The sequence below is a fragment of the Micromonospora sp. SD12 genome (assembly GCF_052068495.1).
Taxonomy (GTDB): domain Bacteria; phylum Actinomycetota; class Actinomycetes; order Mycobacteriales; family Micromonosporaceae; genus Micromonospora; species Micromonospora echinofusca.
The window spans coordinates 112,665-227,132 of the sequence record NZ_JBQHDF010000003.1 but is presented as its reverse complement, the minus strand read 5'-3'; the positions used below and the strand labels follow the sequence as shown (position 1 = coordinate 227,132).

The 114,468-nt window shown below is 74.3% G+C and carries 105 protein-coding genes, 1 tRNA gene and 3 pseudogenes (2 of these 109 running past the window's edge); 80 read left to right on the top strand and 29 right to left on the bottom strand.

Annotated elements, in window-relative coordinates; translation table 11 throughout:
* The 4 genes from ACTMS2_RS08005 to leuS all read left to right on the top strand — a co-directional run.
* Positions 1–148, top strand: partial view of a Na+/H+ antiporter subunit E gene (locus ACTMS2_RS08005; RefSeq protein WP_441174844.1) — the end only. Its footprint begins 260 nt before the window's first position; only the last 148 of its 408 coding nucleotides appear in the window; its start codon lies off the left edge, out of view; the stop codon is at positions 146–148.
* A gap of 4 nt (positions 149–152) precedes the next feature.
* Positions 153–410: a monovalent cation/H+ antiporter complex subunit F gene (locus tag ACTMS2_RS08000; RefSeq protein WP_441174843.1), complete on the top strand. Its 258-nt coding sequence runs from the start codon at positions 153–155 to the stop codon at positions 408–410.
* The gene (locus ACTMS2_RS07995) at positions 407–811 is read left to right on the top strand and encodes a cation:proton antiporter (protein ID WP_441175136.1); all 405 of its coding nucleotides are present in this window, start codon (positions 407–409) and stop codon (positions 809–811) included. The genes ACTMS2_RS08000 and ACTMS2_RS07995 overlap by 4 nt, the downstream gene beginning before the upstream one ends.
* Before the next feature lie 198 nt (positions 812–1,009).
* Complete coding sequence (leuS, locus tag ACTMS2_RS07990) at positions 1,010–3,850, top strand: leucine--tRNA ligase (protein ID WP_441174842.1); 2,841 nt, start codon at positions 1,010–1,012, stop codon at positions 3,848–3,850.
* Between the two features lie 99 nt (positions 3,851–3,949).
* Here leuS and ACTMS2_RS07985 read toward each other — a convergent pair whose 3' ends face one another.
* Both ACTMS2_RS07985 and ACTMS2_RS07980 read right to left on the bottom strand, forming a co-directional pair.
* The gene (locus ACTMS2_RS07985) at positions 3,950–4,804 is read right to left on the bottom strand and encodes a hypothetical protein (protein WP_441174841.1); all 855 of its coding nucleotides are present in this window, start codon (positions 4,802–4,804) and stop codon (positions 3,950–3,952) included.
* On the bottom strand, positions 4,801–5,715 hold the full coding sequence (locus tag ACTMS2_RS07980) for an ABC transporter ATP-binding protein (RefSeq protein WP_441174840.1): 915 nt from the start codon (positions 5,713–5,715) through the stop codon (positions 4,801–4,803). The genes ACTMS2_RS07985 and ACTMS2_RS07980 overlap by 4 nt, the downstream gene beginning before the upstream one ends.
* Positions 5,716–5,848: 133 nt before the next feature.
* Here ACTMS2_RS07980 and ACTMS2_RS07975 point away from each other — a divergent pair, with 133 nt between their 5' ends.
* Complete coding sequence (locus tag ACTMS2_RS07975; protein ID WP_441174839.1) at positions 5,849–7,072, top strand: sensor histidine kinase; 1,224 nt, start codon at positions 5,849–5,851, stop codon at positions 7,070–7,072.
* Entirely contained in the window at positions 7,069–7,725 is a 657-nt protein-coding gene (locus tag ACTMS2_RS07970; RefSeq protein WP_441174838.1) for a response regulator, read from the top strand. Before ACTMS2_RS07975 ends, ACTMS2_RS07970 begins: the two co-directional genes overlap by 4 nt.
* 73 nt (positions 7,726–7,798) lie before the next feature.
* Here the strand turns inward: ACTMS2_RS07970 and ACTMS2_RS07965 are convergent, their stop codons facing one another.
* Genes ACTMS2_RS07965 through ACTMS2_RS07950 form a run of 4 tightly spaced genes read right to left on the bottom strand, consistent with a single transcriptional unit; the run spans position 7,799 to position 11,289 of the window.
* Positions 7,799–8,641: an aminoglycoside phosphotransferase family protein gene (locus tag ACTMS2_RS07965; RefSeq protein ID WP_441174837.1), complete on the bottom strand. Its 843-nt coding sequence runs from the start codon at positions 8,639–8,641 to the stop codon at positions 7,799–7,801.
* Between the two features lie 8 nt (positions 8,642–8,649).
* Entirely contained in the window at positions 8,650–9,333 is a 684-nt protein-coding gene (locus ACTMS2_RS07960; RefSeq protein ID WP_441174836.1) for a TVP38/TMEM64 family protein, read from the bottom strand.
* Positions 9,330–10,052 carry a type 1 glutamine amidotransferase gene (locus ACTMS2_RS07955; RefSeq protein WP_441174835.1) on the bottom strand — a complete coding sequence of 241 codons (723 nt, stop codon included), beginning with the start codon at positions 10,050–10,052 and terminating at the stop codon, positions 9,330–9,332. The genes ACTMS2_RS07960 and ACTMS2_RS07955 overlap by 4 nt, the downstream gene beginning before the upstream one ends.
* The gene (locus ACTMS2_RS07950; protein WP_357976039.1) at positions 10,042–11,289 is read right to left on the bottom strand and encodes a Mur ligase family protein; all 1,248 of its coding nucleotides are present in this window, start codon (positions 11,287–11,289) and stop codon (positions 10,042–10,044) included. Before ACTMS2_RS07950 ends, ACTMS2_RS07955 begins: the two co-directional genes overlap by 11 nt.
* Positions 11,290–11,644: 355 nt before the next feature.
* On the opposite strand from ACTMS2_RS07950, the gene mraZ reads away from it, so the two are divergent.
* From mraZ to ACTMS2_RS07830, 24 genes and pseudogenes are all read left to right on the top strand, one after another.
* Positions 11,645–12,076: a division/cell wall cluster transcriptional repressor MraZ gene (mraZ, locus tag ACTMS2_RS07945; protein WP_088999233.1), complete on the top strand. Its 432-nt coding sequence runs from the start codon at positions 11,645–11,647 to the stop codon at positions 12,074–12,076.
* A gap of 205 nt (positions 12,077–12,281) precedes the next feature.
* Positions 12,282–13,395 (top strand): annotated as a pseudogene (gene rsmH, locus ACTMS2_RS07940) (16S rRNA (cytosine(1402)-N(4))-methyltransferase RsmH).
* Positions 13,385–13,990, top strand: a complete 606-nt coding sequence (locus ACTMS2_RS07935; RefSeq protein ID WP_441174834.1) for a septum formation initiator family protein — start codon at positions 13,385–13,387, stop codon at positions 13,988–13,990. Before rsmH ends, ACTMS2_RS07935 begins: the two are co-directional and overlap by 11 nt.
* 5 nt (positions 13,991–13,995) lie before the next feature.
* Entirely contained in the window at positions 13,996–16,206 is a 2,211-nt protein-coding gene (locus ACTMS2_RS07930) for a peptidoglycan D,D-transpeptidase FtsI family protein (RefSeq protein WP_441174833.1), read from the top strand.
* Between the two features lie 52 nt (positions 16,207–16,258).
* Positions 16,259–17,821 (top strand): UDP-N-acetylmuramoyl-L-alanyl-D-glutamate--2,6-diaminopimelate ligase, encoded by a 1,563-nt coding sequence (locus tag ACTMS2_RS07925; protein ID WP_441174832.1) that lies wholly within the window; start codon positions 16,259–16,261, stop codon positions 17,819–17,821.
* Positions 17,818–19,242 carry a UDP-N-acetylmuramoyl-tripeptide--D-alanyl-D-alanine ligase gene (locus ACTMS2_RS07920; RefSeq protein ID WP_441174831.1) on the top strand — a complete coding sequence of 475 codons (1,425 nt, stop codon included), beginning with the start codon at positions 17,818–17,820 and terminating at the stop codon, positions 19,240–19,242. Before ACTMS2_RS07925 ends, ACTMS2_RS07920 begins: the two co-directional genes overlap by 4 nt.
* Positions 19,239–20,366, top strand: coding sequence for a phospho-N-acetylmuramoyl-pentapeptide-transferase (gene mraY, locus ACTMS2_RS07915; RefSeq protein ID WP_088999238.1), 1,128 nt, complete (start codon positions 19,239–19,241; stop codon positions 20,364–20,366). Before ACTMS2_RS07920 ends, mraY begins: the two co-directional genes overlap by 4 nt.
* Positions 20,367–20,674: 308 nt before the next feature.
* A complete protein-coding gene (locus tag ACTMS2_RS07910) occupies positions 20,675–22,087 on the top strand; it encodes an FtsW/RodA/SpoVE family cell cycle protein (protein WP_089003331.1) in 1,413 nt (470 codons plus the stop codon).
* Positions 22,087–23,193 (top strand): undecaprenyldiphospho-muramoylpentapeptide beta-N-acetylglucosaminyltransferase, encoded by a 1,107-nt coding sequence (murG, locus tag ACTMS2_RS07905; protein WP_441174830.1) that lies wholly within the window; start codon positions 22,087–22,089, stop codon positions 23,191–23,193. Before ACTMS2_RS07910 ends, murG begins: the two co-directional genes overlap by 1 nt.
* Before the next feature lie 141 nt (positions 23,194–23,334).
* The gene (gene murC, locus ACTMS2_RS07900) at positions 23,335–24,870 is read left to right on the top strand and encodes a UDP-N-acetylmuramate--L-alanine ligase (protein WP_441174829.1); all 1,536 of its coding nucleotides are present in this window, start codon (positions 23,335–23,337) and stop codon (positions 24,868–24,870) included.
* Positions 24,867–25,682 carry a cell division protein FtsQ/DivIB gene (locus ACTMS2_RS07895; protein ID WP_441174828.1) on the top strand — a complete coding sequence of 272 codons (816 nt, stop codon included), beginning with the start codon at positions 24,867–24,869 and terminating at the stop codon, positions 25,680–25,682. Before murC ends, ACTMS2_RS07895 begins: the two co-directional genes overlap by 4 nt.
* A gap of 246 nt (positions 25,683–25,928) precedes the next feature.
* Positions 25,929–27,044, top strand: a complete 1,116-nt coding sequence (ftsZ, locus tag ACTMS2_RS07890; RefSeq protein ID WP_088999242.1) for a cell division protein FtsZ — start codon at positions 25,929–25,931, stop codon at positions 27,042–27,044.
* Positions 27,045–27,053: 9 nt separating this feature from the next.
* Positions 27,054–27,800 (top strand): YggS family pyridoxal phosphate-dependent enzyme, encoded by a 747-nt coding sequence (locus ACTMS2_RS07885; protein ID WP_441174827.1) that lies wholly within the window; start codon positions 27,054–27,056, stop codon positions 27,798–27,800.
* Positions 27,801–27,990: 190 nt separating this feature from the next.
* Complete coding sequence (locus ACTMS2_RS07880) at positions 27,991–28,686, top strand: cell division protein SepF (RefSeq protein WP_088999244.1); 696 nt, start codon at positions 27,991–27,993, stop codon at positions 28,684–28,686.
* 30 nt (positions 28,687–28,716) lie between these two features.
* Positions 28,717–29,022, top strand: a complete 306-nt coding sequence (locus ACTMS2_RS07875) for a YggT family protein (protein ID WP_088999245.1) — start codon at positions 28,717–28,719, stop codon at positions 29,020–29,022.
* 44 nt (positions 29,023–29,066) lie between these two features.
* Positions 29,067–29,876: a DivIVA domain-containing protein gene (locus ACTMS2_RS07870; protein WP_088999246.1), complete on the top strand. Its 810-nt coding sequence runs from the start codon at positions 29,067–29,069 to the stop codon at positions 29,874–29,876.
* A 73-nt stretch (positions 29,877–29,949) separates the two neighbouring features.
* The gene (locus ACTMS2_RS07865; protein ID WP_441174826.1) at positions 29,950–30,570 is read left to right on the top strand and encodes a hypothetical protein; all 621 of its coding nucleotides are present in this window, start codon (positions 29,950–29,952) and stop codon (positions 30,568–30,570) included.
* Between the two features lie 18 nt (positions 30,571–30,588).
* The gene (locus ACTMS2_RS07860) at positions 30,589–30,888 is read left to right on the top strand and encodes a DUF167 domain-containing protein (RefSeq protein WP_441174825.1); all 300 of its coding nucleotides are present in this window, start codon (positions 30,589–30,591) and stop codon (positions 30,886–30,888) included.
* A 22-nt stretch (positions 30,889–30,910) separates the two neighbouring features.
* Positions 30,911–32,410: a potassium/proton antiporter gene (locus tag ACTMS2_RS07855; RefSeq protein ID WP_441174824.1), complete on the top strand. Its 1,500-nt coding sequence runs from the start codon at positions 30,911–30,913 to the stop codon at positions 32,408–32,410.
* Between the two features lie 222 nt (positions 32,411–32,632).
* Positions 32,633–33,052, top strand: coding sequence for a TraR/DksA family transcriptional regulator (locus ACTMS2_RS07850; RefSeq protein ID WP_088999249.1), 420 nt, complete (start codon positions 32,633–32,635; stop codon positions 33,050–33,052).
* A gap of 66 nt (positions 33,053–33,118) precedes the next feature.
* Positions 33,119–33,754, top strand: a complete 636-nt coding sequence (gene lspA / locus ACTMS2_RS07845) for a signal peptidase II (protein ID WP_441174823.1) — start codon at positions 33,119–33,121, stop codon at positions 33,752–33,754.
* A complete protein-coding gene (locus ACTMS2_RS07840; protein WP_363903713.1) occupies positions 33,751–34,695 on the top strand; it encodes an RluA family pseudouridine synthase in 945 nt (314 codons plus the stop codon). Before lspA ends, ACTMS2_RS07840 begins: the two co-directional genes overlap by 4 nt.
* 248 nt (positions 34,696–34,943) lie before the next feature.
* On the top strand, positions 34,944–36,638 hold the full coding sequence (locus ACTMS2_RS07835) for an AAA family ATPase (RefSeq protein WP_441174822.1): 1,695 nt from the start codon (positions 34,944–34,946) through the stop codon (positions 36,636–36,638).
* Positions 36,639–36,694: 56 nt separating this feature from the next.
* Positions 36,695–37,618 (top strand): DUF2567 domain-containing protein, encoded by a 924-nt coding sequence (locus ACTMS2_RS07830; protein WP_441174821.1) that lies wholly within the window; start codon positions 36,695–36,697, stop codon positions 37,616–37,618.
* Here ACTMS2_RS07830 and ACTMS2_RS07825 read toward each other — a convergent pair.
* Positions 37,533–38,234 (bottom strand): LON peptidase substrate-binding domain-containing protein, encoded by a 702-nt coding sequence (locus tag ACTMS2_RS07825; protein WP_088999253.1) that lies wholly within the window; start codon positions 38,232–38,234, stop codon positions 37,533–37,535. The two genes, ACTMS2_RS07830 and ACTMS2_RS07825, sit on opposite strands and share 86 nt — an antisense overlap.
* 107 nt (positions 38,235–38,341) lie before the next feature.
* Between ACTMS2_RS07825 and hisD the strand changes: the two genes are divergently transcribed.
* The 12 genes from hisD to hisF all read left to right on the top strand — a co-directional run bounded on the left by hisD (position 38,342) and on the right by hisF (position 46,783).
* Positions 38,342–39,664 (top strand): histidinol dehydrogenase, encoded by a 1,323-nt coding sequence (hisD, locus tag ACTMS2_RS07820; RefSeq protein WP_441174820.1) that lies wholly within the window; start codon positions 38,342–38,344, stop codon positions 39,662–39,664.
* 55 nt (positions 39,665–39,719) lie between these two features.
* Positions 39,720–40,790: a histidinol-phosphate transaminase gene (locus ACTMS2_RS07815; RefSeq protein ID WP_441174819.1), complete on the top strand. Its 1,071-nt coding sequence runs from the start codon at positions 39,720–39,722 to the stop codon at positions 40,788–40,790.
* A 55-nt stretch (positions 40,791–40,845) separates the two neighbouring features.
* The gene (hisB, locus tag ACTMS2_RS07810; protein ID WP_441174818.1) at positions 40,846–41,457 is read left to right on the top strand and encodes an imidazoleglycerol-phosphate dehydratase HisB; all 612 of its coding nucleotides are present in this window, start codon (positions 40,846–40,848) and stop codon (positions 41,455–41,457) included.
* A 55-nt stretch (positions 41,458–41,512) separates the two neighbouring features.
* On the top strand, positions 41,513–41,686 hold the full coding sequence (locus ACTMS2_RS07805; protein WP_357721125.1) for a hypothetical protein: 174 nt from the start codon (positions 41,513–41,515) through the stop codon (positions 41,684–41,686).
* Positions 41,687–41,741: 55 nt separating this feature from the next.
* Positions 41,742–42,374, top strand: a complete 633-nt coding sequence (hisH, locus tag ACTMS2_RS07800; RefSeq protein ID WP_441174817.1) for an imidazole glycerol phosphate synthase subunit HisH — start codon at positions 41,742–41,744, stop codon at positions 42,372–42,374.
* A 99-nt stretch (positions 42,375–42,473) separates the two neighbouring features.
* Positions 42,474–42,797, top strand: a complete 324-nt coding sequence (locus ACTMS2_RS07795) for a hypothetical protein (RefSeq protein WP_101411841.1) — start codon at positions 42,474–42,476, stop codon at positions 42,795–42,797.
* A gap of 17 nt (positions 42,798–42,814) precedes the next feature.
* Entirely contained in the window at positions 42,815–43,540 is a 726-nt protein-coding gene (gene priA / locus ACTMS2_RS07790; protein ID WP_101411839.1) for a bifunctional 1-(5-phosphoribosyl)-5-((5-phosphoribosylamino)methylideneamino)imidazole-4-carboxamide isomerase/phosphoribosylanthranilate isomerase PriA, read from the top strand.
* Positions 43,537–43,926, top strand: coding sequence for a RidA family protein (locus ACTMS2_RS07785; protein ID WP_441174816.1), 390 nt, complete (start codon positions 43,537–43,539; stop codon positions 43,924–43,926). Before priA ends, ACTMS2_RS07785 begins: the two co-directional genes overlap by 4 nt.
* Before the next feature lie 122 nt (positions 43,927–44,048).
* Positions 44,049–44,492 (top strand): MarR family winged helix-turn-helix transcriptional regulator, encoded by a 444-nt coding sequence (locus ACTMS2_RS07780; RefSeq protein WP_334607418.1) that lies wholly within the window; start codon positions 44,049–44,051, stop codon positions 44,490–44,492.
* A 5-nt stretch (positions 44,493–44,497) separates the two neighbouring features.
* Positions 44,498–44,923, top strand: a complete 426-nt coding sequence (locus ACTMS2_RS07775; RefSeq protein ID WP_089003333.1) for an organic hydroperoxide resistance protein — start codon at positions 44,498–44,500, stop codon at positions 44,921–44,923.
* Entirely contained in the window at positions 44,920–45,921 is a 1,002-nt protein-coding gene (locus ACTMS2_RS07770; RefSeq protein WP_441174815.1) for an NADP-dependent oxidoreductase, read from the top strand. Before ACTMS2_RS07775 ends, ACTMS2_RS07770 begins: the two co-directional genes overlap by 4 nt.
* Positions 45,922–46,015: 94 nt before the next feature.
* On the top strand, positions 46,016–46,783 hold the full coding sequence (gene hisF / locus ACTMS2_RS07765) for an imidazole glycerol phosphate synthase subunit HisF (protein ID WP_101411832.1): 768 nt from the start codon (positions 46,016–46,018) through the stop codon (positions 46,781–46,783).
* A gap of 140 nt (positions 46,784–46,923) precedes the next feature.
* Here hisF and ACTMS2_RS07760 read toward each other — a convergent pair whose 3' ends face one another.
* On the bottom strand, positions 46,924–47,385 hold the full coding sequence (locus tag ACTMS2_RS07760; protein ID WP_441174814.1) for a hypothetical protein: 462 nt from the start codon (positions 47,383–47,385) through the stop codon (positions 46,924–46,926).
* 151 nt (positions 47,386–47,536) lie between these two features.
* Positions 47,537–48,196 carry a membrane protein YczE gene (gene yczE / locus ACTMS2_RS07755; protein ID WP_441174813.1) on the bottom strand — a complete coding sequence of 220 codons (660 nt, stop codon included), beginning with the start codon at positions 48,194–48,196 and terminating at the stop codon, positions 47,537–47,539.
* A 58-nt stretch (positions 48,197–48,254) separates the two neighbouring features.
* Here yczE and yczR point away from each other — a divergent pair, with 58 nt between their 5' ends.
* Entirely contained in the window at positions 48,255–49,712 is a 1,458-nt protein-coding gene (yczR, locus tag ACTMS2_RS07750; RefSeq protein WP_363622288.1) for a MocR-like transcription factor YczR, read from the top strand.
* A gap of 93 nt (positions 49,713–49,805) precedes the next feature.
* A complete protein-coding gene (locus ACTMS2_RS07745) occupies positions 49,806–51,110 on the top strand; it encodes a low temperature requirement protein A (RefSeq protein ID WP_441174812.1) in 1,305 nt (434 codons plus the stop codon).
* Positions 51,111–51,205: 95 nt separating this feature from the next.
* Here ACTMS2_RS07745 and ACTMS2_RS07740 read toward each other — a convergent pair whose 3' ends face one another.
* The 3 genes from ACTMS2_RS07740 to ACTMS2_RS07730 all read right to left on the bottom strand — a co-directional run bounded on the left by ACTMS2_RS07740 (position 51,206) and on the right by ACTMS2_RS07730 (position 54,879).
* Positions 51,206–53,032, bottom strand: a complete 1,827-nt coding sequence (locus ACTMS2_RS07740; RefSeq protein WP_441174811.1) for an AMP-dependent synthetase/ligase — start codon at positions 53,030–53,032, stop codon at positions 51,206–51,208.
* Between the two features lie 138 nt (positions 53,033–53,170).
* Positions 53,171–54,124, bottom strand: coding sequence for a terpene synthase family protein (locus ACTMS2_RS07735; protein ID WP_441174810.1), 954 nt, complete (start codon positions 54,122–54,124; stop codon positions 53,171–53,173).
* 125 nt (positions 54,125–54,249) lie between these two features.
* On the bottom strand, positions 54,250–54,879 hold the full coding sequence (locus ACTMS2_RS07730; RefSeq protein ID WP_441174809.1) for a TIGR03085 family metal-binding protein: 630 nt from the start codon (positions 54,877–54,879) through the stop codon (positions 54,250–54,252).
* Positions 54,880–55,026: 147 nt separating this feature from the next.
* Between ACTMS2_RS07730 and ACTMS2_RS07725 the strand changes: the two genes are divergently transcribed.
* Both ACTMS2_RS07725 and ACTMS2_RS07720 read left to right on the top strand, forming a co-directional pair.
* Complete coding sequence (locus tag ACTMS2_RS07725; RefSeq protein WP_441174808.1) at positions 55,027–56,907, top strand: ABC transporter ATP-binding protein; 1,881 nt, start codon at positions 55,027–55,029, stop codon at positions 56,905–56,907.
* A gap of 198 nt (positions 56,908–57,105) precedes the next feature.
* Positions 57,106–58,833 (top strand): ABC transporter ATP-binding protein, encoded by a 1,728-nt coding sequence (locus ACTMS2_RS07720; protein ID WP_441175135.1) that lies wholly within the window; start codon positions 57,106–57,108, stop codon positions 58,831–58,833.
* A 58-nt stretch (positions 58,834–58,891) separates the two neighbouring features.
* On the opposite strand, the gene rpsD is transcribed toward ACTMS2_RS07720, so the two are convergent.
* Positions 58,892–59,503 (bottom strand): 30S ribosomal protein S4, encoded by a 612-nt coding sequence (gene rpsD, locus ACTMS2_RS07715; RefSeq protein ID WP_441174807.1) that lies wholly within the window; start codon positions 59,501–59,503, stop codon positions 58,892–58,894.
* Positions 59,504–59,571: 68 nt separating this feature from the next.
* On the opposite strand from rpsD, the gene ACTMS2_RS07710 reads away from it, so the two are divergent.
* Entirely contained in the window at positions 59,572–60,324 is a 753-nt protein-coding gene (locus ACTMS2_RS07710; protein WP_441174806.1) for a DUF2470 domain-containing protein, read from the top strand.
* A gap of 26 nt (positions 60,325–60,350) precedes the next feature.
* Here the strand turns inward: ACTMS2_RS07710 and ACTMS2_RS07705 are convergent, their stop codons facing one another.
* From ACTMS2_RS07705 to ACTMS2_RS07695, 3 genes are all read right to left on the bottom strand, one after another.
* Positions 60,351–60,959, bottom strand: a complete 609-nt coding sequence (locus tag ACTMS2_RS07705) for a TetR/AcrR family transcriptional regulator (RefSeq protein WP_441174805.1) — start codon at positions 60,957–60,959, stop codon at positions 60,351–60,353.
* A gap of 96 nt (positions 60,960–61,055) precedes the next feature.
* Positions 61,056–61,793 (bottom strand): ABC transporter permease, encoded by a 738-nt coding sequence (locus ACTMS2_RS07700; RefSeq protein ID WP_436670853.1) that lies wholly within the window; start codon positions 61,791–61,793, stop codon positions 61,056–61,058.
* Positions 61,790–62,527 (bottom strand): ABC transporter ATP-binding protein, encoded by a 738-nt coding sequence (locus tag ACTMS2_RS07695; RefSeq protein WP_441174804.1) that lies wholly within the window; start codon positions 62,525–62,527, stop codon positions 61,790–61,792. The genes ACTMS2_RS07700 and ACTMS2_RS07695 overlap by 4 nt, the downstream gene beginning before the upstream one ends.
* Positions 62,528–62,635: 108 nt before the next feature.
* Here ACTMS2_RS07695 and ACTMS2_RS07690 point away from each other — a divergent pair, with 108 nt between their 5' ends.
* The 6 genes and pseudogenes from ACTMS2_RS07690 (at position 62,636) to ACTMS2_RS07665 (ending at position 67,607) form a co-directional block, all read left to right on the top strand.
* Positions 62,636–63,022 (top strand): MerR family transcriptional regulator, encoded by a 387-nt coding sequence (locus ACTMS2_RS07690; RefSeq protein ID WP_441174803.1) that lies wholly within the window; start codon positions 62,636–62,638, stop codon positions 63,020–63,022.
* Complete coding sequence (locus ACTMS2_RS07685) at positions 63,019–64,023, top strand: aldo/keto reductase (protein WP_441174802.1); 1,005 nt, start codon at positions 63,019–63,021, stop codon at positions 64,021–64,023. Before ACTMS2_RS07690 ends, ACTMS2_RS07685 begins: the two co-directional genes overlap by 4 nt.
* A 178-nt stretch (positions 64,024–64,201) precedes the next feature.
* Positions 64,202–64,798: pseudogene (locus tag ACTMS2_RS07680) on the top strand (phosphoribosyl-AMP cyclohydrolase); the annotation flags it as partial.
* 180 nt (positions 64,799–64,978) lie between these two features.
* On the top strand, positions 64,979–65,416 hold the full coding sequence (gene hisI / locus ACTMS2_RS07675; RefSeq protein ID WP_101415127.1) for a phosphoribosyl-AMP cyclohydrolase: 438 nt from the start codon (positions 64,979–64,981) through the stop codon (positions 65,414–65,416).
* The gene (locus tag ACTMS2_RS07670) at positions 65,413–66,999 is read left to right on the top strand and encodes an anthranilate synthase component I (RefSeq protein WP_441174801.1); all 1,587 of its coding nucleotides are present in this window, start codon (positions 65,413–65,415) and stop codon (positions 66,997–66,999) included. The genes hisI and ACTMS2_RS07670 overlap by 4 nt, the downstream gene beginning before the upstream one ends.
* Positions 66,996–67,607, top strand: coding sequence for a Trp biosynthesis-associated membrane protein (locus ACTMS2_RS07665; protein ID WP_441174800.1), 612 nt, complete (start codon positions 66,996–66,998; stop codon positions 67,605–67,607). Before ACTMS2_RS07670 ends, ACTMS2_RS07665 begins: the two co-directional genes overlap by 4 nt.
* Here ACTMS2_RS07665 and ACTMS2_RS07660 read toward each other — a convergent pair.
* Positions 67,600–67,857 (bottom strand): hypothetical protein, encoded by a 258-nt coding sequence (locus tag ACTMS2_RS07660; RefSeq protein ID WP_101415126.1) that lies wholly within the window; start codon positions 67,855–67,857, stop codon positions 67,600–67,602. The genes ACTMS2_RS07665 and ACTMS2_RS07660 overlap by 8 nt on opposite strands.
* A gap of 557 nt (positions 67,858–68,414) precedes the next feature.
* On the opposite strand from ACTMS2_RS07660, the gene trpC reads away from it, so the two are divergent.
* The 5 genes from trpC (at position 68,415) to ACTMS2_RS07635 (ending at position 73,746) form a co-directional block, all read left to right on the top strand.
* On the top strand, positions 68,415–69,218 hold the full coding sequence (trpC, locus tag ACTMS2_RS07655; RefSeq protein WP_441175134.1) for an indole-3-glycerol phosphate synthase TrpC: 804 nt from the start codon (positions 68,415–68,417) through the stop codon (positions 69,216–69,218).
* A gap of 32 nt (positions 69,219–69,250) precedes the next feature.
* On the top strand, positions 69,251–70,489 hold the full coding sequence (trpB, locus tag ACTMS2_RS07650; protein ID WP_101411804.1) for a tryptophan synthase subunit beta: 1,239 nt from the start codon (positions 69,251–69,253) through the stop codon (positions 70,487–70,489).
* A 4-nt stretch (positions 70,490–70,493) separates the two neighbouring features.
* The gene (trpA, locus tag ACTMS2_RS07645) at positions 70,494–71,297 is read left to right on the top strand and encodes a tryptophan synthase subunit alpha (protein ID WP_357721178.1); all 804 of its coding nucleotides are present in this window, start codon (positions 70,494–70,496) and stop codon (positions 71,295–71,297) included.
* A gap of 76 nt (positions 71,298–71,373) precedes the next feature.
* A complete protein-coding gene (gene lgt / locus ACTMS2_RS07640) occupies positions 71,374–72,546 on the top strand; it encodes a prolipoprotein diacylglyceryl transferase (RefSeq protein ID WP_441174799.1) in 1,173 nt (390 codons plus the stop codon).
* Positions 72,547–72,558: 12 nt separating this feature from the next.
* Positions 72,559–73,746, top strand: a complete 1,188-nt coding sequence (locus ACTMS2_RS07635; protein WP_441174798.1) for an FAD-dependent oxidoreductase — start codon at positions 72,559–72,561, stop codon at positions 73,744–73,746.
* Positions 73,747–73,794: 48 nt separating this feature from the next.
* Here the strand turns inward: ACTMS2_RS07635 and ACTMS2_RS07630 are convergent, their stop codons facing one another.
* Positions 73,795–74,631 carry a GNAT family N-acetyltransferase gene (locus ACTMS2_RS07630; RefSeq protein ID WP_441175133.1) on the bottom strand — a complete coding sequence of 279 codons (837 nt, stop codon included), beginning with the start codon at positions 74,629–74,631 and terminating at the stop codon, positions 73,795–73,797.
* Positions 74,632–74,786: 155 nt separating this feature from the next.
* Here ACTMS2_RS07630 and gltB point away from each other — a divergent pair, with 155 nt between their 5' ends.
* Both gltB and ACTMS2_RS07620 read left to right on the top strand, forming a co-directional pair.
* On the top strand, positions 74,787–79,508 hold the full coding sequence (gene gltB / locus ACTMS2_RS07625; protein WP_441174797.1) for a glutamate synthase large subunit: 4,722 nt from the start codon (positions 74,787–74,789) through the stop codon (positions 79,506–79,508).
* Positions 79,501–81,009: a glutamate synthase subunit beta gene (locus tag ACTMS2_RS07620; RefSeq protein ID WP_441174796.1), complete on the top strand. Its 1,509-nt coding sequence runs from the start codon at positions 79,501–79,503 to the stop codon at positions 81,007–81,009. Before gltB ends, ACTMS2_RS07620 begins: the two co-directional genes overlap by 8 nt.
* A 399-nt stretch (positions 81,010–81,408) precedes the next feature.
* Here the strand turns inward: ACTMS2_RS07620 and ACTMS2_RS07615 are convergent, their stop codons facing one another.
* Positions 81,409–82,941 (bottom strand): M1 family metallopeptidase, encoded by a 1,533-nt coding sequence (locus ACTMS2_RS07615; protein ID WP_441174795.1) that lies wholly within the window; start codon positions 82,939–82,941, stop codon positions 81,409–81,411.
* Positions 82,942–83,141: 200 nt separating this feature from the next.
* Between ACTMS2_RS07615 and ACTMS2_RS07610 the strand changes: the two genes are divergently transcribed.
* The 3 genes from ACTMS2_RS07610 (at position 83,142) to ACTMS2_RS07600 (ending at position 87,663) form a co-directional block, all read left to right on the top strand.
* Positions 83,142–83,942: an SGNH/GDSL hydrolase family protein gene (locus ACTMS2_RS07610; RefSeq protein ID WP_441174794.1), complete on the top strand. Its 801-nt coding sequence runs from the start codon at positions 83,142–83,144 to the stop codon at positions 83,940–83,942.
* A gap of 240 nt (positions 83,943–84,182) precedes the next feature.
* Positions 84,183–86,765, top strand: a complete 2,583-nt coding sequence (locus ACTMS2_RS07605; protein ID WP_441174793.1) for an FtsK/SpoIIIE domain-containing protein — start codon at positions 84,183–84,185, stop codon at positions 86,763–86,765.
* A 4-nt stretch (positions 86,766–86,769) separates the two neighbouring features.
* Positions 86,770–87,663 (top strand): hypothetical protein, encoded by an 894-nt coding sequence (locus ACTMS2_RS07600; protein ID WP_441174792.1) that lies wholly within the window; start codon positions 86,770–86,772, stop codon positions 87,661–87,663.
* Positions 87,664–87,959: 296 nt separating this feature from the next.
* On the opposite strand, the gene ACTMS2_RS07595 is transcribed toward ACTMS2_RS07600, so the two are convergent.
* Together ACTMS2_RS07595 and ACTMS2_RS07590 are read right to left on the bottom strand one after the other, a co-directional pair.
* A complete protein-coding gene (locus ACTMS2_RS07595; protein WP_441174791.1) occupies positions 87,960–88,094 on the bottom strand; it encodes a hypothetical protein in 135 nt (44 codons plus the stop codon).
* A gap of 116 nt (positions 88,095–88,210) precedes the next feature.
* Entirely contained in the window at positions 88,211–88,570 is a 360-nt protein-coding gene (locus ACTMS2_RS07590; protein WP_441174790.1) for a hypothetical protein, read from the bottom strand.
* A 233-nt stretch (positions 88,571–88,803) separates the two neighbouring features.
* Between ACTMS2_RS07590 and ACTMS2_RS07585 the strand changes: the two are divergent.
* Together ACTMS2_RS07585 and ACTMS2_RS07580 are read left to right on the top strand one after the other, a co-directional pair.
* A pseudogene (locus ACTMS2_RS07585) lies at positions 88,804–89,612 on the top strand (helix-turn-helix domain-containing protein).
* The gene (locus ACTMS2_RS07580; protein WP_441174789.1) at positions 89,600–89,794 is read left to right on the top strand and encodes a DUF397 domain-containing protein; all 195 of its coding nucleotides are present in this window, start codon (positions 89,600–89,602) and stop codon (positions 89,792–89,794) included. Before ACTMS2_RS07585 ends, ACTMS2_RS07580 begins: the two are co-directional and overlap by 13 nt.
* 57 nt (positions 89,795–89,851) lie before the next feature.
* Here ACTMS2_RS07580 and ACTMS2_RS07575 read toward each other — a convergent pair whose 3' ends face one another.
* Positions 89,852–91,204, bottom strand: coding sequence for a pentapeptide repeat-containing protein (locus tag ACTMS2_RS07575; protein WP_441174788.1), 1,353 nt, complete (start codon positions 91,202–91,204; stop codon positions 89,852–89,854).
* A gap of 229 nt (positions 91,205–91,433) precedes the next feature.
* Here ACTMS2_RS07575 and ACTMS2_RS07570 point away from each other — a divergent pair, with 229 nt between their 5' ends.
* The gene (locus ACTMS2_RS07570; protein ID WP_441174787.1) at positions 91,434–92,246 is read left to right on the top strand and encodes an alpha/beta fold hydrolase; all 813 of its coding nucleotides are present in this window, start codon (positions 91,434–91,436) and stop codon (positions 92,244–92,246) included.
* Between the two features lie 52 nt (positions 92,247–92,298).
* Here ACTMS2_RS07570 and ACTMS2_RS07565 read toward each other — a convergent pair whose 3' ends face one another.
* Both ACTMS2_RS07565 and ACTMS2_RS07560 read right to left on the bottom strand, forming a co-directional pair.
* A complete protein-coding gene (locus ACTMS2_RS07565; RefSeq protein WP_441174786.1) occupies positions 92,299–93,171 on the bottom strand; it encodes an aldo/keto reductase in 873 nt (290 codons plus the stop codon).
* A 113-nt stretch (positions 93,172–93,284) separates the two neighbouring features.
* Complete coding sequence (locus ACTMS2_RS07560) at positions 93,285–93,917, bottom strand: hypothetical protein (RefSeq protein ID WP_441174785.1); 633 nt, start codon at positions 93,915–93,917, stop codon at positions 93,285–93,287.
* A gap of 252 nt (positions 93,918–94,169) precedes the next feature.
* Here ACTMS2_RS07560 and ACTMS2_RS07555 point away from each other — a divergent pair, with 252 nt between their 5' ends.
* The 5 genes from ACTMS2_RS07555 to ACTMS2_RS07535 all read left to right on the top strand — a co-directional run bounded on the left by ACTMS2_RS07555 (position 94,170) and on the right by ACTMS2_RS07535 (position 99,168).
* The gene (locus ACTMS2_RS07555; RefSeq protein WP_088999297.1) at positions 94,170–94,535 is read left to right on the top strand and encodes a YciI family protein; all 366 of its coding nucleotides are present in this window, start codon (positions 94,170–94,172) and stop codon (positions 94,533–94,535) included.
* A 355-nt stretch (positions 94,536–94,890) separates the two neighbouring features.
* Positions 94,891–96,339: a pyruvate kinase gene (pyk, locus tag ACTMS2_RS07550; RefSeq protein WP_441174784.1), complete on the top strand. Its 1,449-nt coding sequence runs from the start codon at positions 94,891–94,893 to the stop codon at positions 96,337–96,339.
* Complete coding sequence (locus ACTMS2_RS07545) at positions 96,336–97,220, top strand: acyl-CoA thioesterase (RefSeq protein ID WP_088999299.1); 885 nt, start codon at positions 96,336–96,338, stop codon at positions 97,218–97,220. The genes pyk and ACTMS2_RS07545 overlap by 4 nt, the downstream gene beginning before the upstream one ends.
* Before the next feature lie 166 nt (positions 97,221–97,386).
* On the top strand, positions 97,387–97,857 hold the full coding sequence (locus ACTMS2_RS07540) for an RrF2 family transcriptional regulator (protein WP_441174783.1): 471 nt from the start codon (positions 97,387–97,389) through the stop codon (positions 97,855–97,857).
* Positions 97,858–98,127: 270 nt separating this feature from the next.
* Positions 98,128–99,168: a TSUP family transporter gene (locus tag ACTMS2_RS07535; protein WP_441175132.1), complete on the top strand. Its 1,041-nt coding sequence runs from the start codon at positions 98,128–98,130 to the stop codon at positions 99,166–99,168.
* Positions 99,169–99,260: 92 nt separating this feature from the next.
* Here ACTMS2_RS07535 and ACTMS2_RS07530 read toward each other — a convergent pair whose 3' ends face one another.
* Positions 99,261–100,694, bottom strand: coding sequence for a pyridoxal-dependent decarboxylase (locus ACTMS2_RS07530; RefSeq protein WP_441174782.1), 1,434 nt, complete (start codon positions 100,692–100,694; stop codon positions 99,261–99,263).
* Between the two features lie 334 nt (positions 100,695–101,028).
* Between ACTMS2_RS07530 and ACTMS2_RS07525 the strand changes: the two genes are divergently transcribed.
* Positions 101,029–103,299 (top strand): cellulose binding domain-containing protein, encoded by a 2,271-nt coding sequence (locus ACTMS2_RS07525; RefSeq protein ID WP_441174781.1) that lies wholly within the window; start codon positions 101,029–101,031, stop codon positions 103,297–103,299.
* A 225-nt stretch (positions 103,300–103,524) separates the two neighbouring features.
* Here the strand turns inward: ACTMS2_RS07525 and ACTMS2_RS07520 are convergent, their stop codons facing one another.
* Both ACTMS2_RS07520 and ACTMS2_RS07515 read right to left on the bottom strand, forming a co-directional pair.
* Positions 103,525–104,535: an LLM class flavin-dependent oxidoreductase gene (locus ACTMS2_RS07520; RefSeq protein WP_441175131.1), complete on the bottom strand. Its 1,011-nt coding sequence runs from the start codon at positions 104,533–104,535 to the stop codon at positions 103,525–103,527.
* A gap of 70 nt (positions 104,536–104,605) precedes the next feature.
* Positions 104,606–105,085: an Lrp/AsnC family transcriptional regulator gene (locus ACTMS2_RS07515; RefSeq protein WP_088999305.1), complete on the bottom strand. Its 480-nt coding sequence runs from the start codon at positions 105,083–105,085 to the stop codon at positions 104,606–104,608.
* Positions 105,086–105,168: 83 nt separating this feature from the next.
* Here ACTMS2_RS07515 and ACTMS2_RS07510 point away from each other — a divergent pair, with 83 nt between their 5' ends.
* The gene (locus ACTMS2_RS07510; protein WP_441174780.1) at positions 105,169–106,347 is read left to right on the top strand and encodes a trans-sulfuration enzyme family protein; all 1,179 of its coding nucleotides are present in this window, start codon (positions 105,169–105,171) and stop codon (positions 106,345–106,347) included.
* 186 nt (positions 106,348–106,533) lie between these two features.
* Here the strand turns inward: ACTMS2_RS07510 and ACTMS2_RS07505 are convergent, their stop codons facing one another.
* Positions 106,534–107,301 (bottom strand): helix-turn-helix domain-containing protein, encoded by a 768-nt coding sequence (locus ACTMS2_RS07505; protein ID WP_441174779.1) that lies wholly within the window; start codon positions 107,299–107,301, stop codon positions 106,534–106,536.
* Positions 107,302–107,316: 15 nt separating this feature from the next.
* Positions 107,317–107,394 (bottom strand) — tRNA-Leu (locus ACTMS2_RS07500).
* A gap of 95 nt (positions 107,395–107,489) precedes the next feature.
* Between ACTMS2_RS07500 and ACTMS2_RS07495 the strand changes: the two genes are divergently transcribed.
* The 7 genes from ACTMS2_RS07495 to ACTMS2_RS07465 form a co-directional block, all read left to right on the top strand.
* A complete protein-coding gene (locus ACTMS2_RS07495) occupies positions 107,490–108,110 on the top strand; it encodes an ANTAR domain-containing response regulator (protein WP_101411756.1) in 621 nt (206 codons plus the stop codon).
* A gap of 81 nt (positions 108,111–108,191) precedes the next feature.
* The gene (locus tag ACTMS2_RS07490) at positions 108,192–109,358 is read left to right on the top strand and encodes a hypothetical protein (RefSeq protein WP_441174778.1); all 1,167 of its coding nucleotides are present in this window, start codon (positions 108,192–108,194) and stop codon (positions 109,356–109,358) included.
* Positions 109,359–109,617: 259 nt separating this feature from the next.
* The gene (locus tag ACTMS2_RS07485) at positions 109,618–110,778 is read left to right on the top strand and encodes a branched-chain amino acid ABC transporter substrate-binding protein (protein WP_363903831.1); all 1,161 of its coding nucleotides are present in this window, start codon (positions 109,618–109,620) and stop codon (positions 110,776–110,778) included.
* Positions 110,779–110,886: 108 nt separating this feature from the next.
* Positions 110,887–111,837 carry a branched-chain amino acid ABC transporter permease gene (locus tag ACTMS2_RS07480; RefSeq protein WP_363902537.1) on the top strand — a complete coding sequence of 317 codons (951 nt, stop codon included), beginning with the start codon at positions 110,887–110,889 and terminating at the stop codon, positions 111,835–111,837.
* Positions 111,834–112,943, top strand: a complete 1,110-nt coding sequence (locus ACTMS2_RS07475; RefSeq protein ID WP_357563217.1) for a branched-chain amino acid ABC transporter permease — start codon at positions 111,834–111,836, stop codon at positions 112,941–112,943. The genes ACTMS2_RS07480 and ACTMS2_RS07475 overlap by 4 nt, the downstream gene beginning before the upstream one ends.
* Complete coding sequence (locus ACTMS2_RS07470; protein WP_441174777.1) at positions 112,936–113,781, top strand: ABC transporter ATP-binding protein; 846 nt, start codon at positions 112,936–112,938, stop codon at positions 113,779–113,781. The genes ACTMS2_RS07475 and ACTMS2_RS07470 overlap by 8 nt, the downstream gene beginning before the upstream one ends.
* Positions 113,771–114,468, top strand: partial view of an ABC transporter ATP-binding protein gene (locus ACTMS2_RS07465; RefSeq protein WP_088999313.1) — the 5' portion only. 13 nt of this gene lie beyond the right edge of the window; only the first 698 of its 711 coding nucleotides appear in the window; the start codon lies at positions 113,771–113,773; its stop codon lies beyond the right edge, outside the window. Before ACTMS2_RS07470 ends, ACTMS2_RS07465 begins: the two co-directional genes overlap by 11 nt.

The window sequence follows — 114,468 nt, the reverse complement described above, 5'->3', positions numbered from 1 at the left end:
CTTCGTGCACGGCATGTACGCCGAGGACCCGCACGCGTTCCGCCGGGAGGTCGTCGAACTGCAACGGAAGCTGCGGTCGGCCGTCCGTCCCGCCGGTGGGCAGCCGGCCGGACCCGCACCCGCGGCCGGCGACCCGGATGGGAGGTGAGCACGTGTTCCTGCTCGACGTGGTGCTCGTCGTGCTCGCGCTGTCGGTGCTGCCGGTGATCTGGCGGCTGGCCGTCGGCCCGACGGACGCGGACCGGGCGGCTGCCCTCGACCTGGGCTTCTTCGTCGTCCTGGCCGCGGTGGCCGTGCTGGCCGCCCGGCTGGACTTCCCGGCCCTGCTGGACCTGGTGCTGACCGGCACCCTGGTGGCCTTCCTGGCCACGGTCGCCCTGGCCCGCCTGGTGCACCGGCGGTCGCGCTGATGCGCACCGTGCTGGCGGCGATTCCGCTGCTCGTGGGCACCGGACTGATCGCGGTCAGTGCTCTTGGCCTGCTTCGGTTGCCGGATGTCTACAACCGGATGAACGCGGTGGCCAAGGCGGCGAGCCTGGGCATGGTGTGCGTGCTGGCGGGGGTGCTGGTGCTGGTGTTCGATGCGCGCAGCGCGGTGGTGGTGGCCGTGGCGGTCGGACTGCAACTGGTCAGCGCGCCCGTGGGCGGCTACGCGCTGGCCGTGGCGTCCTACCGGGCGGGCAGCCCGTTGGCCGCGCTGACCCGCTACGACGACCTCGCCGACGCCGACGCCGACGCCGGATCGCCCGCCGATGCCGGAGGCGACCCGCCGGGTGGCGGACCTGCGGGTGGCGGACCCGCGGGTGGGTAACCGTCTCGCCGTCGCCATCGACCCGGCGGTAGACTGCGGGGCATGTCCGTGGCCGGTCTGCTTCTTACCGAGCCGTGTTGACGCGCTGATCCGCGACAGCACGGCCGCCCCTCCTGCGCGAGGGGTTTTTTTGTGCCTACCGGACGAGACCGACCCGCATCCCGCGGTACGACGAACAGCGGATCGAGGAGAGACGCCATGAGTGAGGCAGCCGCACCGGCCAGCGACGTGCCGCCGTTCCGGTACACCGCGGCCCTGGCCGAGGAGATCGAACAGCGCTGGCAGGAGGTCTGGGCGCGGGAGGGGACGTTCCACGCCCCGAACCCGACCGGCCCGCTGGCCGACCCCGGTCACCCCCGCGCCGGGGCGGAGAAGCTGTACGTCCTGGACATGTTCCCGTACCCGTCGGGCGCGGGCCTGCACGTCGGCCACCCCCTGGGCTACATCGGCACCGACTGCTTCGCCCGCTACCAGCGGATGGCGGGGCGCAACGTGCTGCACGCGATGGGCTTCGACGCGTTCGGCCTGCCCGCCGAGCAGTACGCGGTGCAGACCGGCACCCACCCGCGCACCACCACGGTGGCGAACATCGAGCGCTACAAGGCGCAGCTGCGCCGGCTGGGCCTGGCCCACGACGAGCGCCGCTCGGTGGCCACCATCGACACCGACTTCTACCGCTGGACGCAGTGGATCTTCCTGCAGGTCTTCAACTCCTGGTACGACACGGACGCGAAGCGGGCCCGCCCGATCGCCGAGCTGATCGCCGAGTTCGAGGGCGGCAACCGGCCGACCCCCGACGGGCGGGCGTGGGCGGAACTGTCCGTCGCCGAGCGCCGGGCCGTCGTCGACGACCACCGGCTGGCGTACGTCTCGCAGGCGCCGGTGAACTGGTGCCCGGGGCTGGGCACCGTGCTGGCCAACGAGGAGGTCACCGCCGACGGCCGCTCCGAGCGGGGCAACTTCCCGGTCTTCAAGCGCAACCTGAAGCAGTGGATGATGCGGATCACCGCGTACGGCGACCGGCTGCTGGACGACCTGGACACGCTGGACTGGCCCGAGCCGATCAAGCTGATGCAGCGCAACTGGATCGGTCGCTCCACCGGCGCGCACATCGACTTCCCGACCACCGTGGAGCCGATCCGGGTGTTCACGACCCGGCCGGACACGATCTTCGGCGCCACCTACATGGTGCTGGCCCCCGAGCACGAACTGGTCGACGCGCTGGCGCCGGCCGCCTGGCCCGAGGGCACGAAGGACGCGTGGACCGGCGGGCACGCCAACCCGCGCGCGGCCGTCGAGGCGTACCGCAAGGCGGCGGCGGCCAAGACCGACGTCGAGCGGCAGGCCGACACGAAGGAGAAGACGGGCGTCTTCGTCGGCGCGTACGCCACCAACCCGGTCACCGGCGGGCGGATCCCGGTCTTCATCGCCGACTACGTGCTGGCCGGCTACGGCACGGGCGCGATCATGGCGGTGCCCGGCCAGGACGAGCGGGACTGGGCGTTCGCGGAGGTCTTCGAGCTGCCGATCGTGCGTACCGTGCAGCCGGCGGAGGGCTTCGACGGCAAGGCGTACACCGGGGACGGCCCGGCGATCAACAGCGCCGCGCCCGAGCGCGGCCTGGACCTGGACGGCCTGGGGGTGGCCGAGGCCAAGGCGGCGACCATCGGGTGGCTGGAGGCCAACGGGCACGGCACCGGCGCGGTGACCTACCGGCTGCGCGACTGGCTGTTCAGCCGGCAGCGCTACTGGGGCGAGCCGTTCCCCATCGTGTACGACGAGACCGGCGCCGCCATCGCGCTGCCGGAGGAGATGCTGCCGGTCGAGCTGCCCGAGGTCGACGACTTCTCGCCGCGCACGTTCGACCCGGAGGACGCCGACAGCAACCCGGAGACGCCGCTGTCGCGCCGGCGCGACTGGGTCGAGGTGGAGCTGGACCTGGGCGACGGCCCGAAGCGCTACACCCGCGAGACCAACGTGATGCCGCAGTGGGCCGGCTCCTGCTGGTACGAGCTGCGCTACCTGGACCCGACCAACTCGCAGCGCTTCGTCGACGCGGAGAACGAGGCGTACTGGATGGGGCCGCGCGGCGAGGGCGACTGCGGTGGCACCGACCTGTACGTCGGCGGCGCCGAGCACGCCGTGCTGCACCTGCTGTACGCGCGGTTCTGGCACAAGGTGCTGTACGACCTGGGGCACGTCTCGTCGTTCGAGCCGTTCCGCAAGCTGTTCAACCAGGGCTACATCCAGGCGTACGCGTACACCGACGCCCGGGGCGCCTACGTGCCGGCCGAGGACGTCACCGAGCGCGACGGCGGCTTCTACCTGGGCGACACCCAGGTCAACCGCGAGTACGGCAAGATGGGCAAGTCCCTGAAGAACGTGGTCACGCCGGACGAGATGTGTGCCGCGTACGGGGCGGACACGTTCCGCGTCTACGAGATGTCGATGGGCCCGCTGGAGGTGTCCCGCCCGTGGGAGACCCGGGCGGTCGTCGGGTCGTACCGGTTCCTGCAGCGGGTCTGGCGGGCGATCGTCGACGAGCAGACCGGCGCGCTGCGGGTCACCGACGCCCCCGCCGACGACGCGACGCGGCGGCTGCTGCACAAGGTGGTCGACGGGGTCCGCGGCGACATGGAGGCGATCCGGTTCAACACCGCGATCGCCAAGCTGATCGAGCTGACCAACGGGCTGACCCGGCTGGCGGAGACCCCGCGCGAGGTGGCCGAGCCGCTGGTGCTGATGGTGGCGCCGTTCGCCCCGCACGTCGCCGAGGAACTGTGGCGCCGGCTGGGGCACGACACCTCCCTGACGTACGCGGACTTCCCGACCGCCGACCCGGCGCTGCTGGTGGCGGAGACGGTGACGTATCCGGTGCAGATCAACGGCAAGGTGCGCGGCCGCGTCGAGGTCCCCGCCGACGCGTCCGAGGAGACCGTCCGCGCGGCGGCCCTGGAGGCGGTCGCGTCGTCGCTGGCCGGCAAGGAACCCCGCAAGGTCATCGTCATCAAGGGCCGCATGGTCTCCGTGGTGGCCTGATTTCTCTTGGATCGATCATGCAGTCGTGGTGGGGGGCGGAGTCCCCGGACCTGGACGAGTCGGGCACCACGACTGCATGATCGGCGCGGCTGACCTGGATCAGGGGTCGCGGCGGTGGGTGAGGGTCACGGCCGTCAGGGTCGCGGCCACGGACCAGGCGGCCAGGGTCAGCCAGGAGCCGGTGACGGTGGCCGGGTACGGGTCCGGGTTGAGGACGTCGGGGTGCACCTCGATCAGTCGTAGCCAGGCGGTGAGCGGCAGGGCGTTGTACGCCTCGGCGATCCACCGGTGCTCGTCGCTGTCCACCGCCATCGGCACCAGCACGAGCACCGCCGTGGCGGCGGCCACGGCCCCGGCGGCGTGCCGGGTGAGGGCGCCCAGACCCATCCCGACCAGCGCGCACACGGGCACCAGCACGGCGCTCGCCACGACGGCGCGCAGCACCCCCGGCTCGCCGATCGACCAGCCGGCGCCCCGGTCGGCGAGGATCGCCTGGGACACCCAGAACGAGGTCGCCGCGGTGACCGCGCCGAGGACGAGCATCACCCCGGCCAGGACGGCGGCCTTCGCCGCGACCATCGCCCGGCGGACGGGCACGGCGGCGAACGTGGCCCGGATCAGCCCGCTCTGGTACTCGCCGACGACCGTCAGGGCGCCGACGGTGGCCGAGGTGAGGATCAGCAGCAGGTAGCCGGCCTCGGGGAAGGCGTCGCGCAGCGGCCCGTACAGCCGGAACATCTCCCGGCGCCCCTCCGGGTACGCCGGCCAGTTCCGGTGGTCGGCGAGGCTGGCGTTGACGCTGACCCCGACCACGAACAGGAAGACCAGCGGCAGCGTCCAGCGGGTCGAGCGCAGCGACCAGAGTTTGATCCACTCGGCGGCCAGCAGGTCGCGGAACCGGGCCGGCGGCCCGGTCACGGTCGGTCGGCGGGTCGCCCCGGTCACGGCGGTCATCGGGTCCCCTCCCCGGCGAGGTACTCCACGCTGTCGGCGGTGAGCGCCATGAAGGCGTCCTCCAGCGAGGCCGTTCGGGTGCTCAGCTCGTGCAGCACGATGCGGTGGGCGAGCGCGAGGTCGCCGATGCGCGCGGCCGTCAGGCCGGTCACGATCAGCGCCCCGGCGTCGCCCGGCCGCACGTCCGCGCCCTCCGCCGCCAGCACGGCGGCCAGGCCCGCCGCGTCGGGCGTACGGACGGACACGGCGGCCCGGCTGCTCCCGGCCGCGAACTCGGCGAGGCTCTGCTCGGCGATGAGCCGGCCCCGGCCGATCACCACGAGCCGGTCGGCGCAGTTCTGCATCTCGCTCATCAGGTGGCTGGAGACAAAGACCGTACGCCCCTCGGCGGCCAGCCGCCGGAACAGGTCCCGTACCCAGCGCACCCCCTCCGGGTCGAGGCCGTTGAACGGCTCGTCGAAGAGGAGCACGGGCGGGTCCCCGAGCAGCGCGGCGGCGATCCCGAGCCGCTGCCGCATGCCGAGGGAGAAGCCGCCGATGCGCCGCCGCGCGGCGGCCGACAGCCCCACCTCCCGCAGCACCTCGTCGACCCGGCTGCGCGCGATGCCGTTGCTGCGGGCCAGGGCCCACAGGTGCGCGACGGCGCTGCGCCCGCCGTGCACGTCGCCGGCGTCCAGCAGCGCGCCGGCGTGACGCAGCCCGCGCGGCCGGTCGGCGAAACGCACCCCGTCCACGGTGACGGTGCCGCTGGTCGGCGCGGTGAGCCCGATGATCATCCGCAGCGTGGTGGACTTGCCGGCCCCGTTGGGGCCCAGGAACCCGGTCACGTGGCCGGGGCGCACGGTCAACGTGAGGTCGTCGACGGCCGTCGTGCGGCCGTACCGTCTCGTCAGGGCGTTCAGTTCGATCACCCGGCCCACGCTGCCGGGTGACGGCCGTCGCGGCGTCGCCCCGGCGGGCACATCCGGCGGGCGGTGACCCGCCCCGGGGCGTACGCCCGTGGGCCGATGCCCGGGCGGCGGCGGGCTGGCTACCGTGTGCGGCATGGATGCGACCGCGCCGCCACCGCGCCGCGCCCCGGCGCGGGCGGTGCTGCCCTGGCTCGGCGTCGCGGTGCTGCCGTTCGCCGTGCTCATGGCCCCGGTCGTGGCGTCGAGCCGCAACGGCGTGGGGTTCGGCGACTGGTGGCTCGCCGAGCGCTACCTGGTCCCGCTGCTGGCCGTGGCCCCGCCCGCCGGCCTGCTGCGGCGCCGGCCGGTGCTGGCCCTGGCGCTGATGCTCGTCGCGGCGTGCGTGGTCACCGTGGTCGTCAACGTCGGCGAGGACGGCTACCTGGCCGACATCTGGTACGCGCAGTTCCTGGCGGTCGACCTGGTGGTGGGGCTGATCGCGGCGGGGAGGTCCCGCCGCGTCTCGGCGCCGGTGGCCGTCGTGGCGCTCGCCGTGCAGATCACCGCGAGCTTCGTGAACCCCTCCACCGACCCGGTGAGCCGGGCCACGCTCTCCGTGCTGGCGGTCGTCACCGCGTGGACGGTCGGCAACTCCGTGCGGGCCCGGCGCGGCTACGCCGAGGCGCTGCGGTCGCACGCCGCCGCCGAGGCGGTCACCGCCGAGCGGCTGCGCATCGCCCGCGAGCTGCACGACATGGTCGCCCACAGCATCGGGGTGATCGCCATCCAGGCCGGCGTGGGGGCCCGGGTCATCGACACCCAGCCGGCCCAGGCGCGCGCCGCGTTGGCCACCATCGAGGCGACCAGCCGCGACACCCTGGCCGGCCTTCGGCGTACGCTCGGCGCGCTGCGCCGCCCCCATTCGGAGTCGGCGTCGCTGGATCCGACGCCCGGGCTGGACGACCTCGACCGGCTGGTCACGGCCGCCGCCGACGCCGGCGTGCGGGTGGACCTGCGGCGCGGCGGCGAACGGCGGCCGGTCCCGGCCGAGGTCGACCTCGCCGCGTTCCGCATCGTGCAGGAGGCGCTCACCAACGTGGTACGACACGCGGGCAGCGACCGGTGCCGGGTCACCGTCACGTACGGCCCCGACGAGGTCGCGGTGGAGGTCGTCGACGACGGCCGGGGCGGCTCGGTCGGCGGCGAGGGACACGGCATCGTCGGCATGCGGGAACGGGTCGCCCTGGCGGGCGGGCGGTTCCACGCCGGGCCGCGCCCGGAGGGTGGCTTCCGGGTGGCGGCGTGGCTGCCGACGGCGACGGCGGTACCCCCGGTGTCGCCGGCGGCGGTGGAGCCGGCCGGGACGGGGGAGCGGTGAGCGTCCGCGTGCTGCTCGTCGACGACCAGCCGCTGGTCCGCGCCGGCCTGCGGGTGCTCATCGCCGACGCCCCCGACATCGACGTCGTCGGCGAGGCGGGCACGGGGACCGAGGCGGTACGGCTGGCCCGCGAGCTCGTGCCGGACGTGGTGCTGATGGACCTGCGGATGCCCGGCATGGACGGCATCCGGGCCACCGGGGCGATCACCTCGGCGGGCGGCGTCACCCGCGTCCTCGTGCTCACCACCTTCGACGACGACGAGCACGTGCACGCCGCGCTGCGCGCCGGCGCGAGCGGATTCCTGGTCAAGGACATGGCGCTGGACGACATCCTCAACGCCGTCCGGGTGGTCGCCGCCGGGGACGCGCTGATCGCTCCCGGGGTCACCCGCCGGCTCATCGCCGAGTTCGCCCGCCGACCGGCCCCCGCCGCCCCGACCCGGGCCCTCGACGGCGTCACCGAGCGGGAGCGCGAGGTGCTGACCCTCGTCGGCCGGGGCCTGTCCAACGGCGAGATCGCCGCCGAGCTGACGATCAGCGCGGCCACCGCCAAGGCCCACGTGGCCCGGCTGTTCAGCAAGCTGGGCGCCCGCGACCGCGTGCACCTCGTCATCGCCGCCTACGAGGCGGGGCTGGTCTCCACGGCGGGATGAGGCGCGCGACCGGGTGGGGCGGGCGCGCTCCGGACGGTCAGCGCAGTGCGGCCGCGGTGCGGCACGGAGCGGGTCAGCGCAGCGCGGCCGTCACCACCGGGCGGTGCTCGGCCAGCCAGTCGTACCAGTCGCGCACCAGGTCGGCGATCCCCGCCTCGCGGAGCTGGCACATGGCCGGATCGCCCCGCTCGGCGCCGGTCGCGATCCCGCGCCAGGTCCCGTCCATCTGGGCGAGCATCACGTCGACCAGTTCGGCGCGGGGCAGCGCGAGCGACCCCGTGCCGGCCGCCTCGTAGGCGTCGCAGAGCAGCCGGGCGCGCCGGCCCAGCTCCACCGGGTCGGCTCCCGGCGCCGCCCAGTGCCAGGCGGCGAAGGCAACGTCCTCGACCCGCCGGCCCGGCGCGGCGAGGTCCCAGTCGATCAGCGCCACGGGCAGCGGGCCGGCGGGGGAATCCCGATACACCGTGTTCTTCGGGGACAGGTCGCGGTGGCAGACCGTCTCGGCGTCCCCGGCCAGCGGGCTGCCCGCGCAGGCGTCGTGCAGCCGCCGGACCAGTTCGGCCAGCCGGGTCAGCGCCGGGTCCGCGAAGTACGCCGGATCCTCCCTGTCCCGCCACGGCACCCGGCCGTCGACGTGGCTGAGCACCTGCCGACCCCGCTCGTCCGTGCCGAGGTGGCGGGGCGCGACGTCCGCGCCCACCCGATCCAGGTGCCGCAGCAGCGCGGCGACGAACTCGGCGTTCTCCGGCGGCGTACGCCGGACGGTGTCGCCGACCCGGACCACCTCGGCGATGAAGCCGCCGCGCAGCCGCTCCCCGGCGACGGCCGGGTCGACGCGACCGGTGGCGGCGGTCGGCTGCCGCTCCTCGTGTCCCGGCCCGGTGTCCCCGCCCGCCCCGGGCGACCGACTGCGCACCGCCGGCCTCAGCTCGGCCCGAGCCGGCGCTGCCGCTCGGCGCGCCACCAGCGGCGGATCAGCACCACGCTGGCGACGAGGCCGAGCGCGGCCGGCGCGGCGCCGAACCAGTTGACGTCGCCCGGTGAGGTGACCGCCGCGCCCACCGCCGCGTAGCCGAACGCGGTGGGCGCGGACGCGATCACGCTGCCCGCGAGGAACGGCAGGACCCGGGCGCCGGTGGTGCCGTAGCCGTAGCTGACCAGCCCGAAGCCGGCGATCGGCAGCAGCCGTACGGTGATCACGCCGAGGACGCTCTGCCGGGCGAACCAGCCGTCCAGCCGGGCCAGCCGGCCGCGTACCCGCTCGGCGACGAACTCCCGCCCGAGGAGGCGGCCGACCGCGAAGCCCAGCGCCGCCGCGAGCAGCGCGGCACCCAGCGCGTACGCGGCGCCCTCCAGCGCGCCGAAGATCGCTCCCGAGGCGAGCGTGACGAAGGTCCGGGGGACCAGCGCGACCAGCAGCAGCGCGCCGCCGAGGACCGCCGCCACGGGGGCGAGGGCGCCCATCCGGTCGGCCAGCCGGGGCAGTTGGTGCGCCTCGGGCAGGTCGACGACGAGCAGCACCGCCCCGAAGGTGACCAACAGGAGCAGCAGCAGGGCGAAGCGGACGGCCGACGGCTGGCGCAGCAGCCGCCGGACGGCCGGGATCATGCCCTGGCGGCGGCGGCCACCGCGGCGCGGCGCTCGGCGCGCAGCCGGTCCGACCAGGTGTCGTCCAGCGGCGGGAGCTGGTGCACGCCCGTGGCCCAGCGCAGCAGCAGGTCCGCCAGCGCGGGATTGCGGGCCAGGGCCGGGCCGTGCGAGTACGTGCCGAGCAGCTTGCCCCGCCACGCCCCCTCGGTGGCGCCGTCATTGCCGACCCCGGCGGTGACCCGGGCCAGCGGGGAGACCCCCGGGCCGAGGTGGGTACGCCCACCGTGGTTCTCGAACCCGGTCAGCGCCGGTACGCCCAGCCGCGGGTCGATCTCGCCGGCCAGCTCGCCGACGGCGCGCGTCGGCCCCCGGTCGGAGGAGAGGTCGAGCAGCTCCAGCCCGGCGCAGAGGGTGCCCTTGGCGAAGAAGGAGGTGCCGAGGAGCTGGTAGCCGGCGCAGACGCCGAACACGACCGAGCCCTGGGCGACGGCCCGGTGCAGGCCGCCGTCGGCGAGCAGCCGCTGCGCGCCGAGCGCCTGCGGGCCGTCCTCGCCGCCGCCGATGAGGTAGATGTCGGCGGTGGAGGGCAGCCGCTGGTCGGAGCGCACCTCCAGCACCTCGACCGGGAAACCGCGCAGGCGCGCCCGGCGGGCGAGGATCAGCGCGTTGCCACGGTCGCCGTAGGTGGAGAGCAGGTCGGGGTAGATCCAGACGATGCGCAGACTCTCAGTTGACACGGTCCAACTCCGCTCGGATGTCCTGGAACGCGGTGTAGTTCGCGATGACCTCCAGGCGCCCCGGGGGCACCGACCGGACGGCGTCGGCGAATGTCCGCACATGCTGGAAGGGCACGTCGTTGACCTCCAGCCGGACCGCGAGGTCGTACGCGCGGTCGCCGGTGATCAGCACCTGCCGGCCCCGTAGCGGGGCGAAGTCGACGTCGAAGAGCCACGAGGTGTCCAGCCCGTCGGGGTCCCGGGCGTTGATGGAGAGCAGTGTCGGGGCGACGTCGGCCATGTCGAACGCCTCCAGCCAGCTGGCCGGGTTCTTCGCCAGCAGCAGCCGGATGTTGCGCCCGTCCCGGTCGACCTGCGCGTAGCGGCCCGCGACGGACGTGACGGTGCCGAGCTGGAGCACGGCGTCCACGGGCCGGACGCCGAACTCGGCGGCGACGGCCAGCGCGGTCGCGGCGTTGCCGACGTTGACCTTGCCGGGGAGCTGGAGCTTGACCTTGTGCCAGGCGCCCGTCGGGTCGAGCACGCCGTCGTCCTCCACCGTCCACTGCGGCTCGGGCCGGCGCAGCGGGCAGCCGCTGCACCACCACTGGTCGCCGGAGCGCTGGATGGTGGAGCCGCACTCGGGGCAGACCCAGGAGTCGTCGTGCCAGCGCTGCCCGGCGCTGAACCAGGTGACGTGCGGCGGGGCGATGCGGTGGTCGTGGTTGGGCGGCGGGGTGGCGGCCCACACCACCATCGGGTCGTCGGCGTTGGCGACGATGCGCACGTTGGTGTGCCGGACCAGCGCGGCGCGCCAGAGCTGCGCCATCATGGCGACCTCCTTGGCCCGGTCGAGCTGGTCGCGCGAGAGGTTGAGCAGCGCCACCACGTGCGGCTCGGTGGCCTCCAGCACCTGGGCGAGGTAGTGCTCGTCGACCTCCAGCACGGCGTAGGGCGTGCTGCCGGCCTTGGCGAGCGCCGAGGTGTGCCCGGTCGGCATGTTGGCGCCGAACGAGTTGGTGGCGACGCGACCGAGCACCCCGACCGCCGCGGCGGTGAGCCGGGTGGTGGTGGTCTTGCCGTTGGTGCCGGAGATCAGGGCGATCGCGCGCCCGGCCGACAGGTGGGCCAGCAGGTCCGGGTCGATCTTCAGGCCGATCCAGCCGCCGATCACCGAGCCGTCACCGCGCCCCGCGGCCCGCGACAGCGCCGCGGCGGTCCGCGACACCGAGCTGGCCACCTTTGCCCGCAGGGGCATCTTCGCGTCCGTCACCCGAGCGAGGTTACCGGACCGCCGACCCCGCCAGATCGCCGCCGACGGCGAACCGTTCGGCCGGGGTGGCCCGGCGGGGCGGTCGGGGCGCGCTCAGCCGGACGGAGTCGATCTATGTCGGAAAGCGGACCGGCCCCGGCGGCCCCGCAGCCCTCCACTCCGCTCCACCCCCGTTGACGTGCGGTTTTGCGCGCCGAAACGCCGCGCCACGCGGGCGATTCTGGTTGCGGGTGGAGGGAAGTGGAGTAGAGTGGGGCCCAATGGTGAGGCCGGGAGGGCCCACCGGCCCGGGGGGTCAGCGGCGCCGCGAACGCCGCTCAAGGGCGAGGGGGTTGGGCCGATGTTCCTCGGCACCCACACCCCACGCCTGGACGACAAAGGCCGGTTGATCCTTCCGGCGAAGTTCCGGGACGAGTTGGCGGGGGGTGTCGTGATAACCAAAGGGCAGGATCGCTGCCTCTACGCCTTCCCGATGCCCGAGTTCCAGCGGATCGCGGAGCAGTTGCGCGCGCAGCCGATGACGAACAAGGCGGCCCGGGCCTACAGCCGGGTCTTCTTCGCCAGCGCGCACGACGAGGTGCCCGACAAGCAGGGCCGGGTGACGATCCCGGCCCACCTGCGGGCCTACGCCGCACTCGACCGGGACCTGGTGGTGATCGGCGCGAGCACCCGGGTGGAGATCTGGGACAAGGCTGCCTGGGAGTCCTACCTCGCGGAGAGCGAAGACGACTTCGCCGACATCGAGGAGGGGGTGCTGCCCAGCGGTCTGTAGGGCGTGACGACGCCCGACGTACTGCGAGATCTCCACCCGCTTTCGAGTTCCTGGCACCCCTTCCCCGGTGCCAGGCGCACGATCCGATCGGAGGGCCGCGGCCTCCGACGGGCGGGAGCGGATGGGGATCTGGCGGTACGACGGCACGGCGTCGTCCGACGACGGACGCATGAAGGACGAGGGTTTCACACCAGTGGGGGTCGACATGGGGGAGCTACGCGGCACGCACGTGCCGGTGCTGCTCGAGCGGTGTCTCGAGTTGCTGGCCCCCGCGCTGGGCCGGGGCGGACGGACGGTCCACGTCGACGCGACGCTGGGGCTGGCCGGGCACGCCGAGGCGGTTCTCGAGGCGCATCCGGAGACGGTGCTGATCGGGCTCGACCGGGACACCGAGGCGCTCGCCCACGCGCGTGTCCGGCTGGCCCGCTTCGCCGACCGGGTCCACCTGGAGCACGCCGTCTACGACGAGTTGCCGGAGGTGCTCGACCGGCTGGGCTACCCGGGCATCGACGGGATCCTGTTCGACCTGGGCGTCTCCAGCCTGCAACTCGACGCACCCGACCGCGGGTTCGCCTACGCGCAGGACGCCCCGCTGGACATGCGGATGGACCAGACCCGGGGGGTGACCGCCGAGGAGGTGGTCAACACCTACCCGCACCCGGACCTGGCCCGGGTGCTGCGGGTCTACGGCGAGGAGAAGTTCGCGGGCCGGATCGCCTCGGCGATCATCCGCGAACGCGAGCGGGCCCGGATCACCTCGTCGGCGCGGCTGGCGGAACTGGTCAGGGAGTCCATTCCGGCACCGGCGCGACGAACCGGGGGACACCCGGCCAAGAGAACGTTTCAGGCTTTACGGATCGAGGTAAACAAGGAACTGGCAGCGCTGGAGACGGCGCTGCCAGCCGCGCTCGACAAGCTCAACGTGGGCGGCCGCATGGTGGTCCTGTCCTACCACTCGCTGGAGGACCGGCTCACCAAGGCGGCGCTCAGCGACCGGGTCCGCAGCAAGGGCCCGGTAGACCTCCCGGTCGAACTGCCCGGGTCCGGTCCGACGTTCCGGCTGCTGAGCCGGGGCGCCGAACTGCCCGGGGAGGCGGAGGTCGCCGCGAACCCGCGCGCCGCCTCGGTGCGGCTGCGGGCCGCGGAGCGACTCGACCCGGACGCTGCGCAGCAGGGGCGTACCGACCGCGAACGGTACCGCCGGCGGGTGAAGGCAATGCACCAGCCAGGGGCGGGGACCGGAGGATCCGACACGGATCCGACGGACCCCGGGGGACGGGACAGGGACGGACGAAGAGGGGGAGGGACATGACGATTGACAAGCGCGACCGCCGGGACGTAACCGGCGGCGGGCAGCGCGCACCGCGGTCGGGGGGCCGGACCGCGGCGGAGCGGGCCACGCGCATCGGGACCGGCACGCCGCGGGCGGACCGCGCGAACCGGCAGGGGGAGACTCGCGCCCGGGGGGCGCGCGAGTTCCCGACCCAGGGCAGCGCCGCGCTGCGGCCGGCCGAGCGGCAGAACGCCGGCACGGCGCGTCCGCCCCGACTCCGGGTGGCGCCGCCACCGCCGGTGCGGGTGCCCCGGGCGCCCTTCGCCGCGCTGGTGCTGGTGCTGGTGGTCGGCGGGGTGCTCGGCATCCTGCTGGTCAACACGAAGATCAACGAGAACGCCTTCCGGCTGGAGAAGCTCCAGGAGCAGCAGGCCAAGCTCGACGTGGAGCAGCAGCAGCTGAACAAGGAGATCGCCGACGCGGAGGCCCCGGGCAACCTGGAGGCCCGGGCCCGCAAGCTCGGCCTGGTGGAGGCCGGCGAGCCGGCGTACATCCGGCTGCCCGACGGCAAGGTGATCGGCGTGCCGCAGCCGGCCGAGGGCCAGCCCTCGATCACCAGCCAGCAGGGCGCGGGAGGCTGACGACCGTGCCACCGAGATCGGAGGAACCGCGCCGGGACGCCACAGGCTCCCGGCGCGGTTCGTCCCGCAACGCCGGTGGCCGGGGCGCCGAACCGCGCTCCGGTGAGCCGGGGGTCGGTGGCATCTCCGACGCCCGGGCGTACACCCCGCGCGGGCGCACCGTGCGCGAGCAGCGCGCCGGCGGGCGCGCCGAGCCCGACGCGGACGCCGGCCCCGCCGCGCAGCGCCGCACGCCGCGCAGCACCCGCTCCGGCGACCCGTTCCGCCCCGCCCTCCAGGTGCTCGACGGCGGCCGCGCGGGCGCCGGCCGGGCCGGCCGGCGCGAGGCGGCGGGCCGCTCCGGCGTCGTCCGTACCGTCACCCCGCGCACCCCCCGCCACGACGACGAGCCGCCCGCGCCGCGCCGCACCGCCGCGCGGCCCGCGCGCCGGCCGGACCGCCCGGCCGCCCGGCGACCGTCGCGCAAGCCGCGGAAGCCACCCCGGCTGGCCGACCCCCGGCGCCGGCTGCGGCTGGGCACCGTGCTCACCCTGACGCTCTTCGCCGTCATCGGCATCCGGCTGGTCGTCCTCCAGACCGTGGAGACTCCGGCGTACGCCGGCGGCGGCGTCGCCGACCGGCTGCGTACCGTCACGCTGCCGGCGGCGCGCGGCGCCATCTACGACCGGGACGGCGCCCCGCTGGCGCACAGCGTCGAGGCCCGCTACGTCTACGCCGACCCCACCCAGGTCAAGGACCAGCAGGCCACCGCCAAGGCGCTCTCCCCGCTGCTCGGCATGCCGGCCTCGGAGCTGGCCGAGAAGATGAAGCCGCGCAAGCGCGTCAACGGCGTCGACTCGCAGTTCGAGTACCTCGCCCGGGGGGTCGACATCGACCGGGCCCGGAAGATCACCGCGCTGGAGCTGCCCGGCATCTACACCCACCGCGACGAGCGGCGCGAGGTGCCCGGCGGGGACCTCGCGGCCAACCTGCTCGGCTTCACCAGCCAGGACATGGTCGGGTTGGAAGGGCTGGAGGCCCGCTACGACGACGTGCTGCGCGGCAAGGACGGCAAGCGGGTCTACGAGGTCGGCCTCGGCGACCTGGCCGCCCCGATCCCCGGCGGCTACAGCGAGACGACCAAGGCCAGGCCGGGCAGCTCGCTCCAGCTCACCATCGACCGTGACCTGCAGTTCATGGTGCAGCGGATGCTGAGCCGGCACATGGCGCAGAGCAAGGGCAGCACCGGCGCCGCCGTGGTGATCGAGATTCCCTCCGGCGAGGTGCTGGCCCAGGCCAGCCACCCCACCTACAACGCGGCGAAGCCGGTGCCGAGCGACCCGACCGACCGGGAGGACGCGGCCACCAGCTTCGTGGTCGACCCCGGTTCGGTGCACAAGGCGATCACCTTCGGCGCCGCGCTCCAGGAGCGCGTGATCACCCCCGACACCACGCTGCCGATCGCCAACAGCATCAAGAAGGGCGACACCTGGTTCTCCGACACGCACCGCGCCGACGGCAAGCGGATGAGCCTGCCCGGCATGATGGCGTACTCGTCCAACGTCGGCACGATCCACATCGCCGACAAGCTCGGCCCCGAACGCCTCATCGACTACCAGAAGCGCTTCGGCCTCGGGGAGCCGACGCGGGTCGGCATGCCCGGCGAGGCCAGCGGGCGGCTGCTGCCGGCCGACGAGTGGAGCGGGTCGTCGGCCGGGTCGGTGCCGATCGGGCACAGCGTGGACGCCACGCCGCTGCAGATGGCCGCCGTCTACGCGACGATCGCCAACGACGGCACGTACGTGCAGCCGCGCCTGGTCAAGGAGGTGATCGGGCCAGACGGGAAGCGTACGCCGACCGAGCCCCCGGTCACCCGGTCGGTGCTCAGCCCGGAGAACGCCGCCGCCCTGCGGCACATCCTGGAGGCGGTCACCACCGTCGAGGACGCCACCGGCAGGGCCGCGGCGATCCCCGAGTGGCGGGTCGCCGGCAAGACGGGCACCGGCTGGCGGTTGGTCGACGGGCAGAAGCAGCTCGGCGAGGTGGCCTCGTTCATCGGGATGGCTCCGGCGGAGAAGCCGCGCTACGTGATCGCGGTCTTCGCGCACACCCCCTCCGGCGGCGGCGGGGCCATCGCGGCCCCCGCGTTCCGGGACATGATGCAGTTCACGCTGCGTCACTACGGCGTGCCGCCGAGTGGGGAGAAGGCCCCGAAGTTCACGGTCTATCCGCGCTGAGCGGCCACACCGCGACATCATCGGTGAGTGCCGACGAACCACCGGGGCGGCTGTGCGGCCGGAACCGGACGACCGGGTAGGGTCTGACGCCGTGCCCGGCAATCCTCGTCCCCGTACCGTGATCGGTGTCCGGCTCGGCGACCTCGCCGCCCGACTCGCCGTCGAGCCCCCGGAGGGCGCCGCCGAGGTGGTGGTGACCGGGGTGACCCACGCCAGCCAGGAGGTCCGCCCCGGCGACCTGTACGCGGCCCTGCCGGGCGCCCGCCGGCACGGCGCGGAGTTCGCCGCCGCCGCGGCGGCCGCCGGCGCGGTGGCGGCGCTGACCGACCCGGCGGGCGCCGCGGCGGTGACCGGGGCGGGCCTGCCGGCGCTGGTGGTCCCCGACCCCCGCGCGGTCCTGGGCGACCTCGCGGCGACGGTCTACGGCGACCCGACCGCGCACCTGACGGTGATCGGGGTGACCGGCACGGCCGGCAAGACCTCGACGGCCTACCTGGTCGAGTCCGGCCTGCGCGCCGCCGGCCACACCACCGGCCTGATCGGCACGGTCGAGACCCGCCTCGGCGACCTGGCGATCGACAGCGTGCGCACCACGCCCGAGGCCACCGACCTGCACGCCATGCTGGCCGCCGCCCGCGAGCGCGGCGTCACGGCCGTGGTCATGGAGGTCTCCAGCCACGCGCTGGCGATGGGCCGCGTCGGCGGGGTCCGGTTCACGGTCGGCGGCTACACCAACTTCGGCTCCGACCACCTGGACTTCCACGCCGACTCGGCGGACTACTTCGCGGCGAAGGCGCAGCTGTTCGACGGGCGCTGCGCGGTCGAGGTGCTCAACCACGACGACCCCGCGCTGAAGCCGCTGTACCGCCCAACGACGGTCACCTACTCGGCGGCCGGAGACCCGGGCGCCACGTGGTGGGCCGACGAGGTCGGCGGCGAGGGGTACGCGCAGCGGTTCACCGCGCACGGCCCCGACGGGCTGGTCGTGGCGGCCGGCGTGGCGCTGCCGGGCCGGCACAACGTGGCCAACGCCCTGCTGGCCATCGCCGCGCTCGTCGCCGCCGGCGTGGATCCGCGCACCGCCGCCGCCGGGGTGGCCGAATGCGGCGGGGTGCCCGGCCGGCTGGAGCTGGTGAACGCCCCCGGCCCGGTCCGGGGGGTCGTCGACTACGCGCACAAGGCGGACGCGATCGTCGCCGCGCTGGCGGCGCTGCGGGAGTACGGCGCAGGCCGGTTGATCTGCGTGATCGGTGCCGGCGGGGACCGGGACCGGGGCAAGCGGCCGGTGATGGGCGCCGCCGCGGCGGAGGGAGCCGACGTGGTGCTGGTGACCGACGACAACCCGCGTACGGAGGACCCGGCGGCGATCCGCGCCGAGGTGCTCGCCGGCGCCCGACAGGCCGGCACGACGGCCCGGGTCGAGGAGGTGGCCGACCGCCGGACGGCGATCGACGCGGCGGTCCGGCTTGCCGAGCCGGGCGACGTGGTCGCGGTGCTCGGCAAGGGCCACGAGCGCGGGCAGGAGATCGGTGGCGAGGTGCACCCGTTCGACGACCGCACCGAGCTGGCCGACGCGCTGCGCGTCCGCTTCGCCGACGCGGCGGGTCAGCGGTGATCCCGCTCAGCCTGGCCGAGGTCGCCTCGGCGGTCGACGGGCGGCTGGCCGGCGCCGACCCGCAGGCCCGGGTCACCGGTCCGGTCGAGTTCGACTCACGCAAGGTGTGCCCGGGCGCGCTCTTCGTCGCCTTCCCGGGCGAGAAGGTGGACGGGCACGACTACGCCGCCGGCGCGGTGGCCGCCGGCGCGGTGGCCGTGCTCGGCACCCGGGAGGTGCCCGGCGTGCCGATGGTGCTGGTCGACGACGCGCTGGCCGCCATGGGCCGGCTGGCCCGCGCGGTGGTCGACCGGCTGCCCGGGCTCACCGTGGTCGGGTTGACCGGCTCGTCGGGCAAGACCACCACCAAGGACCTGATCGCCCAGCTCACCGCGCGGCTCGGCCCGACCGTCGCCCCGCCCGGCTCGTTCAACAACGAGCTGGGGCACCCGTACACGGCGTTGCAGGCCGGGCCCGAGACCCGCTACCTGGTGATGGAGAAGGGCGCCCGCGGGGTGGGGCACGTGCGCTACCTCTGCGACGTGGTGCCGCCCCGGATCTCCGTGGTGCTCAATGTCGGGGTGGCGCACATCGGCGAGTTCGGCTCGGTGGAGACGATCGCGCTGGCCAAGGGCGAGCTGGTCGAGGCGCTGCCCGCCGATGGGCTGGCCGTGCTCAACGCCGACGATCCGCTGGTCGACGCCATGGCCGCGCGTACGGTCGCCCGGGTCGTCCGCTACGGCGAGGCGGCGCACGCCGACGTGCGGGCCGAGGACGTGACGCTGGACGAGCGGGGGCGGCCCGCGTACACCCTCGTCACCCCGGAGGGGACCGCACCCGTACGGCTCGGGCTGACCGGCCGGCACCAGGTGTCCAACTCCCTCGCCGCCGCCGCGGTGGCCCGCGAGCTGGGCATGCCGCTGGCCGAGCTGGCCACCGCGCTGGGCGCGCTGGGGCTGGTCTCCACCCGCCGGATGGACGTCTTCGAACGCGTCGACGGGGTGACCGTGATCGACGACTCGTACAACGCCAACCCCGCCTCGATGGCGGTCGCGCTGCGCGCGCTGACCGGCATCGGGCGGGAGCGGCGCACCGTCGCGGTGCTCGGCTACATGGCCGAGCTGGGCCCGTTCGAACGCGACGGGCACGCCGAGGTCGGCCGGCTCGCGGCCGAACTGGGCGTCGACCGGCTGCTCGTGGTGGGCGAGCCGGCCGCGCCGATCCACGAAGGCGCGACATCGGTAGGGGACTGGGGAGGAGAGTCGGTGCTGCTCACCGATCAGGCGGCGGCCGTCGAGGTGCTGCGCAGCGAGTTACGACCGGGCGACGTCGTCCTGGTGAAGGGCTCCCGGTACCGCACCTGGGAGGTGGCCGACGCGCTGCGCGCGGACGCCGCCGGGGACGGATCCGGCCCGACGGCGACGGGGGGCGGCGCCGCATGAGGGCGGTCATCGTCGCCATCGGGGTGGCCTTCCTGGTCTCGCTGTTCTGCACCCCGATCGCGATCAAGGTGTTCGCCCGGCTGAAGGCCGGCCAGCCGATCCGATCAAACCTCGGGCTCGCCAGCAACGAGGGCAAGAAGGGCACGCCGACGATGGGCGGCGTGGTCTTCATCCTGGCCACGGTCATCGCGTACGTGGCCGGACACCTGGCCCTGACGACCCTGCCGGACGCGCAGATCGCCCAGGTCGAGCCGACCATCACCGCGCTGGTGCTGCTGGGGCTGATGGTCTTCTCCGGCGCGGTCGGCTTCATCGACGACTTCCTCAAGGTGCGCAAGCGGCACAGCGGCGGTCTCAACAAGCGCGGCAAGCTGCTCGGGCAGATCCTGGTCGGCGCGGTCTTCGGCGTCGTGGCGCTCTACTTCCCGAGCACCATGACCGACGCCGCGGGGGCCGAGACCAACACCGAGACCGTGGGCAGCACGACGCTCAGCTTCATCCGGGACATCCCGGCGCTGGACGTCACCAAGATCGGCGCGGTGGTCATCTTCATCTTCGTGGTGATGGCCGCGACCAACGGCGTCAACCTCACCGACGGCCTGGACGGCCTGGCGACCGGCGCCTCGGTGATGGTCCTCGCGGCGTACGCGCTGATCGCCTTCTGGCAGTACCGGCACTGGTGCGCCGACCCGAACTACACCCAGGACTACTGCTACGCCGTCCGGGACCCGCTGGAGATCGCGCTGATCGCCGGCGCGGCGGCCGGGGCCTGCGTGGGCTTCCTGTGGTGGAACACCTCGCCGGCGCGGATCTTCATGGGCGACACGGGCGCGCTGGGCCTGGGCGGCCTGATCGCCGGCATGGCGATGTCCACGCGGACGATCCTGCTGCTGCCGATCATCGGTGGCCTCTTCGTGATCATCACGATGTCCGTGGTGATCCAGATCATCTCGTTCCGTACCACCGGCAAGCGCGTGTTCCGGATGTCGCCGTTGCAGCACCACTTCGAGCTCGCCGGGTGGAGCGAGGTCAACATCGTGGTCCGGTTCTGGATCATCGCCGGCATCGGCGTGGCCATCGCGCTGGGCCTGTTCTACAGCGAGTTCCTCGCCAACATGACCTGAGCGGGCCGGCAGGTCCCGCCGCGGGGCCCGGGCGCGTGTCGCCCCGGGCCCCGCGGCGCGTCCGGCCCCGGGAGGCCCCACGCGGCCCGGCGCAAGCCCGACACGCCGACCGGGCCGTTGCGCCGGTGACGACCCCGGGGAACCGCCATGATGGTGCGGTGGGGGAGGGACGAGGCATCGAGGTCACGGCAGAGGGGACGCCCGGGCGGTCGGCGGGAGGCAGGCGTACGCGCGACGCGCCCGCCGCGACGCGCGGGCCGGACGACCCCGGTCCCCAGGTGCCGCACGGGCTGGACGCCGCCGGCGGGCTGGCCGCGCTACGTGGTCTGCTGGACCGCCCGTTGGCCTCCTACTACCTGCTGCTGTCCAGCGCCGGCCTGCTGCTGCTGATCGGCCTCACCATGGTCTTCTCGGCGACCAGCGTCCGGGACTACGCGGAGAACGGCAACGCCTCGACGTCCCTGGTCAAGCAGGCGATCTTCGCGGTGATCGGCATCGTCGCGTTCTGGGCGTGCCAGCGGCTGCCGGCGACGACCTACCGGTCCCTGGGCCGGCCGCTGTTGTTCACCGCCGTCGGCCTGCTGCTGGTGCTCAACCTGCTGCTCGCGTACGCCCGGCTGACGAACCAGGACTCCGCCCGGATCGGCCCGGTCGAGGCCCGGCTGCTGTGGCTCTTCGTCGGTGGCATCCAGGTGCAGCCCTCCGAGTTCGCGAAGTTCGCCCTGGTGCTCTGGGGCGCCCACGTGATCGCCCGCAAGGGCGCCGCGCTGGGCTGGTGGCGCGAGCTGGCCACCCCCCTCTTCCCGGTGGTCGGCCTGCTCTTCGTCCTCGTCGGCTACAACGACCTGGGCACGATGCTCTGCCTGCTCGCCCTGGTGGTGGGGCTGCTCTGGGCAGCCGGGGTGCGGCTGCGGGTCTTCGCCGCGCTCTCCGCGGTGGGTCTGCTCGGTATCGGCCTGCTGGTCGCGGTGGCCTCGCTCGGCGCCGGCTCCGGCGAGACGGGCGAGAAGAACTACCGGCTGGCCCGGCTGACCGCCTTCATCAATCCGCCGCCGCCGGACCAGTGCAAGCTGGAGGACTGCTACCAGATCGCCCAGGCGCGCTACGCCATCGAGAACGGCGGGTGGTTCGGCGTCGGCCTCGGCAAGAGCAGCCTCAAGTGGCAGTGGCTGCCGGCGGCGGAGAACGACTTCATCTTCGCCGTGGTCGCCGAGGAGTTGGGCGTCGTCGGGTGCGTCGTGGTGGTGGCGCTCTTCGCCGTGCTGGCGTACACCGGCCTGCGGATCGCCCGCCGGGTCGAGGACCCGTTCCGCCGGCTCGCCGCCGCGGCGGCGACCGCCTGGCTGGTCGGCCAGGCGGTGATCAACATCGGCGGGGTGGTCGGCCTGCTGCCGCTGACCGGCGTGCCGCTGCCGTTCATCTCCGACGGCGGGAGCGCCCTGGTGGTGACCCTCGCCGCGATCGGGATGCTCGCCTCCTTCGCCCGCGCCGAACCCGACGCCGCCAGAGCGCTGCATGCCCGTCCGCCGGCCCGATGGGTCCGACTACTCTGGGCCCCGTTGCCGCCGCTTCCCGGGCGGCGCCGCCGGCCGGCGGCGTCCCCGGCCGCCCGAGGGTCCGTGCCCCGGGCGCGGGAGCGGCGGGGAGACGACCAGGCCGCACCGCGCGGGGTCCGGCTGGCCCGGACCAGGCGTGGGTCGGCGGACGAGAGGAGACGTTGATGGGTCCGCTGCGTTCGGTGGTGCTCGCGGGAGGTGGCACCGGGGGGCACATCTACCCGCTGCTCGCCTTCGCCGACTGCCTGCGCCGACACGACCCCGGCGTCCGGATCACCTGTTTGGGCACACCCAAGGGCCTGGAGAACGAGCTGATCCCGCCGCAGGGCTACGACCTGCGGCAGATCCCGGCCTACCAGCTGCCCCGCTCGGTGAACATGAACCTGGTCAAGACGCCCGGCCGGATGTGGACCGCGGCCCGCGCCGCGGGCAAGGTCGTCGACGAGGTGCGCGCCGACGTGGTGGTCGGCTTCGGCGGGTACGTCTCCGTGCCGGCCTACCTCGCCGCCTGGCGGCGTGAGCTGCCGATCGTCATCCACGAGGTCAACGTGCCGCCGGGGGTGGCCAACCGGCTGGGCATGCGGTTCACCAACCACGTGGCGGTCGGCTTCCCGCACCAGCCGGCCCAGGCCGAGGCCCTGCGCGACGCCCGGGTGGTCGGCGTACCGCTGCGCCGGGGCATCGCCGGGCTGGACCGGTTCGCCATGCGCAACGCCGCCAGGGCCCACTTCGGCCTCCGCCCCGACCTGCCGGTGCTCTTCGTCGCCGGCGGCTCGCAGGGCGCCCGCTCGATCAACCTCGCCGTCGCCGGCGCGGCCAAGGAACTCGCCCGCAACGGGGTGCAGGTGCTGCACGTGATCGGCGCCCGCAACGAGCCGGTGCCGGTCCCGACCGACCTGCCGGTCCCGTACGTGACGCTGCCGTACCTGTCCGAGATGGAGGCCGGCTACGCCGCGGCGGACCTGATGCTCGGCCGGGGCGGGGCGATGACCTGCGCCGAGGTGGCCGCCATCGGGCTGCCCACCATCTACGTGCCGTACCCGCACAGCAACCAGGAGCAGAAGCGCAACGCGCTGCCCGTGGTGGAGGCCGGCGGCGGGCTGCTCGTCGACGACGCCGAGCTGACGCCGGACTGGGTCGAGCGGACCGTCATCCCGCTGATCCGCGACCCGCACCGGCTGCACGCGATGGGCGCCGCCGCCGCCGCGTACGGCCGCCGCGACGGCGACGAGGCGCTGCTCAACTTCGTCTACGAGGCGGTGGCCAAGTGAGCGCGAGGAGTGAGCTTGCGAGCCCCGCAGTCGCGAACGAAAGGCAGGCGCAGTGAGCGCGAGGAGTGAGCTTGCGAGCCCCGCAGTCGCGAACGACGGTGGCCCCGTGACCGGGCGCACCGCGACGGGAAGGTACGCGTCATGAACACCGCACAGTTCACCCCGGCCGGCACGCTCACCGCCGAGGACCTGGGCACGATCCACCTCATCGGGGTCGGCGGGGTCGGCATGAGCGGGCTGGCCCGGCTCTTCCTCACCCGGGGCATCCGGGTCTCCGGCAGCGAGCTGCGGGAGTGGCCCTCGCTGGCCGGCATGCGCGCCCTCGGCGGCACGATCCACATGAGCCACGAGGCGTCCAACCTCGACGGCGTCGACACGGTCGTCTACTCCTCGGCGATCCCGCAGGACCACCTGGAGATGGTGGAGGCACGCCGGCGCGGCCTGCGCGTGCTGCACCGCTCCGAGGCGCTGGCCGCCGCGATGACCGGCCGCCGGACGGTGGCGGTCGCGGGCACCCACGGCAAGACCACCACCACGTCGATGGTCACGATGGTGCTCCAGCAGGCGGGGCAGGACCCGTCCTTCGTCATCGGCGGGGAGATCTCCGAGGTCGGCTCGGGCGCCCACCACGGCACCGGCGAGTACTTCGTGGTCGAGGCGGACGAGAGCGACCGCTCCTTCCTGATCTACCGCCCGTACGTGTCGATCATCACCAACGTCGAGGCCGACCACCTGAACACCTACGGCGACCTCGCCACGCTGGAGGCGGCCTTCGCCGACTTCGCCCGGCTCACCGACCCGGACGGCTTCATCATCACCTGCGCCGACGACCCGGGCGGCCGGCGGCTGGCCGAGACGCTGCGCGCGGAGGGCCGCCGGGTGCACACCTACGGCGAGGCGCCCGACGCCGACCTGCGGCTGACCGACATCGCCTCGTCGGCCCGGGGGGTTCGCTACCTGGCGGGCATCGACGGGCGCTCGCTCGGCGAGTTCCGGCTGCCGGTGCCCGGGCGGCACATGGGGCTCAACAGTGCCTCGGCCGTGCTGACCGCGTACCTGCTGGGGCTGCCGCTGGAGGCGGCCGAGGGCGCGCTCGCGGCGTTCCCCGGCGTGCGGCGGCGCTTCGAGCGCAAGGGCGTCGCGGACGACGTGCTGGTCTACGACGAGTACGCCTACCACCCGACCTCGATGACGCTGGCGTTGCAGACGCTGCGCGAGGTGGCCGGGGACGGCCGGGTGATCGTGGTCTTCCAGCCCTACCGGCTCTACCGCACCCGCGACCTGCAGGCGGAGATCGCCGAGTCGTTGGCGATCGCCGACGAACTGGTGCTGCTGGAGGTCTTCGGTCCGGGCGAGCTGCGCGAGCCGGGGGAGGGGTCGGCGGCGCTGATCGAGGCCGTGGCGCTGCCGGCGGAGCGGAAGGTCTTCGTGGACTCGTGGGAGGCCGCGCCGGTGGAGGTGGCCCGGCGGGCCCGCCCCGGCGACGTGGTGGTGACCATGGGTGCCCCGCCGATCTCGCTGATGGGGGATCAGCTGCTTGCCGCGCTGGCGGCGCGTACCGCCGGTCCGGCGGGGACGACGCCCGGCGGCGACGCGGGCGGGACGACGAGCATCGGTGGCACCGTCCCCGGCGCCGGCGGCGCGGTCCCGGACGGCGCGGCGCCCGCAGCCGGATGAGCCCCGGCCCGGCGCGGGGGCGCACCACGGGCGCGGACGGCGGCGGCCGGCGCGGGCCGCAGCGGCGGTGGCAGCTGGTCCGGGCCGGCAGCGACGCGGTGCCCGCGTCGACCCGCCGCTTCATGGCCCGGGCCCGGCAGCGTCGGATGCGCGCGGCGCTGCCGTGGGCGGTCGCCGCGGGCGTGCTCGCGGTGGCCGGGCTGGTCGCCTGGACCGTGCTCGGCACCGGCCTGTTCGGGGTGCGTGAGGTCCGCGTCGAGGGCGCCGAGCTGGTCACCAGCGTCCAGGTCCGCGACGCGGCCGCGGTGCCCGACGGCGCCCCGCTGGCCCGGGTGGACCTGGCCGCCACCGCGCGGCGGGTCGGCGGGCTGCCGGCGGTGCAGCGGGCCGTGGTGACGCGCGACTGGCCGGACACGCTGGTGGTGCGGGTGACCGAGCGCACGGGCGTGGCGGCGGTGCCGCGCGGCGAGCAGTTCGTGGTGATCGACCGCGCGGGCGTGGTCTTCCGGACGGTGCCCCGGGCGCCGGACGGTTTGCCGCTGGTCCGGCTCGCCGAGCCGGGTCCGGGCGACGGGCCGACCCGGGCGGCGCTGGAGGTGCTCGGCGCGCTCACCCCGCAGCTGCGCGCCGAGCTGGTGGACGTGACCGTCGAGGGGCTGGCCCGGATCACGCTGCGGCTGCGCGGCGACCGGGTGGTGGTCTGGGGGGACGCGACCCGGGGCGCGGACAAGGCCCGGGTGGCCAGCGCGCTGCTCGACCGGAAGGCCGACACCATCGACGTCAGCGCGCCCGACGTGGTGACCCTGCGGTGACCGGCTGCCCAACTGGCGACGTGACCCGTCCCGCTCCGGCGGCGACACGCCGAGCGGGTCCTTGGCTCATCGCGTGAGGGCGCTTACGTTGCCCCGAAGGGGATCAGTGGTTGACATAACAGTAAGCCTCTAGTAGAGGGTGAGGGTTTGGCCCTGATCCTCGCTGGGGACAGCTCTCGTCGGCCGCTGGTCTGGCCAGGCCTTACCCGGTCGGCCCATGCCAATCTCGAAGGGAAAGGACCGGAGATGACACCTCCGCACAACTACCTGGCGGTCATCAAGGTCGTCGGCATCGGTGGCGGCGGCGTCAACGCCGTCAACCGGATGATCGAGGTTGGGCTCAAGGGCGTCGAGTTCATCGCGATCAACACCGACGCGCAGGCGCTGCTCATGAGCGACGCCGACGTGAAGCTCGACGTCGGCCGCGAGCTGACCCGTGGGCTCGGCGCCGGCGCCAACCCCGACGTCGGCAAGAACGCCGCAGAGGACCACCGCGACGAGATCGAGGAGGTCCTCAAGGGCGCCGACATGGTCTTCGTGACCTGCGGCGAGGGCGGCGGCACCGGCACCGGCGGCGCGCCCGTGGTGGCGAACATCGCCCGCAAGCTCGGCGCGCTGACCATCGGCGTGGTGACCCGGCCGTTCTCGTTCGAGGGCAAGCGCCGTCAGGTGCAGGCGGAATCCGGAATAGACGAACTGCGCAACCAGTGCGACACGCTCATCGTCATCCCCAACGACCGGCTGCTGGCGCTCGGCGACCGCAACATCAGCATGATGGACGCGTTCCGCACCGCCGACCAGGTGCTGCTCTCCGGTGTCCAGGGCATCACCGACCTGATCACCACGCCCGGTCTGATCAACCTGGACTTCGCCGACGTCAAGAGTGTGATGAGCGGCGCGGGCAGCGCGCTCATGGGCATCGGCAGCGCGCGCGGCGAGAACCGCGCCGTCGAGGCGGCCGAGGCGGCCATCTCCAGCCCGCTGCTCGAGCAGAGCATGGACGGCGCGCGCGGCGTGCTGCTCTCCATCGCCGGCGGGTCGGACCTGGGCCTGTTCGAGATCAACGACGCGGCCCAGCTCGTCACCGACGCGGCCCACCCGGACGCCAACATCATCTTCGGTGCCGTCATCGACGACGCCCTCGGCGACGAGGTGCGGGTCACCGTCATCGCGGCGGGCTTCGACGGGGGCGCGCCGGCGTACAAGGCGGCCGAGCCGCCCCGCAAGAGCAACCAGAACCAGCCGGCGCAGCCGAGCACCCCGGTCGCGCCGCCGGCCACCATGCCGGCCCCGCAGCAGTCGCCCCGCCGGGTGCTCTTCGACGACGTCGACGTGCCCGACTTCCTCAAGAACGGTTCCTGAGTACCGCCGATGACCGACAGTCCAGCCACGGTGCGCCCGGACCGGCGCGCCGAGATCGCGGCCGGCCTGGCCCGCGTACGGTCCCGGATCGCGGGTGCCTGCGCCGACGCGGGACGGGACGGATCCGAGGTCACCATGATCGCGGTGACCAAGACCTACCCGGCCGGGGACGTGGTGGCCCTGGCCGGGCTCGGCGTGACCGACGTGGGGGAGAACCGCGACCAGGAGGCGTCCGCCAAGGCGGCCGAGGTGGCGGCTGCCGGGGTGACGCCCCGGTGGCACTTCATCGGGCAGTTGCAGCGCAACAAGGCCCGCTCGGTGGTCCGCTACGCCGACGTCGTGCACTCGGTCGACAGTGTCCGGCTGGCCCGGGCGCTGGACGCGGCGTCGGCGTCGGCGCGCGACCGGCCGCTGGAGGTGCTGGTCCAGGTCAGCATCGACGGGGACGCGGCCCGGGGTGGGGCGCTGCCGGGCTCGGCCGACCCGGGCGCCGGGCTCGACGCGGTGGCCGAGGTGGTCGCCGGCGCGGAGGCCCTGAGGCTGGCCGGCCTGATGGCCGTGGCGCCGCTGGGCTGGGAGCCGGAGCGGGCGTTCGCCCGACTGGCCGAGGTGGCCGCCGCGTTCCGGACGCTCCACCCGGGAGCCACCGCGCTCTCCGCCGGGATGAGCGGCGACCTGGAAATCGCGATCCGGTATGGCGCGACACATGTCCGCGTCGGCAGCGCGTTGCTCGGAATGCGTCCCACGCTGCGGTAGCCTGACCGCGGGAAGCAAATTACATCTGTGTTGTTTGAGGGATCGGCGTCCCGTTGTCGGGGGTCGTGGCACGCGACGCGAATCGCGTGCCAGGGGATTGCCGATCCGCTCCAGTGGGCAAGTGGTCCACTCGCGACAAGCGACACGGGTACGGGGGCGCGTGCCGCACGGCGGACGGGAAGGGCGCGGGATGGGTGCACTGCGCAAGGCGGGGGTCTGGCTCGGTCTGGTCGAAGAGGACGACGAGCGGGCCTACGACGACGGTGGCTACGACAAGGGCGGCTACCGCGACTCGCGTTACCGGCAGAGCCGGTACTCGGAGGAGTTCGCCGACGACGACGAGGACGACTCCGAGGAGCCGCCGGCGCCCCGGTCCCGGCTCGCCGACCGTGGCCGGCTCTCGGAGCGCGCCGCCGCGCGGGCGGCCGACGCCGAGCGGGGCGACCCCGACCGGCCGGAGCGGGCCGAGCGCTCCAGCGTCCGCTCCATCACCCGGCCGTCGGCGGGCGACACCTCGGGCGCGTTGACCTACCACACCCGCGACAACCTGGCGCTGGCGCCGCAGGCGCAGCCCCGGGAGCGTGCGGTGATGGCGGAGGAGGAGCAGCGCTACCAGATCACCACGCTGCACCCCACGACGTACCGGGAGGCGCGCACCATCGGTGAGCACTTCCGCGACGGCGTCCCGGTGATCATCAACCTCACCGAGATGGACGAGGCGGACGCGCGTCGACTTGTCGACTTCGCCGCCGGCCTCGCGTTCGGGCTGCGGGGTACGATCGAGCGCGTGACCAATCGGGTGTTCCTGCTCTCACCGGCCAATGTCCAGGTCACCGCGGAGGACAAGGCCAAGATCGCCGAGGGCGGCTTCTTCAGCCTGAGCTAGCCCCGCCCGACCCGAGGGACGTCGCCTGCCGTGTTGTCGATCGTGCTGCAAGTGCTGTATCTGGTGCTCTACTTCTTCCTGCTCGTCCTGCTGGCCCGGTTCGTCCTGAGCGCCGTGCTCCAGTACGGCCGCCGCTGGCAGCCGGGGCGTGGGGCATCGGTGGGGCTGGAAATCGTGTGGAGCGTCACTGATCCCCCTCTCAACGCGTTGAGGCGTGTGATCCCTCCGTTGCGAATTGGTACCGTGAGCATCGACCTGGCCTCACTTGTGCTCCTGGTTATCCTGTTCGTGCTGATGGAGTTCGTGTTGAGGCGGTCGATCATCGGCACCGTCTGATGAGCGACGCGCTTTCGCGGCCGCAACTGACCCGAGGAGTTTCGATGCCGCTGACCCCGGCCGACGTCCACAACGTCGCCTTCAAAAAGCCGCCGATCGGCAAGCGGGGCTACGACGAGGAGGAGGTCGACGCTTTCCTCGACGAGGTCGAGCGTGAGCTTGCCCGTCTCATCGAGGAGAACAACGAGCTGCGCGCCCAGGTGGAGCGCGGCGGCCGTGGTGGGGCCCCCGCCGGCCCCGGCGGCGACGCCCGTCTCGCGGCGGAGCTCAACGACGTCAAGGCCCAGCTCGACCGGGTGCAGCGCGACAAGGCGGCGGCCGAGCAGGCCGCCCGCGCGATGCAGGCCGAGCTGGAGCAGGTCCGCTCCGCCGGCGGTCCGGCCGTCGGCGGCGCCGACGGCGAGCAGCAGGCGCTGCGGGTGCTGATGATGGCCCAGCGGACGGCCGACGACCACGTCTCCGACGCCCGTCGCGAGGCCGACCAGCTGCTCTCCGAGGCCCGTTCCAAGGCCGAGGAGGTCACCCGCGAGGCCCGCGCCAAGGCCGACGCCCTGGAGCGCGACGCCCGCCAGCGGCACCAGGAGGCCATGGGCGGCCTGGACGCCAAGCGCACCGCCCTGCAGAAGCACATCGAGGAGCTCAAGCAGTTCGAGCGCGAGTACCGCACCCGGCTCAAGGCCTACCTGGAGAGCCAGCTGCGTGACCTCGACGGTCGCGGCCAGGGCCTGGAGGTCGAGATGACCCGTGGTGGTGAGGGCACCCGGGCCGCCGGCAGCGGCAACGGGCTGGCTGCCGCCGGTCTCGCCGGCTCCTACGGCGGCGGTCGCTCCGGCGCTCTCGAAGCCGGTCGCTGAACCATCGGTCGGCGACCGTCGTCCTGACGGTCGCCGACCTCGCCTCATCAGCACGACGCGGCGGGGGTGAGCCGTGATAGTCGCCAGTCTCCTGCTCATCCTCGTCGCGGTGGTGCTGCTGGTGCTCGGCCTGGCCGGTGGCTCCAGCGTTCTCCTGACCATCTCCATCGCGGCCAGCCTGCTGGCCGCCGTCGCGCTGGTCGCGGGCGCCCGCCAGGCGGCCGTGGACCGGGCGGCGGCGGATCCTGGCGGGCCGGGATGGCGGCCCCGTCGGGCGACCCGCCCGGCCGAGCCGGCCTCCGCCGGCGGGCGGTCGGCGGAGCCGGAGATCCCCGTCCAGCACGTTCCTCCGACGGTCGGCCCCGACGGCACCGGGTGGCGGCAACCGCCCGAGCCGCCGGTGGCCGACGGCGACGTCCCGGCCGCCCCGCCCGGGGCCGGCCCGGCCGTGCCGTACGACGACGAGCCGCCCGCGCAGGACGTCGCACCGGTCGAGGCCGCCCGGGTGGCCCGCCTCGACGCCGAGGTGCGGGTGGTCGACGGGCGGCCCCGCTACCACCTGCCCGACTGCGCCTACCTGGCGGGTCGGGAGCACGAGCCGCTCCCCGTCGCCGAGGCCGTCGAACTCGGCTTCACCCCCTGCGCCCGCTGCGCGCCCGACACCACCCTGCTCGCCGACGCCGGTCGGATCTGAGCGGGGCGACGGTTGTCGATGGATGACACGCTGACCGTCGCGGTCCGGGTGAAGCCCGGCTCTGCCCGGGCCCGCGTCGGCGGCCGCTTCGACGGTCCCCACGGGCCCGCCCTCGTGATCGCCGTGAACGCCCCGGCCGTCGACGGGCGGGCCACCGAGGCGGCCCGCCGCGCGCTGGCCGGCGCGCTGGGCGTACGGCCGGCGGTGGTGTCGCTGCGCGCCGGCGCGGCCAGCCGCGACAAGCTCTTCCTGGTCGAGGGCCCCGCCCCGGAGTTGACGGAGGCGCTGCGCCGGCTGCGCGACGGGGCCGCCGGGTGACCGACGCCGGGGCCGGACGGCGGTGACGCCGGGGCTGGATCTCGCGCTCCTGCTCGGCGCGGCCGTCCTGCTGGTCGCGGTCGGCGCGGTCCGACTCTCGACCCGCCTCGGGGTGCCGAGCCTCCTGGCCTACCTCGCCCTCGGGGTGGCTGTCGGGGAAACAGGGCTGGGCATCCGCTTCGACGACGTCGAGCTGACCCGCACCCTGGGCTTCTGCGCGCTCATCGTGATCATCGCCGAGGGCGGGCTGACCGCGCGGTGGAGCACCCTGCGCCCGGTGCTGGGGCTGGCCGCCCTGCTCTCCACGGTCGGCGTGGTGGTCAGCATCCTGGTCGTCGGCCTGGTCGTGCACCTGCTGCTGGGGCTGGACTGGCGGCTGGCGCTGCTCTACGGCGCCGTGCTCTCCTCCACCGACGCGGCGGCGGTCTTCGCCACGCTGCGCCGGCTGCGGCTGCCGCCCCGCCTGGTGGCCACCCTGGAGGCGGAGTCGGGGATGAACGACGCCCCGGTCGTGCTGCTGGTGGTGCTGCTGTCGCGCGAGGGGGTCGCCCACCCGTGGTGGTACGAGGTCTCCCTGGTCAGCTACGAGCTGGGCGTCGGCGCGGCGGTCGGTGCCGCGGCCGGCGTCGGCGGGCGGTGGGCCCTGCGGCGGGCGGCCCTGCCGTCGGCGGGGCTCTACCCGATCGCGGCCGTCGGGCTGACCGTGTTCGCCTACGCCGCCGGGGCGGTGCTGCACGCCTCCGGTTTCCTCGCCGTCTACGTGGCGGGCGTGATCCTCGGCAACGCCCGGCTGCCGCACCGGCAGGCGATCCTCGGCTTCGCCGACGGGCTGGCCTGGCTGGCCCAGATCGGCCTGTTCGTGCTGCTCGGACTGCTCGTCTCGCCGGGCCGGCTGGGCTCGGCGGTGCTGCCGGCCGTGGTCGTCGGGCTGGCGCTGGTGCTGCTGGCCCGGCCGCTGTCGGTGGCGGCGTCCGCGCTGCCGTTCCGGTTCGGCCTGCGTGAGCAGGCGTTCCTGTCCTGGGCCGGGCTGCGCGGGGCGGTGCCGATCGTGCTCGCCACGATCCCGCTGTCGGAGCGGGTGCCCGGCGCCGACCGGCTCTTCGACGCGGTCTTCGTCCTGGTGGTGATCTTCACGCTGTTGCAGACCGGGACGCTGGGTCCGGTGGCCCGCCGGCTGCGGGTGACCGCGCCGGCCGAGGCGACCGAGATCCGGGTGGAGACGGCGCCGCTGGAGCGGATGGGCGCGGATCTGCTCCAACTGGAGGTGCCGCCCGGGTCCCGGCTGGCCGGGGTGCACGTCGACGAGTTGCGGCTGCCGCTGGGCGCCTCGGTGACGCTGGTGCTGCGCGACGGGGCGGGCGTCGTGCCCGGCCCGGACTTCCGGCTGAAGACCGGCGACAGCATGTTGATCGTGGCCACCGCGGGGGTGCGCGACGAGGCGGAGCGGCGGCTGCGGGCGGTCAGCCGGCGGGGGCGGCTGGCCCGCTGGTTTGGCGAGTACGGCCGGGGCCCCGACGCCTGATCTGCTAGCGTTCCTTTTGCCCCGGTTAGGGATGACTAGGGGCCGAACGCCGGTGCGTCGGAGCGGCACGTTGTCGTGCGCCTGTACGTTCCGTATTCTTGCGAATCTCCGGAGTGCGCGGCCCCGTCGCCGCGCGCCCCTTTTGTACCTGGGGGCGCCGATGCCGGCGGCCCCTGTCCAGGTGCCGCGGACCGCCGCGGCTCCGCGGTCGAGGGAGCGACGATGGCGAAGCCAGCCGACACCAGGACCGCCGGCCGGAAGCCGGTGGCGAAGGCCACCCGCACCGCTGCGGAGACCGAGAAGATCCGGGCGGCCCTGGCGGCGCGGCGTGACGAGTTGCGCGCCGAGTACGATCAGACGCTGAGCGAGATCACCGAGCTGCAGCGCGACCGGCTGACCGACTCGGCCGGGGACGACCAGGCCGACACCGGGACCAAGACGTTCGAGCGTGAGCAGGAGATCTCACTCGCCAACAGCATCCTGGAACGGATCACGCAGGTCGAGCGGGCGCTGGAGCGGCTCGACGAGGGTGGCTACGGCTGGTGCGAGCGGTGCGGCAACCCCATCCCGGTGGAGCGGCTCGCCGCCTTCCCGTCGGCCACCCTCTGCGTGACGTGCAAGCAGCTGGAGGAGCGGCGCTGAGGCCCGCTCCCCGGCGGCCATGGGAGGCGGCGCGGACGCGTCGCCGCGAGCGTCGATGGGGAGCAGATGTCCGAAGCACCGTCCGCCGGGTCCGGCGGCGCTGAGCCGGGTGCCGGCAGCGCCGAGCCGAGGGCCGGCACGCCCCACCGCCGGCCCGTCGCGATCCTGTTCGGCCTCGCGCTGACCGTGCTCGCCGCCGACGCCCTCACCAAGCACCTCGCCTTGGACGCCCTGGAGGACCGGGAGCCGGTCAGGCTGCTCGGCGGTGCGGTCTACCTCAGCCTCACCCGCAACAGCGGCGCGGCGTGGAGCATCGGCGCGGATCACACCTGGGTCTTCCCGCTGATCACCCTCGGGGTGGTCGGTTGGATCGTCTGGATGGCGCTGCGCCTGCGCTCGCTGCCCTGGGCGATCTCGCTGGGCCTCGTGCTGGGCGGGGCGCTGGGCAACTTCGTCGACCGGGTCTTCCGCGCCCCGGGCTGGTTCGTGGGGCACGTGGTCGACATGGTCAGCGTCTTCGCCCCGTACGGCCGGGTGTTCCCCGTGTTCAACCTGGCCGACAGCGCCCTGGTCTGCGGTGTGCTGCTCGCCCTCCTGCTGGAGCTGACGGGCCGGCAGCGCGACGGCAGCCGGATCGGCCACGGCGAGCCCACCGACGAGGCGGCGGCCCAGGCCGACGCCGGGCAGCGGGAGCGGGCATGACCGCCGCCTTCGCCGCCGGCGGCGACCACCGTTCCCTGCCCGTTCCCGACGGCCTCGACGGCCAGCGGCTCGACCAGGCCGTCTCGCGGCTGTTCGGGCTGTCCCGCACCGCCGCCGCCGCCCTGATCGACGCCGGCGACGCCCTGGTCGACGGGGTCGTCCGGCCCAACTCCCACCGGGTCAAGGCCGGCTCCTGGCTGGAGGTGACCCTGCCCGCGCCGGTCGCCCCGCCCACCGTGGTGCCGCAGGCGGTGCCCGGGCTGCGGGTCGTGTACGCCGACGACGACATCGTGGCGGTGGACAAGCCCGTCGGCGTGGCGGCCCATCCGAGCCCCGGCTGGACCGGCCCGACGGTGATCGGCGCGCTGGCTGCCGTGGGGCACCGCATCTCGACCAGCGGCGCCGCCGAGCGGCAGGGCGTGGTGCACCGGCTCGACGTGGGCACCACGGGGATCATGGTGGTGGCGAAGAGCGAGCAGGCGTACACCGCCCTGAAGCGCGCGTTCAAGTACCGCGAGGTGGAGAAGCGCTACCACGCGGTCGTGCAGGGGCACCTCGACCCGCTGCGCGGCACCATCGACGCCCCGATCGACCGGCACCCCACCCACGACTACCGCTGGGCGGTGGTCTCCGGCGGCAAGCCGAGCATCACCCACTACGACACGGTCGAGGCGTTCCCGGCGGCGAGCCTGGTCGACGTGCGGCTGGAGACCGGGCGTACGCACCAGATCCGGGTGCACTTCTCCACGCTGCGGCACCCGTGCGTGGGTGACCTCACCTATGGCGCGGACCCGACCCTGTCCGCCCGGCTCGGACTGAGCAGGCAGTGGCTGCACGCCCGGTCGTTGAGCTTCCTGCACCCCCGCACCGGGGACGAGGTGCACTTCGAAAGCGACTACCCTGACGACCTGGACCGCGCGCTCGGGATCCTCCGCGACTGAGCGTCGGTGGGCGAAACGTCGGAACCCGCACCCGACGTGACGGCTGCGTCACCGGGATCGACCGGGCGGGCGCCCGGCGCGACGCCGCCGGTGGAGCTGACGACCTCGGCAGACGCCGGCCCCGGCGGTGTGCCGGGGCCGGCGCCGTGACGGCAGGAGGAACCGAAGGTGCGTAGACGGGTGTGGTCCGAATAGGGTTTCGTTCGTAGCCTGTCAGACGGGTATCGATGGCGCTGGGAGGGCGGGCCGTGGAGGGCAGCGAGACCGGCTGGGGGCGGCCGGCCGAACCAGCACCGCGGTGGCGGGCGCTGCTCGACCGGGCCCGGCACGGTGGTCGCGCGGCCGAGCAGGCGGAGGCCGACCGACACGCCGATCCGCCGCCTCTGCCGCCGGAGCCGCTGCCCCGCCGCTCGTCGGGCAACGGCTACGCGGCGCGGGTGCCGGCCATCGGGCGGGCGCCCGAGCCGCCGTACGCGCCGGAGCCCGGCCCGCCGCCCTACGGCGCGGAGTACGGCCGTCCGGTCGACGCGGGCTACCGGGCCGAGGCCACCTACCGGGTGGAACCCGCCTACCGGGTGGACCCCGCCGAGCCCGCCTACCGGGTGGAGCCGGAGTATCCGCCGGAGCCCGCCTACCGCCTCGATCCGATCGAGCCGTCCTACCGGTCCGAGCCGGTCGAGCCCGTCTACCGCTCCGAGCCGGTCGAAGCCGTCTACCGGTCCGAGCCGGTCGAGCCCGTCTACCGGTCCGAGCCGGTCGAGCCGTCCTACCGGTCGGAACCGGTCGAGCCCGTCTACCGTGCGGATCCGGTCGAGCCGTCCTACCGCGCCGAGCCCGACTACCCGGCAGAGCCGGCGTACCGGGTCCCGGCCCAGGCCCCGCCGCCTCGCGTCGAGTCCGAGCCGCGCCACGGCCCGGGGCCGGCCGAGTCGCGCTACGCCCTGCTGGACAACGGCTACCGGCACGAGCCGCCCCCGGTCCGGTCCCGCTACGCGGTGCTCGACAACGGCTACCGCTCCCAGGCGCCGCCACCGCCGCCCCCACCGGCCACGCCGCCCCCGCCCCCCGCCGCGCCGGTGGCCGCCGACCTGGGCTACCCGGCGCGCGTCGAGTGGCGCCCACGCGGCACGGAGAACGAACTGGAGCGCGCCGCCGGGGTGCTCCGCCGTGACCTGGGCACCCCCCGGGTGCTCGCGTTCGCCAACCCGAAGGGCGGCGTGCACAAGACCACCGCCACCGTGCTGGCGGCGGCGACCGTCGGCAGCGTACGCGGGCGCGGCGTGCTGGCCTGGGACGACAACGAGCTGCGCGGCACGCTCGGGCTGCGCGCCGGCAGCGCCCGGCACGCCCGGACCATCCGGCACCTGGTCAGCGATCTCGCGCACGTCGAGATCAAGGAGGGCCCCGAGCTGCTGGAGCACCTGGACGACTACCTGCGGCACGCCTCCGACGGCTCGTACGACGTGCTGGCCGGCGAGGAGAGCCCGCGCTTCGCCCAGCGCCTCGACCAGTTCACCGTCCGGCGGGTGCTGGAACTGCTGCGGCGCACCCACGACGTGGTCTGCGTGGACACGGGCAACAACGTGGAGAGCGCCAACTGGCGCACCATCATGCAGGCGGCGGACCAGCTCGTGGTGACCACGGTGCCGCGTGAGGACGCCGCGTTCAGTGCCGACTGGATGCTGGACCTGCTGCACGAGGTGGGGATGGGGGAGCTGGCCGACAACGCGGTCACCCTGATCTCCTGCCCCACCCCGGGCCGCTCGCCGTTGCAGGACGACCTGGAGCGGCACTTCGCCACCCGCACCCGGGCCGTGGCCGTGGTGCCGTACGACCCGGCGCTGGAGACCGGCTCCTCGATCGAGTACCACCAGCTCCAGCAGGAGACCCGGCAGGCGTGGCTGAAGGCCGCCGCTGTGATGCTGGAGCCGTTCGCCCGGTGAGCGGGTGTGCCGCCACCGGCCGCCCACGCCGCCCAACGGCCTGAGAGGATCACCGGGTGAGCGCGGACACCCCCGAACCCGACCGGACCGACCGCCGGCCCGACGAGCCGGGGGCGCCGGCCGCCTGGGCGGAACCCGACCCGCCGGCCCGCGTCGGTCCTGCCAGCCCGTACGCCGCCCGGGAGCCCGCCCCGCCGCGCGACCCCGCGACCGGTGCGCCGCCGTACGCCCCGACCGGCGACCCGTGGCACGCACCGCCGCACGACGGGCCCGTGGGGTACGCGCCCGCCAACACCGACCTCGGGTACACCGCCGGTTATTCGCCCGTGCCGGTGGAGCCGGACCTGCCGCGCGGGCGGGCGGTGCGCCTCGCCCTGCTGGCGGCGCTCGCCGCCAGCGTGCTGGGGGTGCCGCTCGGGCTGCTCTGGGCGGCGCTCGCGCCGGACACGCCGGTGCTCAAGGTCGCCGACGGGGCGATCTACGCCGAGCCGCAGCCGGAGCAGCCGGTCGCCGCCGACGGCTGGTTCAGCCTGCTGGGGCTGGGCTTCGGGGTGCTCGTCGCGCTCGCGCTGTGGTTCCTGCTGCGCCGGCTACGTGGGCCGGTCGGCCTGCTCGCCGCCGTGTTCGGCGCGTTCGGCGCGGGACTGGCCGCCTGGCAGGTCGGCCGGCGGGTGGGGCTGGCCGGCTACGAGCGGCTGCTGGAGAGCGCGCCGGTGGGGCGGGCCTTCGACAAACCGGCCGACCTGCGGGCCGGCGGGATCGACTGGGTGCTCGGCGTGCTGCCGGTGCCGCACGGCAACCTGCTGCTGCCCGCGTTCGGCGCCGCCGTGGCGTACACCCTGCTGGCCGGCTGGTCGCGCTGGCCGTCACTGCGCCCGGAGCGCGAGCCCGACGTCAGTTGGGGGTCGGCGGGGACGCCAGCTCCGCCAGCGGCACCGGAACCGCCCGCACCTGGCGCAGCAGCGCCGCCTCACGGTTGAGCAGACGCAGCTCCGCGCGCAGCCGGGCGGCGGTGTCGTCGATGGCGAGCAGCCGCTGCCGGTCCGCCACGGTCAGTACGGCCGTCGCGGCCACCAGGTGCGACAGCACCGTCGGGTCCTCCGGCAACTGCTCGGAGAGCCCCTCGTCGTCGGCGCGGATCAGGCCCAGGTACTGCCGGAAGACCGAGATCACCCGGGCGGCGAGCAGGTCGGCGACCTCGTCGGGACCGCCCGGCTCGGGCAGCCACTCGACGTCGGCGGTGAGGTAGGGCTCGGCGTCCCGGTCGACGTCGGCGACGCGGAACCGGCGCTTGCCCACCGTGACGATGTCGAAGCCGCCGTCGGGACGCTCCGTGACCTGCCGCAGCTCGGCGGTGCAGCCCACCTCGTGCAGGGTGACGTCGCCGCCGGGCAGCGGCTGGCCGTCCGGCCCGGTCGGGGCGACCTCCCAGCCGGCGCGGATGGCCACCACGCCGAACTCGCGCGGGGCGTCCTCGGGCAGCGAGAGCAGGTGCCGGACCAGGGCGCGGTAGCGCTCCTCGAATATGTGCAGCGGCAGCACCAGACCGGGAAAGAGGACCGTTCCGAGCGGGAACACCGGCAGCCGCGCAGTCACGTCGTCGAGCGTAGCCCGATCCCGGCGCGACGGCGTGTCCCGGCTCACCGTCCCGGCGTACGGGCGGCGCCGGTCGCCGTCCGGACGGGCCGCCTAGACTCGCAAGGGTGTTGAACCGGATCGACCTGCGCGGCGGCGTACGCGACCCGCGCCGTCTGCTGCCCCGTGCCCAACTCGACGTCTCCGTGGCCGTCGAGCGGATCCGTCCCCTCGTGGAGGCGGTCCGGGAGCATGGTTACCCGGCGATCCGGGAGGCCAGTGAGCGCTTCGACGGGGTCTCGCCCGAGGTGCTGCGGGTGCCCGCCGAGGCGATCGCCGAGGCGGAGGGCACCCTCGACGCGGGGGTGCGTGCCGCGCTGCTGGAGTCCATCACCCGGGCCCGCAAGGTGCACGCCGACCAGCGCCGCACCGACCACACCACGCAGGTGGTGCCGGGCGGCACGGTGACCGAGCGCTGGGTGCCGGTCGACCGGGTCGGCCTCTACGTCCCCGGCGGCCTGGCGATGTACCCGTCGACCGTGGTGATGAACGTGGTGCCGGCCCAGGCGGCCGGGGTGCGCTCGCTGGTGGTGGCGAGCCCGCCGCAGCTGGACAACGGCGGCCTGCCCGACGCCCGGGTGCTCGCCGCCTGCGCCCTGCTCGGCGTCGACGAGGTCTACGCCGTCGGCGGCGCCCAGGCCGTGGCGATGCTCGCGTACGGCGCGGCGGTCGACGCCGAGGGCAGCGCCCACTGCGACCCGGTCGACATGATCACCGGCCCGGGCAACATCTGGGTCACCGCCGCCAAGCGGCTGCTGCGCGGCGTCGTCGGCATCGACGCCGAGGCCGGCCCCACCGAGATCGCCATCCTGGCCGACGACACCGCCGACCCGGCGCACGTCGCGGCCGACCTGATCAGCCAGGCCGAGCACGACCCGCTCGCGGCCAGCGTGCTGGTGACCTGTTCGGTCGAGCTGGTCGAGGCCGTCGAGCGGGAGCTGGCCCGGCAGGTGCCGGCCACCAAGCACGCCGAGCGGGTCACCACCGCGCTCACCGGCGAGCAGAGCGGCGTCGTCCTGGTCGACGACCTCGACGCCGGGCTGCGGGTGGTCGACGCGTACGCGGCCGAGCACCTGGAGATCCAGACCCGCGACGCCCGCGAGTGGGCGCTGCGGGTGCGCAACGCCGGGGCGATCTTCGTCGGCGCCTGGTCGCCGGTGTCGCTCGGCGACTACTGCGCCGGCTCCAACCACGTGCTGCCCACCGGCGGCTGCGCCCGGCACTCCTCCGGCCTGTCGGTGCAGTCCTTCCTGCGCGGCGTCCACCTGGTCGAGTACACGCAGGAGGCGCTGCGCGAGGTGGCCCCGCACGTGGTCACCCTCGCCGGCGTCGAGGACCTGCCGGCGCACGGGCAGGCGGTCAGCGTGCGTTTCCCGGGGGCCGCGTCGTGAGCGGGCCCACACTCCGTCGGCCGCAGGCCGGCGCCGGGCGGAGCGGGGTGGCCGCGTGACGACCCTCGACGACCTGCCGATCCGCGACGACCTGCGCGGGCTGTCGCCGTACGGGGCGCCGCAGCTCGACGTGCCGGTGCGGCTGAACACCAACGAGAACTCCCACCCGGTGCCCGAGCCGGTGGTGGACGCGATCGGCAAGGCCCTCGCGGCGGAGCTGCGCGACCTCAACCGCTACCCCGACCGCGACGCCGTGGCGCTGCGCGCCGACCTGGCCGGCTACCTGGGCCACGGGCTGACCGTCGACCAGGTGTGGGCCGCCAACGGCTCCAACGAGATCCAGCAGCAGCTGCTCCAGGCGTTCGGCGGGCCGGGGCGCAGCGCGCTCGGCTTCGTCCCCGCGTACTCGATGCACCCGCTGCTGGCGCTGGGCACCGGCACCCGGTGGGTGCCGGCCCGGCGGGGCGTCGACTTCGGGCTGACCGCCGACGAGGCGGTCGCCCAGGTCCGCGAGCACGCCCCGGACGTGGTCTTCCTCTGCTCGCCGAACAACCCGACCGGCACCGCCCTCGACCCGGCCGTGGTCGCCGCGGTCCTGGAGGCCGCACCGGGCATGGTGGTCGTCGACGAGGCGTACGCCGAGTTCGCCCGGCCCGGCACGGTCAGCGCCCTCGCCGTGCTGCCGGGACACCCGCGGCTGGTGGTGACCCGGACGATGAGCAAGGCGTTCGGGTTCGCCGGCGGCCGGCTGGGCTACCTGGCCGCCGATCCGGCCGTGGTGGCGGCGGTGCAGCTGGTCCGGCTGCCGTACCACCTCTCGGCGCTCACCCAGGCTGCGGCCCGGGCGGCGCTGGCGCACCGCGACGCCCTGCTCGGCACGGTGGCCGCGATCTGCGCGCAGCGCGACCGGATCGTGGCGCGGCTGCGCGAGCGGGGGCTGCGGGTGGCCGACAGCGACGCCAACTTCGTACTGTTCGAGGTCGGGGGCGACCAGGCCGTCGCCTGGCGCACCCTGCTGGAGTACGGCGTGCTGGTACGCGACGTCGGCCTGCCGGGCTGGCTGCGCGTCACCGCCGGCACGACGACCGAGACCGACGCCTTCCTCGCCGCCATGGAGAAGATCTAGTGGGAGCGCGAGGAGCGAGCTTGCGAGACCCGCAGTCGCGACCGAAAGGCAAGCAATGAGCCGGACCGCCCGCGTGGAGCGGATCACCAAGGAGACGAAGGTCCTCGTCGAGATCGACCTCGACGGCACCGGCCGCGCCGAGATCGGCACCGGCGTCGGCTTCTACGACCACATGCTGCACCAGATCGCCCGGCACGGGGGCTTCGACCTGACCGTGCGCACCGTGGGCGACCTGGAGATCGACGCCCACCACACGATGGAGGACACCGCGCTGGCCCTGGGCGCCGCGTTCGACCAGGCGCTGGGGGACAAGGCCGGCATCCGGCGGTACGGCTCGGCCACGGTCCCGATGGACGAGGTCCTCGTCCGGGCCGCGGTCGACCTCTCCGGCCGCCCGTACGTGGTGCACGACGAGCCGGCGCTGGCGCCGTACATCGGGCCGGTCTACCCGACCAGCATGACCCGGCACGTCTGGGAGTCCTTCGGCCAGGCGGCCCGGATCACCCTGCACGTCGACGTGCTGCGGGCGGCCCGCCCCGGCGGCCACCCGGACGCCCACCACGTGGTGGAGGCGCAGTTCAAGGCGGTCTCCCGCGCGCTGCGCGAGGCCACGGCGATCGACCCGCGCGCGGCGGGCGCCATCCCCAGCACGAAGGGGGCCCTGTGAGCGCGAGGAACGCAGCGCAGCGGAGTCCCGCAGTCGCGAGCGGAAGGCGGCTCTGATGGGCGGGGTGCTGCCGTCGTTGCTGCTGATCCTGGCCGGCGTGCTGGTCGGCGGGGTGTGGTCGCTGCACAGGCAGGGCGCGCCGCGCGGCGCGGTGGTGGTCACCGCGCTGCTGGCCGTGCTGGCGACGGCCGCCGGCGTGCTCTGGATGCTGCCGGGGGAGGGCGCGTGAGCGGGCGGAGTGTCCGACGGCGTCGCGGCGCCGCCGACCGGAGGGTGGTGACGGCGTGAGCCGCGTGGTGGTGCTCGACTACGGGTCGGGCAACCTGCGCTCGGCGGAGCGGGCCCTGGCCCGGGCCGGCGCGGACGTGACGGTGACCGACGACCTGTCCGCCGCCGCCGAGGCGGACGGGCTGGTGGTGCCGGGCGTGGGCGCGTTCGCCGCCTGCATCGCCGGGATCGAGGCCCTCGGCGCCGGCCCGGTGATCGCCGAGCGCGTCGCCGCCGGCCGGCCGGTGCTGGGCATCTGCGTGGGCATGCAGGTGCTCTTCGAGCACGGCGACGAGCACGGGGTGGTCACGAAGGGCCTCGGGCTGCTGCCCGGCGGGGTGACCAGGCTGGCGGCCGCCCGGCTGCCGCACATGGGCTGGAACACGGTCGCGGCACCGGCGGGTTCGGTGCTCTTCGCCGGCCTGCCCGCCGACAGCCGGTTCTACTTCGTGCACTCGTACGGGGTGGGGGACCCGGGCGCGCTGGCGGAGGCCGGCGCCACGGTCACCACCGCCCACCACGAGACGGACTTCGTGGCGGCCGTGGAGCGGGGCCCGCTCTGCGCCGCGCAGTTCCACCCGGAGAAGTCCGCCGACACCGGTGCCGCGCTGCTGCGCAACTGGCTCGCCACGCTCCCCACCGGTGACTGAGCGCCGCCCCGGTGCGGCGGGCCGGCTCCGGCCCGCCGCCGGCCGCCCTTCCGCCCGCCCACGGTCGCTCGGTCGGGCGCGCCGGCGGCGGGGCACGACGTGAGCAAGGAGCGGGCCCGGCGCCGGGCGGCCCGGGAGGCCGAGGCCGCCCGGCAGCGGGTCGTCCGCGAGCGGCGGGCGGCCCGGCGGTCGCGACGTCGGGCGCTGCTGCGCCGGATGACGCCGTCGCTGCGCCGGGGGCGGACGGGCCGGCTGCCCCGGCACAGCCGCGGCGAACGCGCCGCCATCGTGCTGCTGACCCTGGCGGCGATGATGCTGATCTGGACGTTCGTCGACGACCTGGCGCTGCGGATCGCGCTGGTCGTGTTGTTGCTGCTCGTACTGCCGGCGATCGTGGTGATCGCCCTGGACCGTCGCACCTGATCTCGAGGAGAAATACCGTGAGCCTCACCCTGTTGCCCGCCGTGGACGTCGCCGACGGCCAGGCCGTCCGACTCGTGCAGGGCGCCGCCGGCAGCGAGACGACGTACGGCGACCCGCTGGAGGCCGCGCTGGCCTGGCAGCGGGACGGCGCCGAGTGGATCCACCTGGTCGACCTCGACGCCGCCTTCGGTCGGGGCTCCAACGCGCACCTGCTGGCCGAGGTGGTGCGGCAGCTCGACGTGAAGGTGGAGCTGTCCGGCGGCATCCGCGACGACGAGTCGCTGCACGCCGCGCTCGGCACCGGCGCCGCCCGGGTGAACATCGGCACCGCCGCCCTGGAGGATCCCGTCTGGTGCGACCGGGTGTGCGGGGAGTACGGCGACCGGGTGGCGATCGGGCTGGACGTGCGGGGTCGTACCCTCTCGGCCCGGGGCTGGACCCGCGACGGCGGCGACCTGTTCGAGGTGCTGGAGCGGCTGGACAAGGCGGGTGCGACGCGCTACGTCGTCACGGACATCACCAAGGACGGCACCATGCGCGGGCCGAACCTGGACCTGCTGCGCGAGGTCTGCGCCCGCACCGACGCCCCGGTGATCGCCTCCGGCGGCGTCTCCACCCTGGACGACCTGCGGGCGCTGGCCACCCTGGAGCCGATCGGGGTCGAGGGCGTGATCGCCGGCAAGGCCCTGTACGCGGGCGCCTTCACGGTGGCGCAGGCGCTGGAAACGCTGGCGGCTGCGTGAGCGTCACGCGGCTCGGCTCGGGTGGCCCGTGGGAGTCGGTGTACGGCTACTGCCGGGTGGTCCGGGCCGGTGACCTGGCCTGGACGGCCGGCTGCACCTCCACGGTGGACGGCGTGGTCACCCACGTCGGCGACGCGGCGGCGCAGACCGCCCAGGCGCTGCGGATCGGGCTGGACGCGCTGGCCGAGGTGGGCGCGGAGCCCGGCGACGTGGTGCGGACCCGGATGTACGTGACGGACCGCACGTACGCCGACGAGGTCGGCCGGGCGCACAACGCGGTCTTCGGCGCGGTCCGCCCGGCGGCCACGATGGTGGTGGTGGCCGGTCTGCTCCACCCGGACCACCTGGTGGAGGTGGAGTTGGAGGCGTATCTCGGCGACCGCTGAGCCGGCGGTCGCGGCGGTGGCGGTGGCGGCGGTGCGGTCGCGGCCCCCGGCGGCGGCGGTGGTGCGGGTCACCGCGCGCCCGATCGGTTGTGCACAATCCAATTGCGCGCTACGTTTTCCCGGTGACCGACCATCTGGTGCTGCGCCGGCAGGTGTGCTTCGCGCTCTACGCCGCGTCGCGCGCCCTCACCGACGTCTACCGGCCCGTCCTCGACGAGTTCGGCCTGACCTACCCGCAGTACCTGGTGCTGCTGGTGCTCTGGGAGCGCGACGACGCCCCCACGGTCTCCGAGCTGGGCGCCGCGCTGCGGCTGGACTCCGGCACGCTCTCGCCGTTGCTCAAGCGGTTGGAGGGGGCGGGGCTGGTCGTCCGGACGCGCTCGGCGCGTGACGAGCGGCGGGTGGAGGTGGGTCTGACCGGCGACGGGCGGGCCCTGCGGCAGCGGATGGAGGAGGTGCCGCTGCGGGTCGCCCGCGCCACGGGCCTCACCGAGGCGGAGCTGGTCGAACTGCGCGACACCCTCACCCGGGTCACCGAGACGATCCACCGACAGAAGGAGCAGTGACCATCATGCAGGTGCTCTACACCGCGTCCGCCCGGGCCACCGGGGACGGTCGGGACGGCCACGTCCGCACCTCCGACGGCACCGTCGACCTGGACCTGGCCGTGCCGAAGGAGATGGGTGGCGCCGGCGGCGCCGCCAACCCCGAGCAGCTCTTCGCGGCCGGTTACGCCGCCTGCTTCCACTCGGCGCTGCGCCTGGTCGCCCGCAAGGCGAAGGTCGACGTCTCGGGCTCGGTCGTCGAGGCCGAGGTCGGCATCGGCGCCAACGGCAGCGGCGGCTTCGGACTGGCCGTCACCCTCCTGGTAGACCTCCCCGCCGTCGAGCGGGCCGCCGCCGAGCAGGTCGTCGAGCAGGCCCACCAGGTCTGCCCCTACTCGAACGCGACCCGCGGCAACGTCGAGGTGGCCCTCACCGTGCGCGAGGCGCTGTGAGCACCCGCAACCGCGAGATCCACCTCGCCTCCCGCCCGCAGGGCTGGCCGACGGCCGACAACTTCCGCCTCGTCGAGACCGACGTGCCCACCCCCGGCCCGGGCCAGATCGTGGTCCGTAACCGGTACATGTCGGTCGACCCGTACATGCGGGGACGCATGAACGACGTCAAGTCGTACGTGCCGCCGTTCGCGCTCGACGCGCCGCTGGACGGCGGGGCGGTCGGCGAGGTCGTGGCCGGTGAGGCCGGGGGCCTGCGGCCCGGCGACACCGTGCTGCACGGCCTCGGCTGGCGCGAGTACGCGCTGCTCGACGCGAAGGCCGCCCGGAAGGTCGACCCCGACCTCGCCCCGGTCACCGCCTACCTGAGCGTGCTGGGCATGACCGGCCTGACCGCGTACGCCGGGCTGCTGGACGTCGCCGGGATGAAGCCCGGGGAGACGGTCTTCGTCTCCGCCGCCGCCGGCGCGGTCGGCAGCCTGGTCGGCCAGATCGCCAGGCTGCGCGGCGCCGGGCGCGTGGTCGGCAGCGCCGGCTCGGCGGCCAAGGTCGAACGGCTGCGCGCGCTCGGCTTCGACGCCGCGTTCGACTACCACGACGGGCCGGTACGCGACTCGCTGAAGGCCGCCGCGCCCGACGGTGTCGACGTCTACTTCGACAACGTCGGCGGGGACCACCTGGAGGCGGCGATCTCCGCGATGAGGGTGCACGGTCGGGCCGCGATCTGCGGCATGATCGCGCAGTACAACGACACCGAGCCCCCGGCCGCGCCGCGCAACCTGGCGCTGGTCATCGGCAAGCGGCTCACCCTGCGCGGCTTCCTGGTCGGCGACCACGGCCACCTGCGCGCCGAGTTCGTCCGCGAGATGGCCGGCTGGCTGCGGGACGGGAAGGTCTCCTACGACGAGACGGTCGTCGACGGCATCGAGAACGCCCCGGAGGCGTTCCTCGGCCTGCTGCGCGGCGAGAACCTCGGCAAGATGCTCGTCCGGGTGTGAGCGGGGGCGCCGCTGCCGGCGCTCCCGGGCCCCGACGCGGTGGCCGGCCTCACCGGCCGGTCACCGCCGGGGCCGGGAAGGATAGGCTCGCGGCATGACGGTGGCGGTGCGGGTCATCCCGTGTCTGGACGTGGACGCCGGTCGCGTGGTCAAGGGGGTCAACTTCCTCGACCTGCGCGACGCCGGCGACCCGGTGGAGCTGGCGGCGGCGTACGACCGCGCCGGCGCGGACGAGCTGACCTTCCTCGACGTCACCGCCTCCTCCAGCGACCGGGGCACGATGCTCGACGTGGTCCGTCGCACGGCGGAGTCGGTCTTCATCCCGCTGACCGTCGGCGGCGGCGTCCGGCAGGTCGCCGACGTCGACACGCTGCTGCGCGCCGGCGCGGACAAGGTCGGGGTGAACACCGCCGCCATCGCCCGCCCCGAGCTGATCGCCGAGATCGCCGACCGCTTCGGCCGGCAGGTGCTGGTGCTCTCGCTCGACGTCCGGCGGGCGCCCGGGGGCGGCACGCCCAGCGGGTTCGAGGTGACCACCCACGGCGGCCGGCGCGGCACCGGGCTCGACGCGGTCGAGTGGGCCCGTCGCGGCGCCGAGTTGGGCGCGGGCGAGATCCTGCTCAACTCGATGGACGCCGACGGCACCAAGGCCGGCTTCGACCTCGAACTCATCGGCGCGGTGCGCCGGGTGGTCGACGTGCCGGTGGTGGCCAGCGGCGGCGCCGGCGAGGTGGCGCACTTCGCGCCGGCGATCGGCGCCGGCGCGGACGCGGTGCTCGCCGCCAGCGTCTTCCACTTCGGCGAGCTGACCGTCGCCGAGGTCAAGGACGCGCTGCGCGGCGCCGGACACCCCGTGCGCTGACCGTCGCCGCGCCGGACACCCGCGCGCTGACCGCCCCGCGTTCGCAGCCCGACCGGGCCGCAGCGTCTCGGTGTCCTTGTCGTGCAGCGGTTCGTCCATCGTCGCCTCTGGCCGGCAGCCGGGTGCGGCGGCGACCGGTGTCAGTCGCGGCGTGGGCGGTTCTCGGGCGAGCGCCGCGGCGCCGGGATCGACCGCACCACGTACTCCTGGACGGCGGCGGCGTGGTCGGCCTCGTCGAGGTGCCACTCCGCGCTGACCGGGGCGTGCCGTCGCACCAGCACGCCCTGCACGGTGTCCACGGTGGTGGCCAGCCCGGCGCTCGGCCGGGTGCGCCAGAGGCGCTCACCGTCGGCGGTGATCCGGAACCAGCCGTCGCTGACGCTGACCAGCCCGGCCCCGACGAGGCGACGGACCGCCGCCTCCACCTCGTGCCGTTCGGGGATCGCCTGGTTGAGGTGGTCGGCGGTGGAGAGCACGTCGGCGAGGCGTACGCCCTCGGGGCGGCGGCTGGACGCCGCGCGGCGGTGCCGACCCGCACCGCTGGCGATCACCACCGACACGAAGATCCAGGCATCGCTCCAGCGCCATCCGTTCTCCCCCATGCGAGGATTCTGCCGGGCGTGGCGTCCGAAGGGAACACCGGCGTCCGGCCCGCGTCCCCGGGACAGGGGTCACCCGGGACGCGGCTCGGGGTGGTGCGTGCGGGGCAGGCCGGGCAGCGGCGTGCCGGGTCCGGGGCGGGAGGGGATCCGCTCAGACCGTGGGGAGCGGCGCGACCGGGCCCGGGCCCGGGGCGGGGTCCCTCGGCCCGACGACGGTGAACGGCGGCAGGAAGAGCTGGGTCAGCGGGCCGATGGCCAGCGCGTAGGCGACCGTGCCGACGCCCACGGTGCCGCCCAGCAGCCAGCCCAGCGCCAGCACCGTGACCTCGATGGCCGTGCGGACCAGCCGGATCGAGCGGCCGGGCCGGCGGGCGACGTAGCCGGTCATCAGGCCGTCGCGGGGGCCCGGCCCGAGGCGGGCGCCGAGGTAGAGGCCGGTCGCCGCCCCGTTGGCGACGATGCCGGCGATCAGCATCGCGCCCCGTACGCCCAGCGACCCGCCGGTCGGCAGCAGTGCGAGCGCCGCGTCCACCACCAGCCCGATCACCAGGACGTTGCTGACCGTGCCGAGGCCGGGGCGCTGGCGCAGGGGTATCCAGAGCAGCAGCACCAGCGCGCCGACCGCGATGGTGACGGTGCCGAAGGAGAGACCGGTCAGCTCGGACAGGCCCTGGTGGAACACGTCCCACGGGTTCAGGCCGAGCCCCGAGTTGATCATCAGGGCCATGCTCACGCCGTACAGGACGAGGCCCGCGTAGAGCTGGGTGAGCCGCCGCGCTGGACGGTGTCGGAGATTGCCAATTGGTGTCACCCATGCCACGCTAAAGGCCAATTCGCGCAGCGTAAGAGCCAATCCGGGAGGAGTGGCCATGACCAGTCAGGTTCGGGGTGCCCAATTGGCCCGGCTCCTCGGTCAGTGGCATGCCCTCCCCGGCCGCCGCCGCAGCCCCGACTACGCCGCCCTGGCCGGCGCCGTACGCGGGCTGCTCGCCGACGGCCGGCTGCCGTTGGGCGTACGCCTGCCCGCCGAGCGGGAGCTGGCAGAGGCGCTGAAGATCAGCCGGACCACGGTCACGGCCGCGTACCGGGAGCTGCGGGAGAGCGGCCACCTCGCGAGCCGGCGGGGCGCCGGCAGCTGGACGATGCTGCCCGGCACCCACCGGGTGGCGAGCACCGGGCTCTGGACCCCGCTGGACGACCGCGACATGATCGACCTCGGGGTCGCCGCGCTCGCCGCGCCGCCCGAACTGCTGCCGGCCGCCCGCGCGGCGGCCGAGGACCTGCCCCGCTACCTGGGCGGCGCCGGCTACCACCCGACCGGCATCATCGAGCTGCGCGAGGCGGTGGCCCGCGCCTACACCGACCGGGGCCTGCCCACCTCGCCCGACCAGATCATGGTCACCAACGGCACCCAGCACGCCCTCGACCTGGTGCTCCGGCTGGCCCTCGCCCCGGGCGGGAACGTGCTGGTCGAGGCGCCCAGCTACCCGAACGCGCTGGCCGCGCTCGCCGCCCGGCGGGCCCGGATCACCACCCACGGGCTGGCCGTCGAGGAGCCCGGCTGGGACGCGGACCTGCTGCTCGGCGGCCTCCGGCAGGCCCGGCCCAAGCTGGCCTACCTGATCCCGGACTTCCAGAACCCGACCGGTCACCTGATGCCGGCGGCGCTGCGGGAGCGGGTGGTGGCCACGGCGCACGCCGTCGGCACCGACCTCGTCGTCGACGAGTCGTTCGTGGACCTGCCGCTGGACGGGACCGTGCTGCCCCCGCCGACCGCCAGCTTCGACCGGCACTCGCGGGTGATCACCATCGGCGGCATGAGCAAGCCGTTCTGGGGCGGCCTGCGCATCGGCTGGGTCCGTGCCTCCGCCCCGCAGGTGCAGCGTCTCGCCGCCGCCCGCGTCGGCGTCGACATGGCCAGCCCGGTCCTGGACCAGTTGGTCGCGGTCCACCTGCTCGCCGACGCGCCGGGCATCGTCGCCGCCCGGCAGGCCCAGCTGACCGCCCAGCGCGACGCGCTGCTCGCCGCGCTCGCGCAGCGCCTGCCCGAGTGGCGGGTCACCGTCCCGCACGGCGGGGTGACCCTCTGGGCCGAGCTCGACGGGCCGATCTCCAGCGCGCTGGCCCGGGCCGCCGAGGAGGTCGGCGTACGCCTGGCGCCCGGCCCCCGCTTCGGCCTGGACGGCACGCTGGAGCGCTTCCTGCGGCTGCCGTTCACCCTGCCGGCCGCCGACCTGGTCGAGGCGGTCGGTCGCATCGCCGCCGTCCGCTACGACCTGGACCGGGGCGGCCGGTCGCAGTGGCGGGAACCGGCGGTCATCGCCTGAGGGCCGGGCCCGTGCCGGCCGGAACTCGCGGCCCCGTCGGTCAATCGCGCCTGCGCGGCGCGCCGGGGCTGGGAGACTGCGCAGGTGGGGGACGTGCGGGGGACACGGTGGCCGCGCGGGATCCTGCCGAGCGCCCCCGGCTCCCGCACCACCCGCCTGGAACTCTTCTACGACCTCGTCTTCGTCTTCGCCTTCCTCAACGTGACCACGGTGACGGCCGGCAGCCCGGACGCCCGCGGGCTGATCCGGTTCCTCGTGGTGCTCGCCCTGCTCTGGTGGTGCTGGAGCGGCTTCGCGGCGCTGGGCAACCTGGTCCGCACCGACCAGGGGCTGACACCGCTGGTCGGGTTCGCCCTCGCCGCCGCCGTGTTCGTGCTCGCGCTCAGCCTGCCGAAGGCGTTCACCGACCGCCCCGGCGGGCTACCCGGCCCGGTGGTCTTCGCCGTCTGCTACTTCCTGGTCCGCGCGACCCAGGTGACGGTCTTCCTGTGGTTCGTACGCAGCGACCGGGAGGTGCGCCGGCGGATGCCCGTGCTGATCCTGCCGTTCCTGATCGCCACGGGGCTCATCCTGACCGCCGCGCTGGTGCCGCAGCGGCTGCTCGACGGCGGCGCCGAGTCGGCCGTCCGGCTGGCGTTGTGGGTCGCCGCGCTCGCGGTGGAGTACGGCGCCGGCCTGGCCCAGCACCGCGCGGGGTGGACGGTGCTCTCGGCGGGGCACTGGGCGGAGCGGCACGCACTGATCATCATGGTGGCGCTCGGCGAGTCGATCATCGCGCTCGGGCTCGGGCCGGGCCCCACCACCGCCCTGCCGCTGACCTGGCCGGTGATCATCGCGGCGTTGCTCGGCATCGCGGTGGTCGCGGCGCTGTGGTGGGCGTACTTCGACACCCTCGCCCTGGCCATGGAGCAGGTGCTGCACCGCACCCGGGAGCCGCGCATCCGCGCCGGGCTGGCCCGGGACGTGTACACGTACCTGCACCTGCCGCTGATCACGGGCGTGATCCTGTTCGCCCTGGGCCTCAAGGGCCTGATCTACGAGGGCGCCGACCCGGCGACCCCGAACTGGGGGGTGCCGCTGCCCGGCTTCGACATGCTGGCCCTCCACGGCGGGGTCGCGCTCTACCTGCTCACGCTGATCGGGCTCGGGAGCCGGATGCTGGGCGCGGCGCGCTGGCCGTCGATCGGTGGGGTGGCGCTGCTCGTCGCGCTGACCCCGGTGGCCGGGCGACTGCCGGAACTGGCCGCCCTGGCCCTGCTGGCACTGGCCGCCGTGCTGACGGTCGCGGTGCAGACGGTCGTCGACGCCCCCCGGCGGCGGCGCGTGCGGCAGGTCGCGCTGGAGGAGCAGCTCGCCTCCGAGGCCGAGCAGACCCGGTGGCGGGGCCACCACCTCTGAGGGATCCGTCCCCGGCGTCCGCCGTCCCGCACCCCCGCCCTTGCCCCGACGCCGGTGATCCCACGCCGTAGCGCGGGATCACCGGCGTCGCGTGCTCAGAGCTCGGCCAGCGTGCCCGCGTACATCTTCTCGATCTCGCCGGCGAAGTTGCTCTCCACGCCGCGGCGCTTGATCTTGAGCGACGGGGTGATCTCGCCGTCCTCGATGGTCAGGTCGCGCGGCAGGATGGCGACCTTCTTGATCGTCTCCCAGCGGTTGAGCTTGGCGTTGAGCTCGGCCACGTACCCCTCGACCATGGCCTTCGCCTCCGGCGAGGCGACGATCTCGGCGTAGTCGCGGCCCTCCAGCGGGGTGCCGGCGGCCCAGCCCTTGATCGCGTCCGGGTCCAGCGTGACGAGCATCGTGCAGTAGTTGCGGGCCTGGCCGATCACGACCGCCTGGGAGGTGTACGGGCAGGTGGCCTTGAACATCCCCTCGATGTGCGAGGGCGCGATGTACTTGCCGCCCGAGGTCTTGACCAGGTCCTTCTTCCGGTCGGTGATCTTGAGGTAGCCGTCGGCGTCCAGGGTGCCGATGTCGCCGGTGCGGAAGAAGCCGTCCTCGGTGAACGCGGCGGCGGTCTCCTCGGGCAGGTTGTGGTAGCCGCGCATCACCGGCCGGCCCCGCACCAGGATCTCGCCGTCGGTGTCGATGCGGCACTCCAGGTCGCCCATCGCCTTGCCGACGGTGCCGATGCGCAGCCCGTCCGGCGGGTTGACGAAGTTGCCGGCGCTGGTCTCGGTGAGGCCGTAGCCCTCGGAGATCGGCAGGTTCGCCGCGGCGAAGAAGGTGGCGATCTCCGGGCTGAGCGGGGCGGCGCCGGAGACAAGCACCCGGATCCGGCCGCCGAGGCGGGCCTGGAGCTTGCTGAACACCAGCTTCTCGGCCACCGTGTACTTCAGCTTCAGCCCCGTCGGGACGGGCCTGCCGGCCTGCTCCAGGGCGACCTTCTCCTTGCCGACCCGTACGCCCCAGGCGAAGATCTTCGCCTTCGCGCCGCCGCCGGCCTGCGCGGTGGTCACCGCCTTGTTGTAGACCTTCTCGAACACCCGGGGCGCGCCGCACATCAGCGTCGGCCGGATCACCGAGAGCAGGTCGACGAGCTTGTCCACCCGGCCGTCGACGTACGTCGGCAGGCCCACGTGGATCGCCCCGCAGAGCAGGGTCTTGCCGAACGAGTGCGACAGCGGCAGCCAGAGATATTGCAGGTCGTTCTCGCGCAGCAGCCCCAGCTCGGCCTGTGCCACGCCCTCCCAGCACCAGCCGCCGTGCAGCAGCTCGACGCCCTTCGGTCGCCCGGTGGTGCCGGAGGTGTAGATCAGGGTGGCCAGGTGGTCGGGGCCGATCTGGGCGACCAGCGTGTCGATCAGGTCGGGCTCGGCAGCCAGCGCGCGGGCGCCCTGCTCCTCCAGCTCGGCGAGGGTGAGCTGGGGGACGGCGGCGGCCGGGTCGGCGGCGCCGTCGAAGAGCACGACGTGGGTCAGCGCCGGCAGGTCCGCACCGGCGATCTTGGCGGCCTGGGCCGGGTTCTCGGCGAACAGCACGCGGGAGCCGGAGTCGGCGATGATGTAGGTCGCGTCGTCGGGCTCCGTGGTCGGGTAGACGGTGGTGGTCGCGCCGCCGGCGCACATGATGCCGAGGTCGGCGATCACCCAGTCGAGCCGGGTGTTCGCCAGGATCGCGACCGGATCCTCCAGGCCGACACCGAGGCCGTGCAGCCCGGCGGCGACCGCCTTGGCGCGACGGGCCATCTGTTCCCAGGTCAGCCAGACCGGCCCGGAGTCGTCGGGGGCCGGGTGGGCGAAGGCGTCGCGGTCGGGGGACGCCGCCACGCGCTTGAGGAACATGTCGGGGATGGAACGGTACGGTACATCGAGAGCCATCGCTGTAGCCGCCTTCGGGGGTGGAGACGTGACCACGGTCACGTCGGCGTTCGTTACCGAAGGGTATTGCCTGCGCCCGGGCATCGGCTAGCCCTGTCGATCACGGCTGGGCCACGTCTCGGAGGATGGACGCCCGGTTCAGGCGTACCGGGCCGCCCGCAGCGACCAGTCGTAGGTGGCGCGGATCCAGTTGCGCCGGGCCGTCAGGGCGGACCGCAGGCCGGCGTCGCCGGTGGCGAGCAGGGCGGCCTCCGCCGCCAGGTACGCCGAGAGGGCCCCGTTGAACCGGTCGGCCGCCGCCCGCAGGGCCGCCGACTCGTCGCCGTCCGCCCGCCCCGCGGCGATCACCGCGACCAGGTTGTGCACGTCGGGCTGGGTGAGGTGCTCCTTGCGGTACGAGAAGACGTCGTTGCACCAGCAGACCAGGTCGGCGGCGAGCAGGTCGAGGGCGACCAGCGAAGGCTCGGTGCGGTGGGCCGCGCCCGGCAGGGAGCCGCCGGCCAGCTCGGTGAGGGTGAAGCTGGGGTGGACCCCGCCGGTGTGCCGGCGCATCTGGGCGTACTCGGCCAGCCCCGGCACGCGCCCGTGCTCCCGGTTGGCGGCCTCCCAGAGCAGCGCCAGCAGGTACTCCCGCACCTCCCCGGCGAAGCGCAGCAGCGCCGTGGGGCCGCCGGCCGCGTGGGCCCGCCGGCACAGGTCGGCCAGCGCCTCGCCGAGCGGCCCGGCCACGGTGGCCGGCCCGTCGGTGGGGCCGCCCGGCCCGTCGAGCACGTCCAGCAGGGCGGCGACGGTCGGCGCCAGCCGGGTGGGGGAGTCGCCGAGGCCGTCCTCGTCGCAGGCGTCGTCCATCACGAACAGCCAGGAGATCAGGTCGGTGAGCAGCCGCAGCCCGTCGACCGGGCCCTCGGGGCAGGCCCGCCCGGCCAGCCCGGCGGCGTCGGCCCGGCGCAGTCGGTGCAGCCGGTGTCCGTCACCGATCAGCCCGTGGTCGAGCGCCCACTCGGTGCTCTCCCGTGCCACCCGCTCGGTGGCGTCGTGCTGGCGCTCGGGAAAGGGGGGTTCCCGTAGCGCCGAGACCGCAAAGGTCCGCATGGTGCCCCCTGTCGCGCCGTTCCCGCACGGGACGGTGCGGCACAGCATACGGGAGCAGGGATCGGCCGCTATCGTTGGGGCGTCCGGCCCGGCAGGCCGCTCCGTGACCGCTTACGCACAGTCGGTCACATGCCCAGGTTGGCGCCCCGGAGCCGCTCGGACAACGTCGCGGGCCCGTCGATCTGCACCCGGGACACCCGCTGCCGGCCGCTGAGGAACAGGGCCAGCTCGCCCGGCGCGCCCACCACCCGCACGGGTTCGCCGCCCCGGCCGACGGAGAGTTCGCCGTAGCCGGGGGCCTGGACGAAGACGTCGGCCGGGAACCGGCGCAGCGCCAGCCGGGCCAGCCCGGCGCACCGCTTCCAGAGCGCCGCGTTCAGCCCCGCCGACAGGTCGCGCGGCAGCCAGCCCGGTCGGGCGCGGCGTACGTCCTCGTGGTGGATGAAGAACTCCAGCGTGTTGGCCAGCTCGTCGGTGACCGGGTTGCTCACCGGGCTCCACAGCGGCGGGCGGCGCACCTCGTCGAGCAGCCGCGGCCAGGGGCGCGCGGCGACGCGCAGCCGCACCCGCTCGGCGTAGCCCCGCAGCGGCGGGAGCAGGATCCCGCCGGCGGCGTCGGGCCGGCGTTCCCGGAGCACCAGGTGGGCGGCGAGGTCGCGGGTGCTCCACCCCTCGTTGACCGTCGGCGCCTCCGGTCCCAGCGTCTGCATCAGGTCGGCGAGCGCCTCGCGCTCCGATCGGGCGTACCGCGGCATGGCCCGATCGTAGGCGCGTACGACCCGATCGGCGCGCCGAGTGGGCCGCGGGCCGCCGTGACGGCGGACATAGCGGACCGGGGCGGCGGAGCTGGCTCCGACCGGTAAGGATGAGGAGGATAATTGCGGCTTACGGCGGGGGAGAGTGTGGCGAGCAGGACAAGTCGGGACGTGCTGGTTCGAGGGCTGGCCGTCCTGGGGCGGGCGATCCGGGAGGAGCCCCGCATCTTCGCGGTCGCGGTGAGCGGCAGCGTCCTCTTCGGCGCCATGACGGTGGCCAGCGCCTTCGTGGTGGGTGCCGTGGTCGGCGACGTGGTGGTGCCCGCGATCGAGCGCGGCGCGGTCGGGGTCGGGGGGCTCGCCCTGGCCGCCGTCGCGCTGTTCGGCATCAGCGTGCTGCGGGTGGCCGGCATCTTCGGTCGCCGGCTCGGCGCGGGCTACATGCAGTACCGTCTCCAGGCCGCCTACCGGCGCCGGGTGACCCGCCGCTACCTGGAGCTGCCGCTGGCCTGGCACCACCGCAACGCCACCGGCACGTTGCTGTCCAACGCCAACTCCGACGTCGAGGCCGCCTGGTACCCGATCGCTCCGCTGCCGTTCGCGGTCGGCACCCTGGTGATGCTGGTCGGCGCGGTGGCGTCGCTCTTCGTCACCGACTGGGCGCTGGCGCTGGTCGGTCTCGCGGTCTTCCCGGCGCTCTTCGCGCTCAACGTCGCCTACTCCCGGCGGATGGCGCCCCGCCAGGCCCGGGCCCAGCGGCTGCGCGCCGAGGTCAGCGGCATCGCGCACGAGAGCTTCGACGGCGCCCTGGTCGTCAAGACGATGGGCCGGGAGGCGCAGGAGACCGACCGGTTCGCCGCCCGCGCGGGCGAGCTGCGCGACTCGCTGGTGGCGGTCGGGCGGCTGCGCGGCGTCTTCGACCCGCTGCTGGAGACCCTGCCCAGCCTCGGCACCCTCGCCGTGCTGGTGGTCGGCGCGATCCGGCTGCGGCAGGGCGAGATCAGCGTCGCCGAGCTGATCAGCGTCGCCTTCCTCTTCACGGTGCTGGCGTTCCCCGTCCGGGCCATCGGCTGGGTGCTGGCCGAGCTGCCGCGCAGCGTCGCCGGCTGGGACCGGGTCAGCCGGGTGCTCGACGCGACCGGCGAGATGCCGTACGGCGACACCACGCTCGACGTGTCCGAGCCCCGCCCGGCCAGCCTCACGTTCTCCGGCGTGCGTTTCGGCTACGAGCCGGCCGAGGCGCACCTGCCCGGCACGGAGGTGCTCGGCGAGGTCTCCTTCACCGTGCCGGCCGGGAAGATCGTCGCCCTGGTCGGGCCGACCGGCTCGGGCAAGTCGACGATCGCCGCGCTGGCCGTACGGCTGGTCGACCCCCTGGCCGGCACGGTGTGCCTGGACGGCATCGACGTCCGCCGGCTCACCGCCGCCTCGCTGACGGGCACGGCCGCGCTGGTCGCCCAGGTGCCGTTCGTCTTCGACGACACGGTGCGGGCCAACGTCACCCTGGACCGGCCGGGCATCGGCGACGAGGACGTCTGGGCCGCGCTGCGGCTGGCCGAGGCGGACGGTTTCGTCGCGGCCCTGCCCGAGGGGCTCGACACGATGGTCGGCGAGCGGGGCACCTCGCTCTCCGGCGGTCAGCGGCAGCGGCTCACCCTGGCCCGCGCGCTCGCCGGCCGGCCGCGCCTGCTGGTGCTCGACGACGCGACCAGCGCGGTCGATCCCCGGGTGGAGGCGGCCATCCTGGCCGGGCTGCGCTCGTCGGCGGGCGAGGCCGGGGCGCCGGCCGCGTCGATCCTGGTGGTCGCCTACCGGCGGGCCACCATCGCGTTGGCCGACGAGGTGGTCTACCTGGAGCAGGGCCGGGTGGTGGCCCGGGGCCCGCACGCCGAGCTGCTGGCCACGGTGCCGGGCTACGTCGACCTGGTCACCGCCTACGAGCAGGCCGAGGTCGACCACACCAAGGACGAGACGTACGACGAGGTCGCCCCGCTGACGTCGGGCCTGGAAATCGAGGTGGACCGGTGAGCGCGAGGAGTGCAGCGGAGCGGAGCCCCGCAGTCGCGAACGAAAGGCCAGCCCGGTGAGCGTGAGGAGTGCAGCGGAGCGGAGCCCCGCAGTCGCGAACGAAAGGCCAGCCCGGTGAGCGTTGCCACTACCGCGGGGACGGCGCGGAGGTCCGCGGCCGACGAGCCGCCCGAGAACCCCGAGACGACCTGGCAGACGCTGCGTCGTGGCCTGGCGCTCTCCCCGGAGCTGCGGGTCGGCCTGGCCGGCACGCTCGGCCTGGCCCTGGTCTACATGGTCGGCCGGGCGGCCGTGCCGGTGGCGGTGCAGCAGGGCATCGACAACGGCCTCGTCGGCGGCCTGGACCTGGGCGTCGTCTGGACGGTGGTCGCCGCGACCGCCGCGGTGCTGGTGGTGACCACGCTCTGCGGGTACCTGATGATGCGCCGGCTCTTCACGGTCAGCGAGACCGCGCTGGCCAACGTGCGGATCCGGGCGTTCCGGCACGTGCACGACCTGTCCATGCTGCACCAGCAGTCGGAGCGGCGCGGTTCGCTGGTCTCCCGGGTGACCAGCGACGTCGACCAGATCACCCAGTTCCTCCAGTGGGGCGGCGTGATCCTGGTGATCAACCTCGGCCAGCTGGCGGTCACCACGCTGGTCATGTTCGCGTACTCCTGGCAGTTGACCCTGGTGGTCTTCGCCGCCTTCCTGCCCGCCGTGTTCCTGATCCGGCTGCTCCAGCGCCGCCTCGCGGGGGCGTACGGGGTGGTCCGGCAGCGTACGGGGGCGCTGCTCGGCGCGATCGGGGAGAGCGTGGTCGGCGCGCCGGTGATCCGGGCCTACGGGGTCGCCGGGCGGACGGCCCACCGGCTGGACGAGGCGATCGACGGCCAGCGCCGGGCCCAGCAGAAGGCGATCAGGATCAGCATCATGGGCAGCTCGGTCGGTGAGCTGGCCGCCGGGCTGGCGCTGGCCGGCGTGGTGGTGCTGGGGGTGACCCTCGGCGCCGACCGCACCCTGAGCATCGGCGAGGTGACCGCCTTCCTCTTCCTGGTCACGCTCTTCATCCAGCCGGTGCAGATCGCCACCGAGGTCCTCAACGAGGCGCAGAACGCCATCGCGGGCTGGCGCCGGGTGCTGGACGTGCTGGACGTCGAGCCGGACGTGGCCGACCCGGGCGAGCAGGGGCGGGACCTGCCGGCCGGTCCGCTGGACATCCGCTTCGCGGGGGTGCGCTTCGCGTACCCCGGCGGTCCGCCCGTGCTGCACGACGTCAGCCTGGAGATTCCGGCGAAGAGCCGGGTGGCGGTGGTGGGGGAGACGGGCAGCGGCAAGACCACCTTCGCCAAGCTGCTGACCCGCCTGATGGACCCGACCGCCGGTCAGGTGCTGCTCTCGGGGGTGCCGCTGGAGCGGGTCCGGTTCGCCTCGCTGCGGTCGCGGGTGGTGATGGTGCCGCAGGACGGTTTCCTCTTCGACGCCACGGTGGCGGAGAACGTCCGCTTCGCCCGCCCGGAGCTGACCGACGAGCAGCTCGCGGCGGCCTTCACCGAGCTGGGGCTGGCCGACTGGTTGGAGGGGCTCCCGTCGGGCCTGCACACGCCGGTGGGGGAGCGCGGCGAGGCGCTGAGCGTGGGGGAGCGGCAGCTGGTCGCGTTGGCCCGCGCGTACGTGGCCGACCCGGACCTGCTGGTGCTGGACGAGGCGACCAGCGCGGTCGACCCGGCCACGGAGGTGCGGCTGCAACGCACCCTGGACGCGGTGACCCGGGGCCGTACGACCCTCGCTATCGCGCACCGGCTCTCCACGGCGCAGGCCGCCGACGAGGTGATCGTGGTGGACCGGGGCCGGATCGTGCAGCGCGGGCCGCACGACGAGCTGGTCCGCGACCCGGAGTCGGTCTACGGCCTGCTCTACGCCTCCTGGCTGGAGCAGACCCGCTGAGCCGACCCGTCGCGTCGGCGGTGCGCGGCCCGGCCGAGTGCCGGGCCGCGCGCGGTGGTCACCGGGAGTAGAACTCCACCACGAGCTGCTCGTCGCAGATCACCGGCACCTCGTGCCGGGCGGGCTCGCGCAGCAGCGTGGTGCGCAGCTCGGCCAGCTCCACCGACAGGTACGGCTGGCCGGGTCCCTCGGTGGCGTTGGCGCCCGTGGCGGCGAGCTGGAACGGCAGGGCGGCGCGGCTGCGTTCGCGGACGGCCACCACCTGTCCCGGCCGCAGTCGGTACGACGGCCGGTCGACCTTGCGCCCGTCGACGGTGAAGTGGCCGTGCGCGACCAGTTGCCGGGCCTGGTAGATGCTGCGGGCCAGGCCGGCCCGGTGCACCACCGCGTCGAGCCGCCGCTCCAGGAGCGCCACCAGGCCCTCGCCGGTCTTGCCCGCGCCCCGGGCGGCCTCCTCGAAGACGTGCCGTAGCTGGGTCTCGCTGACGTTGTACTGGTGGCGCAGGCGCTGCTTCTCCAGCAGCCGCACCTGGTAGTCCGAGGTCTTGCGGCGCTGCCGGCCGTGCACTCCCGGCGGGTAGGGGCGTCGCTCGACGTACCGCACGCACTTGCGGGTCAGCGGGATGCCGAGGGCGCGGGAGAGGCGGGCCTTGGGCCTGGGTTGGTTCACGCTGGACGTCTCCGATCCGGTGCTCTAGTCTCCGAGTTAGGTAAGGCTAACCTACGAAGGAGTCGTCCATGCGGCCCAGCCCGGCGGAGATCGTCCGCACCCTCGTCGCCGGCCGGCTGCCCGGCATCGCCCACGTCGCGCACCGGCCCGGCCCGCACCAGGTCCGGCACGTGACCGACCCGGACGGCCGGGTGCTGCTGCTGGTGCCGGTGGTCAGCGACCTCGCCGCCGCGCTGCGTCCCGCCGGCGGCGACTCCGAGGTCGCGCTCGTGCTGGACGTGCTGGACCTGCCGCCCGCGGCCGGCGCGCCGAGCCTCGGCCGGGCCTGGGTCTCCGGCTGGGCGGCCCGCCTGGACGGGGACGAGGAGCGCCGCGCCGCGCTGGACTTCGCGGCCGTGGAGCCGACCGGCGACCTGCTCGACGTCGGCACCAGGTTCCGGCTGCACCGCTTCGAGGTGGTCGAGGCCCGCTGGGAACGCGGCGACACCGTCCGCCGCATCGACCCCGAGGCGTACGCCGAGGCGGAGCCCGACCCGCTGCACGCGGTCGAGGCCGAACTCCTGGCCGACCTCGCCGACCACCACGACACCGAGGTGGCCGGCTACCTGTGCCGTCAGCTCGGCCTCGGCGACGGCGACGCCGCGCCCCGGGTGGTGCGCATCGACCGTTACGGCCTGCTGGTCACCCACGGCCGACCCGGCGCCCGGCGGCGCGTCCGGCTGGCGTTCCCGCGTCCGTTGCAGTGCCAGGCGGAGCTGACCCGCTTCCTGCACCCGCTGGTCTGCCACCACGCCTCGCCCCGGCACGCCGATCACGCCTGACCGGGAGACGCCACCCGGCCGTCCGGTCAGCCGGCGAAGACCTCGGCGAGATCGCCCGTCAGGTAGCGCTGCACGGTGGGGCCGATCGCCGCGACGAGCGTCTCCGGGGCGGCCGAGGCGACCGGCTCCAGCCGGACCACGTGCCGCATCATGGCCAGCCCGATCAGCTGGCTGGCCACCAGCGAGCCGCGCAGCGGCAGCTCGTCCGGGTCGACGTCGAGATGGTCGAGGACCCGGCGCAGCACCTGGGTGACCAGGAACTCCCGCAGCAGCCGGGCCGTCCACTCGTTGCTCACCGCCGAGCGCAGCAGGGCCACGCCGGCGGTGCCGGCCGGGGAGTCCCAGACGCCGAGGAAGGTGCGCACCAGCCGCTCCCCGAGGCCCGCGCGGTCCCCCGCGAGCACCCTTGGCAGCAGCTCGGCCGGATCGACCGGTGCGTGCATGGCGGCCAGGAAGAGCCGGTCCTTGCTGCCGAAGTAGTGGTGCACCAGCGCCGGGTCCACCCGCGCGGCGGCGGCGACGGCCCGGATCGAGGCCGCGTCGAAGCCCCGCTCGGCGAAGGCGGCGCGGGCCGCGTCGAGGATGGCCTGACGGGTGTCCGGGTTGCCGGGTCGTCGTCCGGTCCGCCGTGCCATCGCCGCCCTTCGCTCCGTCGTCCTGCGTCGTCGCCCCCGGGGAACCGCCGTGCCGTGGGCCGGCCTCCGGTTCCGCCTGCCGGCCAGGACGACGTCTCAGCCGCTGCGCCGCCGGAGGGTGGCCGCGGCGAGCACCAGCGCCAGGGCCGCCGCGCCGGCGACCACCGCCGCGTCCCGCCACATCGTGCCGGTCGGTTCGGCGTGGGCGCCGACCTCCTGGAGCGCCTCGACGGCGTACGACAGGGGCAGCGCGTCGCTGACCGCCTGCAACCAGCCGGCCATCTCGCCCCGGGGCACGAAGAGACCGCAGAGCAGCAACTGGGGCACCACCACGACCGGCATGAACTGTACGGCCTGGAACTCGGTGCGGGCGAAGGCGCTGCAGAACAGCCCGAGCGCGACGGCGAGCACGGCGTTCAGTGCGGCGATCATGACCACCAGCCCGCTGTGGCCGGCGGTGTCCAGGCCGAGCACCCCGTACGCGACCACGGACGCGACGACCGCCTGGAGCACCGCGGCCAGCCCGAACGCGATGCCGTAGCCGAAGAGCAGGTCCAGCTTGCCCAGCGGGGTGGTGAGCAGCCGCTCCAGCGTGCCCGTGGTGCGCTCGCGCAGCATCGCGATACTGGTCACCAGGAACATGACCACGAAGGGGAAGAAGCCGAGCATCACCAGGGCGACCCGGTCGAACGTCGACGGCTGGTCGACGTACATGGAGTGGACCAGGGCGAGCAGCGCCGACGGGACCACCAGCAGCAGCGCCACGGTGCGCCGGTCGTGCCGCAGTTGGCGCAGGATGCGGCCGGTGGTGGCGGCCAGGATCCGGGGGTTCACGACGCCTCCCGTCCGGCGGCGCCCGCCGCGTCGGCCCTGATCAGCCGCAGGAACGCCTCGTCCAGGTCGTCGGTGCCGGCGGCGGCGCGGACCGCGTCGGGGGTGTCGTCGGCGATCAGCCGCCCCTCGCGGATCAGCAGCAGCCGGTCGCAGCGGGCCGCCTCGTCCATGACGTGGCTGGAGACCAGCAGGGTGGTGCCGGCGGCGGCCATGGCGTGGAACCGGGCCCACAGGTCGGCCCGCAGCACCGGGTCCTGACCGACGGTCGGCTCGTCGAGGACGAGCAGTTCCGGTTCGCCGACCAGTGCGCAGGCCAGCGACGCCCGGCTGCGCTGCCCGCCGGAGAGGCTGCCGACCAGCTGGCCGGCGGCCGACCCGAGCCCGACCTCGGCGACCGCCCGGTCGGCTTCGGCCCGGCCCCGGCCGTGCAGCGCGGCGAAGTAGCGCGCGTTCTCCCGTACGGTCAGGTCGGCGTAGACGCTGGGCGCCTGGGTGAGGTAGCCGACGCGGCGGCGCAGCTCGGGCGACCCGGCGGGGCGCCCCAGCACGGTCACCGAGCCGGCGCCGACCACCTGCACGCCGACCACCGCCCGCAGCAGCGTGGTCTTGCCGCTGCCGCTCGGGCCGAGCAGCCCGGTGACCACCCCGCGTGGCACGGACGCGCTGACGCCGTGCAGCACCCGCCGCCCGCCCCGCTTCAGGACCAGGTCGCGGACGGCGATCGCCTCGTCCACCGGCGCCTCCCGGGAAAACTCATCATGCGTTGAACTCGACGCTAGTGGAGATGTTCGCCGGGCCGCAACGGTTGACTTCGCGTGCACTCGAACTGGAAGCCTTGACGCGTGGACATCAGCATCCGGGAGGCGACCCTGACCGTCGGCGAGGCGGCCGAGCGGGTCGGCCTGACCACCTACACGCTGCGTTGGTACGAGCAGGAGGGCCTCGTCGCCCCGGTCGAGCGCGACTCGGCCGGTCGCCGTCGCTACACCGAACGCGACGTCGACTGGCTGTTACTGCTCACCCGGCTGCGCCGCACGGGCATGCCGGTGCGGGACATGCGCCGCTACACGGAGCTGGCCCGGCAGGGCGACGCCACCCTGGCCGGCCGGCGGGCGCTCTTCGAGACGCACCGGGCCCGCGTGCTGACCCGGATGGCCGAGCTGGAGGAGGACTTGAAGGTGCTCAATTACAAGATCGACAACTATCGCCGGGCGGAGGAGTGCCGATGATCCGCCGGAGCCTGGGCGCGTCCGGGCCGGAGGTCTCCGCGATCGGGCTGGGCTGCATGGGGATGAGCTTCGCCTACGGCGCCGGCGACGACGCCGGATCGACCCGCACCCTGCACCGCGCGCTCGACCTGGGGGTGAACCACCTGGACACCGCCGACCTGTACGGCCATGGCCGCAACGAGGAACTGCTCTCCCCGGTGGTGCGGGCCCGCCGCGACGAGGTCTTCCTGGCCACGAAGTTCGGCAACCGGGTGCGCGGCGACGCGAGCGGCGGCACCGGCAGCCCCGGGCTGTACGTGGACAGCAGCGCCGCCTGGGCGCGCGAGGCGTGCGACGCCTCCCTGCGCCGCCTCGGGGTGGACGTCGTCGACCTGTGGTACCTGCACCGGCGTGACCCGGCGACGCCGATCGAGGAGACCGTCGGCGCGATGGCCGAGCAGGTCGCCGCCGGCAAGGTGCGGTTGATCGGCCTGTCCGAGGTGAGCCCCGCGACGCTGCGGGCGGCGCACGCGGTGCACCCGGTGACCGCGGTGCAGATGGAGTACTCGCTGTTCAGCCGGGACGTCGAGGGCGAGATGCTGGCCACCTGCCGGGAGCTGGGTGTGGCGCTGGTCGCGTACTCGCCGGTGGGGCGGGGGCTGTTGACCGGGGCGATCACCGGCCGGGAGCAGCTTGCGGCCGACGACTGGCGCGCCCGGGCGCCGCGCTTCGCCGAGGGCAACCTCGACGCCAACCTGAAGCTGGTCGACGAGGTGCGCGCGTTGGCCGACGAGATCGGCTGCACCCCCGCCCAGGCGGCGCTGGCCTGGCTGCTCGCCCAGGGCGAGGACGTCTTCCCGATCCCCGGCACCCGGCGGGTGCACCGGCTGGAGGAGAACGCGGCGGCGGCCGACATCCGGCTCACTCCCGCGCAGCGCGCCCGGCTGGGCGAGGCGGTGCCGCCCGGCGCGGTGGCCGGCGCACGGTACCCCGACGCGGCGATGCGGTTGGTCGGGCATTAGCCTTCGGACCGGACAGCGGGTCCGCCAACGGGCATCCGGCGCTGCATCGGGCATTGCGCCCTGATCGGACGTACGGCACGATGGCGCCGTGGGTCACGCTGCGTCACCGGACGAGAGGTTCCTCGGCGAATGGGCGGCTCGGCTGCGGGCCGGTGCCGAGCAGCCCGTGGTCGGCATCATGCTGCGCGGCAGCCACGCCCGGCGGGCCGCCACCGCGCACAGCGACGTCGACGTCGACGTGCTGCTCGCCGGTGCCCCGTACGCCGCCCGCCAGGCCTTCCTGGCCGAGCACGGGGGCCGGCTGACCCACGTCTCGGTGGCCGCCCGCGACGTGCGTTCCTGGCTGGCCCGCCTCGGCGAGCCCGCCGACTGGGCGTTCGGGCTGCCGGTGGCGGCGCCGGCCCGGCTGCTGTGGGCGGATCCGCACTGGCGGCCCCGGATCGACCTGCCGGTGCTGTGCCAGCCCGCCGGCGAGCCGCAACTGGAGGAGCTGATCGCGACGCTCGGTAAGGTGGCCGGCGCGCGGGACGCCGACGACCACCTCGGTGTCCGGCTGGCCGCCGCCGACCTCGCCCGGCTCTGCCCGTCCGTGCTGCGGCTGGCCAATCCCACGGTCCGGGTGGCGTCCCGCCGGGGTGCCTTCGCCGCCGCCCTCGACCTGCCGGTGGCGCCTCCGAACTACCGCGAGGACCTGCTGCTCTGCCTCGGCCTGCGGCCCGGCTCCGTCGGTCAGCTCTGCGCCGCCGCGGCCCGCCTGGTCGCCGGCGTGCTGCCGCTGATCCGCCCGTACGCCGCCGAGGTCGCGCGGGTGGCCGGGGCGGACCTCGCCGACGCCCTGACCGACGGCCGGCTGGACCGCTACGTCGACCAGCTGACCCGGCCCGCCCACCTGCCATCGCGACCCCGGCGGGAGCCGTCGCCCGTGCCCGCGCCGCGTGCGGGACAATTGGTCACTGTGCCCGTACCTGACGCGCCCGTGACCGGCGCCCACCCCAGTCCGCAGGAGCCCGCGGCCGACGGCACGGCCCGTCCCTCCCGGCTCGACCCGGCCATCGCCGCCCGGCTGCGCCGCACCCCCGACGGCCTGGTGGCCGCCGTGGTCCGTCAGCACGACTCCGGCGAGGTGCTGATGGTCGCCTGGATGGACGACGAGGCGCTGCACCGCACCCTGACCACCGGCCGGGCCACCTACTGGTCGCGCAGCCGCCGCGAGTACTGGGTCAAGGGCGCCACCTCCGGGCACCACCAGTACGTCCGGGCGGTGGCGCTGGACTGCGACGGCGACGCGCTGCTCGTCGACGTCGACCAGGTCGGCGCGGCCTGCCACACGGGGCACCGCACCTGCTTCTTCACCGAGCTGCCCGTCGGCGGCGAGGGGGCGGGGGCCCGGTGAGCGCGTCGCGCGCGACGCCCGGCGGGTCCCGCACCGACGGCGCGGTCAGCCCGGACCTGGCCACCTTCACCGGGCTGGCCGCCCGCTGGCGGGTCGTTCCGGTCACCCGCCGGCTGCTCGCCGACGCGGAGACCCCCGTCGGCGTCTACCGCAAGCTGGCCGGCGGCCCCGGCACGTTCCTGCTGGAGTCCGCCGAGCAGGGCGTCGGTTCGGCCGGCCTGGCCTGGTCGCGCTACTCGTTCATCGGCGTACGCAGCAGCGCCACGCTGACCGAGCGGGACGGCGCCGCGGTGTGGACGGGACGGCCCCCGGCCGGCCTGCCCACCTCCGGCGACCCGGTCCGGGCGCTGCGCGAGACCGTCGAGGCGCTCGCCGGCCCGGCCTGGGACGCGGCCAGCGGCATGCCGCCGCTGACCGGGGGCATGGTCGGCTACCTGGGCTACGAGCTGATCCGGCGCTTCGAGCGGCTGCCCGAGCTGACCGAGGACGACCTGGGCGTGCCCGAGCTGGGCATGATGCTCGCCGCCGACCTGGTGGTGCTGGACCACTACGACGGCTCGGCGATCCTCGTCGCCAACGCGATCCTGCCGCCGCTGGACGAGCCGGACCGGAACGCGGAGGTCGCGGCGGCGTACCACCACGCGGTCGGGCGGCTCGACGCGATGACCACCGCGCTGTCCCGGCCGATCCCGCCGATGGTCTCGACCGTCGAGCGCCCCCCGGCGGGCGAGGTGCGCAGCCGCACGCCCGAGGGCGGCTACCCGAAGGCTGTCGAGGCGGCGAAGGAGGCGATCCGGGCCGGCGAGTGCTTCCAGATCGTGCTGGCCCAGCGGTTCGAGCGGGACACCCACGCCGACCCGCTGGACGTCTACCGCGTGCTGCGCACGACGAACCCCAGCCCGTACATGTACCTGCTGCGCTTCGACGGCTTCGACATCGTCGGATCCTCCCCGGAGGCGCACCTGAAGGTGACCAGCGACGCCGAGGGGCGGCGGCGGGCGCTGCTGCACCCGATCGCCGGCACCCGGCCGCGTGGCGGCACCCCCGAGGCCGACGCCCGCCTCGCCGCGGAGCTGCTCGCCGACCCCAAGGAGCGCGCCGAGCACGTGATGCTGGTCGACCTGGGCCGCAACGACCTGGGCCGGGTCTGCCGCCCGGGCACCGTCGAGGTGCCGGAGTTCGCCACCATCGAGCGCTACAGCCACGTCATGCACATCGTCTCGACCGTGGTCGGCACGCTGCGCGAGGACCGTACGGCCTTCGACGCGCTCGCCGCGACCTTCCCGGCCGGCACCCTCTCCGGCGCGCCCAAGGTGCGGGCCATGGAGATCATCGAGGAGCTGGAGCCGGTCCGGCGGGGCCTCTACGGCGGCACCGTGGGCTACTTCGGCTTCGGGGGCGACCTGGACATGGCGATCGCGATCCGCACCGCGCTGATGCGCGACGGCAGGGCGTACGTGCAGGCCGGGGCGGGGGTGGTCGCCGACTCCGATCCGGCCGCCGAGGACCAGGAGACCCGCAGCAAGGCCGCCGCCGTGCTCGCCGCCATCGCCGCCGCCGAGACCCTCCGGCCCGCCCGGTGACCGCCGCCGAGCCGCGGGGCCGGGAGCCGGGGACGACTGCGGCGGGCCGGTCCGACCCGGGGCGGCGCGAGTTGACGTACGCCGTGCTGCTCTGCGTGGCCGGCGCGGGCCTGGCGCTGTGGGCGTCGACCCGCACCTGGGCGGTCGAGTTGACCGCCCGGCCCACCCCGCTGCCGCCGGTACGCGACGTCCGCACGGGCGCGGGCCTGCTGCCCTGGCTGCCGGCGCTGGCGCTGGTCGGGCTGGCCGGTGGCGGCGCCGTGCTCGCCACCGGGGGCCGGGCGCGGCGGCTGCTGGGCGGGCTGCTGTGCGGGCTCGGCGTGGCCGTGGCGGCCGGCGGCGCATACGGGCTGGTCGCGGCGTTCGACGGCGAGGTCGCCCGGCACTGGCCGGCGCTCTGCCTGCTCGGCGGGGTGCTCGCCACGGCGGGCGGGCTGCTGACGGCGCTGCGGGGCCGTCGGTGGCCGGCGATGGGTGCCCGCTACGAGCGGCGGCCGGCCGGCGACGCCGCCCCGGTGGCCCCGGGCGGGGCCGGCCGGGTCACCGGCCGGCACACCACCGAGGCATGGGACGCGATGGACCGGGGCGAGGACCCGACGGTCAGCTGACCGGCTGGCGCTCGCGGGCGGCGGCCCGGGCCGCCGCCAGCTCCGCCACCAGGCGGTCCAGCTCGGCCCGCTGCTCCGCCCGGGCCCGGTCGGCGCAGACCGCCTCCCAGGCGTTGCCCCGCGCGGTGCGCATCCGTGCCTCGCCCACCACGGCGCGTTCCAGCGTGTGGACGACACCGACGGCGAGCGACGCGACGGTACGCGAGACGGTCGTCAGTCCGATGGGCTGGTGCGGCTCGACAGTGCTCATGATCACCCCGCAGAGATCGTTGGTGACGGAGGGGCAGACGCGTCATCGAGTCTGCCCGAGGACGATGCTGGCTGGTTCACGTTTCGCCGTGGTGACCGACACGTCAACTTTGCTTCCGGAGCCGTGACCTGGGAAAGGGCCGTTCGGCCTTGAGGTAGGTCACACGCGTGGCCGGCACCGGCGGCGACCGGCGCAACGCGCGGCCGTGGGCTGGCGGACGGCGCGGCGGTGGGCGGTGGAGCGCACCGGCGGCGGACGCCGAACCGGGCGGCCGGTCGCGTCAGCGGATAGGATCACGTCGATGACCGGGAGGGCGGAGGCGTGGTGTTCGCGTGGTGTTCGTCGATGGGCGTGATCGCCCAGCGTGACATTCCGTTCACCGGAGGTCGGCCATTATGCCCGAGCCCATCTCGTGAGGCACGCCATACCCCCGGCGCCCGTCGCCAGGTGGCGCCCCCTAGCATCGGCCCATGACACCCGGAGAGGGGAGTCCGTTGGTGACTGCTGAGCATGCGCACGCGGAGGGGGACGAGGCCGGTCCGGCGGCGTCCGTAGGCGTGCTCGACGAGATCCTGGCCGGCGTGCGTGAGGACGTCGCCCGGCGACAGGAGCAGGTTCCGCTGGAGCGGATCCGCGAACTGGCCGCCGCCGCGCCGCCGCCGTTGGACGCGTACGCGGCCCTGCGCAAGTCGGGCGTCGCGGTGATCGCCGAGGTGAAGCGCTCGTCGCCGTCCAAGGGGCGGCTGGCGGAGATCGCCGACCCGGCCGACCTGGCCGGCGACTACGCCGCCGGTGGCGCGCGGGCGATCAGCGTGCTCACCGAGGGCCGCTGGTTCGGCGGCTCGCTCGACGACCTCGCCGCCGTCCGCGCCGCCGTCAACATCCCGGTGCTGCGCAAGGACTTCGTGGTCTCCAGCTACCAGGTGCACGAGGCCCGCGCGCACGGCGCCGACCTGGTGCTGCTGATCGTCGCCGCCCTGGAGCAGAACGCGCTCGTCGGCCTGCTGGAGCGCATCGAGTCGCTGGGCATGACCGCCCTGGTCGAGGTCCACGACGAGGAGGAGGCCGACCGCGCCCTGGAGGCCGGTGCCCAGGTGATCGGGGTCAACGCCCGCAACCTGCGTACCCTTGAGGTCGACCGCTCGGTGTTCGAGCGGATCGCGCCCGGCCTGCCCAGCAGCGTCGTCAAGATCGCCGAGTCGGGGGTGCGCGGCCCGCACGACCTCATCCGGTACGCCTCGGCGGGCGCCGACGCGGTCCTGGTCGGCGAGGGTCTGGTCACCCAGAAGAGCCCCCGCGAGGCGGTGGCCGAGCTGGTCAACGCCGGTAACCACCCGGCCACGCCCCGCCCGGTGCGCTGAGGCGCACCGGCTCGTCCACCGAGAGGATTCCGATGAGCGCCGACGCCCTGGCCGCGGAGATCGGTCCGTTCCCCGACGCGGCGGGCCACTTCGGCCGCTTCGGCGGCCGGTTCGTGCCGGAGGCGCTGGTCGCGGCGCTCGACGAGCTGGACGCCGCGCACCGCGCCGCGATGGCCGACGAGTCGTTCCGGGCCGAGTTCGCCGCCCTGCTGCGCGACTACGCCGGCACCCCGTCGCTGCTCTACGCGGCCGAGCGGTTCTCCGCCAAGGTGGGCGCGCGGGTGCTGCTCAAGCGGGAGGACCTCAACCACACCGGGGCGCACAAGGTGCGCAACGTGCTCGGCCAGGCGCTGCTGACCCGGCGGATGGGCAAGCGTCGGGTGATCGCGGAGACCGGCGCCGGCCAGCACGGCGTCGCCACCGCCACCGCCGCCGCGCTGTTCGACCTCGACTGCGTGGTCTACATGGGCGAGGTCGACACCGAGCGGCAGGCGCTCAACGTGGCCCGGATGCGGATGCTCGGCGCCACCGTCGTCCCCGTCACGAACGGCTCGCGCACCCTCAAGGACGCGATGAACGAGGCGATGCGCGACTGGGTCGCCAACGTCGACGAGACCCACTACCTGATCGGCACGGCCGCCGGGCCGCACCCCTTCCCGGCGCTGGTGCGCGACTTCGTCCGGGGCATCGGCGACGAGGCGCGCCAGCAGTGCCTCGACCTGACCGGCGCGCTGCCCGACGCGGTGACCGCCTGCGTCGGCGGCGGCTCCAACGCGCTGGGCATCTTCCACGCCTTCGTCGGCGACCCCGACGTGCGGCTCTACGGCTTCGAGGCCGGCGGCGACGGGGTGGAGACCGGCCGGCACGCGGCCAGCATCACCGGCGGCTCCGCCGGGGTGCTGCACGGCACCCGGACGTACGTGCTCCAGGACGACGACGGGCAGACCTGCGAGTCGCACTCGATCTCGGCCGGGCTGGACTACCCGGGCGTCGGGCCGGAGCACGCCTGGCTGCACGACAGCGGGCGCGCGACGTACCTGCCGGTCACCGACGACGAGGCGATGGCCGCGTTCGAGCTGCTCTGCCGCACCGAGGGCATCATCCCGGCGATCGAGAGCGCGCACGCGCTCGCCGGCACCCTCCAGATCGCCCCGAGGCTCGCCGCGGAGCTGGGCCGGGAGCCGACGATCGTCGTCAACCTCTCCGGCCGGGGCGACAAGGACGTGCACACCGCCGGCGACTACTTCGGCATCCTCGACAAGGAGCAGTGAGAACGTGAGCCGGATCGGGGTGGCCTTCGACAAGGCCCGCGCCGACGGGCGGGCCGTGCTGGTCGGCTGCATGCCGGCCGGGTTCCCGACCGTCGAGGGCAGCATCGCCGCGATGACCGCGATGGTCTCCGCCGGCGTCGACGTGATCGAGGTGGAGATCCCGTACTCCGATCCGGTGATGGACGGGCCGGTGATCCAGAAGGCCAGCGACATCGCCCTCGCCGGCGGCGTACGCACCCGCGACACGCTGCGCGTCATCGAGGCGGTCGCGGCCACGGGGGCGCCCGTGGTCACCATGACCTACTGGAACCCGGTGGAGCGCTACGGCGTCGACGCCTTCGCCCGGGACCTCGCCTCGGCCGGGGGCACCGGCCTGGTCACCCCGGACCTGATCCCGGAGGAGGCCGGCGAGTGGCTCGCCGCCTCCGACGCGTACGGGCTGGACCGCACCTTCCTGGTGTCGCCGTCCTCGACCGACGCGCGGCTGGCGATGACCGTCGAGCACTGCCGGGGCTTCGTCTACGCCACCGCGATCATGGGGGTCACCGGCGCCCGCGCGCAGACCTCCGACGCGGCGCCCGTCCTGGTGTCCCGGGTACGGGAGGTCACCGACCTGCCGGTCGGCGTCGGGCTGGGCGTCGGCACGGGCGCGCAGGCCGGCACCGTCGCCGGGTACGCCGACGGCGTCATCGTCGGCAGCGCCCTGATCCGCTGCCTGCTCGACGCGCCGGACGAGGCCTCCGGGCTGGCCGCCCTGCGCGCGCTGAGCGCGGAACTCGCCGAGGGCGTACGCAACCCGACCCGCTGACCGGTCGGCCGCCGCGAGCGGCGAACGGTGGACCGGGGTGCCACCGGAGGGGCCCACGGCGGTAGCGTGTGCACCCGTGACCTACGCCTCGATAGCTCCCCAGGCGGCCCTGCCCAGCCCCAGCACCGCCGTCTGGCAGCTCGGACCGGTGCCGATCCGGGCGTACGCGCTGTGCATCATCCTCGGCATCGTGGTGGCCTGCTGGGTCACCGAGCGGCGGCTGCGCCAGCGCGGCGTCGCCCCCGGCGCCGTCCTCGACATCGCGGTCTGGGCGGTGCCCGCCGGCATCATCGGCGCCCGCATCTACCACGTGATCACCTCGCCGGAGAAGTACTTCGGCACCGGCGGCGACCCGATGAAGGCGTTCGCCATCTGGGAGGGCGGTCTCGGCATCTGGGGCGCGGTGGCCGGCGGCGCCGTCGGCGCGTGGCTGGCGGCCCGGCAGCTCGGCATCCCGTTCGCGGTGGTCGCCGACGCGCTGGCCCCCGGCCTGCCGCTCGCGCAGGCGATCGGCCGGCTCGGCAACTGGTTCAACAACGAGCTCTACGGCGGTCGGACCAGCCTGCCCTGGGGGCTGGAGATCCACCGGATGGACCCGGACAATCCGGGTCACGCGCTGCGCGACGACGCCGGTCAGCCGATCCTCGAACCGGGCCTCTACCACCCGACGTTCGCCTACGAGCTGCTGTGGAACCTGGGCGTGGCCGCGCTGGTGCTCGTGCTCGACCGCAAGCTGCGCCTCGGCCGGGGGCGGGCGTTCGCCCTCTACGTGATGGGCTACACGGCCGGGCGGTTCTGGATCGAGCTGATGCGCACCGACGAGGCGAACACCATCCTCGGCGTACGCCTCAACGTCTGGACCGCCGGCCTGGTCTTCCTCGGCGCCCTGGCCTACTTCGTGCGGGTGCGCGGCCCCCGGGAGTACCTGATCCCGGTCGGCGCCGCCCCGACGCCCGAGCCGGTCGCCGACTCCGACGTCTCGCAGGTCGACCTGTCCGCGCGGGAGGCCGGCGCGCAGCCGGCCGCCCCCGAGGGCTACCGCGTGGTGAGCGAGGAGCAGTACCGGCACTGGCGGGAGACCGGTGAGGAGCCGGCCGGGGAGACCGCGCCCGGACCGGACGGCACGACGGCCGCCACCGCCGGCTCCGCCGCTGACGGCGCCGCGCCCGACGGACCGGACGCCGACGGGCAGACCGGGCAGGACCGCGCCGGGGCCACGGGCACCCGGCCCGCCGAGCGCGACAGCTGAGAAGGAGCACCCATGCGTAGCGCGGTCGTGGTCGGCGCCGGGATCGGCGGCCTCGCGGTCGCCGGTGCGCTGGCCCGCTCCGGCTGGCGGGTCACCCTCCTGGAGCGGGCCGACCGCGTCCGCCCCGAGCCGACCGCCGTGGCGCTCTGGCCCAATGGCGTACGCGCGCTGCGCGCCCTGGGCCTCGGCGCCGGCCTGGAGGCGATCGCCACGCCGCTCGCCGACGGCGGGGTGCGCCGTCCCGACGGGCACTGGCTGGTGCAGCCCCGCCCCACGCCGGCCGACCGGATGCCGGTGGTGGTGCACCGGGAGGACCTGCACGACGCGCTGATCGCCGGCCTGGGCGACGAGGTCGAGCTGCGTACCGGGGTGACCGTGCGGACGGTCCGGGCCGCGTCCGGGGAACGCCCCTCGGTCGGCGACGGCCGGCACACCATCGAGGCCGACCTGGTCGTCGCCGCCGACGGCACCGACAGCGAGGTCCGCCGGCAGCTCGCCCCGGAGTCCGGCGTGGTCAGCTCGGGCTGCGCCGCGTGGCGGGCCGTGATCCCCTGGTACCGGGCACCGAAGCTGCCCGCCGACCAACCCGTCGGCGGCGAGGTGCTCGGTGCCGGCTACCGCTTCGTGTCCGCCTCGCTCGGCGAGCGTGGCTCCTCCGGGGCCTCCAGCCGGGGCGGCATCTACTGGGTGGCCACCGCCGTCGGCGCGCCCCGCCCGGAGCCGCCGGAGACCCAGCTCGCCCTGCTGCGCCGCTGGTACGCGGGCTGGCCCGCGCCGATCGCCGACCTGCTCGACGCCACCGACCCGACGGACCTGGTGCAGCACGAGATCCGCGAGCTGCGGCCACTGCCCAGGTCGTACGGCTTCCCGGCCGGCCCGGGCGGGGTGGTGCTGCTCGGTGACGCCGCGCACGCCATGCCCCCGCACCTCGGCCAGGGCGCCTGCCTCGCCTTCGAGGACGCGGCCACCCTCGCCTCGCTGCTGCGCGAGTCCCGGCTGCCCGACGCGGTGGTCGCGTACGACCGGGCACGCCGGCCCCGCGCGGCCACGGTGGTCCGCCAGACCCGCCGGATGTCAGCGGTGCTCAAGGCCCGGGGCCCACTGGCGCTGCGCGCCCGCGACGCCGCCCTGGGCGCCCTGAGTCCCCGCCTGCTCTCCACGGCGGCCACCACGGCCGCCCAATGGCGCCCCCCAACCTGACCCAGCCGGCCCCCGCGCCTACGGCGTGTTTCGGAAGTGGTGGGTGGGTCAGGGGGTTACCGGGGCGGGCTCGGCTATGCAGGCGGTGCCGATGCGGCGGAAGCCGACCCGCAGGTAGACGCGGGCGATGTCCTCGCTGCCCGCCGAGAGGAAGATCAGGTCGGTCCCGGCGGCCAGCAGCTCGCGGGCCAGCGTGGCGGTGACCGCCGCACCCAGGCCACGGCGGCGGGCGGACGGCAGGGTGGCCACGCCGGCGATCTCGGCGACGTCGCCGACCCGCATCGCCAGCCCGCTGGCCAGCGCGCCCTCGGTCGGCGTTCCCGCCAGCACCGACAGCCGCCGGCCGTCCGCGACGCGGGTCCGCTCCTCGTCGAGCGCCGCCTCGTCCAGTTCGGCCATCGCGGCGTCCCGCTGGGCGGGGCCGGCCTCGCCACGTCCGGTGCCGGCAGCGGAGAACCCGACGGCGGCGACCGCCCGCCGCGCCGCCACGTCCGCCGCGAAGTCGGGCGCCGCCGCGTCGAGCATCCGCAGCGGTACGTCCGTGAGGGTGCCCGGGTCGGGCAGGGCGGCCGGGTCGAGCACCATCAGCGGCGCCTCCAGCACCGCCAGCCCCGCCGAACGGGCCACGGCCAGCAGGTCCGGGGTGGTCTCGTGCACCCACTCGAAGGCCTCGGGCAGGCCCAGCTCGCGCTGCCGCTCGCGTACGGCCGCGACGTCCGCCAGCGACGGCGCCGCGCCGGCGTCGAGCCGGGGCCGGGCGTAGAACGGCCAGCCGGGGCCTTCCCGGACGAACAGCACGAGGCCGCCGTGTTCCTCCGCGCGGGCCCCGTCCCGGGGCACCGCGTCGTAGAAGTGCTCCAACCGGCCGAACGGGTCCTGGTGCAGAAAATCCACCGCGCGAGACTACACGTCCCAGACTCTGGAAGGTGTGATCAATCTGCACTGGCCTTGCGCGCCGGACCCTAACGTAGACTCAATAGACCCTTGAGGGCCGACGTCGTCCCGATCGAGTTCCACCCTGAGCGACGACAGGAGGCCCGGTGGCCTTTCCGTACCCTCACAGCAGCCCGAAGCAGGCCCCGCACCTCGGCCCGGGAGCGCCCGCGGCCGGTCTCTACGACCCCGCGCAGGAGCACGACGCGTGCGGCGTGGCCTTCGTGGCGGACCTGCACGGACGGCGCTCGCACGCGGTCGTGGCCAACGGCCTCGACGCGCTCTGCCGGCTGGACCACCGGGGAGCCCGGGGCGCGGAACCGAACACGGGCGACGGCGCGGGCATCATGATCCAGATTCCGGACGCGTTCCTGCGCGCGGTGGTGGACTTCCCGCTGCCGCCCGCCGGCGAGTACGCCACCGGCCTGGTGTTCCTCCCCGACGACGACGCCGACGAGGCCCGCGCCCGCCGCGTGGTGGAGAAGTACGCGCTCGTGGAGGGCGCCCACCTGTTCGGCTGGCGGGACGTGCCGGTCGACCCGAGCGGGCTCGGCGAGACCGCCCTGGCGGCGATGCCCCGGGTCCGGCAGCTCTTCCTGGCCGCGCGCCGGCTCACCGACTCGCCGGCCGGTCCGGCCGGGTCGCCGCTGCGCGGCGTCGAGCTGGAGCGGGTCGCGTTCTGCGTGCGTAAGCAGGCCGAGCGGGAGAGCGCCGAGCGGGGCGTGCCGGCCTACTTCCCGTCGCTGTCGGCGCGGACCATGGTCTTCAAGGGCATGCTGACCCCCGACCAGCTGCCGGCGTTCTATCCGGAGCTGACCGACGAGCGGGTGCAGAGCGCGATCGCGCTGGTGCACTCCCGCTTCTCCACCAACACGTTCCCGTCCTGGCCGCTGGCGCACCCGTACCGGCTCATCGCGCACAACGGCGAGATCAACACGATCCGCGGCAACCGGAACTGGATGCAGGCGCGCGAGGCGCTGCTGCGTACCCCGAACCTGCCGGGCAACATCCGCCGGGTCTTCCCGGTCTGCACCCCCGCCGCCTCCGACTCCGCGAACTTCGACGAGGTCCTGGAGCTGCTGCACCTGGCCGGGCGCAGCCTGCCGCACGCGGTGCTGATGATGATCCCCGAGGCGTGGGAGAACGACCCCGACATGGCCGCCGACAAGCGCGCCTTCTACCGCTTCCACGCGAGCCTCATGGAGCCGTGGGACGGGCCGGCGTCGGTCGCCTTCACCGACGGCGACGTCGTCGGCGCCGTGCTGGACCGCAACGGCCTGCGTCCGGGCCGCTGGTGGCGTACGGACGACGGGCTCGTGGTGCTCGGCAGCGAGGCGGGCGTGCTCGACCTCGACCCGGCCCGGGTGGTCGCCAAGGGCCGCCTCCAGCCGGGGAAGATGTTCCTGGTCGACACCGTCGCCGGCCGGATCGTGCACGACGAGGAGATCAAGGCCGAGCTGGCGGCCGAGCAGCCGTACGCCGACTGGCTGCACGCCGGCCTGATCGAGCTGACCGACCTGCCGCCGCGCGAGCACATCGTCTACACCCACGACTCGGTACGCCGCCGCCAGCAGGCCTTCGGCTACACCGAGGAGGAGCTGAAGATCCTGCTCGCGCCGATGGCGCGCACCGGCGCCGAGCCGCTCGGCTCGATGGGCACCGACACCCCGATCGCCCCGCTGTCCACCCGGCCCCGGCTGCTCTACGACTACTTCCATCAGCTCTTCGCGCAGGTCACGAACCCGCCCCTGGACGCCATCCGCGAGGAGCTGGTGACCAGCCTGGCGTCGACCATCGGGCCGGAGGGCAACCTGCTCGACCCCGGCCCGGCGAGCTGCCGGCAGATCGTGCTGCCGTACCCGGTGATCGACAACGACGAGCTGGCGAAGATCCTCTCCATCGACGAGGACGGCGACCTGCCCGGCTTCAAGGCCGTCCGGGTCTCCGGGCTCTACCGCATCCGGGAGGGCGGCGCCGGCATCAAGGCCCGGCTGACGGAGATCTGCCGGCACGTCTCCGAGGCCATCGAGGACGGCGTACGCATCCTCGTGCTGTCGGACCGCGACTCCAACGCCGACCTCGCCCCCATCCCGTCGCTGCTGCTCACCGCAGCCGTGCACCAGCACCTCGTGCGCGAGCAGACCCGCACCCAGGTGGCGCTGATCGTCGAGTCCGGCGACTGCCGCGAGGTGCACCACGCGGCGGTGCTGATCGGCTACGGCGCGGCGGCGGTCAACCCGTACCTGGCCTTCGAGTCGGTGGAGGACATGATCTCCACCGGGGCGCTCGTCGGCGTCGAGCCGGTGAAGGCGGTCCGCAACTACGTCAAGGGCCTCGGCAAGGGCGTCCTGAAGATCATGTCCAAGATGGGCATCTCGACGGTGTCGTCGTACTGCGGGGCGCAGGTCTTCGAGGCCGTGGGGCTGGACGCCAAGCTGGTCCAGCGCTACTTCCGGGGCACCCCGAGCAAGATCGGCGGGATCGGGCTGGACGGCATCCACGCCGAGGTCGCCGCCCGGCACGCCGTGGCCTGGCCGCCGCCGGGCGCCGAGCCCACCGACCGGCTGGAGGTCGGCGGCGAGTACCAGTGGCGCCGCGAGGGCGAGCTGCACCTGTTCAACCCGGAGACGGTCTTCCTGCTCCAGCACGCCACCCGCAGCCGCCAGTACGACGTCTTCCGCCAGTACACCGCCAAGGTCGACGAGCTGGCCGCGAAGGCGGGCTCGCTGCGCGGCCTGTTCACCCTGCGTACGGGCGTGCGGCCCCCGGTGCCCCTCGACGAGGTCGAGCCGGCCACCGAGATCGTCAAGCGGTTCGCCACCGGCGCCATGTCGTACGGGTCGATCTCGGCGGAGGCGCACGAGACCCTGGCGATCGCGATGAACCGCCTCGGCGGCAAGTCCAACACCGGCGAGGGCGGCGAGGACGCCGAGCGGCTGCACGACCCGGCCCGCCGATCCGCCGTCAAGCAGATCGCCAGCGGCCGGTTCGGGGTGACCAGCGAATACCTCGTCAACGCCGACGACCTCCAGATCAAGATGGCGCAGGGCGCCAAGCCCGGCGAGGGCGGGCAACTGCCCGGCAACAAGGTCTGGCCGTGGATCGCCCGTACCCGCCACGCCACCCCCGGCGTGGGCCTGATCTCCCCGCCGCCGCACCACGACATCTACTCCATCGAGGACCTCGCGCAGCTCGTACACGACCTGAAGTGCGTCAACCCGTCCGCGCGGGTGCACGTCAAGCTCGTCAGCGAGGTGGGCGTCGGCACCGTGGCGGCGGGCGTGGCCAAGCTCAAGGCCGACGTCATCCTGATCTCGGGCCACGACGGCGGCACCGGCGCGTCGCCGCTGAACTCGCTCAAGCACGCCGGCACCCCGTGGGAGCTGGGGCTGGCCGAGGCGCAGCAGACGCTGCTGCTCAACAAGCTGCGCGACCGGGTCACCGTGCAGGTCGACGGGCAGCTCAAGACGGGCCGGGACGTGCTGGTCGCGGCGCTGCTCGGCGCCGAGGAGTTCGGCTTCGCCACGGCGCCGCTGATCGTCGAGGGCTGCGTGATGATGCGCGTCTGCCACCTCGACACCTGCCCGGTCGGCATCGCCACCCAGAACCCGGTGCTGCGGGAACGCTTCACCGGCCGGCCGGAGTTCGTGGAGAACTTCTTCCTCTTCCTCGCCGAGGAGGTCCGCGGCTACCTGGCCGAGCTGGGCCTGCGGTCGATCGAGGAGGCCATCGGGCAGGCCGAGCTGCTCGACGTCGCCCCGGCGATCGCGCACTGGAAGGCCGGCGGGCTCGACCTGACGCCCGTGCTGCACCTGCCGGAGCTGCCGGCCGGGGCCGCGCGCCGGGGCGTACGGGCCCAGGACCACGGCCTGGAGCTGGCGCTGGACAACGAGCTGATCGCCCTGGCCGCCCCGGCGCTGCGCGACCGTACGCCGGTGCGGGTGGCGGTGGCGGTGCGCAACGAGCACCGCAGCGTCGGCGCGATGCTGGGCGGCGAGGTGACCCGCCGCTTCGGCGGTGCGGGCCTGCCGGCCGACACGATCGAGTTCACGCTGCGCGGCACCGCCGGCCAGTCCTTCGGCGCGTTCCTTCCGCACGGGGTCACCCTGCGGCTGCACGGCGACGCCAACGACTACGTGGGCAAGGGCCTCTCCGGCGGTCGGCTCATCGTGCGGCCGGACGCCGCCGCCCCCTTCCTCGACGGCGACGCCGCGCCGGGGCAGCGGGCCGAGGACCAGATCATCGCCGGCAACACCATCCTCTACGGGGCCACCGCGGGCGAGTTGTTCCTGCGCGGCCGGGTGGGGGAGCGGTTCGCGGTGCGCAACTCCGGCGCGGTGGCCGTCGTCGAGGGCGTCGGTGACCACGGCTGCGAGTACATGACCGGCGGGACCGTGGTGGTGCTGGGACCGACCGGCCGCAACTTCGCCGCCGGCATGTCCGGCGGCACGGCCTTCGTGCACGCGCTGGACCGCCGGCGGGTCAACGCGGAGCTGGTCGACCTGGCGCCGCTGTCCGGGCCGGAGCAGGCGGTGCTGCACGAGCTGGTGCAGCGGCACTTCGCCGAGACCGACTCGGCGGTCGCCGAGGGGCTGCTCAAGCGCTGGCCGGAGGCGGTGGCGGAGTTCACCGCCGTGGTGCCCCGGGACTACCGCCGGGTGCTGGAGATCATGCGGGCCGCCGAAGCCGCCGGCCGCGACGTCGACGACGCGGTGATGAGCGCGCTGGCGGGCCCTGCCGCCTCGGCAGGGCAGCCGGCGCCTTCCGCTTCGTCTGTGCCGACCCTGCCCGCCTCGCGGGTGACGGTCCAGGAGGTGGCTCGTGCCTGACCCGAACGGTTTCCTGCGCTACAACCGGCGGCTGCCCGCGCGCCGCCCGGTGCCGGTGCGGATCAGCGACTGGCGCGAGGTGTACCCGCCGGCCGGCGAGGAGCTCGTCCGCGAGCAGGCCACCCGCTGCATGGACTGCGGCATCCCGTTCTGCCACGACGGCTGCCCGCTGGGCAACCGCATCCCGGACTGGAACGACCTGGTCCGCACGGGCAACTGGGACGCCGCGGTGGACTCGCTGCACGCCACCAACAACTTCCCCGAGTTCACCGGCCGGCTCTGCCCGGCGCCCTGCGAGGCGGCCTGCGTGCTCGGCATCGGCGGGGGCGAGCCGGTCACCATCAAGCAGGTCGAGGTGGAGATCGCCGACGCGGCCGTCGCCCGGGGCGGGCTGTCGCCGCGCCCGGCGTCGACGCCGACCGGCCGTTCGGTCGCCGTGGTCGGCTCCGGGCCCGCCGGTCTCGCCGCCGCGCAGCAGCTCGCCCGCGCCGGTCACGCCGTGACGGTGTACGAGCGCGACGACGCGATCGGCGGCCTGCTGCGGTACGGCATCCCGGACTTCAAGCTGGAGAAGGTCCACATCGACCGGCGCCTGGCCCAGCTCTCCGCCGAGGGCGTGCGCTTCCGCACCGGGGTGAACGTCGGCGTCGACGTCACCGCCGAGCAGCTGCGCGCCGAGCACGACGCCGTGCTGCTCGCCTGCGGCGCGCTTCAGGGCCGGGACACCCCGCAGACCCCGGGCCGCGGGCTGCGCGGCGTACACCAGGCGATGGACCACCTCGTGGCGGCCAACCGCGTGGTGGCCGCGGCGGCGGGCGGGCGGCCCGACACGGCGGTGCTGCCCGACGGCGACCCGATCGACGCGGCCGGCAAGCACATCGTCATCATCGGTGGCGGCGACACGGCGGCGGACTGCCTGGGGGTGGCGCACCGCCAGGGCGCGGCCGGCGTACACCAGCTGGACCTCTACCCGCAGCCGCCGCAGGCGCGCGACGAGGCCCGGGACCCGTGGCCGACCTGGCCGTGGCTGCTGCGCAGCTACCCGGCGCACGAGGAGGGCGGCGAGCGGGTCTTCGCCGTCGCCGTGCAGGAGTTCGTCGACGACGGCACGGGTCAGGTGCGCGCGGTGCGGATCGCCGAGGTTACCGTGGAAAAGCGCGACGGGCGGCGCATCGTCACCCCGCTGCCCGGCTCGGAGCGGGAGCTGCCGGCCGACCTGGTGCTGCTGGCCATCGGCTTCGAGGGCACCGAGCAGCAGCCGCTGCTCGACCAGTTCGGGGTCTCCCGCAACGCGCGTGGTGCGATCGACGCCCGCTCCGACTGGCAGACCGACGTCGACGGCGTCTTCGTCGCCGGTGACATGCACCGGGGCGCCTCGCTGATCGTCTGGGCGATCGCCGAGGGCCGCGCCGCGGCCGCCGCCATCCACGCCCACCTGGGCGGGACGGGCGCCCTGCCCGCCCCGGTGGACCCGGCCCGGGAGCCCCTGGCCGCGCGTTGACCGGCGATCCCGGCTTGTCCCGGGCGGGCCTGTCCCGGAGAGACCTGTTCCAGCAGCCTGTCTCGGGCGGGCCCGTCCCGGGCGGGCCCGTCCCGGGCGGGCCCGTCCCGGGCAGGCATGTCGCCGGCCTTGCTGGCGCTCGACGCCCTGCCGGTTGTTCGGTGTCCGCGCTGTCGAGCTGATGTCGTAGACGGATCAGGGCATCGGCTACGCCGTGCACACCCTGGTTGGGCGCAGCTCGGGGTTGGCCGGCGTCCGTCACGAGGACGGCGGGTGAATCGTCTACGACATCACCTCGACAGCGTCGACGCAGGCATCCCGTCCGGCGCGTGCGCGGTCCGCCCCTGGCGCACCGGGTGCGGGTGCCCGCCCGTGAGCCGGGCGGGCACCCGCACCCGCTCAGCGGGCCAGGAGCTGGTGCGACTCGCGGAGCTTGACCCAGGACCTCGGCTCGGCCGGCGGACCGGCCTTGCGGGCCGCGCCGGGCACGTCCGGGCGGCCGGGGGTGAGCAGCCAGGTGGTGAAGAAGCCGTCCAGGTCCAGACCGGAGATCCGTTCGGCCAGGGCCTGGAACTGGGCGGTGGTGGCGTTGCCGTGCCGGTGCGCGGCCGTCCAGGCCGGCAGGAGCGCGAAGAACGCCTCGTCGCCGATGGCCAGCCGCAGCTGGTGCACCGTCATCGCGCCCCGGTCGTAGACCGCCGCGTCGAAGATCCTGCCCGGCCCGGGCGCGCCCGGCGGCACCTGCCAGAACTCGTCGTCGGCCGGGTAGCTGGCGTACGTGAAGTCGAACAGCTCCTGCGCGGTGCCCTCGCCCTGCTCCTCCGACCAGAGCCACTCGGCGTACGAGGCGAAGCCCTCGTTGAGCCAGATGTCCTTCCAGTCGGCCAGCGAGACCGAGTTGCCGAACCACTGGTGGGCGTTCTCGTGCACCACCACGTAGGTGTTGGCGCCCCGGCGCCAGAAGCCCGGCCCGTACACGGAACGGGTCTGGGTCTCCAGGGCGAAGTTGATGCCGTCGACCGGCCCGGCCACGCCGCCCTGCGCCTCGAACGGGTACGGCCCGAAGATCCCGCTGCACCACTCGACGACCTCGGCCGTGCGCTCGATGCTGGCCCGCGCGGCCGGCCCCAGCTCGCCGAGGCTGGCGCTGTACGCGTTGACGACCGGCTGCCCGTTCGGCGCGGTGTCGGTGACGATGTCGTACTGGCCGATGGCGAGGAAGGACAGGTAGGTGGCGGTCGGCGAGGTGGTCCGCCAGCTCCACCGGGTGCGGTTGCCGGCCTCGGGCAGCGGCGGGCGCGGCTGGACGCCGTTGCTGATCACCTCGACGCCGGTCGGCACCGAGACGGAGACGTCGAAGGTGGCCTTGTCCAGCGGGTGGTCGTTGCTGGGGAACCACCACCAGGCGGCCTCCGGCTCGTTCACCACCATCGCCCCGTCGGCGGTGCGGGTCCAGCCGGTGTAGCCGCCGACCAGCGTCTCCGACGGCACGCCCGAGTAGCGCACCACGATGGTGAGCTGCTGGCCGGCCGTGACCGCGCGGCGCGGGGTGACGGCGAGCTCGTGCACGCCCTCGCGGGCGGTCGTGGCCTGCCAGCCGTTGACGCGCACCGACTCGACGTCGAGCAGGAAGTCCAGGTTGAACCGGGACAGGTCCTGGGTGGCCCGGGCCAGGATGGTGGTGGTGCCGGTGAGCAGGTCGGTGGCCGGGTCGTAGCGCAGCCGGACGTCGTAGTGCGCGACGTCGTAGCCGCCGTTGCCGTAGTCGGGGAAGTAGCTGTCGCCCAGTCCCGGGCCGCCGGGTTGCGGTGCGGCGGCGGGGACGGGCCGGCCCAGGGCCGGTGGGGCGGCCTGGCCGGGGGTGCCGGCGACCAGGCCGCCGGCGGTGGTGACGGTCAGGGCGGCGATGGCCGCCGTGAGAGCGCGTCGCACGGGGTGGACTCCCTCCGTCGGGGTGTACGCACCGGCCAACCTAATCGACGATCGTCGACCTGGCGGTCCCGCCGTCCGATCTGAGCCATTCCATTGATCCGAATGTTTCGATAGCATTACCGCCTGGTAACAAGCACCCGTCCCTGGCCACGCGCGCGGTCACCGGGCCCACCACCCCCTGTCCCGTGGAGGTCCCCCTCATGCCCCACCGCCCGCTGGCCCGTGCCTTCGCCGCGCTGGTCGCCCTGTCCACCGCCGCCCTCGGCGCGCTGCTCGCCCCCGGCACCGCCCAGGCCGCCGCCGCCGTCAACTACGTGGCCCTCGGCGACTCCTACTCCTCCGGCGTCGGCGCCGGCCCGTACGACCTGTCCAGCTGCCTGCGCAGCCAGAAGTCGTACGCCCCGCTGTGGGCCGCCGCCAACGCGGTCACCAGCTTCAAGTTCCCCGCCTGCGGCGGCGCCGTCACCTCCGACGTCATCAACAACCAGGTCGGCTCGCTGAGCACCACCACCACCCTGGTCACCATCACGATCGGCGGCAACGACGCCGGCTTCGCCGACGTGATCACCAGCTGCCGCTTCGGCAGCACCTCCACCTGCACCAACGCCGTCAACGAGGCCAAGGCGTTCGCCACCACCACGCTGCCGGGCCGGCTGGACGCCACGTACGCCGCCATCCGCGACCGGGCCCCCAACGCGCGGCTGATCGTGCTCGGCTACCCGCGGCTGTTCGAGACCGGCTCCTGCGGGCTGCTGGCGATGAGCACCTACAAGCGGACCATCCTCAACGAGGCCGCCGACGTGCTCGCCACCGTCATCTCCGGCCGGGCCGCCGCGGCCGGCGCCACGTTCGCCGACACCCGCCCCTACTTCGCCGGGCACGGGGTCTGCGCCGCCGACCCGTGGATCCGCGACGTCAGCGGCGTCATCGAGGCGTACCACCCCGACGCCGACGGCTACCGGTACGGCTACCTGCCGGCCCTCAACGCCGTCACCGGCTGACCGCACCGCCGGACGGGCGACGCCCGCCGCGCCGGGCACCGGCCGCGTCGGCGGCCTCGACCCACCCCGCACACGCGGACGGGCCCTCTCCCGCAGGTCTGTGACCAGGGAGGGGGCCCGTCCGCGCGCCATCGTGGAGCGTCCGCCCGCCGACGCGCCCGGCTCGCCACTGCCCGCGTGTCGCCGCTGTCCGTTAGGGTCCTTGGGGACCAGGCGGGGCGACGGCGACGGGAGCAGAAAGTGGGCAGGCTCGCGTCGGCGTACGGGCAGGCGGTCGCGGCGCACCGGGCCGCCCGGGCGCACCTCGACACCGCCCGCCGGGCACTCGCCGGGCAGCCGTCCCAGGCCGCCCCGGCGGGTGCGTCCGAGCTGGTCACCCGGCTCGCGGCGCTCGGCGGCACGCTCGCCACGCCCACCCCCGGGGCCACCCCGGTGGCCGCCGTCCCCGTACCCGTGCGCGTCGGCGAGGCGTCCACACCGGACGGCGGCTTCCCCGTCCTCGTACCGCTGGGCGGTGGCCACCACCTCGCTGTCGACGCGGACGCCCGCGACCCCCGGGTGGCCGGCCTGCTGCGCGCGCTCGTGCTGCGGCTGCTCGCCACCGCGCCGACCGGCGGCGTCCGGGTCGCCGGCATCGACACCGCCGCGCTCGGCGCCACCTTCGGGCCGTTGCGTCCGCTCATCGACGCCGGCGTGCTCGACCCGCCGGCCACCGGCGAGGCCGAGGTGACCGCCCTGCTCGACGCCGCCGAGCGGCACGCCCGCGCCGCCCGGCACGCCGACCGCCCCGACCAGGAACTGCTGCTCGTCGTCGCCGCGTCGGCCCCGCCGCCGCGCGAGGCGGCCCGGCTCGCCGCGCTCACCCACGCCGGGCCGGCCGCCGCCGTCTGTGTGCTGGCCGCCGGCCGACCCACCGCCGCGTCGCCGGAGCCGGCACCGCAGCTCGGCGCCACCACCACGATCCGGTTGACCGAGCGGTACGCGCACGTCGGCGACCCGCCCGGGGCCCCGTTCAGCCACGACGGCAGCGGACTGGCCGCCCCCGTGCTGCTCGACGGCGACCCGCCGGCCGCGTCCGTGGCCGCCCTCGCCGCGCACCTCGGCGCCGCCGCCCGGCGCAGCGACGCGGTCGGCTTCGCCGAGCTGCTGCCCGACCGGCGCTGGGCCGAGTCGGCGGGCAACGGGCTGCGCACCGTGGTCGGCCGCGCCGGCCGAGACCCGGTCACCGTCGCCTTCGACGACGCCACCCCGCACTGGCTCGTCGGTGGGCGCACCGGCGCCGGCAAGACCGTCTTCCTGCTCGACGTCCTCTACGGGCTGGCCGCCCGCTACTCGCCGGCCGAGCTCCAGCTCTACCTGCTCGACTTCAAGGAGGGGGTGAGCTTCACCGAGTTCGTCCCCACCCCCCGCGACCCGTCCTGGCTGCCGCACGCGCGGGCGGTCGGCATCGAGTCCGACCGGGAGTACGGCGCCGCCGTGCTGCGCGAGCTGCGCCGCGAGCTGTCGCGGCGGGCCACCACCCTCAAGCGGCACGGCGTCACCAAGCTCGCCGACCTGCCCCGCGACACCCCGGTGCCCCGCATCGTGGCGGTGATCGACGAGTTCCACGTGCTCCTCGCCGGCAACGACGCGCTGGCCCGCGAGTCGGTCGACCTGCTGGAGGAGCTGGCCCGCAAGGGTCGCTCGTACGGCGTGCACCTCGTGCTGGCCAGCCAGAGCATGACCGGCGTCGAGGCGCTCTACGGCCGGGCCGAGGCGATCTTCGGCCAGTTCGCGCTGCGGGTGGCGCTGCCCGGCGGCGGCGGGGTGCTCGACCCGCTGAACGAGGCCGCCCAGACCCTGCCGATCGGCTCGGCCGTGCTCAACACCGCCGCCGGTGCGGTCGGCGCCGACACCGTCGTCCGCTTCCCCGACGCGCACGCCGCCGCCGGGGAACTGGCCGGGCTGCGCCACGAGCTGTGGCAGGCCCGAGCGGCGGGCGCCCGCCCCCCGTCGGTCTTCAAGGGCTACGAGGCCGCCCACGTCGAGGACGATCCGACCTTCGCCGGGCTGCGCCCGGGCGGGCGCCGGCCGTTGGCCCTGGTCGGGCGTACGGTCGACGTCGAGGGCACCTCGGCACTGTTCATGATGGACGCCTCCCCGGGCCGGCACCTCGCCGTGGTCGGCACCCCGGTCACCGGCGCGGAGGTGCTGCGCGCGGCCACCCTGAGCCTCGCCCGGCAGCACGCCCCAGGCGACGCCCGCTTCCTGCTCGCCCCGCTGGTCACCGCCGCCGAGCCCGCCGCCGACGACACCGCCGCGATCCTGGCCGCCGCCGGCCACCGCGTCGACCGCACCGACGCGCCCGGCCTGCGTCGGCACGTCGGCACCCTCGCCGCCGCGCTGTCCGCCCCCGACGAGCCCGGGGGTCTCGCGGCGGGCGGCACCGCCCCGTTATCCGGTCGCACCTATCTCGTCGTCTTCGGCGTCGACGCCGCCAGCGGGGTGCTCGCGGCCACCGACCCGGAGACGTTCCGCTCCGGCCACGACGACCTGCGCACCGTCCTGCGGCAGGGGCCGGGGCGGGGGGTGCACCTGCTCGGCTGGTGGCGCGGGCTGCGCCGGCTCGCCGACGACCTGGGCGGCGCCCACAACCGCGACGACGTCGCCTGCCTGGTCGCGCTGAACGTGCCCGGCACCGAGCTGGGGCTGCACCTCGGCGTGCACGACCTCGCGTACGCGCCCCGGCCCGACCGGGCGCTCCTGGTCGACCGGCACGACCAGCGCACCCGGCTCATCGTGCCGTTCGCCCGCGACGGGCACGGCCCGGACGGGGAGGACTGAGGCGGTGTCCACCTTCGAGGAGTACGCGGCGCTGGCCCGGCAACTCGCCGAGCGGCGGCGGGCCGGCGAGCGCGGAGCCGCCGCCGACGCCGACCGGCGACGCAACCTGCACGCCACCGCGGACTACCTCCAGCACCGGCTCACCGCGCAGGGTCAGCGCCTCGACCAGCTCGGCCAGGCCATCGGCATCCCGGCGTCCAGCGTGCCCACCGGCCCCGCACCCGCACCGTCCACGGCGCCTCCGGGGCAGGCGCCCGCGCCGCCCGCCGCTGCCGCCGCTGCCTCCGCCGGTGACGGTGGCCCGGGTGCCGCGCTCGCCGGTACCGGACCGGGGGAGCGGGAACCCGCCGGCGCAGCCGGCGCGCCGGGGCGGCCGGAGGTCGGGGCGTACCTCCAGGGTGGGGTGGGGGAGGCGAGGCTGGCGCTGCCGACGGCGGCGGGTCCGGCGGCGGCCGGGGTGCCGGCGCAGCGCCCGGCGGAGGTCGACCCGACCGTCGAGCTGGAGCTGGCCCGCCGCTACGCCGACGAGTCCGACCGGCACGGGCAGCAGACCGAGCTGCTCGCGCAGCGACCGGCGCTCCTGCCGGACTGGTCGCCGGTGGCCCGGGCCGTCGGCGTCTACGCGGGCTGCGCGGCCGTGGGCGCGATCCTCATGATGATCATGGTGCTCGCCTCCGGTGTCGGCCTGGTCGACGGCTTCACGCTCGGCGCGTGGATCTGCGCGGGCCTGCCCGCGCTGTCCTTCTTCGCCGGCTACCTGGTGCTCGGCCGCTGGGGGCGACCGGCCATCGTCGCCGGCACGCCGCCCCGCTACGTGCACCTCGGCTTCCTGATCTGCTTCGCGGCCGTGCCGGTCGCCTACGTGGCCTTCCTGCTGCTGTTCCGCGTCCTGCGCTGAGCACCTCCACGCCGGCCCATCGACGCGTCGGATGTCCCGTGGCCGGCGCGGCGTTGGTGGCGGGTCAGCCGGGCCCTGTCGAGCTGCCCCGCCCACGGGACCACCTTCCAGTCCGGGCCCGCGACGCTCGCGGGATGCCACCGGTGGAACACCAGGGATGTCACCGGGACCGGGAGACACCCCTGGTGTTCCACCGGTGCCCGTCGTCGCCCGGTCTCGGGCGGCGTAGCCTCGTCCGAAGTGGAAACCGGCAGGTCCCCGGGAACCGCCGCGCGGCGCGGGTGACCCGGCGGCTGTCAGCGGGGGTTGACCGGCACCCAGTCCGTGAACCGCCTGTGCAGATCCGTCGACCGTGCGTCCGGGTTCTGCTGGGCGAGATGGTCGGCGGCCTCCTCCCGCAGCGTCACGAGGTGGACCAGGAGCCCGGGCATGTCGCCCCGGTACCTCGCGAGGAGACGCAGCTTCGCCGGGGAGCAGGGCCAGGCGATCCCACAGGCCCGGCAGCGCCACGTCGGGCGGGACGGTACGTGGAGGTGGAGAGGCGCGCTCACCGGCTGGTCCCCGCGTTCCGCCGGACCGGAGCGCGGCGCTCGGCCGATGGCGTCCGCGCGGCGCGCATCCCGTCGGGCCGCACGTACACCTCGCGACGGTCGGTCGCCTGGCCGCGCGCGTCGAGCTGATACACCTCGACCCACGTCCAGCCGTGGTAGGTGACCAGGTCGGTTCGCTCGCGGATCACCCGTACCGTGATCGGCGTGGCGAACTGCGGCGACGCCTCGCGCGTCAGCAGGTACACGCCGGGGCTGACCCGGGGCGTCCCGTCCGCGCGGGTGCTGGCCGTCGGGGCGGCGGGGTGTGCCGCCCAGCGCGACGCCGGCACGGCATTCGCGGGCCTCGGCACGGGCACGGACGCCTCCTTACGTCGGGGAGTTTGGAACGGGGGTCGCTGCGGATACTCGCCAGCAGCGACCCCCGTGACGTGCGCGCCCACCGGGTCGGGGGGACCGATTCCACCGGGCGCGCCGTCCTCCTTCCACCCTGGACGAACGCCCCTAGGCTCGGAATAGTCACCGCCCGATCGCGGAACGTAGTGCGCGGGTTCGGGCCGTCGGGGAATGCTGCGGGAAGTCGTGGAAGGGTGTGGAAGCCGTGGGAATCTCTCCCTCGGAGTACCTGCTTCGTGAGCTCAGGCGACGCCGGGCGGCCGCCGGGTTGACCCAGGCGCAACTCGGTGAGCTGGTCTTCTGCTCGGACTCCCAGGTGAGCGCGATCGGGACCGGGACGAAGCCGCCGACCCCGTCCTACCTGACCGCCGTCGACAAGGCGCTGGACACCGGCGGGTACTTCGCGACGCTCTGGAACGAACTGGTCAAGGGCGACGCCGCGCCGGTCTGGCTGCGCGAGCTGATTCAGATCGAACAGGAGGCGACCGCCCTGCGCTGGTACGAGCACGCCTTCGTGCCGGGACTTCTCCAGACCGAGGCGTACGCGCGAGCGACCTTCCGGGCGGCGCGGACGCCGGTCGCCGAGCTGGACCAGCGGGTCGCCGCGCGGATGGAACGGCAGTCGGTGCTTGCCCGCGAGCCGAGCCCTCTGCTCTTCGTGGTGCTTGACGAGATGGTCGCCGCCGGGCGTGCGGCGGCCCCGACGTGATGGCCGAGCAGCTCGAACACCTGCTGACCTGCGCCGAGCAACCGCATATCCAAGTGCAGGTCGTGCCGTTGTCTGCTGGTATCTACTCAGGACTGGCGGGAGCGTTCATCCTGGCCGACCTGCCCGACGGCTCGCGTGCTGGCTACGTGGACAACCAGCTGGCCGCGCAGATCGTGGGGCAGCCGGATCTGGTTGCTAGCCTGGGCGTGTCGTGGGATGCGGTCCGCGGCGAAGCCCTCCCGTTGGGGCAATCACTCGACGTACTCAGGGAAGCGGCAAAGGCATGGACATCCTGACCGGTGCGCGCTGGCGCAAGTCGTCCCGCTCGTCGACGAACGGCGGGGCCTGCGTCGAGGTGGCTGACAACCTGCCCGGCGTCGTGGGCGTACGGGATTCGAAGGACCCCGCCGGCCCCGCGCTGATCTTCACCCCGACCGCCTGGCGGGCCTTCGTCGCCCGACTCAGCGACCGCGCCTGACAACCGGCCGACGAACGGCGCCCATCGGGTCGACGCAGACAGACGTCCCGTCTACGGTCATCCGTCGGTGAGCAGCAGCCAGTCGTCGTCCTGTCGGGCGACGGTGGTGCCCTCGGGCCAGACGTGCGGGGCGGCGGTCGTCGCCCGCGCCTGGTCGACCAGGGGGCGGCGGGCGAAGCTCGCCCCGTCGAAGGTGACCGGGCCGTGGAAGCGGGCCCGGCCGAAGTTCGCCGCCCCCTCGAACCGCGCCCGCTCGAACCAGGTCTGGTCACCGAACTCGGCCCACCGGAACAGGGCCAGGTCGGCGAAGCGGGCCCGCCGGAAGCCGGTGTAGCCGGCGAACACGGCGTAATCCATCGAGAGCCCGCTCAGGAAGACCGCCTCGCGGAAGCTGGCGCTGGCGGTGAAGCTGGTCGCGTCGAAGCTCGCCGTCCCGTGCAGCGTGGCGCCCCGGAACGAGGCCCGGGCGATGGTCGCGCGTCGGCACGACAGGTCACCGGCCAGGTCGGCCCGGTCGAAGGTGGCCCGGCCGTCGACGCGGGCATCGTCGAGGACGATCTCGGCGTCGCCGCGCAGGTCGTCACAGACCAGGTCCGCGAAGGTCGCGCCCAGCCGCAGCCGCCCGCGCACGGTCGCGCCGGCCAGGCTGGTGGTGCCGGCGCAGACCGCGCCCGTCAGGTCCGCGTCGTCCAGCGTGCAACCGGCGGCGTCGAACCCGTCGAGCCGGGCGCCGGTCAGGTCCAGCCTGACCCCGGGCCAGAAGGCGTCGTCGTCCGCGCGCAGGTGCCGGGTCAGGACCCGCTGCGCGGTGCGGCGCACCTCCGCCTCGCGCGCGTCGTCCTCGGGCGCCGGCATCCGGAGGTACGCGCAGAGCACCGCCACGATCGTCTCCCGCTGGGCGGGATTGTCCTGCCCGAGCCGCTCCAGGGCGTGCAGGCCACCAAGGCGTACGGCGGCGTTGTCGTTGCCCAGCAGTTCGACGGCGCCGGTGTACAGCTCGGTCAGCCGTCGCTCGGCGGCGTCGTGTTCGGCCGCCTCGGCCTGCCGCTCCTGGTGGCGCTGCCCGGCCTCGGCGACCGCCTCCGTGTGCGCCTGCACCCGTTCCCGGTGTGCCTGGTCCTGCGCGGCGACGGCCTCCTGGTGCCGCTGCGCGCGTTCGCCGATCCACTGCCGTCGGGCGGCGAGCAGCAGCGCGAGCCCGCCGCCGGTGCCGGCCACCACGGTCAGCCCGGTGCGGATGGCGTCGATGCGCAGCGTGGCGCGGGTGTCCGGCTGGGCGGCGCGGTCGGCCTCGCCGAGCAGCCAGTCGAGCACCAGCCAGCCGAGCAGCGCGGCGACCAGCAGCCCGACGAGCATCAGCCACCACGGCATCACCCGCAGCGGATCTTCGCGGGGCGGTGTCGGGCGCACGGGTCACAGCATGCCACCGCGCCCGGACCGGCGTGGGGCACCATCCGTCGTGGACGGACGTCGTCGGGATTGCCGGTTTGTGCTTTCGGCGCGACAAGAGGTTACCGGGCCGTAACTTGTGATTGACGTTTGTGGATTACGACCATCATCATCGTCTCCACGATCGATCGGAACCACCCCACCCCACCCCCGCCCGGTGCCACCGGGTTCCTCCATGGGAGGTGCAGCTTTGCTGCTCCGAAAGATCGTCCCCGCCCTCGCCGTCGCGGTCGCCGCCGTGCTCGCCGCCCCCGCCACCGCCGCTGTCGCGGCCCCCGACCGGCCCGCCGCCACCGCCCCCGGGGACAGCGTCAGCAGCACCGCCGAGATCGCCGCTGCCGCGGCAGGCAACCCCGTCATCGTCGTCGGTGGCCTCAGCGGCATCGCCTCCGCATACGGGCCGCTGGCCTCCCGGCTGCGCGTCGACGGGTACCGGGTCTGGGTCTACCAGCTGCCCAACCTCGGGCTCGGCGACATCCCCACCTCGGCCCGCGCGTTCAGCAGCTTCGTCGCGCAGGTCCGCGCATCGACCGGCGCGGCCAAGGTCGACGTCGTCGCCCACTCCGAGGGCGGCCTGGTGTCCCGGTACTTCATCAAGAGCCTGGGCGGGACCAGCAGCGTCGGCCGCTACGTCAGCCTCGGCACCCCGCAGTACGGCACGTACGTGGCCAACATCGTGAAGTTCCTCGGCCTGGGCAGCTGCGCCGGCATCGTCGCCTGCCAGCAGATGTCGATCGGCTCGTCGTTCCTCGCCGGCCTCAACGACGGCGACGACACCCCCGGCACGGTCCGCTGGACGGCGGTGCGCACCCTCCAGGACGAGCTGGTGCGCCCCGTCGACAACGCCAAACTGGCCGACGGAGCGACCAACGTGCTGATCCAGTCGGCGTGCCCCCTGCGGGTCGTCGGGCACCTCGGCCTGGTGCTCGACGGCACCACCTACACCGTGATCCGGCAGGCCCTGCGCGACCAGCCGATCCGCCCCAACTGCTTCGCCCTGTAGCGCTCGCGCGGGGCGGGCGGCCCTGCGCGCCGCCCGCCCCACTGCCGCGTCGTCAAGCGGCCTTGGCGAGGGCCGCGTACTCGTCGTCGGTCAGCCGCACCTCGGCGGCGGCCACGTTCTCCTCCAGGTGCGCCACCGACGAGGTGCCCGGGATCGGCAGCATCACCGGCGACCGGCGCAGCAGCCAGGCGAGGGCGAGCTGCGCGGCCGTCGCGCCGTGCCCGGTGCTGATCTCGTCCAGCGGACCGCCCGGCCGGGCCAGTTCGCCGGTGGCGATCGGGAACCAGGGGATGAACGCGAGGTCGTTGCGCTCGCAGTGCTCCAGGACGGCCTCCGCGCTGCGGTCCGCCAGGTTGTAGAGGTTCTGCACGGAGACGATCGGGGTGATGGCGCGGGCCGCCTCGATCTGCTCGACGCTCACCTCGGACAGGCCGATGTGCCGGATCTTGCCCTCCTGCTTGAGCAGCGCCAGCTCGCCGAGCTGGTCGGCGAGCGGCACCTGCGGGTCGATCCGGTGCAGCTGGTAGAGCCCGATGCTGTCCAGGCCGAGGTGCCGCAGGCTCAGCTCGCACTGCTGGCGCAGGTATTCCGGGCGCCCCACCGGACGCCAGTCGTTGGGGCCGGAGCGGGTCAGGCCGGCCTTGGTCGCGATGACCAGGTCGTCGGCGTACGGGTGCAGCGCCTCCCGGATCAGCATCTCGCTGACGAAGGGCCCGTAGGAGTCGGCCGTGTCGATGAACGTCACGCCCAGCTCGTACGCCCTGCGCAGCACCCGTACGGCCTCGGCCGGGTCCTTCGGGTCGCCCCACACACCCGGGCCGGTGAGCTGCATCGCCCCGTAGCCGAGCCGGTCGACCTGGAGGTCGCCCCCGATCCGGTACGTCCCCGAGGCCTTCGCGGGCTGCTTGCCGGCGTCGTTCGCCATGCGTGGACTCCCATCCTTCTCGTTCGTCTCCGGCGGCCGATTCAACCACCGCCGAGAGGGGCTTTCCCGCCGAATGCCGCGCCCACCAGGACCGGGGCGGATCGAGACCGGGATCACCCACCCCCGGGCCGCACGTGCACCGGGGCCGGCACGTGGTCGAGGTGGGTGTCGCGGAAGGGCCGGGTCAGCGGGCACGGGTCCAGCCCCAGCGCGTCGAGGATCGCCCGGTGCCGGCACTCGGCGAACAGCCGGGGCGCGTCGTCGAGCGGCACCTCCCCACGCAGCGCCGCGCCGAGCGCGACGATGTCGACCGCCCCGACCCCCAGCGGGGCGAACACGGCCGGGTCGTCCCCGCTCGGGCCGGGCGGCGGCGGGGCGTCCAGCGGGTAGAGCGTGCCGTCGAAGCCGGCGAGGACCTCGTTGTCGTCGTCGTCCCAGTATTCCGTCACCCAGCCCCGGTCGGAGAGGTAGCGGTGCACCTCCCGGCCGCCGGCGTGCACCGTGGCCCGCATGACGTCGGAGTCGAAGACGTCGAAGGTGACCGCCGGCTCGCGCGTGAGCAGGGTGATCAACTGCGCCAGGTCGTCGACCTCGGCGTAGCCGCTCTCCTCTTCCTCGCGCGGGACGACCGCCCACCGGCGCTCGCCGACAGGCGTCACGTACGCCTCCGTGTCGACGTCGGTCAGAACCCTGCGAATCTGCGCCAGCCCGCCCAGGGCCAGGATCGTCTGGTAGCTCGTACCCACGCCGGCAGCCTAGGGCGGGGGTGGGACAGCCTCCCGCCGCCGGACGACCGGTCGCCGACGGAGTCAACCGGCGAAACGACGCGAGCGGGCCGCAACCGGGCCGGGGCGCGGACCAAGTTCGCCGGAGCACCCGTGCGGGCCGGCTGCCCGTGCGACGCTGGGCCGTGCCGGCTCGACGTCGACCACGGGCGCTCGCCCGTCAGTCGACCGAGCGCACGTCGCCGCGTGCGGCGCGACGCGGGAGGAAACGCCATGACGGGAGTGCCGCAGGTCGACTTCGCGCTCGACACGTACGAATGCATCGTGCTGTATCCCGGCGCTGCCGGGCGGGCGCTGCCGGCGGAGACGGTGCAGCGGTTGCAGGCCGAGCACCTCGCGCACATGCAGGCCCTGCAACGACGGGGGATCATCCTGATCGCCGGTTCGGTCGACGGCCCGGCCCGCGAACCGGACCCGCCGATCGGCTTCGGCCTGGCCCGCACCGGCTCGGTGGACGACGTGCGCAGCGTGATGGAGGCCGACCCGGCCGTCCAGGCGGGGCTCTACCGGGTGGACGTGATGACCTTCCTCTGCCCGGAGGGATCGCTGGAGTTCCCGCTGGTCAAGACGCAGAGCTGAACCGCCCGCCGGCACGGCGACGACGCTTCCGGCCGGCCTCCGGCGCCGAGCGCGCCGCGCCGCGCGGGACGGACCGGGCCGGCCGTGTGCGGGACGGACCGGGTCGGACCGGCCGCGAGGTCACCCGCGCGCCGGGCGGGCTCGGTCGGTGCGCCGGGGGAGCGGCGGGGAGCACCCGCCTGTCCGGTGGCGCCGGGGGCGTACGATTCCGGCGCGCGGTCGCCGATGCCCGCCGCCTCGACGTTCCGGCGTGGGTTCCGCCCGCCGGCTGCGCGCCCGCCGCGCGTCGTTGGACAATGTTCCGCAATCCTGAAGGGGTCGGCCCGTGGTGCGACCCGGAGGAGAGACTAGCCTGATGGGCGTGACACGCCGCGCGAAAATCGTCTGCACTCTAGGGCCCGCCACCTCGTCGCCGGAGCGGATCCGCGGCCTCGTCGAGGCCGGCATGAACGTGGCCCGGCTCAACTTCAGCCACGGCAGCCACGAGGACCACGAGACGGTCTACCGGCTGGTCCGCGAGGCCGCCGACGCGGCCGGCCGGCCGGTGGCCGTGCTCGCCGACCTCCAGGGCCCGAAGATCCGGCTCGGCCGGTTCGCCGACGGCCCGCACGAGTGGCGCACCGGCGACTCGGTCGTGATCACCGGCGACGACGTCCTCGGCACCAAGGAGCGGGTCTCCTGCACCTACCGCAAGCTTCCGCAGGAGGTCAAGCCCGGCGACCGGCTGCTGATCGACGACGGCCGGGTCGCCGTCGAGGTCACCGACGTCACCGGCAACGACATCCGCTGCCTCGTCACCGAGGGCGGCCCGGTTTCCAACAACAAGGGCGTCTCGCTGCCCAACGTGGCGGTCAGCGTGCCGGCCATGTCCGAGAAGGACGCCGAGGACCTGCGTTTCGCGCTCGGCCTGGGCGTGGACCTGATCGCGCTCTCCTTCGTCCGCTCGGCGGAGGACATCAAGCTGGTGCACGGCATCATGACCGAGGAGGGCGTGCACCGGCCGGTGCTCGCCAAGGTCGAGAAGCCCGAGGCGGTCGACTGCCTGGAGCAGATCGTGCTGGCCTTCGACGGCGTCATGGTCGCCCGCGGCGACCTCGGCGTCGAGCTGCCGCTGGACCAGGTCCCGCTCGTGCAGAAGCGCGCCGTGCAGCTCTGCCGGGAGAACGCCAAGCCGGTCATCGTGGCCACCCAGATGCTCGACTCCATGATCGAGAATTCCCGCCCGACCCGCGCCGAGGCCTCCGACGTGGCCAACGCCGTGCTCGACGGCGCGGACGCGGTGATGCTCTCCGGCGAGACCAGCGTCGGCAAGTACCCGGTGCTCACCGTCAGCACGATGGCGAAGATCATCACCACCACCGAGGCCGGCTCGATCGGGGTGCCGCGCCTTCAGCACGACCCCCGTACGCACGGTGGCGCGCTCACCGTCGCCGCCTCCTCGATCGCCCGGGCCATCGGCGCCAAGGCGATGGTCGCCTTCTCGCAGACCGGTGACACCGTCAAGCGGCTCTCCCGGCTGCACTGCGACCTGCCGCTGCTGGCCTTCACCCCGGTGCCCGAGGTGCGCAACCAGCTCGCCCTCTGCTGGGGCGTGGAGACGTTCCTGATGCCGTTCGTCGAGCACACCGACGACATGTTCCGGCAGGTCGACCAGGCGCTGCTCGGGCTCGACCGGGCCAACCCCGGCGACTACGTGGTGATCGTCGCCGGCAGCCCGCCCGGCACCCCCGGCTCGACCAACACGCTGCGCGTACACCAGCTCGGGTCGCTGGTCGACGCGGCGTCGGCGAGGGCCTTGCAGTGAGCGACGCGGACGTCGCGGTCGGGCAGGCCGCGGTCGACCAGCTCCTGGAGGTGCTCGACCTGGACCACACCGGCGGGATGACCTTCCGGGGGATGAGCCCCCCGGTCGGTCCCCAGCGGGTGTACGGCGGCCAGGTCGCCGGCCAGGCGCTGGTCGCCGCCGGGCGCACCGTCGACCCGGCCCGCTTCGTGCACTCCCTGCACGGCTACTTCGTCCGCCCGGGCGACCCCGCCGAGCCGATCGTGTACGAGGTCGAGAACGTCCGCGACGGCCGCTCGTTCTCGGTGCGCCGCTCGGTGGCGCTCCAGCACGACAAGCCGATCTTCTTCATGTCGGCGTCGTTCCAGCGCACGGAGGAGGGCCTGGACCACCAGGCCCCCACCCCGCCGGACGTGCCGGGCCCGGACGAGGTCCCGACGATGACCGACCGGCTCGCCCGCTATCCGGAGCGGCTCGGCATCTGGGCGCAGATCCCGCGCCCGATCGACGTCCGCTACGTGGGCGAGCCCGGCTGGGTACGCCCCGGCGACCGGCCCGCCGACCCGCACCAGCGGGTCTGGATGCGCATCGACGGCAAGCTGCCCGACGATCCGCTGCTGCACGCCTGCGCGCTGACGTACGCCTCCGACCTGACGCTGCTGGACTCGGTGCTGTCGGTGCACGGCGAGGTCTGGGGTCCGGGCGGCGTGGTCGGGGCGAGCCTCGACCACGCACTGTGGTTCCACCGGCCGTTCCGTGCCGACGACTGGTTCCTCTACGACTGCTGGAGCCCGTCGGCGTCCGGCGCCCGGGGGCTCGCCACCGGGCGCATGTTCACCACCGAGGGGCACCACATCGCCAGCGCCGTGCAGGAAGGGCTGCTGCGCCGCGTCGGCGACTGACCGGCGCGGCCCGGCATGGTCCGGCGTGGTCTCGCCGGCCGGTCGGCCCGGCCTCGTCCGGTCCGGTCCGTCGGGGGGAGCTCGTGGCTCGTCGCCGCATCGTCACCGGCCGATCGGCTGAGGGGTGATCGTCCGGGCGGGGCGACCAGGCGACTAACCTTGCCGCATGCGCCTCTCCGCCCGGGTCGACTACGCCCTCCGCGCGGTCGTCGAGCTCGCCTCGGTGACCGGCGAAGCCGGGCCCGGGCGAAGCCGGCCCGTTACCGCCGACCAGATCGCCCGCGCCCAGGAGATCCCGCCGAAGTTCCTGGAGAGCATCCTGTTGCAGCTGCGCCGGGGCGGCATCGTGCAGGCCCAGCGAGGCCCGGAGGGCGGCTACTGGCTGGCCCGGCCGGCCGGGGAGATCTCCCTGGCCGAGGTGATCCGGGTGATCGACGGACCGCTCGCGCACGTACGCGGACAGCGGCCCGAGGAACTGGGCTACCACGGGGCCGCCCGGGCCCTCCAGGAGGTGTGGATCGCCCTGCGGGCCAGCGAGCGCGAGATCCTGGAGCTGGTCACCGTCGCCGACGTGGCCGGCGGCACCCTGCCGGGCCGGGTCGTCGAGCTGGCCGCCGACCCCCGCGCCTGGACCTGATCCGCCGCGCGACCGCACCCTTCCGGGCCGGATCGTCGCCGCCGCCTCTGCCTGGACCTGACCCGCGGCCCCGCCCGCCCCGCCGGGCCGGGTCGTCGAGCTGGCCCGCCGACCCCGCGTGGACCTGACCCATGGCGCGACCGCCCCGCAGCCGTGGTGGCCGGAGCGGTCGTGTCGTCTCACTGACCGGTTGGAGGCTTGACCGGGGCAGGGGCCGTGCCGCATTGTCGACCAAGTCGATAGGAGATGCCGAAAAGACAGGGGGCGCTCGTGCGCAAGCTGCTGGTCCTCGCGCTGGTCGGGCTCGCCGCGCAACTCGTCGACGGCGCGCTCGGCATGGCGTACGGGCTGACCTCCTCCACGTTGCTGCTGCTCGTCGGGGTGGCGCCGGCTGCCGCGTCGGCGTCCGTGCACCTGGCCGAGATCGGCACCACGCTCGCCGCCGGGGTGTCGCACTGGCGGTTCGGCAACGTCGACTGGCGGGTCGTCTCCCGGATCGCCCTCCCGGGCGCCGTGGGCGCGTTCGCCGGCGCGACCTTCCTCAGCTCGATCTCCACCGAGTCGGCCGCCCCGTGGATGGCCGGCATCCTGTTCACCCTCGGCGCGTACCTGCTGGTGCGCTTCTCCCGGCCGTTGCGCACCGACCGGCGCGGCGGCCGGCTGCGGGGCCGCTTTCTCGGCCCGCTCGGCCTGGTCGCCGGCTTCGTCGACGCCACCGGCGGCGGGGGATGGGGCCCGGTCGCCACACCGGCCCTGCTGGTCAGCGGGCGGATGGAGCCGCGCAAGGTGATCGGCTCGGTCGACACGTCCGAGTTCGTGGTCGCCGGCGCCGCCAGCCTCGGCTTCCTGATCGGCCTCGGCTCGGAGGGCTTCCTGCTGCCCATGGTCGCCGCGCTGCTCATCGGCGGCCTGATCGCCGCGCCGATCGCGGCCTGGCTCGTACGCATCGTCCCCGCCCAACTGCTCGGCGCGGCGATCGGTGGCGTGATCGTGCTGACCAACGCCCGTACGCTGATGCGCTCGGCCGACCTCGACGGCCCGGCCCGACCGGCCGTCTACGCCCTGCTGGCCGTCGCCTGGGTCGCCGCCCTGGCGCTGGCCGTCCGGGCGCTGCTGCGTACCCGCCGCCAGCGCGACGTGGCCGCGACCGCCCTCGCCGCCGTCCCCTCGGCGGCGGTCCCCTCGGCGGCCGTCCCCCCGGCGGCGGTCCCCTCGGCGGCCGTCCCCTCGGCGGTGGTCCCCTCTGCGGTGGCCTCGGCCGAGGACCGTCTCCCGACCCCGGCGGCGGTTTCCTCGGGCGGCGACCGCTGACGTCCCGCCCGTCCGGCGGCCCATCGCGGAGATCTTGGTAGAAACGTGCCCCTCCAGGGGCCGATTCCTACCAAGATCTCGCCGCTGCCGCGTCAGTGGGGGAGGAGGGCGCTCGCGGCGTCCGTGAGGAGGCTCCACGCCTCGTCGACGTGGACCTCGGTGGTGTGCGGGGAGCCGACGGCCAGGCGCAGCGTGTACCGGCCGTTCACCCGGGTGTGCGTCAGGTGCACCCGGCCCGTGGCGTTCACCCGGGCCAGCAGCTCCGCGTTGACCTCGTCGTCCGCCTCGAGTCGGAAGCACACCAGCGCGTACGGGTGCGCCCCCACCAGCGCGAACCGGGCGTCGGCGCGTACCCGGTCGGCGAACCGGGCGGCGAGCGCCACGCCGGAGCGGATGTGCGCCCGCAGCCCCTCGGCGCCGTACCAGCGCAGCACGAACCACAGCTTCAACGCCCGGAACCGGCGGCCCAGCGGCACCTGCCAGTCCCGGTAGTCGATCACCGCACCGGACTCGGTGGCGGCGTTGCGCAGGTACTCGGGCAGTACGCTGAGCGCCTCGATCAGCTCCGCCGTGTCGGCCACCCAGAACGCGTCGCAGTCGAAGCCGGTCAGCAGCCACTTGTGCGGGTCGAAGCAGTACGAGTCGGCGTACTCCAGGCCGGCGTGCCCGAACCGCAGCTCGGGGCAGACCGCCGCCGCCCCCGCGTACGCCGCGTCGACGTGCAGGAAGATCCCGTACTCGGCGCAGATCGCACCGATCTCCGGCAGCGGGTCGATGGCGGTCGTGGAGGTGGTGCCGACGGTGGCCACCACGATCGCCGGCACGACGCCGGCGGCCACGTCCGCCTCGATCGCCGCGCGCAGCGCCGCCGGGGACATCGCCTGCGTACGCGGGTCGACCTCGACCGGCCGTACGCCCTCGGCGCCCAGCCCGGCGATCCGCGCCGCCTTCTCGATGGACGAGTGGCCCTGGGTGGAGGCGTAGGCCCGGTAGCGGCGGTCGACGCCGGCCTCGCGCCAGCGGCCGCCGCCGGCGCGGTGCAACGCGACCAGGGTCGCCACCAGCGTCGCCGAGGACGCCGAGTCCTGGATCACCCCGCCGCCCGCGGTGCCGGAGCGGAACCGCTTCGGCAGGTCCAGCAGGTCGGCGAGCCAGTCCAGCAGCACGGTCTCCAACTCGGTGCACGCCGGCCCGGTCGCCCAGAGCATCCCCTGCACGCCCAGTCCCGCGCTGACCAGGTCGCCCAGCACGCTGGGCCCCGAGGTGTTGGCGGGGAAGTAGCCGAAGAAGCCGGGGTGCTGCCAGTGGGTCAGCCCGGGGGTGATCAGGGTGTCCAGGTCGGCGAGGACGGCTTCCACCGGCTCGCCGTGCTCGGGCGGGCCGGCCGGCAGCCGGGCGGCGACCGTGCCGGGCGGGTCCTGCGAGGTCACGGGCCGCCGCTCCAGCGTCGCCCAGTAGTCGGCGATCCAGTCCACGACGGCGTGTCCGGCGCGTCGGAACTCGTCCGGGGTCATGTGCTCAGCCACGCCCTGAGTCGATCAAGAATCCTGGCCGGGGGCAAGGGAAGCGCCGGGCATTCCCCGGCGTGGGGGAGGCCGGCAGGGAGGGTCGGGACCCGGGAGGAAGAGCGGATTGTCCGCAGAAAGCGCTTGCCCTAACATCGCAGGTGCGCGGAGCCACTCCCTCGACGCCGCCCGCCGGAGCATCGACGCCGCAGTGCCGGCGCCGGATCGGCGGCGTCGACACCGACGCCGGATCGCGGCGTCGGACCACCGCCGCCAGCGCGGCGCGTACCTCCGCCGGCCCGGGCAGGCCGGCGGCGGCTGCCCCGCGCGCCCGACCTCTCCGGAGGACACCCCCATGCCCTTCACCCACCGCCGCGTCGCGCTGCTCGCCGCAGCCGCCGCGGCCGCACTCGTCGCCGGTACGCTGCCCACCCTCACCGCCGCGGCGGCCGCCGCCGGTTGCCGCGTCGAGCACCGCATCACCAACCAGTGGCCCGGCGGCTTCGGCGCCGACGTCACCGTCACCAACCTGGGTGATCCGGTGAACGGCTGGACCCTGACCTGGTCGTACGCCGCCGGTCAGCAGGTCACCCAGGCGTGGAACGCGCTCGTCACCCAGTCCGGCGCCCAGGTGACCGCCCGCAACGTCGACCACAACGCGGTGATCGCCACCGGCGCGAGCACCGCCTTCGGTTTCAACGGCTCGTGGAGCGGGAGCAACCCGTCGCCCACCAGCTTCGCCCTCAACGGCACCGCCTGCACCGGCGCCGCACCCACCGGCGGCCCGACCACGCCGCCGCCGAGCAGTCCGCCGCCCACGACCCCGCCGCCCACGACGCCGCCGCCCACCGAGCCCCCGGCCGGGGCGGTGCAGATGGAGGACCTCGACCGGGGGCTGGTCAGCGTCCGCTCCGGCACCGGCAACCTGGTCTCCTGGCGGCTGCTCGGCACCGAGACCACCGGGGTGGCCTTCAACCTCTACCGCGGCGCGACCAGGGTCAACAGCAGCCCGATCACCGGGGCCACCAACTACCTCGACGGCGGCGCGGCGGCGGACGCCACCTACACCGTGCGCGCCGTGGTCGGCGGTACGGAACAGGCCCCCTCCGCGGCCGCGCTCCAGTTCCCCGCCGGCTACCTCGACGTGCCGTTGCAGGTGCCGCCCGGCGGCAGCACGCCCAGCGGTGAGAGCTACACGTACTCCGCCAACGACGCCTCCGTCGGGGACCTCGACGGCGACGGCGACTACGAGTTCGTGGTCAAGTGGGAGCCGTCGAACGCCAAGGACAACTCCCAGTCCGGCTACACCGGCAACGTGTACGTCGATGCGTACACCATCACCGGCACCCGGCTGTGGCGCGTCGACCTGGGCCGCAACATCCGCGCCGGTGCCCACTACACCCAGTTCCAGGTGTACGACTACGACGGCGACGGCCGCGCCGAGGTGGCCATGAAGACCGCCGACGGCACCCGCTCCGGCACCGGCCAGGTCGTCGGCTCCGCCACCGCCGACCACCGCAACTCCAGCGGGTACGTCCTCGCCGGCCCCGAGTACCTGAGCATGTTCGACGGCCGCACCGGCGCGGTCCTCTCCACCGTCGCCTACGACCCGCCGCGCGGCACGGTCTCCTCCTGGGGCGACAGCTACGGCAACCGGGTCGACCGCTTCCTCGCCGCCACCGCCTACCTCGACGGGCGGCGGCCGTCACTGGTGATGGCCCGCGGCTACTACACCCGGGCGGTCGTGGCGGCCTGGGACTTCCGCGACGGCACCCTGCGCAAGCGGTGGACCTTCGACTCGAACGCCTCGGGCAACGGCGCCGCCTTCGGTCAGGGCAACCACAACCTCTCCGTCGCCGACGTCGACGCCGACGGCCGGCAGGAGATCGTGTACGGCTCCGCCACCATCGACGACGACGGCCGCCTCAGGTACGCCACCGGCTTCGGCCACGGCGACGCCCTGCACGTCGGCGACCTCGTCCCCGCCCGCGCCGGCCTGGAGGTCTTCACGATCCACGAGTCCGGCAACCAGCCGGCGGCCGACCTGCACGACGCCCGCACCGGCCAGGTCGTCTGGCAGCGACCGAACAACGGGGGAGCGGAGGGCCCCGGCCGGGGCGTCGCCGCCGACATCCACGCCGGCAGCCCCGGCGCCGAGTTCTGGGGTGCCGGCACCCACATGGGCGACCTCTACAACGCCAACGGTGCCGTCGGCGGGCGCCGGCCGTCCTCGGCGAACTTCCTCGCCTGGTGGGACGGCGACCCGGTACGGGAGCTGCTCGACGGCACCCGGATCGACAAGTACGGCACCGGCGGCGACACCCGACTGCTCACCGCGAGCGGCGTGGCGGCGAACAACGGCACCAAGTCCAACCCGGCGCTCTCCGCCGACCTGTTCGGCGACTGGCGCGAGGAGGTCGTCTGGCGCACCAGCGACAGCCGCGCCCTGCGGATCTACAGCACGCCCACGCCCACCAGCACCCGGATCTACACGCTCATGCACGACCCGCAGTACCGGGTGGCGGTCGCCTGGCAGAACACCGCCTACAACCAGCCCCCGCACCCGGGCTTCTTCCTCGGCGACCAGATGGCCGCCCCGCCCACGCCCGACATCCACCTGCGCTGAACCCGGTACCCGGCCGGCGGCGGCGCCTCGGGGCGCTCCGCCGGCCGGTGGTGGGACGAGAGAAAAAGGCACCGGGCCGCAGCCGCGGAATCCGCACAGCTCCGGCCCGGTGCCCCACACCGCGGCATCCCCGACCCGTCCCGACCGGAAATGCCGTACCACCACCGAGGACAAACCTAGGCGGGCCACGCGTCGCCCCGGTGACGCCGACGTGAAGATCGTGTTTCAGCCCTCGCTGCGCAGGCCGCCGGCCACCCGCTCGGCGATCAGCTCGTACGAGCGCACCCGGTCGGCCACGTCGTACACGAGCGTGGTCAGCATCAGCTCGTCGGCGCCGGTGCGCGCCAGCAGCTCGTCGAGCTGCCGTCGTACGGTCTCGGGCGAGCCCGTCGCCTGCCCGTCGCGGCGCTGACGCACGAACTCGCGCTCGGCCTGCGTGTACGGGTACGCCGCCGCCTCGTCCGGCGTCGACAGGGGCTCCGGCCGACCCGAACGCAGCCGCAGGAACGACAGCGCCGCCGGCCCCGCCAGCCACTCCGCCCGCTCGTCGGTGTCCGCGCAGACCGCGTTGACGGCCACCATCGCGTACGGCGCGTCCAGCCACTTCGACGGCCGGAAGTGCTGCCGGTACAGCGCCAGCGCGGGAACCGTGTTCTGCGCGCTGAAGTGGTGCGCGAAGGAGAACGGCAGGCCCAGCAGCCCCGCCAGCTGGGCGCTGAACCCGCTGGAGCCGAGCAGCCAGACCGCCGGCTGCTCGCCGAGGCCCGGGGTGGCCGTGATCGGGCCCGGCCGCTCGCCGCTGAAGTAGTTCATCAGGTCCGCCAGCTCCCGGGGGAAGCCCTCCGCCGACAGCCCCTCCATCGTCCGGCGCAGCGCCAGCGCGGTCACCTGGTCGGTGCCCGGGGCGCGGCCGATGCCCAGGTCGATGCGGCCCGGGTGCAGCGCCTCCAGCGTGCCGAACTGCTCGGCCACCACCAGCGGCGCGTGGTTGGGCAGCATCACCCCGCCCGAGCCCAGCCGGATCGTCGACGTGTGCGCCGCCAGGTGCGCGAGCAGCACCGCCGGGGCGGAGCTCGCGATCGCCGGCATGTTGTGGTGCTCGGCCACCCAGAACCGGCGGTACCCGAGTTGCTCCGTGCGTCGGGCCAGCTCGGTGGTGTGCCGCAGCGCCGCGCCGGCGGTGGCGCCGGCCGCGACGGGGGCGAGATCGAGAACAGACAGCGGTACGTTGATCACACGAGTGGCCAACCCCGCCCACCTCGGCTTTGTTCCCCGCGGCAACCAGGCTCACGGTGCCCGCCGGGCCTCATCCCATGCCGCGTGCCTGCTCGAAGATCAGACTCGTCTGGGTGTGCAGCACCGCCGGATCCACGGCCAGATGGTCCAGCACGAAGTCGCGCAGCGCGTCCGCCGAGGCCGCCCGTACGTGCAGCACGTAGTCCTCCGCGCCCGCCACGTGGAACACCGCCACCACCCCCGGCAGCCGCACGGACCGGGCCCGGAAGGCGTCCACCGCCGCCCGCTCGTGCGCGGTCAACCGCACCGACACCAGCGCCTGCAACGGCAGCCCCACCGCCGCCGGATCCACCTCCGCGTGGAACCCGCGGATCGCCCCGCGCTCCCGTAGGGCGCGGGTGCGCGTCAGGCACGTCGAGGGGGCCACCCCGACCCGCTCGGCGAGGGCGTTGTTCGGCAGCCGGCCGTCGGCGGCCAGCTCCGACAGGATCGCCCGGTCGGTGTCGTCCAGGTCGGCGAACCGCCGCACATCATTCGTCGCAAGGGGCATGCAGGCATCTTCCATCGAATCTGTCCGCGCCTCCAAGTGCAATTACCGAATCATGTTCGGAACTATTGCCCCGGGTTGGCGCTATGTTCGATCCTTCCGGCATGACGACCGTGGACACCAGAGCCGTGCACGCCGGCCGCGACGACCTCGCCGCCCTCGGCGTCCACGTGCCGCCCATCGACTTCTCCACCACCAACCCGCTGCCGTCGGTCGACGCCGGCGGCGACGCGTACGAGGCCCTCGCCACCGGCGGCACCCTTCCCGCAGGCGGTAGCGCCGTCTACCAGCGCCTGTGGAACCCCACCGTGGCCCGCTTCGAGACGGCCCTGGCCGACCTCGAAGGCACCACCGACGCCGTCGCCTTCGCCAGCGGCATGGCCGCCCTCACCGCCACCCTGCTCGCCGCCACCCGGGACGGAAAGCGGCACCTCGTCGCCGTCCGCCCCCTCTACGGCGGCACCGACCACGTGCTCGCCACCGGCCTGCTCGGCACCACCGTCACCTGGGCCCGCGCGGACGAGGTCGCCGCCGCAGTCCGCCCCGACACCGCCCTGGTGATCGCCGAGACCCCGGCCAACCCCACCCTCGACCTGGTCGACATCGCCGCCCTCGCCCGGGCCGCCGGCGACGTGCCGCTGCTCGTCGACAACACCGTCGCCACCCCCGTGCTCCAGCAGCCCACCCGCCACGGCGCCACGCTCGTGCTGCACAGCGCCACCAAGAGCATCGGCGGACACGGCGACGTCCTCGCCGGCGTGGTCGCCTGCGACGCCGACTGGGCCGCCCGGCTGCGCCAGGTCCGCGCCCTCACCGGCGCGATCCTGCACCCCCTCGGCGCGTACCTGCTGCACCGTGGCCTGCAGACCCTGCCGGTGCGCGTGCGCGCCCAGCAGGCCGGCGCCGAGAAGCTCGCCGCCTGGCTCGCCACCCACCCCGCCGTCGCCGTCGTGCACCACCCGTCGCTGCACGACCCCGCCGGGCTCGTCGGGCGGCAGATGAGCGGCCCGGGCAGCCTGCTCGCCTTCGAGGTACGCGGCGGCGCGCCTGCCGCAGCCGCCGTGGCCAACGCCTGCCGGCTGATCACCCACGCGGTGTCGCTGGGCGGCGTCGACACCCTCATCCAGCACCCGGCCTCGCTGACCCACCGACCCGTCGAGGGCGAGGCCAAGCCGTGTGGCGGCCTGCTGCGCATCTCCGTCGGCCTGGAGGACCCGGAAGACCTGCGCGCCGACCTGGCACTGGCCCTGGCCGAACTCGGCTGACCCGCACCGACGTCGGCATGGTGCGGGGACGGGTGGAACATCAGGGTTGCCAACGACCCCGCATGACATCCCTGACGTCCCACCCGTCCCTGGTCGACGCGGCGGCACCCGTCCCGGCACTGCTTGTGCTCGTGGTGGCGGCGATCCCGGGCCGGGACCATCGCGTCAGGACTTCGGAGGTGCGGGTCAGGACTTGGGGCCGACGTGGCGGTCGAGGGCGGCGACCGCCTCCCGGCGCGCCACCGAGAGGCAGTTGCGGCGGGTCATCCGCCATGCGACGCCGAGCAGGTGCAGCGCCCACTGGCACAGCCCCATGATGTCGGTCGACTCGTTGCTGAACATGTAGCGGGGGTAGACGTACTCCTTGCCCCGGACGGTGACCCGGTTGGCGAAGCGGCACCCGTCGGAGTGGAACAGGCCGCGCACGAAGTCGCCGGGGAACCTGGTGATGATCTCCTTCTGCCAGTCGGCGAGGACGATCGGCCGTTCGTGCTTCTTGCCGGGCCCGTGCTGGGGCAGCAGACACAGCCAGTGTTTGCCGTAACTCTGAACACCTACGCAGCCCTGCTTCTGCACCCGCTGCACCGCACCAGCCAGCACGTCTCGCATGGCCTGCTCGCAGCGGGTGATCAGGTCGGGCCAGGCGTCCGAGCAGTAGATGCGTAGCACCGGGACGCGTGCGGTCGTGACGAGGTGGCCGTCGCCGAGGTAGAGGCCCAGGAGGTAGGCGTAGGCGGCCACACTTGTCGGCTTGCCGACGGTCGGTCGGCAGCGGAAGCAGCGCAGCGCAGTCGGCTGCATGAGCGGTTCTGGCCGGTCACGGCACCAGTGCCACACGGTGTGGTAGGAGAGGCCGACACTGCGGGCGGTGTCGGCGATGCTCGCTCCGGAGAGGTGCAACCGCTGGGCGCGAGCGCGGATCTCGGATGGATGCACCTCGCCACTGTCGAACATGTGTACGACAATTTCTGGTGCCCTCGGTGGGATTCGAACCCACACTGTATGGATTTTGAGTCCATTGCCTGCTGCCGGTTGGGCTACGAGGGCGGTTCCATGATTCGGCCCTGACAGACTACCCACTACGCTAAGGGCGGCGACACCCGGCACCGCGGGTGTCGAGCACAGACTGGTGGGAGTGGCTCGTGGCCGAGACGCAGACGGACGTCGAGCGCAGGCGCGTTCTGATCGCCGAGGACGAGGCGCTGATCCGGCTGGACCTCGCCGAGATGCTCGTCGAGGAGGGGTACGAGGTCGTCGGCGAGGCCGGTGACGGGGAGACCGCCGTCCGGCTCGCCGAGGAGCTGAAGCCGGATCTGGTCATCCTCGACATCAAGATGCCGATCATGGACGGCCTGGCCGCCGCCGAGCGGATCGCGGGCGCCCGGATCGCCCCGGTGATCATCCTGACCGCGTTCAGCCAGCGTGACCTGGTGGAGCGCGCGCGGGCGGCCGGCGCGATGGCGTACCTCGTGAAGCCCTTCCAGAAGAGCGACCTGGTCCCGGCGGTGGAGATCGCGCTGTCGCGCTACTCGGAGATCGCCGCTCTGGAGGCGGAGGTCGCGGGGTTGACCGACCGGCTGGAGATCCGCAAGACGGTCGAGCGCGCCAAGGGCGCGCTGATGACGACGTACGGGATGAGCGAGCCGCAGGCGTTCAAGTGGATCCAGCGCACGGCGATGGACCACCGGATGACCATGAAGGAGGTCGCCGAGCGGATCCTCGCCGAGACCGCCGGCGGCGAGGTCGCCCAGCCCACCTCCTGACCGCCCCACGGGGCAACGCGACACGCCGCCGTGCGCTCCGGGGACTCCTCGCGGGGGCCATGGATCGATAGCATCTGATCCATGTGGACCCGGCGACTGGTGGCGGTGCTCGGCGTCCTCGTGGTGCTGCTGGCCGGCTGCGACCGCGCCCCGGCGGAGCCCGCCGACGAGCCGCTGCGGCCGCGGTGGCAGCCGCTGACCCTGCCCGCGCCGCCGGGCGCGTCCGGCCGGCCGCTGCTGCGCGACGCCGTGGCCTGTGCCGACCGGTGGTACGTGGTCGGCGGGCTGGCCGACGCGGCGGGGGAGACCCGGCCGGCGGCCTGGAGCAGCACCGACGGCGTCTCGTGGGCGGCCCTGCCGTTGTCGCCGTCGAGCCACTACGGCCGTCAGCACGTGCTCTACGCGGCGGCGTGCCGCGACGGCCGGCTGGCGGCGCTCGGGGCGAAGAACGGCGGCGCGCACGGCAACCCGCGTACGGGCACCTGGTCGCAGTCGCCGGGCGGGGAGTTGCGGGAGGCGCCCGCGTCCTTCGAGCTGTACGCGGGCCCGCGCGCGGTGAGCGTGGCGCGGCTGGCGGCGGGCCCGACCGGTTGGCTGATCGCGGGGGCCCGGGTCGACGGGGCGGCGGTGTGGACGTCGCCGGACGGCGAGCGCTTCACGATCCGGGAGGGCGTCGCGGAGCTCGCCGGCGACGGGCGGGGCCGGACGGTCGCGTACGACGCGGTGGCCGTGCCGTCGGGGTGGTGGGTGGTGGGCGCGGTGCTGCCGCCCGGCGCGACGGCCCAGGCGCCCCTGGCCTGGTCCTCGGCCGACGGGCGGGCCTGGCGGCGGGTGGCGCTGCCGGTGTCGGACGGGCGTGGCCAGGCGCAGCGGGTGGCGTCGGTCGGCGGTGCCGTGGTGGCGGTGGGCCCGGTGCGCGACGGGTTCGCGACCTGGCGGCTGGTGGGTGACGAGTGGCGTCGGGCCGGCGGGTTCGGCGCGGCCGGTCCGGGGGTGTCCACGGTCGACGCCCTGGTGCCGGCGGGGCGGGAGTTGGTCGCGGTGACGGGGGATGGCGGTGGTCACGGAGTGTGGCTCTCCGTCGATTCGGGGGATTCATGGCGACTGATGGTCATGCCGACCCCTGTGCCGGATGGTGGGAACACCGCCGTGGCGGTGGCGTCGCAGGGTGATCGACTGTTGTTGGTGTCCGATGACGGGGAGGCGTCCCGTGCCTGGTCAGTCGGGTTGCCGACCATCGATCGGTAGGGGGTCGACGGGGTTCGACCCGTTACCGACGAAACGAAGGTGAGGGGCTTTCGCGGCCGACGGTTCTTACAGCGATCGTTTCGAATCCGCCACGCCGTGTAACGGTTCGGTCAACCCGCTCCCCTGGGGCTTTCGTCACAGCTCAAAGGTGGGATAGCGTCCGGCCCCAGACCGGCGACGACGGTCTGGTTCGTCCGCCCCCGCAAGGGCCAATCGGCAGCGGGTGGTTCGGACCATGGGACGGAGGAGGGTTCGGGCCTTGAGGCAGAAGCTCGCGCGCGTTATCGGTGGGGTCGCCATGCTGGCGCTCGTCGCCGGCGGCACCGCATGCTCCAGCGGTAGCGACGACACGGCGTCCGGTGGCGACGCCTGCGGCAACAAGATCGCGTTCTTCGGCGCGCTGACGGGTCCGTCGGCGGCGCTCGGCATCAACGAGAACAACGGCGTCAAGCTGGCGGTCGACAAGTACAACAAGGAGAACGCCGACTGCAAGGTCGAGCTGGTTCCCCTGGACTCGCAGGGCAGCCCGGACCAGGCGCCCGGTCTGGCGCAGAAGGCCATCGACGACACCAAGATCCTCGGCATCGTCGGCCCGGCCTACTCGGGTGAGTCGGAGGCCGCCGGTCCGCTCTTCAACGAGGCCGGTCTGGTCACCATCACCCCCTCCGCGACCCGGCCGAGCCTCTCGGAGCAGGGTTGGAAGACCTTCTTCCGCGCGGTCGGCAACGACTTCAGCCAGGGCCCGGCGGCCGGCAACTACATCAAGAACGTGCTGAAGGCCGACAAGGTCTTCGTCATCGACGACCAGTCCGCGTACGGCGCCGGTCTGGCCGACGAGGTCAAGAAGCTGCTCGGCCCGGCGGTCGTCGCCTCGGACAAGGTCCAGGGCGAGGGCAAGCAGACCGAGTTCTCGGCCGTGGTCACCAAGGTCAAGGCCGCCAACGTCAAGGCGGTCTTCTACGGCGGCTACTACCAGGAGGCCGGCCTGATCCGCAAGCAGCTCACCGCTGCCGGGGTCACCGCTCCGATGATCGCCGGCGACGGCGTGAACGACGCCGCGTACATCACCTCCGCGGGTGCGGCGGCGGCCGAGGGCACCATCCTCACCTGCCCGTGCCAGCCGGCGGCCGAGGCGCGCGGCACCTTCGTCCAGGAGTACAAGGCGCTCAACGGGGCCGAGCCGGGCACCTACAGCGACACGGCCTACGACGCCGCGAACATCCTGCTGGCCGGCATCAAGGCTGGCAAGACCACCCGTGAGGGCCTGCTGGAGTTCGTGAAGGGCTACAGCGGCGAGGGCGTCGCGGCGAGCTACAAGTTCGTCGAGGGCGGCGAGCTCGACCCGGCGCAGGTCAAGGTCTGGGCCTTCAAGGTCGTCGGCGGCAAGGTCGTGCCGGACCAGGAGATCCCCAAGTCCTGACGTCGGTCGCTGCTACGGCGATTGAGTGGTGATCGCGGGCGCGGCCGGGAGCTGTGCTCCCGGCCGCGCCCCACTTTTCTCTCCAGACCCTGATGGAGTGTCCCTTCATTGAACTTCGACGACCTGTTCTCCAACTTCGGGACATACACGACGACCGGCCTGACGCAGGGTGCGATCTACGCCCTGGTCGCGCTCGGCTACACGCTGGTCTACGGCGTGCTGAGACTCATCAACTTCGCTCACTCCGAGGTCTTCATCGCCGGTGCGTTCGCGGCGATCTGGACCTGGAACGGTTTCGGGCTCGACCAGAACTCGCAGGTCAGCGGCATCGGGTCGATCATGTTCTACCTGCTGGTGGCGATGATCGTCGCGGCGATCGCCTCCGCCGGCACGGCCACCGTGATCGAGCGGGTGGCGTACCGGCCGCTGCGTAAGCGCAACGCGCCGCCGCTGGCCTTCCTGATCACGGCGATCGGCGCGTCCATCGCCATCTCCGAGGCGTTCGGCATCTGGACCCGCCGCCGCCCGGAGGGCGCCCCGATCCTGGTCAGCCAGGATCCGCTGTTCCACATCTTCGGCGTGCCGATCGACGGGGTGCAGCTGCTCACCCTCGGCGCCGCGCTGGTGATGATGATCGCGCTGGACATGTTCATCAACCGCAGCCGGGTCGGTCGCGGCATCCGGGCGGTCGCCCAGGACGCCAACACCGCCGCGCTGATGGGCGTGAACAAGGACCGGATCATCCTGATCGTCTTCATCGCCGGCGGCAGCATGGCCGGCGTCGCCGGCCTGCTCTACGACGTACGGATCCAGACCCTCACCTACAGCGTCGGCTTCCTGCTCGGCCTCAAGGCCTTCACCGCCGCGGTGCTCGGCGGCATCGGCAACCTGCGCGGCGCGCTCGTCGGCGGCCTGCTGCTGGGCTTGATCGAGAACTACGCCTCCGGTCTGTTCGGCAGCGAGTGGAAGGACTTCGCCGCCTTCGCGCTGCTGGTGGTGCTGCTGATGTTCCGGCCGACCGGTCTGCTGGGTGAGTCGCTGGGGAGGGCACGGGCATGACGACCGTCTTGGAGAAGGTGCGCTCCGGCCGCGAGGCGGCCGGCGAACGGTGGCGCGGCGCGCCGCGCTGGGTGCGCTGGGCGCTGCTGGCCGCGGTGATCGTGTTCTTCTACGCGCTGCCGAACAAGGAGTTCTACCAGTACCTCGGGCCGATCCCGACCCCCGGTGCGAACTTCACGCAGGTGATGTTCACCGTCTCGATCTACGTGCTGCTGGCCGTCGGTCTGAACATCGTGGTCGGCTTCGCCGGCCTGCTCGACCTCGGCTACTTCGGCTTCTTCGCCGTCGGCGCGTACACCGTGGCGGTGCTGACCTCGCCGAGCAGCGACCTCAAGACGCTGTGGCCGTGGCTGCTGGCGGTGCCGGTGGCGATCGCCCTGACGATGGTCTCCGGTGTGATGCTCGGTACGCCGACCCTGCGGCTGCGGGGCGACTACCTGGCGCTGGTGACGCTCGGCTTCGCCGAGATGATCCGCATCGGCGCGGTCAGCTCGGAGTTCCTCAAGGGCCAGCGGGGCTTCAACCAGATCCCGCACCCGCCCGGCCAGTACGCCGACGGCAAGCCGGTCTTCGGCGTGCTCGACGCCCGGCCGTACTACTGGCTGGTCCTCACGGTGATCATCCTGGTGGTCATCGGGGTGCGGAACCTGACCCACAGCCGGGTCGGGCGCGCCTGGATCTCCATCCGGGAGGACGAGGACGCCGCGCAGCTCATGGGCGTGCCGACGTTCAAGTTCAAGCTGTGGGCGTTCGCCGCGGGCGCCGCGATCGCCGGCCTGGCCGGTGCGTTGTTCGCAGGCAAACAGAACTTCGTCAACTCGCAGAACTTCGAGCTGCTGAACTCGATCATCATCCTGGCCGCGGTCATCTTCGGTGGCTCCGGCAACATCGTCGGCGCGATCGTCGGCGGCGGCCTCGTGGCGTACATGATCGAGCGGTTCCGTGGCATCGAGCTGTTCGGCGTCGAGCTGTACGAGTACCGGTTCCTGTTCTTCGGCCTGGTGCTGGTGGTCATGATGATCTTCCGGCCGGAGGGTCTGATCCCCAACCGACGACGTGCGGCGGAGTTCAAGGATCGTCGCAAGGAGGTGACCGTCGGTGAGTGACACCGAGCAGACGCCGGTCGTTCCGGCGCAGGCCGGCGCACCGGCCGTGGAGGCGGTGCCCACCCGGGAGCCGCTGCTGGAGGTCGACAAGGTCACGCTGCGCTTCGGCGGCGTGGTCGCCCTGAACGAGGTGGACTTCACCCTCTACAAGGGCGAGATCCTCGGTCTGATCGGCCCGAACGGCGCCGGCAAGACCACCTGCTTCAACGCCATGACCGGCATCTACCAGCCCACCGAGGGGCAGATCCGGTTCCGCGGCCAGAAGATCAGCGGCAAGAAGCGGCACCAGATCACCAAGATGGGCATGGCGCGGACGTTCCAGAACATCCGCCTCTTCCCCGAGATGACCGCGCTTGAGAACGTCCAGGTCGGCGCCGACGCGCACCACAAGACCAGCGTCGTCTCCGCGCTGTTCCGCCTGCCGCGGCACTGGAAGGAGGAGCGCGAGGGCCGGGAGAAGGCCGAGCGCCTGCTGGAGTTCGTCGGCATCCGCAAGCGGATGCACGAGTTCGCCCGCAACCTCTCCTACGGCGAGCAGCGGCGGCTGGAGATCGCCCGCGCGCTGGCCACCGACCCCGTGCTGCTCTGCCTGGACGAGCCGGCCGCCGGCTTCAACCCGGCGGAGAAGGAGGAACTGCTCCAGCTCATCCGGCAGATCCGCGACACCGGCGTGACCGTGCTGCTCATCGAGCACGACATGCGCCTGGTCATGGGGGTCACCGACCGGATCGTGGTGCTGGAGTTCGGAAAGAAGATCGCCGAGGGGCTGCCCGCCGAGGTGCGGGAGAACCCGAAGGTTATCGCGGCGTACCTGGGGGTGCCGGACGATGCTGCTTGAGATCGACGATGTGAGCCTGCTCTACGGGCGGATCCAGGCGCTGCACGGCATCAGCCTGACGGTGGACGAGGGCGAGATCGTCGCCCTGATCGGCGCCAACGGCGCCGGCAAGTCGACCACGATGCGGGCGATCTCCGGGATCCGGCCGGTCGCCAGCGGCAGCATCCGGTTCAACGGCGAGGACATCACCAAGCTCCGGGCGGACCTGCGGGTCCGGCGCGGGCTGTGCCAGGCCCCCGAGGGCCGCGGGATCTTCCCGGGCATGACGGTGCTGGAGAACCTGGACATGGGCGCGTACACCCGGCGTGACCGCGCCGGCATCGCCCAGGACCTCGACCGGGTGCTGGGGCTCTTCCCGCGCCTGGCCGAGCGGCGCAGGCAGCAGGGCGGCACCCTCTCCGGCGGCGAGCAGCAGATGCTGGCCGTCGGGCGGGCGCTGATGAGCCGGCCGAAGCTGCTGCTGCTCGACGAGCCCTCGATGGGTCTGGCGCCGATGCTGATCCAGCAGATCTTCGACATCATCGTCGAGATCAACCAGCAGGGCACCACCGTCCTGCTGGTGGAGCAGAACGCCCAGCAGGCGCTGGCCCGCGCCCACCGGGCGTACGTGCTGGAGACCGGCCGGATCGTCAAGAGCGGCACCGGCGCCGAGCTGCTGCACGACCCGGCGGTCAAAGAGGCCTACCT

Excerpts from the sequence above, each read along its gene's own strand:
- ACTMS2_RS07960 (WP_441174836.1), bottom strand. The coding sequence starts at position 9,333 with ATGATCCCGGCCGTCCGGCGGCTGCTGCGCCAGCCGTCGGCCGTCCGC.
- ACTMS2_RS07505 (WP_441174779.1), bottom strand. The coding sequence starts at position 107,301 with ATGTTCGACAGTGGCGAGGTGCATCCATCCGAGATCCGCGCTCGCGCC.
- ACTMS2_RS07740 (WP_441174811.1), bottom strand. The coding sequence starts at position 53,032 with ATGGCTCTCGATGTACCGTACCGTTCCATCCCCGACATGTTCCTCAAG.
- hisF (WP_101411832.1), top strand. The coding sequence starts at position 46,016 with ATGACGGTGGCGGTGCGGGTCATCCCGTGTCTGGACGTGGACGCCGGT.
- lspA (WP_441174823.1), top strand. The coding sequence starts at position 33,119 with ATGTCCGAAGCACCGTCCGCCGGGTCCGGCGGCGCTGAGCCGGGTGCC.
- ACTMS2_RS07840 (WP_363903713.1), top strand. The coding sequence starts at position 33,751 with ATGACCGCCGCCTTCGCCGCCGGCGGCGACCACCGTTCCCTGCCCGTT.
- ACTMS2_RS07580 (WP_441174789.1), top strand. The coding sequence starts at position 89,600 with ATGGACATCCTGACCGGTGCGCGCTGGCGCAAGTCGTCCCGCTCGTCG.
- pyk (WP_441174784.1), top strand. The coding sequence starts at position 94,891 with ATGGGCGTGACACGCCGCGCGAAAATCGTCTGCACTCTAGGGCCCGCC.
- ACTMS2_RS07950 (WP_357976039.1), bottom strand. The coding sequence starts at position 11,289 with ATGCCCCTGCGGGCAAAGGTGGCCAGCTCGGTGTCGCGGACCGCCGCG.
- ACTMS2_RS07610 (WP_441174794.1), top strand. The coding sequence starts at position 83,142 with ATGCCCCACCGCCCGCTGGCCCGTGCCTTCGCCGCGCTGGTCGCCCTG.
- ACTMS2_RS07475 (WP_357563217.1), top strand. The coding sequence starts at position 111,834 with ATGACGACCGTCTTGGAGAAGGTGCGCTCCGGCCGCGAGGCGGCCGGC.
- ACTMS2_RS07540 (WP_441174783.1), top strand. The coding sequence starts at position 97,387 with ATGCGCCTCTCCGCCCGGGTCGACTACGCCCTCCGCGCGGTCGTCGAG.
- ACTMS2_RS07595 (WP_441174791.1), bottom strand. The coding sequence starts at position 88,094 with ATGCCCGGGCTCCTGGTCCACCTCGTGACGCTGCGGGAGGAGGCCGCC.
- ACTMS2_RS07935 (WP_441174834.1), top strand. The coding sequence starts at position 13,385 with ATGACGATTGACAAGCGCGACCGCCGGGACGTAACCGGCGGCGGGCAG.
- ACTMS2_RS07885 (WP_441174827.1), top strand. The coding sequence starts at position 27,054 with ATGACCGACAGTCCAGCCACGGTGCGCCCGGACCGGCGCGCCGAGATC.
- ACTMS2_RS07705 (WP_441174805.1), bottom strand. The coding sequence starts at position 60,959 with ATGGCACGGCGGACCGGACGACGACCCGGCAACCCGGACACCCGTCAG.
- ACTMS2_RS07525 (WP_441174781.1), top strand. The coding sequence starts at position 101,029 with ATGCCCTTCACCCACCGCCGCGTCGCGCTGCTCGCCGCAGCCGCCGCG.
- yczR (WP_363622288.1), top strand. The coding sequence starts at position 48,255 with ATGACCAGTCAGGTTCGGGGTGCCCAATTGGCCCGGCTCCTCGGTCAG.
- ACTMS2_RS07805 (WP_357721125.1), top strand. The coding sequence starts at position 41,513 with ATGGGCGGGGTGCTGCCGTCGTTGCTGCTGATCCTGGCCGGCGTGCTG.
- ACTMS2_RS07710 (WP_441174806.1), top strand. The coding sequence starts at position 59,572 with ATGCGGCCCAGCCCGGCGGAGATCGTCCGCACCCTCGTCGCCGGCCGG.
- ACTMS2_RS07760 (WP_441174814.1), bottom strand. The coding sequence starts at position 47,385 with ATGGGGGAGAACGGATGGCGCTGGAGCGATGCCTGGATCTTCGTGTCG.
- ACTMS2_RS07515 (WP_088999305.1), bottom strand. The coding sequence starts at position 105,085 with ATGCCCCTTGCGACGAATGATGTGCGGCGGTTCGCCGACCTGGACGAC.
- ACTMS2_RS07850 (WP_088999249.1), top strand. The coding sequence starts at position 32,633 with ATGGCGAAGCCAGCCGACACCAGGACCGCCGGCCGGAAGCCGGTGGCG.
- ACTMS2_RS07870 (WP_088999246.1), top strand. The coding sequence starts at position 29,067 with ATGCCGCTGACCCCGGCCGACGTCCACAACGTCGCCTTCAAAAAGCCG.
- ACTMS2_RS07565 (WP_441174786.1), bottom strand. The coding sequence starts at position 93,171 with ATGGCGAACGACGCCGGCAAGCAGCCCGCGAAGGCCTCGGGGACGTAC.
- mraZ (WP_088999233.1), top strand. The coding sequence starts at position 11,645 with ATGTTCCTCGGCACCCACACCCCACGCCTGGACGACAAAGGCCGGTTG.
- murC (WP_441174829.1), top strand. The coding sequence starts at position 23,335 with ATGAACACCGCACAGTTCACCCCGGCCGGCACGCTCACCGCCGAGGAC.
- ACTMS2_RS07685 (WP_441174802.1), top strand. The coding sequence starts at position 63,019 with ATGATCCGCCGGAGCCTGGGCGCGTCCGGGCCGGAGGTCTCCGCGATC.
- ACTMS2_RS07735 (WP_441174810.1), bottom strand. The coding sequence starts at position 54,124 with ATGCGGACCTTTGCGGTCTCGGCGCTACGGGAACCCCCCTTTCCCGAG.
- murG (WP_441174830.1), top strand. The coding sequence starts at position 22,087 with ATGGGTCCGCTGCGTTCGGTGGTGCTCGCGGGAGGTGGCACCGGGGGG.
- ACTMS2_RS07895 (WP_441174828.1), top strand. The coding sequence starts at position 24,867 with ATGAGCCCCGGCCCGGCGCGGGGGCGCACCACGGGCGCGGACGGCGGC.
- ACTMS2_RS07660 (WP_101415126.1), bottom strand. The coding sequence starts at position 67,857 with ATGAGCACTGTCGAGCCGCACCAGCCCATCGGACTGACGACCGTCTCG.
- ACTMS2_RS07860 (WP_441174825.1), top strand. The coding sequence starts at position 30,589 with ATGGATGACACGCTGACCGTCGCGGTCCGGGTGAAGCCCGGCTCTGCC.
- ACTMS2_RS07510 (WP_441174780.1), top strand. The coding sequence starts at position 105,169 with ATGTTCGATCCTTCCGGCATGACGACCGTGGACACCAGAGCCGTGCAC.
- ACTMS2_RS07775 (WP_089003333.1), top strand. The coding sequence starts at position 44,498 with ATGCAGGTGCTCTACACCGCGTCCGCCCGGGCCACCGGGGACGGTCGG.
- ACTMS2_RS07880 (WP_088999244.1), top strand. The coding sequence starts at position 27,991 with ATGGGTGCACTGCGCAAGGCGGGGGTCTGGCTCGGTCTGGTCGAAGAG.
- ftsZ (WP_088999242.1), top strand. The coding sequence starts at position 25,929 with ATGACACCTCCGCACAACTACCTGGCGGTCATCAAGGTCGTCGGCATC.
- ACTMS2_RS07975 (WP_441174839.1), top strand. The coding sequence starts at position 5,849 with ATGGATGCGACCGCGCCGCCACCGCGCCGCGCCCCGGCGCGGGCGGTG.
- hisB (WP_441174818.1), top strand. The coding sequence starts at position 40,846 with ATGAGCCGGACCGCCCGCGTGGAGCGGATCACCAAGGAGACGAAGGTC.
- ACTMS2_RS07730 (WP_441174809.1), bottom strand. The coding sequence starts at position 54,879 with ATGCCGCGGTACGCCCGATCGGAGCGCGAGGCGCTCGCCGACCTGATG.
- ACTMS2_RS07490 (WP_441174778.1), top strand. The coding sequence starts at position 108,192 with ATGTGGACCCGGCGACTGGTGGCGGTGCTCGGCGTCCTCGTGGTGCTG.
- ACTMS2_RS07555 (WP_088999297.1), top strand. The coding sequence starts at position 94,170 with ATGACGGGAGTGCCGCAGGTCGACTTCGCGCTCGACACGTACGAATGC.
- trpB (WP_101411804.1), top strand. The coding sequence starts at position 69,251 with ATGAGCGCCGACGCCCTGGCCGCGGAGATCGGTCCGTTCCCCGACGCG.
- ACTMS2_RS07985 (WP_441174841.1), bottom strand. The coding sequence starts at position 4,804 with ATGACCGCCGTGACCGGGGCGACCCGCCGACCGACCGTGACCGGGCCG.
- leuS (WP_441174842.1), top strand. The coding sequence starts at position 1,010 with ATGAGTGAGGCAGCCGCACCGGCCAGCGACGTGCCGCCGTTCCGGTAC.
- mraY (WP_088999238.1), top strand. The coding sequence starts at position 19,239 with ATGAGGGCGGTCATCGTCGCCATCGGGGTGGCCTTCCTGGTCTCGCTG.
- ACTMS2_RS07635 (WP_441174798.1), top strand. The coding sequence starts at position 72,559 with ATGCGTAGCGCGGTCGTGGTCGGCGCCGGGATCGGCGGCCTCGCGGTC.